Raw genomic sequence first — 115,343 nt, 5'->3', positions numbered from 1 at the left:
CGTGCGCTCAAAGAGGTCAGTGTGATTATTTTGCCCGCGTTGCTTGTGAATCGACAGGGTTACCGCTTGGGGCAGGGTGGCGGTTGGTATGATCGCGTTTTGAAAACGGTTCCGAAAAATGTGAAAATCGCGGCTATGGTGTTCCCGGACGAGTTTGTGGATATGAATCTTCCTCACGATAACTTAGATATGAAGGTTTCCTACGCAATCCTTCCCGACCGCGTCATTAAACTTGGGGATTAAATTTATCCACAGCTTTGATGCCACTTACGGTTTTCCACATTTTTCTACGACGACGAAAAAGCGCGAAGTTTTACGCTGTACAGTCCATGTATGCAAAAACTTCGCGCTTTTTTATGGACATACAGGGCTGTCCTCTGGCTTCTGTGCATTCTGGCAGGGCTATACGTTGTTATCTCTGCTTTTGCGCCAGCAACGCCGGTTATGGAAAAAGTTGTTGTTGCTCAACGCGACATTCATGCGGGGAGCGTGCTTTCTGAGCAGGATCTTCGCGAAGAACACGTGCCGGAAAGATTAATTCCCCAAGGCGTTGTTCGTGATGCACAAAGTATTGTTGGGAAAACTCTCGCCGTGAACAGTGTTGAGGGAAGTGCATTGAGTAAAAAGCATATTCTTAGTTCTGAATTTCTCGATAGCGCTCCTGGTGGCCACACGATTCTCCCTATTTCGGTAAAAGACGCATCTTTTGCGGGTTTTCTTGACACCGGGACTCACCTGACTCTGTATTCGACACCGAAAAACATGCCGTTAGGAGCTGAGAATCAAGCGCCCGCACAATCAACAATTCTGTGTTCTGGAGCCGTTCTCGTCGGAAAAGGAAAGGAATCCGCGCATAGTGGCGGCCTCGACACTTCAACAGCCACTATTCTTTACGTTTCCATTCCTACTAAGGACGCGCAGTCCGTGCTCACGCACGCAACACAGAACGCTGTTATTGCGCTCCCCTCAACCACAGAAAAATCCAGCACAGAGCCTCCATAACACCTGAACTTCTCCCAACAATGTTGGAAGTACACCGCACTTTTTGCGCATCTTTTGGAGCAGGTTTTCGGCGCATCGTTACAGAGCACGCCTTTCATTCCTCCCCACAAACCGCGCTTCTTGGCACATCGTCACTAACCAGGCATCTTGGCACATCGTCACTAACCAGGCATCTTGACGCATTAACGACGCGCGTAAAACACTGCCACGAACAGATACTTTTCGAATATTAAGAAAACGTCCCACTTCATAAAGCCTGTACACTTATGCATGTTTGAAAAATATATTCATGTTAAACACCTATACTCACCCTTCAGAAAGGATAAGCCGTGATTCAGGGCTTCAAGAAGTTTATTTCTCGCGGAAACGTTATGGATCTTGCCATCGGCGTTATTATTGGCGCGGCCTTCTCCGCCGTCGTAACATCGCTGACGCAAAAAATCATTATGCCACTCATTGCCGCGATTTTTGGGCAGCCGAATTTCGACGGAAGATTTGTTTGGCATGTAGGTTCCGGCCATATTGCTTTCGGTGATTTCATCACCGCCGTCGTAAATTTCCTTATTATCGCAGTCTCCCTCTACGTGTTCATCGTATACCCGCTCAATAAGCTCCGCGAGCGCAACGCCGAACCTGAAAAGGAAGAAGAAATCCCCGCTGAAATCGCGCTCTTAACCGAGATTCGTGACGAAATACGTGCACAGCGTGAGCATCCGGCAAAAGACGATACTCACGTACAGTAGCTTATATTCCCTTCTTGCTACCACCTGGACGGTTGCAAGAAGCGCTACTGGAAAGTGAGCGCCTTTTACAATTTACCGAAATGCGGGGGACATTCACGCAAAATGGCTATGTCATGTTCAGAAAACCGATGCGATGCGGATTCCCCCGCTTTTTTCCTCATGTTTGTTTTATCGTTGCTTCCTGAATGTTGCTGCCGCGCTGCCTGGCGCAGCGCTTCATGCGCGTCTGCCAATTCTCCACTGTCCACACGTGCCTGATCGACACTGGAGAGCCGGATAGCCAGGGCGTGCTTGCGAGAATTCATCTTAGCAACCTAAATAGTAGGAACGTTATGCGCAGTTGCATTTTATCACCGCGTGCGTAGGTTTCTGCTCGCAGCGTTTAGCTGTAGCGTCGAAAATGATGTTCGATGTAGGGGTTGGGCCTGCTGACAGTGCACTTTCTTCAATCCCCTACATCGACAAAGTATGTACGCTAACGCTACTGGTTTACATATCCGCTACGGCGAACAACATTTCCCAAAACTGCATCAATTTGGGCGCCACGGCGTCGAATATCTAATTCGTTACGCAACTCTTTAACGTAATCCGCTTCGGTACGTTCTATGCCGTCGGAAGCAATCCACGCAACCATATCGTCAAGTTGATCGTCGGAATACGCGGCGAGAGGTAGCCCGGGTTGAATATTTGGTTTTTGTGTGCGTTCTTTCGGCTCGGGTTTTTGTTCTCCCTTGGTTGTCACATTAGCGATACCGCCACGTAAAGGTTCGGAACGTGTAGCGTCGTCCTTGCCTTCGTCTTGGTTCGCTAGTTCTTCGGGAACAACCGCGTCCGTCACAGCGTTAAACGTCTCCCATGAATCGGCACCGAAATTCAAGGATTCACCAGATACTTCGGGGCTTTGAGCCGTTGCCACAACTCTCAGCAAACTTGCGATTCGTTCCGCTTCTCCCTGCGGGTCAAGGAATGCTGAAGTGGAATAGCAATACGTGACCAACCAGCCCAGTTCGTTAAGTGCCTCAACCATGTGTCGGTCACGGCGCCGCAGAGACTTTTCTTTCATATATGCTGCATCGTCGGTGAGGATAGCAACACGCCAGTCGCCGTCGTTTTCCCCCACAACAAGTGGGATTCTCACACCGCGCCCATGCCCGTAATAAAGGTTTGTGCTCAAACCGAGTTTGCGTAAACGTGCTTCTAAGTCCAGTAGAAGCGGCGAGGCTTGAGTTCGGTTCTCTTCGGCCGTCATATCCACACTAGATTTCGCAACTTCATCGAGAAGTTCCTTAATCATGCGCGGAGCTTTTGCGTTCATATCATCAACGCTAATCTCATCGGCCGCAAGGGAGGATATGACGTGCATATAGTGGCGAGGAACAAGCATTGCCTCAATAAGGTGATCCATGCCCTCAGGAGTAGAAAGTGCCCCGAAGTTATGAAGAACTCGCCCGTGAACCGTTTTACCGAAACCGAGTGAGAAAATAACACTATCGCGACGCAAACCGCCAATCTGTGTTACATCCGTAATGACGAGGGGTTCTGTTGATTGGGAACGACGCGCCGCCAACAGCGCAGGATTTTGCTCAATTGCCTTATCTACGGCGTTGCGCACACGTGTTGCGTGAAGTTGGGAGCCTGTGATAACAGCCAAAGATTCGTTGTTTCGCGACAGCATGTGATCGACGACGGCATCGACGACGGCATCCACCTCCGCAGTTGTAGCTTCCACCAAACCTGTTGCCGGGGAAGGAACTCCACGCCCATCAACAACCGTGAGACGCTGGCCTGTTGCTCGCATTTTACCTGCGACGGGAAGATGGGAGGCTTCGTCGTACCCGAGACGATGCAAGAAACTGATAGCAACATCGTCGTGGTGAGCACGTAACGTGGGAAGGGTGATGCTGGGAAGAGCTTGGGCGAATGCCTCAAGAGCGCTACCTTCGCGGGCACGGTGCACATCACCGCACGCAACAACCTGGCTACCACGAGCCACCGCGCTAACAACACTAGCCAGCGACATTTCCTCACTGTTGTCAATAATCAGAAGATCCGCCCAAGTCACCTGGGGAACATATTCTGCGACGACAACGGCTGGAGCAACCCACACCGGCCTCGATGTTTGAATAATGTCTTTGTGGCGCGTTGCAATATCTCGAATTGCAGCGGTTTTACGAGATGCAAGAAGTCGGTCGCATGCCACGAGGGCGTCACGGTTCTTGCGGGCAGTCGAACGCATAATACGCACCGTGGAACGCAATACGGGTTCGGACAGATTGAGGACATGTTCGGTGTCGAGTTGGCGCACGCGGTTCACCATTGCCAACACCTGTGCGGGGCTGGCGTTGGCAAGGATTGCGTTGCGTGCAATGAGTTGCTCGAAAACAGAGTTCGTGTATGCCAAATCAAGTTCGGCATCAATGTTGGACACCGGAACTTTTCGGTCCACGAGATCTTCCACAAAAGCTCCAAGACCCTCGTTGCGTAAATCCCTCATCAGCTGATAGCGAAGCGGTTGGGTATCCAAAACTTCCTTTTGCGAAGCAAGGGTACGCACCAACCCTAGGAGTTCCTCAATGGGTTCGTCGCGCAAACGGCGATCTTCAGGAAGGATCTTTTCTAGTTGTTCCAGTTGCCGATCAACTTCTTTCGCCGTGGCACGAATCATCGTCATTCCGTCGGGCAACGATGGCCAATCGGACTCCGCACTGTAGCGACGCCACACCTCGCGCTGTTTCGCAACTTCGCTGAGTGCCCCGTGCATATCGTGAATATTCACGCCTGGGCGTACAAAATCTTTCGCCTGTTTCACCAGGGCACGACGTCTTGAACGCTTCATGCTGTGACCGTGTTTTTCACGCCATTCGTCGCTCGCCGTCGCAATAACCATGTCTTGAACGCTACGGTCGTAAATGGTTGTTTTGAAAGTTTCGAGAGTGGAAGCGATACCTTCCAACATGCGAATTTGCTCAATCCATTCAGCGATGGATGCTGAACGCTTCAAACCAACTTCGCCCGTCACACGCTGAGACTGCTCCATCGTTAAGGGCAGAGTTTCCATGGCGAGGCGTTTCACCACGGAATACGCGCGCTCGGCATCTTCCTTAGTGGAAATATCTGTGAGCACCCACGGCGAATTACCCGTGGCGCTCAATGCGCCTGAATCGAAAGCCTTGTGAAGAGTGTCAAGAATACCGGCGCGATTCTCCATCACTTTTTCGGCAGTTTTCACTTGAAGGCGTATCTTGGTTTGTGGCCCATTTTTGTGGGAAGAAATCTCGGCAAGGTGCTGGATAATATCAAAAACAGAGGTTTTCCACACCGGATCCGTGCTATGCAAGGCAGCCAAATAATTCGTTAAATCTCGCCTACTTGATTTAAGTTCCTTCGAAACACTCGCCGAATGTTCCTCGTCGAAGAAGGGAAATTCCTGTCTCCAACCTGTACGCAAACGCATGGCCGCGTTATCCGTATCTGCAACATCAAACACCATGTCGTCAACACCGGCACGCTCTGCCTCCTGAAGGAAAGCCCTCATGCGGTTAGGAGAAGCTGGTACGTACAGAACGCTACGTCCGCTCGCCGCGGCGTCCGCCACGATGGAGACGAGCACAGATAAGCCGTGGGAACCGGGAGGGGTGTTAATAACAATATTTCGCCCGCTCGCTACGGCCTCAACCGCCGCTATTTCTTCCACATCCAGATCCCCAACGCCTCGCTCTGATTCCGGATCGCGGTCCACATCTGAGGCGGGCGGAAGTTGCTGGCTGGATATTTGCCGCAACGCTTCGTCCCCAGCAACTGCACACAACAACCCCGACTGCGAAATCATGGGTTTCATGGCAATAAAATCTGTGAGGAGTCGCTCGGTAGGTTCGTCAAAAACACCCATGAGAGTCATGGGACGATAGGAAGCGCCCGGCAAATACGTGTGGGCAAGTTGGCGCACCCTCATAATCAGCTCATCTTCGCTCACCACGCTATCGGACGATAGTTTACCTAGTTCGCGAATCGGTGTTCCGTGGTGGCGCAAGGCATCAACAAGTTTCTGATTGATTGCGAAATTCGGTGTTGGTGTGATGACTGCGTCGTCGCCTTTGTCTTCCAAATCAATTTCGCGGAAAAGGATGGCTTCTTTTACTTCACTCGCCTGCGGAAGAGGTTCTTCCTCACTATTTCCAGTTTGAGGTATGGCGGTAACGGGAAGTGCTTCTCCTTCTTCGACGAGCCCCATAGCCGAGGCAGCGTCAAGTTCTCTGTCTCGAATACTTTGAGGATCTAGCTTCAATTCCCCAGTATTTTCGTAACTATTTTCAATGTCACTATTTGGGGTGCGTTTGGGAAGTTCTGTCCAGGTTAACTCCCCTACCGCCAGATGGATGGGTGCGTAACCGAAAATTTCCTTTGTTTTACCCACGTAAGTGCGTAGCTGCGCCAGGGAGGACAAAGCCTGCGCCTGCGCATGTTCCTCACGAATCAGCGAGGTAATCCGTGTGGGCGAACCCGAAGCGAATTGCGCACCACCAGTTGGGTGAGGATGCGTTAAATCAATGACAACATGCGGTTCTTCACGACGTTTTTGGGCGTGTTGTGTGAGTTCCTCTAACCACCTTGCATAGGCGCGAGCAAGAAGCACATCACGCTTCTCAACATCTTCATGCATATGTTTTTCGACGTTGACATGCTCTTCTTCCACGGTATCGTTGGCCGTTTCGCGCTGTTTTGCGTCTGTTTCTTTCACCTTTGCGTCCGCACTTGTTGATTGCGCGGAAGGCGACGACGGCGCGACCTCGCTTGCCTCCGTTGTTTTCTCACGTTCAGGGGCGGAAGCATCATCTGCTGATGTAGCTGATTGCGCGCTTTTCGCCGAATCTGTATGCTCAGTGGCTACTACGGGCGTATCTGTTGTGTTATCAGGGGTGCTTTTTTCGGTGGCTGGCACATTTTCTTCTTTGTTGCGGCCACGGAAACGACTAAAGAAAGAACTCACCCTTTAACGCTACAGATTTATGGAAGAAATGTCTTGATGCACGCCGAAGATGTATCGAATTTCAGCATTAATTTAGCGCCCGGCGTAGCCCCGGAAAAAGTGGCGCCTCTTGGAATTGCCCACCCACATGGCGTATCTGCCAGTAGGGCTTTTCCTCGGCCTCGACAACAGTTAATTGGCTTTCGTAACAGCGAAGCGCCCGATATACCAGTGATGCATACTCGCTTGTATCCACATAGGTAAATCCAGGCAGTTCTTCTTCAGATGCAATCTCAACGAAGGGTAGGCCACTTTCCCTAGCGCACTCCAGGGCAAGCTCATGAGCGCGTTTGTGATCGGGGTGCCCGTACGATCCTGCCGAATCGTAGCCGACAATAACCGTCGGTTTCCATGCGTGAATAACCGTGAGCGCGTCGCGGATTTCTTCATCGAAAGGCGCAACAGAAAAGGCGTGTGGTGAAACGTTTTCAACCGGCCCGGCGACCCCTTGCGAAACCCATCTCATCCCCGAATCGCGGTAGATGCGCTCCCCTGCCCCCAGCCAAAATCCGGCGTCTACACCAAAAATTTTTCTCGCAGCCACGAGTTCTTTTTCTCGATGCACGACGAGATCCTTTTCCGTCGCACCATCGGGCAATATCCCAGGAACCGCTTCCCCTTCTTCACCGCGAGTACATGTTACGACGGCAACTTTATGTCCCCTTTTGCACAGTGCCGCTGTCAGGCCTCCAGCTTGGATTGCTTCGTCGTCGGGGTGGGCGTGGATAAAAAGGGTTCGTGCAAACAGCGGTGAGGAAAGCATGTCTATACCGGTTTCCTCGTTGGTTACGTTACGAACACCGTGATTGCACATTACTTGACGTACTTTCCTTGGCACTGACGATAAATATCAACATATTTTTCCGCAACGGCTTCCCACGTGTGCGCTTGGGCGTGACGCCTGCCAGCCTGGGCGTGCTTGGCGCGCAACTCAGGATCGCGAAGATAGTTCACAATAGCCTGCGCCCACTCTTCAGGATCACGTGTTTCGCACAGAGTTCCCGTCACGCCATTGATAACGGACTCTTTTAATCCGGTTTTATTCCATGCAACGACGGGGACGCCACACGCGGCGGCTTCAAGATTAATAATTCCAAAGGTTTCCGAATAGGAAGGCGTTACCATGACGTCACTGTATGAAATCATGCACGCCAGTTCAGGGCGGGATAGGGATCCAACATAGCGAATATTTTCCGCCACGCCGCACTCATACGCGCGTTTGTGAAGCGATTCCTCGTAACCCGCGAAATCTTGCGATGCTTCCCCGGCGATAATGAGAATAGGGCGTTCTTCAGAAGGTATGCGCGCCAAGGCCTCTATAGCTAAATCAGCGCCTTTCAAAGGCTGTAAACGAGCCGCGAAGAAAATATAGGGGTCTTTGTTTGTTAGCTGAGCGATGCGTGCTTTACCCTCCCGACAATGGGGTTTTCCACAACCAACCGGACGGAACATGTCGGTATCTACGCCGGGATATACAACCGGGATAGGAATTGTTGGATTATAACGACGGGCAATCATGTCGCGTTCTGCCTCGCTTACCGCGAGAATAAGATCCGAATGTGCGGCACAAAAAGATTCGCCCGGGATTCTCATCTCTGATTCGGGTTGCTCTCCCGCCTCTAGATTTTCACCAACCTCTGCGGCGACAGAGTGATACGACTGAATATGTGGCACTTTCGCCTCACGAGCCACAGGGAGAGAGGATTCCCCGGCAAACCAGTGATGTGAATGAATAATATCGACATCATGTCCGTAAGTTTCCCACCAGTTGAAAAATTCTTGCGTAAATGGCTCGATAAGCACATCCGTTTCACTTTTTGCGAAAGGATGGGAAGGGCCTGCGGGAAGAAAATATGCGTTTAGCCCCTTAATTCCATAAACATCGTTCACCACTTCCGGCATATCTGTGGATGTTTTTCGCGAAACGAGAGAGACTTTATGCCCTGAACGGGCAATCTCCTGAGCCGTCGAAGAAACAACCACATTTAATCCGCCGGCATCCGCTGAACCCGGACGCGCCAACGGCGAAGTGTGAAGAACCGTCATGACGATATGAAGTGGTCGATCTGCGGATTTCATACGACTCCGAATCTGCCCGCCTCTAGTGGGCTATTGTTCTTTTTTCTTTATAACGGCACCTACGTGGCGTTCAATTGTATGGCGCACTTTTCTTTGCCATACCTAACATGTCTTGTGCCCCCGAAAGGATTCGAACCTTCGACCTACCGCTTAGGAGGCGGTCGCTCTTCCCCTGAGCTACGAGGGCAACCCTATAAGCATACCGGGAAAGCGCGCGGGAACACAGTTATATACATAATACGTTGGGTGTGCCACTCTACGTGTCCGGTATGTGCGAGTTACCTTGCGGAAGGATCGTCCTTGATGTCCCAGGGAACGTTAGAATCTTTGACGTGAAGTGTTGTTGTTGCTCGCGGAGGTACGACGATAACCGGAGCATGTGTTTCTTTTAAGATTTGTTGGCTAGTTGAACCGAAGAGGAAACCGGTTAGCCCTCCTCGGCCTCTGGTCCCCACGATAACGAGGTCTACCGTCGTAGAAAAATCAGCCATAATATCGCTTGCTGAACCTTCAACCGCGTAGCAGGATACCGAAACTGTTTCGTCCCCTCTCAGGACTTCTTTAACGGTATCTTCGAGTCCTATGCGAATATCTTCGAGGATTTCCTGTGTCATTTGAGCACTGGGGAGAAGCCCGGCAGACATACCCACATTTACCGCGTTTATGGCTGAAACTTTGCCACCCCAACGCCCGGCTATGCGAACGGCAAGATTTAGAGCATATTTAGATTCATCGGAGCCGTCAACGCCTACCACAATGTGTTTGATGGGAATCTTATTGGAGTAGTCCATGGGAACCACGGCGACGGGGCAGAAGGCTTTTGATGTGACTGCGTGGGCGACCGGGCCGAGTTGACCTGCTTTGGGTGTATCCACACCTTTTTGCCCTACGATAATGCGAGCTCCCACTTTTGATTGTTCGAGGAGTACCTGAACCGCGTCCCCTTGAACCGTCTGGGTACTTAACTTCACGTCAAGATCACGTACAGTTTCTATTGCTTCGTCGAGAAGCGTTTGAGCATCTTCACGAAGTGTTTCATCACTGTACGCTGCAACTGCGCGAATGCTTGCTCTTCTGTTAATCGCCACATGACATGCCCACCGCAATGCAACATGAGATTCTGGTGATCCGTCGATGCCGACGATGACAATATTTTCGTGTTGATACATAACAACCCTTTCGAGTCACGTAAGAATAGTTTTATCTTACGACAACTAGGTGTAAAAAACTCAAAACTTTTGCTTCGACCCTCATGCCGTCCAGCAAAATTGCAGGAGGTAGAACACTTTCCTCTTGCGGAATACCACGATAGTGGTAGTGAGCCTCAACATGAATGTCGGCAATCTTGTAAGGCGCGATGGTTTTTGTACCGATGATGGTAGGGATTCTCAACATGCATGCAGGAACGAATAAGGCGCGAGAGGAAAATATTATCCTGGCGTCAAAATCGTAAGGAACCCTGCGTTCACCGTGGCAGTGAATCTAGTATGAATGTCCTCAAACCATGAAACGTGCATGCCGAGCCGGCGATGAGCCAACATAAAAATACTGCCGGCTTTATACCGGCAGTATTCACTATCTAAATTTTAGCCAAAGCGAAGGTATGTGGGGTTACCGTAATTCGGACCAAGCTTTGTACCCGCTGCTGGGTTACGAGCAGCCATATGCTGACCCCCACCAACATAAATACCAACGTGACCCGGCCACCACATGACATCTCCAGGCTGAGCTTCCGCGGCGGAAACAACGCGCCCTGCGCTACGAATAGCACCGGAGGTACGAGGAATGTTAATGCCTGCCTGACGGTATACGTAACCGACGAAACCTGAGCAATCCCATCCCGCAGGAGTTGTTCCACCACCACGGTAGCGCGCGCCCTGATAGGACAATGCGATAGCGGCAATGGAGCCATTGGCGGGAGGTGCAAAAGATGTGGGGGCAGGAGCGGAAGCATCATCTGCTCCCTGAGCCTGGCGAGCCTGCGCACGCTGCGTAGCAACCTGATTGGCTTGAGTTGCGGTGGCTTGGGCTTCTACCGGCTTGGCTGACTTAACATCAACCTGTTCAATCTTCCATTCTGTTTTTTCCGTGGCTTCAACCGCTTTTGTTCCACCCAGATCTTCTTTGACTTGCGCTTTAGCGGTTGCCGAGTTCTGCGCAGGAGTGACGGTATCCGCTACCGCTGACGGGATCACGGCGCCTGCAAAGGATCCTGCTGCGAGTGTTGCTACAACAGTCCGGCCTACAGGCGAGGTGAGCATAGTTGTTGTTTGCGCGCTCTTCAATGCGTGACGTCCCAAATTTTCTCCTTGTGTTAAGTTTTCCCAGTACGTGCCCAGCCAACTTTTAAGCCGACCACGCACATGTTTGAACTTGTACCTATATGAGAGTAACCCGTGTTTTTCTCTTTGTCATCCTTAAGTAACACGTGGCACATCGCCCTTTTGACACCGATAAATTCCTTGATTTTTCACACTTTTCCCACGAACACTAATGAAAGTAAATTATTTTACAACCTTCATTTATAACGATTTGAGACGAAATGTATCGCGCCTCTCATCAAAATTTCGCATACTGAAAGACGTGGTTTGGGGAAATTTTAGAGACATCCCAGAGTATTTTCAGATTAATTCGTAGTCTGAATTCTTCCTGAACGTAGGGCTAGGCAGGCGATGCAATGCGCAAAAACGCGGCAAGCAGAATTCTTCCTGCACGTAAAGTTTATGCATCGCTTTGCGTGCGGACAAAAATATGTTGCGTAGCCCAAGGGGTCACGAGAACCTTCTCTCCGCTCTTTGAAATCATTACAACATCGTCGTCGTAATGCGAAATATCCACTTTCACACCGGGGAAAATCTTATTTCGGGCGAAAAGAGTCATGGTGTCCGTATCTGTTTGCAAAGGCTCCCCAAAACGCTCCACAATAACCTGCCCGCCTGACGTGGCCTGCTCTGCCCCCTGAGCATCACGAGACTTAGCCCAAGAACCCAGGGTAACCAACCCCGCTTCCTGCGCGGTGGCTGGTTTAGTTACAACTTCAGAAGGTATTGGGTTCCCGTACGGATCGCTACCCTCATCACCCACAAGATTGACAATGCATTGCTCTAACTCACTGGACATCACATGTTCCCAACGGCAAGCCTCAGGATGCACGTGCTCCCAGGGCATCTTCAGCACGTCCACAAGGAGCCGCTCCGCCAAACGATGCTTGCGCATCACCCTCGTCGCAATTGTGCGCCCTTCAGGAGTTAAAACAAGCCTGCGTTTAGAATCCACATAGAGCAAACCGTCTCGCTCCATCCGCGCAACCGTTTCAGAAACCGTGGGCTTAGACTGCGCGAGCCGCTCAACAAGCCTGGCACGCATGGGCACAACACCCTCTTCTTCTAGCTCAAAAATGGCTTTCAAATACATTTCTTGGGTATCAACTAAATCGTCACTCACGTTAACTCCTTCACGCCCCACGGCTCTTGCGGTGTTTCCCACCGCGCCTCTGTTAAGGTTTCGCCGGCCACACCTTCTATTTTATCGGTAGCGCACATGTAGGGCACATATTATGGACGACGAGTGTCGCCTTCTTCCGCCCACACCTGCCGTCCTAGCCCTGCACCTTATCCACATGAGTAAGGCAAAGCCCTGACGGGAACATAATTGTGGGAGACAAGATTGTCTTGTCTCCCACAATATCGTCGTACATATATATTACGACATGACAAACCAGCCCTAGGAAAGAAGCAACTTCTGAATAGGATCAAGGTAGAAGTACACAACAAACACAACGGCTGTGAACCACATTAGCGGATGAACCTTACGCGCCTTGCCCGCAAACGCCCACATAATAGCGTAGGCAATAAACCCAATACCGATGCCGTCGGTAATGGAGTAGGTAAAGGGCATGAAAGCAACGGTAAGGAACGCCGGGACGCCGACAGAAAGGTCGTGCCAATCAATTTCTGTTACCTGCTGCATCATAAGGAAACCAACAGCAACGAGCGCCGGAGCGGCAGCTTCGCTGGGAACCAGGGATACAACGGGGGCGAAGAAAATGGAGAGAAGGAAAAGAACACCTGTGGTGACGCTGGCAAGGCCGGTGCGCGCACCGTCGGCAACACCTGTCGCTGATTCGACGAATGAGGTGTTCGAGGAAACCCCACCCATACCGCCGAATGTGGCGGCCAAGGAATCAATGGTGAGGATACGCCCGGTGTTGTAGGGCATACCGTGCTCGTCGAGAAGGTCACCTTCGGAACCGACGGCAACCATGGTGCCCATGGTGTCGAAGAAGTCGGCAAGCATGACGGAGAACGCAAGAACGATTGCCGCGAGGAAGCCGAGCTTCTGAATCGGGCCGGTAATGGAGAAAACGCCAAGGGTGCTGAATTCAGGGATCTGCACCGGGCTACCCATAATCGTTGGGCCACCGCTCTTCCAACCGGATACGTTCTTTACCGGGTCAAGCATTCCGGGGTTCGCAACTTTGTCGACGATAATTGCGACGACGGTTGAGACGATAATACCGATGAGAATCGCACCGGGGACTTTGCGGAGCATGCACACTGCGGTAACAACCAAACCGACGAGGAATACCATCATCGGCCAGGAGGCGAAGGATCCGTTAATACCTAGCGAAAGTGGCGTGCCTTTCGACGGGCGCACAACACCGGCGTTAACAAGACCAACCAGAGTGATGAACAGGCCGAGACCCACAGAAATAGCGGTACGCAAGAATCGCGGTACCGCCTTAAAAATTGCTGTTCGTAGGCCGGTTAGCACCAGAAGAAGAATAATTAGGCCTTCAATAACGATAATGCCCATACCGTCTGCCCAGGTCATTCCGGGCATTTTTACGATAACGGCACCAACGATGGTGTTTAAACCGAGGCCGGCAGCCATGGCGAGCGGGAAGTTTGCCACCACGCCGGTAAGGATTGTACATACGGCAGCGACAAGAGCCGTTCCCGCTGCGATTGCCGGAATATTAGGGCCGGCGGTGCCTCCACCGAGGAAAGCTCCCGTCGAATCCGGGCCGGAAAGAATGAGGGGGTTAAGGATAAGAATGTAGGCCATTGCCACGAATGTGACGAGACCGCCTCGAATTTCGCGAACAACGGTGGTTTGGCGCTCATTGATTTTGAAATAATCTTTAAAGACGTTGGACTGTGACGATTGCTGTTCATCTGCTCGGGTATCAGATGTAGTTTTAACGCTCACTCGTACTATCTCCTAAAAATTGGATAAGACCCGTTTATCAGGATCCTATATATTATATTTCGCCATTTTCGGCTCAGAAAATTAAAATCTCAATATGCGGTCAAAAACGGGGGTTAAAAATCTCAAATGTCGAGAAACGGAGATAGGCTGGGCAGTGGCTCGCGTCACTCATATGCTGTAGTTAAAATTTATTACTCCATTCCTTACGGAACAGAAGCAATAATTGCTTTGCCGACACCGCGCATCCGTACCGGGCCTTCGTCGTCGCGAATAAAAACCGCTTTCCCCGTATTTACGGTGCATCTTTCGTTCTGAGTGAAAACGTTAATAGCGCCTTCAAGACATAGGATGATACGCGGACCGCGTGCGCGAATTTTTTCCGCCTTCAAAGCGTCTGTGAGCTTAACTACAGAGAGTTCAAAATCGTCAACGGGGACATAAAACGTGGAGTGCGAAAAGCTCATTTTTTCGGGAGCTACGCGAATCGGAGGCACCGCAGACTGATCCATTACCCGCAACAACTCCGGAACATCTACATGCTTTGAGGTTAACCCCGCACGAAGAACATTATCCGAGGCAGACATAATTTCTACGCCCAGCCCGGAAAGGTAGGCATGAACCGTTCCGGCAGGAATAAACAAGGACTCGCCCGGTCGTAGCCTCACCGGGTTCATTAGTAGCGACGCCACAACGCCCGGATCGTCCGGATAGTCTGCCGCAAGTCTCTCCGCAATATTGTCCGCCCTCACCGACGGCGATTTTTGTGCAAGACGACGCTCCCTACACCTGCCCACAAGCTCAGCAATTTCTTCGCGTCCAGGCCGTGTTTTCTCGCTCAACAAATGTGAAAAAACTGCGGATACGCCGTCGTTGCGCAAAGTTTGAAGTAAATGATTCGTTAGCGGTAAGTCCAGGCCACTCAAAATTTCTTCCACCCGTCGGGTTGTTCGCAACCCCGCAAGCGCCTCAAAACGTGTCAGTGCATAGATGAGTTCAGGTTTGTGATTGGCGTCTTTGTAGTTACGTTCAGGGGCGGTTCGCGCGATTCCCGCCCGGTTCTCGCGCTCGAAACCTGCGCGGGCTTGATCAAGGGAAGGATGGACCTGCAAACTTAAGGGGCGTTCCGGCGCAATAAGTTTGACTAAGTAGGGTAACTGGTTATTGTTGCGTACAGCATGGCGTCCCAGTGCGCCAATGGGATCTTCAGCAATATACTCCTGCAACGTCATGGATGTTTTGCGCACCTGGCCCGCGCTTGTATGAAGCTCACTCGCATCTGCGACAGTTTCCGTCGTTTCTAGAGGAGCCTCGCCAGCACTTCCATTTACATGAACCTCGCCCGCACTTGTGCACGCCCTGCCGGCGGAAAAAATAGGCGAATGGACGAAATGTGCAGTGGTGGCATCCACACAGAGTGCCGAGCCATCGGGATGAGCCCCAAACCACAATTCTGCAACCGGAATTAAGGAGCGTGATTGCCCAAATATAGCGGGAATAGCCGTGTGGCTACCCCACTCATATTCACGAATACATCCCTGCAAACCAATCATTGAACGCAAAAAATCCGTTTATAGATTTACAGTTTTGTAACGACGAGATAGGCACCTCATGCCCATGCTTCGACTACGATTAACCTTCCACATAGAACTGGCTCGCCCGCCCTGCGCAGATGCCTCAAACTCGTGTGCCATACGGACTCTTGCCACTTCGGCAACCCTTTGCGCCCGCAAACGTTGCCCGCGCCCTATAAAGGCCAACCCCTTATCCAACACGAAGGCACGCTGACGAATTTTCTTCTTTCGAGGACGCACATGTTCAGCCCCGCCCACAAAACGAGTAGTCCTGCGGCGCTTACGCCCGCCACGAGCCTTCTTACGTTGCTCCATCTCGGCTTCATGCTCAGCACGTTTTTCTGCCTTCACTTCTTCAATGCGTTCGCGTAAAGGAACCCACCGAGGAGCCAACAAAGCCTGATCTCCTGGAGCCATTCCAACCTCATTAATCGTTGCGTACTCGCAACCCTCAACATGAAGAACACTCACAGCCCAATACCAACCGCGGTAACCGGGATGCAGGCATGTGAAAAGATGCGTCAAAACACCATCTTCATCCTTCACATACCCGGCATATTCGCCAACGAAACGTTCTGGAACATCCTCCTTAACCGCCTCACAAGCGACGTCAACAGTATCCCGAGAGACAAGGATGCCCTCGGCAGTATCTTCGTGAGAAGGACGTAAACGTTTTTCGTCGGGAACCTTTTCTTCCCCATCTTTTACAGCAACAAGAGGTGGCAACGAGGTTTCTTCGGTTTCGGAATTAGGCATCGAAATCATCAGCTAAAGCACGCAAAGCACGGGCAATAAGCTGTCCTCCCTCCGGATATTTTCCACGACGAAGTTGCGTTGAGGCGTGGTCCAGCATCTTAATAAGATCTTCAACAATAAGAACCGTTTCCTCAGGAGAACGACGATTTTTACGCGCTAAAGATTCCACCTGCGGAATAACCTCAACTGATAAAGCGGCCGGCCCGCGGCGAGTTTCCGCAACACCATACTCAACCAGCGTTCCCTTTTTTACCTTAACGCCGGTGGCAAGTGCGGAGGCAGGAAGAAAGACATCAACGCCATCATCACCGCTGATGTACCCAAAACCCTTTTTTTCATCAAAGAATTTAACCTTACCGGTTGCCACTGTAACCCTTTCTAGGAAAAACCGCCGAGCGGTTGCCCAGCGGAAAGACTCCCTATTATACTACCCGACTTCCCGCTTCTTCCACATCATCTGTAAAGATTTTTCACCCGATATCACACCGCTGGGCTATTTAGTTGATTTCATTAGCTTCGAGAACTGTCCACCACCTCCTACAAGTTCCGGTAAAATATTAGATACGGCACATTCGTGATGGAACAGGTAGAAAGTATCTTTATGAGCAACCATTCATTTCGGCAACGTTTTGCACACAAGATTGCGTCCCTTGCTACCACCCTCACCATCACCGCCCTCCTTTCATTCACGCTAACCATCGGCTTTGGCGTATCTATGTTCCACACTGCATCCGCTTACGCAAGCGAACCGGGAAGGTACAGCCAGCCCGTTACCGACGAAGCAGATGTGCTCAGCTACGACCAAATACGAACCCTCGAAAATAAACTTCGCGAGCTACAAAACTACAGCCACAAGCCTCTGCGCATTGTGCTCGTCAAAGATTTTTCGGGAATCTCCGCTGACACGTGGGCCTCGAAAAGCTTTGCGAAAAGCGGGTTTCCTCGCGATACCAGTCTCCTCGCTATAGCGGTTGAATCCCGCCAGGTCTCCTTCGCCTTCGGAAAAGAGAGCTACACCAAACAGGAATTCAACGACGCCCTCGACGCCGGCGCTTTGGACGAATTCGCACAGGGCAATTTCATGCAGGGTTGCGAAACATTTATCGATGAAGTCTCCGAAAGCCATCGTTTCTTCGATACCGTGCTCGGCCTGATTATTATTGGGGGCGGTGTCGGATATTATCTGTATCGTCGTCGTAAAAAGACAAAGGCGAAAGCCGAATGCGAAGCATCTCTTGCTCAACTCTCCAAACAGGCCTCCGATGCCCTCGTCAGCGCCGACGACGCCGTGCGTCAGGCAAAACTCGACCTCGATTTCGCCACCGCACAATTCGGAGTGGAAACCACGAAGGGTATGGACGCGGATATTCGCCGCGCCCAGGGCTTCATTTCCGAAGCGTTCACCACGCGCACACAGCTGGACGACGCCAACGATTGGCCGGAGGGCAAGAAGCGCGCAGCGAACGAATTTATCTGGAACTATGCACAGCAAGCGCTGGGGATTGTGGCTACCCAGAGGGAAAAGTTTGACGCCTTGCGAGCCGAGGCATCCAATGCCCGCGAGCGCATTTCGCAACTCAAGGCTCAGGCGCTGGAGATCACAAGCGACCTCCCCATGGCACGCGCCCAGCTGGACACCCTTACCCACACGTATGGGGCGTCCTCGATTGCCACATTGGTGGGGCTTCCGGCTGAAATTGAGAGCCTTATTGATGGTGGCAATAAAGCCTTAGAACAGGCGGACCAACTGATTGCGGAACAAAAGAACAATAAGGCTGTTCCCTTCGTGAATATTGCCGAACATGCCCTTGAACAGGCATCCTCCCGCTATCAGAGCATTATTAACGCTCAGCAGGCGATTATTGACGCCCAGGCTCAGCTCCAGAAACATATTGCCTCCATTTCTTCGGACGTCCAGGATGCGAATCGTATCGGTGGAAGCAATGAAGATGTACGACGGACAAAAGCGCAGGCGCAGAAGTTGATTGCACAGTACTCCGCGCCGAACGTTGACCCCTGGGAGGGTATTCGCGCACTCACGGCTGCGGAAGCAGAGATTGACGCGGCTCTAGCTCCTGCTCGCGACGAGGAAGAAAACCGGAAGCGTGCCCAGCTGGCTATTGACCGGCAACGCAGCCAGGCCATTGAATCTATTCAGCGTGCACAGATTTATATTCAGCAAAACCTTGCGGTTCTTGGACGTGACCCACGAGCGAAAATTGAGGCCGCTGAGGCGAGTTTGAAAGCGGGAGATAACGCGGAAGATGTGAACCTGCAGCTTAATCACTATTCTCAGGCAGACTCTTATGCTCGCGACGCTTTCGACACGGCTGTCAACGAATTCCGTAACGCTCAGGATTTTCACAATAACAACAGTTCCGGTGGCGGAGACTGGGGTGGTTTCATGTCCGGCCTCATTATTGGTGCGGTCAGCTCGAGCTTGGGTCGCGGATCACGTTGGGGTTCTGACAGTTTCTGGGGCGGCTCATCCTGGGGTGGCTCTGGTGGATCATGGGGCGGCTCATCCTGGGGTGGCTCTGGTGGCTCCTCGGGTGGCGGAAGTAGCCTTGGCGGAGGCGGTGGTCGTTCCTTCTAAAGTTCAAGATCCTGAATATGCTGGATTCTTGCAGGTGAAGAATGAGGCTTACCCCTTTACGCCTTGATTATTCAGCGCAGAACTCAAAAACTCGCACCTCAGCTTATGCCCACAATAAGATTGGTGACATAGCCGTCGTCGATAATACATAATGAGATGAAAACGCTCGTTTTTTCGCAACCCAAGGCTTCCATCCAGGTGGCACACAGAAAGGTATAACATGGCCGAAAAACAAACAATCCTCGGACGTATTACTCAGCTTGCCAAGGCAAATATTAATGCGCTCCTTGATCGGGCTGAAGATCCGCAGAAAATGCTCGATCAGATGGTTCGTGATTACACAAATTCAATTGCGGAAGCCCAAGATGCGGTTGCGGTAACCATCGGCAACCTTCGCTTGGCACAAAACGATTACAACGAAGATGTTGCCACCGCTAAAGAATGGGGCGCGAAAGCCCTTGCTTCCTCACAAAAGGCAGATCAGTTGCGTGCTAGTGGCGACGAAGCTGGGGCGAATAAATGGGATGGTCTGGCTAAGGTCGCCCTGGGTAAGCAACTCCAGTATGAGCGCGAAGCTAAGCAGGCAGAGCCTTTGATTACCTCACAGGAACAGGTTGTCGAACAGCTCAAATCAGGCCTGGTTGCCATGAAGGACCGTTTAGCTGACCTTAAGACCCGCCGCGACAACCTTATTGCACGCCAGAAAACTGCACAGGCTCAGGAGAAAGTTCAAGACGCAATCTCCTCCATTAACATTCTTGACCCAACGAGCGAACTTGCTCGATTTGAGGACAAGATTCGTCACCAGGAAGCCATTACGCAGGGCAAAATGGAAGTTGCAGGGCTTTCTCTTGAAAACCAGTTTGCGGAACTTGAAACGAGCGGAGATAACCTGGAAGTTGAAATGCGCCTCGCAGCGTTGAAAGGTGGGAATTCTCAGAAGGATGAAGAACCACAAAAAACAATTGAAGGCCAGGATTTCACAACATACTAGGCGATAATTTTTGAGAGGCGTCACTGAAATGCATTCGGTGGCGCCCTTCAATATTGCAATATGCGGTTACACCCCTCAATATTGCAACGCCAACCAAGCGCACCACCAGATTGCAACAGCACCCCAGCACCCCTCAACAATGCAAGAAATCTCCACAACATCCTCCTAAAAATACACGAAACTATCCGGCCCCCTTTTGACACTTAACCCCTTTAAGCATCCCGTGCTGTATTATCGTTTCCAAGAAACTTTCAGAAAACTTCCAGATAAAAAGGTTTGGATATACTCATGATGCAAAAATCTTCAACACCCGAAGCGACAATTCTTGTTGTCGATGATGAACCGTCAATCCGCGAACTTCTTTCTGCCTCACTTCAGTTTGCAGGATTTGAAGTCCTTACGGCAGCAGATGGTAAAGAAGCTCTCGCTCACCAGCAGAATCAACGCATTGACCTCGCAGTTCTGGATATTATGATGCCTGAACTCGACGGATTTGAAGTACTCCGCCGCCTACGTGAACGCAATAGCGAACTTCCCGTCCTCTTCCTCACCGCCCGCGACGATATTAAAGATAAAGTCCAAGGACTGACCGTCGGAGGGGATGATTACATTACAAAACCGTTCTCCCTTGAAGAAGTCGTTGCACGAATTCGCGCCGTCCTGCGTCGCACCACCCCGGATGAAACAGATACTGGAATTTTACGTTACGCGGATCTGGAGCTCAACGAAGAATCATATGAAGTAACACGTGCTGGACACTCCATTGAACTCTCCCCCACAGAGTTCAAACTCTTGCGTTACCTCATTATTAACGCCGAACGAGTCGTCTCCAAGTCACAAATTCTTGATCATGTATGGGACTACAATTGGCAGGGAGAAATCTCTATCGTCGAATCATATATTTCCTATCTTCGACGCAAAATTGACTCCCCAGAATCCCTCAACATTACCGACCCTGAAAAAGCCAAGGAACTTGTGCCCCTCATACACACACGCCGCGGCATCGGATACGTACTTCGCGCGGGTAAATAACCTTTTTCCGCATGAAACCACCGTTACACGCCAGGGACGATCGCGGGCTACTTGCACGAACCCACTATTCGTCTAAAAACCCCGAATCCGAACGAAAAAAGCACCGTTCGCAGAAAACAACGCACTCGCTGACCTCCAAACTCATCACGGTTTTCGTTATTCTGCTCAGTTCGGCTATTTTCTTCCTCGGGTTTGCCAGCTCGAAACTCCTGAAACAATACTTGACTGCAAATATTGATCAAGAGCTTATGACCCACGCGGAGCCGGCAAAAAAACATGTCCTGGAACTCGTCGGCATTAACGCACCCGATCAAAATGGTGGCTACAATCTTTCTGACTATTTTATTCAACTGAACTACACCCTACCCGGTGTAGACCGCATGAAAGTCTTTGAATCCGTCAGCCCCCAAGTGCTTAAAGAGTACGGGAACCCAACAGGAATCCTTGACGTTGTTTCCGATCTGCCTAACGAGCCCATTACGCTCAAAGGAAGCATTGCGGGCAAAGAATGGCGCGCCCTCGTCGTTCCGGTGAAAAATTACGAAACAGATTACGGAACCACAGGGTACTTTGTGATTGCGAAACCACTGAGCCCTATTGAATACACAATTTCACGGTTGCAGCTTATTTTTACTCTCGCAGGATTGGCGACGGTGTTAGCTGCGGGGCTTTTGGTGACGGGAATGATTTCACGATCTTTGCGTTCCTTGCGCGATATTGAGGAGGCTACACACAAAATTGCTGCGGGGTCCTTGTCCGATCGTGTTCCTCACGGGCATGACCGAGACGAAGTTGGCGTGCTGGCGAATTCTATTAACGCAATGCTCGCGCAAATCGAGCACGCTTTCGAGGAAAAGGAACGTAGCGAGATTCAAATGCGTCAGTTTATTTCCGACGCTTCGCATGAATTACGTACTCCTTTGGCGACGGTGCGCGGGTATGCGGAACTGTACCGTTTGGGTGGCGTTCCCGAAGATCGTGTAATGGATGCGATGGGGCGCGTGGAGTCCGAAGCGAATCGTATGAGCGGGCTTGTTGAGGATTTATTGCAGCTGGCGCGTATTGATGAAGGGCGTCCGCTTGAATGGCAGCGCATCGATTTGACCCAGATTTGCAAAAATGCGCTCATGGACTTCCATGCCCGCTCAGACAAGAGGCCCACTCAGCTGATTGCTCTGGATGGAACCGAATCGCCAGAGCCGGTTATGGCGTTGGCTGATACGGACAAAATAATTCAGGTTGTCTCGAATCTTTTGTCTAATGTTCTGACACATACGCCACCGGGCACGCCGGTTGAGTTGGCTGTTGGTATTGAAAATAACCATCCGGTTATTGAGGTGCGCGATCACGGCCCGGGCATTTCCCCGGAAAGTTCAGAACGCATTTTTGAACGTTTCTATCGTCCAGACAATTCACGTTCACGCGCCTCGGGCGGAGGCGGATTGGGGCTAGCAATTGTTGCAGCAATCATTGGTGCCCACGGAGGGTTCGCCCGAGCCTTACGCACACCCGGTGGTGGTTTAACCATTAAAATGGTTTTCCCTCCCTATCATAACGACGACGAAGGTGCCGCCCCCGCGCAAAAGAGCACCCCGGCTACGCACAAGAAACGTGGAAACAGGGGTGGCTGGAGTTTGTGGAATACAAAAAATACGAAGGCGCCGAAAACCACGAAGGCTTCGAAATCTGCAAAGGGCGAGAAAAACGCGAAGGCTTCGAAATCCGCAAAGGGCGAGAAAAACGCGAAAGGCGAGAAAAACACAGCGGGTTAATCAATGAAGGGGCTAACCGTCTAATCGATAAACGGGTTAATCGACTAATTGACGAAGGAGCTAATCGACAAAGGGGTTGCTTCCGTCGTCATCCACGGGATGTGCGCTTTTTTGCTCCAACATGAGTTTAATAGCGTGGAAAACGCGGTTCATGTATTCGTCGGGCGTTTCATCTTCACGATGATGCATGGGTTGGCCGATAAAAAGGAAAACTTCACCTCGCCATTTAGGGAGCATTTTTCCAACCGGCATAACTTCGTGTCCGCCACTCATCGCAATAGGGACGATAGGGACGTTGAATTTTTGCGCAAGCGCCGCGGCTCCGGCTTTCGGCGTTCCCAGTTCGCCCGTTCGTGAACGCGTTCCCTCAGGGAAAATAAGAATGGGGACGCCTGCACGCAGGAGACGGCCCGTCATTCCTTTAGCTTTACCGCTTTGATGTTCTGCGGCTTCCCCGGCTTTACCTTTTGGTTTGCTACTGCGCTCAATTGGGTATGTGTTGAAAAATAGGGATGTGAGATTTGAGATTCCGCGTTTGCGGTAGAAGTAGTCGGCGGCAGCGCCGGTTGCAAGGCGTTCAGTTAATTTATCGGGAAGGAGGGAAAAGACCATGGGCGCATCAAGGTGCGAGGAATGGTTTGGCACCAAAATAAATGCACCCTCTAGCTGTTCAATATTCTCTTCCCCGAGGACTGTCGGACGTAAAAGTGTTGATATGACAGGCTTGGTGAGCATGCGTCGCACACGATGGCGCCGTTTGGCTTTTCCATCATCCAAATAGGGATCGATGGGTTCGAGTTCGCTCACCTATGACCGCCTTTCGACCCGCTAATTTTACGTCCCACCCAGTTTACCGCGCCACGCGGTGCTTTTTCGGCAAGGAACGCAATAATTTTATATCGAGTTGACGGAACACACCGCGTTTTCCCTTGGAAGGCGGCCTTCAAACCCTCTATCGCAACCGTATCGGGTTCTAGCCAGAGCGCGTCAGGTACGCCGGAACGTTTCCCGGACTTATGGAAACCGGAGCGTACCCATCCTGGCATAACAACGGTTGCCCTCACGCCTGTGCCGTGTAATTCACCCGAAAGGGATTCTGACCACATTCGTATCAGTGCTTTAAAGGAAGCGTATGGCCCGGTGGGAACGAAACTTTGAACACTAGAAATATTAATAATGTGCCCTTTTCCGCGTTTCTTCATCTGCGTAGCTGCCGCGCCACCTATTTTCATGGGCGCTTCAGCCATGACGACGGCAGCTTGGTCAATATCTCGGAAGTCTGTTGTGGCGAGGCTATGGTAGAGACCGGTGCCGGCGTTATTCACAAGAACATCGATAGGGTTATCGTCACTTTTCACACGATCAATCACGGCGTTCACGCCGTCCTCAGTGGTTAAGTCCGCCTGAATGACGTCTACCCTAACTCCGCGTTCGGCAAATTCTTGCGCTGTTTGTTCGAGCTTTGTCTTATTGCGCGCCACAAGGACGAGGCTGTAACCACGTTGTGCAAGCCTGCGTGCAAAAGCTAGTCCGATTCCCGAGGTTCCACCGGTAATAAGCGCCCATCCGTTGGGGGACATTGACGCCGTTTTATCATGGGCAATGTTCACATATATAACCTAGCCGATAACGCAGCAAAATATCGAGTTATCCACACTTTCGTCCCATTCTCGGTTTTACCGGATGCCACCTTCTCCTTCAGGCATGTTAAATCCCACGAACCTTTCTCGTCGAAACAACAAAAAAGACAGGAAAAGCGCCTACACTTAAAATCTATATAGGTTTTCCCATCAGTTGTGTTCCCAAGGAGAATGATGAATATTCCGTCATGGTTACCCGCCTCGTTCAAGCGCGCTGTTATGGGACTCGGGGCAACAGCGCCCCTTGACAGTATCCGCACGCTTTACGAATCAGTGATTCATCGATGGAACGCGCCTGGACGTCTGTACCACGGTTTAACGCATGTCACGACGATGTTAGCAAATGCGGAGAAGTTGCTGAGCGATACATGCAATCCAAACGCCGTGCGCCTTGCGGTGTGGTACCACGGTATTGTTTTCGATACATCTGCGGTGCGAACGTACACGAAACGTGGTGGCGAGGATGAACTGAAATCTGCGCAGACAGCTCAACAAGAGTTGGAGAGTGTTGGGGTTTCCTCCGAAAAAGCGCGTCGTGTTGCAGAGCTTATTTGGGCTTTGCCTTCTTCCGGCTCGGAATCTTTGCGTGGGGAGCCGGGGTCGACGATTTATGGGGTTATGGGCGATGTTGATGTCGATATTTCTTGTCTCAAAGATGCCCACATGTCTATCGTGGCATCTCCTCCGCAGGTGTATCGCAAATATTCGGAGCAAATTCGTAAGGAGTACGCCCATATTCCACTTTTGGCGTTTATGCGTGGCCGGTTGCGGATTATTTCACGTCTGCTCGAACGCAAAAAACTGTTCATAACGCCTCTGGGGCGTAGCTGGGAGCATATGGCTCGCCAAAATTTGCAAGCCGAAGCTGAGGTTTTGGAAAAAAAGATTTCCCAGTGTGAGATGGCTACTGACGCCGGCGCTTCTCCCCTGGAAGAGGAGTCGCATTCATCGTCAAACCGTGCTGAAAAAAAGAGTATTGGTGAAATTCGCGCAGGGCTTTCTTCACGGAAAGGTGTTGATTCACCTGACGATAATATGTCGAGTTTAGAGAACGCTGCGGAGCGCTTAATGGCACGTAAGGATACGACGACGATACCCGCGTTTCCCCGGACTAAAAATGATCGCGAAAAAGTGACGACGGATTTTTTGGCGAAAATTAATGCACGAAACAAGGCTGTTGAGGTGGCGCGAGACGAAGCTCAGGTTGTGGGCGCCCGTGTGGATTCTCCCCTTACAGATAAGGCGCTTGCTGAAGAGTTTCAGGCCAGCCATCAGACGAAAAGCAGAGATTCTTCCGAAGCCAAGCCGGCGACGGGGAGCATTAATCGCGTTATCGACACGTCCTTTGACGATGTTGAACTTCACGGAATGGAAAAAGAACCCGGCATTTAGTTCTCCGCGTGGCAAACTTTCTGCCCGCAAGCGACTGCGCAAGAGCGCGTATCAACACAGGAGATCTCGCGGTGGCAATTGCGCCTGCAAACACCTGCACAAAAGCGCATATCAACACAGACCCCCCTGGCAATGGTGCCTGCAAACACCTGCACAAAAGCTTGTATCAACACAGGAAATCTCGCGGTGGCAATTGTGCCTGCAAACACCACAATCGAGCCAGAAATACGCAAGTGTGGGGTTAAACCATAGGTTTAACCCCACACTTTACTATGTACGCTACACACGAGAACTCGTAGCGAACAGTTGCGATACTTTATGGAACATCGCCAGAGTACTGCAACTATTTCGCGCGAATACTCGCTATCACCACAACCGACCTATTCGATACCGCTCTACCACTTGCCTAGTGTTTTCGGCATCTTTGCGATATTCGGTTAATATTCGCGATTATCGGTTTAGTACATGCCACCCATGCCTGCGCCAGCATCTGCTGCCGGTGCGGTTACGGGTTCTGGCTTGTCTGCCACAACGGCTTCTGTTGTGAGGAAGAGGCCGGCAATGGAGGCTGCGTTCTGGAGTGCAGAGCGTGTTACCTTCACCGGATCCATGACGCCGTTATCCACGAGGTTCACGTATTCGCCTGTTGCTGCGTTGAGGCCTTCGCCCTTCTTGAGGTTGCGAACCTTTTCCACAACAACTCCGCCTTCAAGACCCGCGTTCACAGCAATCTGCTTGAGGGGAGCTTCGATAGCAACGCGGACGATGTTCGCGCCGGTTGCTTCGTCGCCTTCGAGCTTGAGGGTTGCAAAGGCTTCGTCTGCTGCCTGGATGAGGGCGACGCCACCACCGGCGACGATTCCTTCTTCAACAGCGGCCTTTGCGTTGCGAACTGCATCTTCGATGCGGTGCTTGCGTTCCTTCAATTCAACTTCGGTTGCGGCGCCAGCCTTGATAATGGCAACCCCACCGGCAAGTTTCGCCAGGCGTTCCTGGAGCTTTTCCTTGTCGTATTCGGAGGTGGAGTTTTCAATCTGGCTGCGAATCTGGTTAACGCGACCGTCAATTTGATCAGCTTCGCCTGCGCCGTCGACGATCGTTGTGTTTTCCTTGGTGACGACGACCTTACGGGCGCGTCCAAGGAGGGAAAGATCCGTGTTTTCAAGCTTCAAACCGACGGATTCGGAAATTACTTGACCGCCTGTCAAAATTGCCATGTCCTGAAGCATTTCCTTGCGGCGATCGCCGAAACCGGGAGCCTTGACGGCTACGGAGCGGAAGATACCGCGAATCTTGTTGACAACGAGTGTTGCAAGTGCTTCGCCTTCAATATCTTCTGCGACGATAAGGAGAGGCTTATCTGCATGCATGACCTTATCGAGAACAGGCAGGAGTTCCTTCTGGTTGGAAATCTTGGAGTCCACGAAGAGGATGAAAGGATCTTCGAGAACCGCTTCCTGACGTTCTGCGTCTGTGACGAAGTACGGTGAGAGGAAGCCCTTATCGAAGGACATACCTTCGGTCAGTTCGAGTTCAAGTTCAAGCCCGGAAGATTCTTCGACGGTAATAACGCCTTCCTTACCGGCCTTTTCCATTGCTTCCGCAATCGCCTTACCGATGACGGCATCACCGGCAGAAATTGCTGCTGTTGCGGCGATTTCTTCGGTGGTGTCGATTTCTTTAGCGTCAGCAAGAAGGCGTTCGGCAATAGCTTTAACGGCTACGTCAATACCCTTCTTGAGTGCAACCGGGTTAGCGCCGGCGGCAACGTTACGCAAGCCTTCGTTCACGAGTGCCTGTGCAAGAACAGTTGCGGTTGTGGTTCCATCACCTGCAACATCGTCCGTCTTTTTGGCAACTTCTTTAACGAGTTCAGCGCCGATACGCTGGTAGGGATCTTCAAGATCAATTTCCTTGGCGATAGAAACGCCGTCGTTTGTAATGGTGGGTGCGCCCCACTTTTTGTCGAGAACGACGTTACGGCCTTTAGGACCAAGTGTTACCTTAACAGTGTTTGCGAGGAGGTTGAGTCCCTCTTCCATGGAGCGACGTGCTTCCTCATCAAAGGCAATCATCTTTGCCATAAGTTATATTCCTCCGTAGAGACGTGGCCGGCGCCCGCGACGGCAACATAAGAGGAACGACTCGAAAGACCGTTCCCTTTGTTTCACCAGCCTATGGATTTATCACTCGACATACCCGAGTGCTAATCCAATTCTGGCACTCTCACCCCGAGAGTGCAAGGTGGGTTCACGGAGAACTCAGCTTTTGTTCAGATTTTACTTACGCCTATCTTCCGGCAATATCCTGGGCTACCACAACTATAATGCGATCCCCGGAAGCCTCTGCGTTTTTAATCACCTGAGCAATACCGAGTTTGGCGGCAACATCCTTAGCCGTCGCTTCATCCTCGTCGTTTGGATAGAACACTTGCGACTGCGCGGGGCGACGATACTTGTAATTCCCCACACTTGTGGCAGTATATCCAGACCCTTGCAATTTCTCTTGGACCGAACCAGCAACTCCCCTAACAGAGGTCGCATTAAGAATAAGAACCGCGCGGTCAAGTTTTGCCTCAGATGTTGGGGTGGGACTCGGCGTTGGAGTAGGAGTAGGAGTACCAGAAGGTTTAGGCGATTCGCCATCTTTTTTACCCGCGTTTGTTGGCGAGGCCGTGGCACTCGGCGTGCTCTTAGAGGTTTGCGAAGTTGTCTGCGAATTCTTCACATTCATTTGGTTAAACCACACAATGCCGTAGCCTGCCGTCGGCGCTAGGACGATAACCGCAAGCAAGGCAAGCCACCATTTCGTAGCAGACTTGCGCCTCCGGTGGGCGCCATTGTTCTTACGCCCGCGAGCCGCTACATCAAATTCATCTTCTGGGTATGTTTTTGCCACGTCAGTAGTCTATCTTTTTTTAGTTATTTTCTTGTTATACGACGGAACACGGCGTTTCGTCCCCTGATTTTAAGGGTTGCATCAACGCCGTTCGCGCCCACGTTGCTCACACAACGTGCGAATCCGTCGAACAATCTCGGGATATTCTAGTTCAGCGCGGGGATTTTTCACAATATTCATGAGGTGAATGTAATACTGAGTTGGAATCATGCCGAGGGAACGAATTGCGTGCTCTTTCGTCGCAAAAGATTTCCGCCATGTTTCTTCCAGGTTAAGGATTTCTTTATCGAGATCTGAGAGAGGCGCGCCAGCCGCGTTAAGAATCCGTTCCCACGCTTCTGTTTTTTTCTCGCTCATCCCCATCCTTCCCCCATTGCTGTAACGAACATATTTAACAATATTATCAGGGTAAACCTTGGGTGGCCGTTGTCACTTTCCGCCAATGCTCACAACGTACATTTCAGAGCAAATATGAGCGTGCCGTTGCGCTTACCCGCCCGCGTTTAAAACACGCTTTCAGGGCAAATATGGGTGGCCTCTCAGAGTATCCTTGGAACATGACTTCAGGAAACACACACCCTCACGCTCCCCTACCTAGCAATCTTCCGTCGTGGCGAGACGTTATGGCACCCGACTGGGCGCTGGCAATGGAGCCTATAGCGGACCACATTGACGCGATGGAAGAATTTTTATGGCGCGAATATCAGGAAGGGCGAAATTTTTTACCGAAACATTCCAAGATTTTCCGCGCTTTTTCCTATCCGCTTTCCGAGGTGAAGGTGCTTCTTGTTGGACAAGATCCCTACCCGACGCCAGGGAACGCTGTCGGTTTGAGTTTTAGCGTTGCACCAGGGGTTCCAATCCCTCGATCCCTAACGAATATTTATCGCGAACTTCGCGACGATATTGGTGTTATTCCACCACTTTCCGGAGATTTGACCCCGTGGTGCGAACAGGGCGTCATGTTGCTCAACAGAGTGCTGAGTGTGGAACCTAACTCGACTGGAGCCCACCGCGGAAAAGGCTGGGAGAAAGTGACGGATTTTGCAGTGAAGGTGCTTGTCCAGCGCAAGAAACCGCTGGTCGCGATACTATGGGGGCGTCAAGCTCAAGAATTACGTCGACTCCTTGGGGATACGCCGTGCGTGATGAGCGCGCATCCTTCTCCCCTGTCTGCCTCGCGAGGATTTTTCGGGTCGCGTCCATTTTCGAAGGTGAATGAGTTGCTCGTGAATCAGGGCGCCACACCAATTTCATGGGATTTAAGTACGAAAAAACCAGCCACTTGGAACGGAAACAAATAGCTGGCTTTATCTAATCGTTAGATTACACAAATTGGTGGCTTTTTCCTATATTTAACGCGCGTTTCCCCTGATAATAATAGTGTGCGTCTCGTCACACTTCTCAATGCTGGGATTTTGTCCTTAACCCGAAAAGCCCGGTATCTCGTTTTTGTTGAGATACCGGGCTTTGATTTCGGAGCCCCCGACTGGACTCGAACCAGCGACCTGCTGTTTACAAGACAGCTGCTCTACCAACTGAGCTACAGAGGCATAACGTCCACCACATCAATCTTGAGTGAACCTAAACCATTGTGCCAGAAAAAACACTAAAGTCAAAACGACGCAGGTGTGACCTGCGTCGTTTTGACTTTATCCGTCGTGACACCACTAACAAATGCTGAAAACTAGCCAGTTTCCATCGAAGTGATGTGACAAACCTCTACTTCTTCTTCACCGCATCCAGGAGCTTTCCGCCACGCCAGTCGCCGAATTTCTTTCCGTCAACAAACACGGACGGCGCGCCTGTCAAACCATCCTTTTGGAATTTTTCCATAATTTTCTCCAGCTCAGAAGTGTAGCGACCTTCAGATATAGCCTTCATCATGTCCTTGACCTGAGCATCCGTCAACCCGGCATTCAATGCGATTTGCTGAATTTCTGGATCGTCCGGCACCGTAGCTTTCTCTTTATCAAACAAGGCTTTTGTGTGATCGAATGCGGCATCGATAAAATCAAGGGCACGTTCCGGAACGTTTTCTGCCACCCAGTATGTAGCGCTTACCATCTTCGGGGAGAACGGATACTGGCTTTGGATGATCACAGGATGATAAATCAACGTAATCTCGCCTTTACGAGCCATTTCTGAAAGCTGATGACCATTCTCCTTTTCGAGAATATTGCACCAGGAACACAGGTAATCGTAATAAATCGCCACCTCGGGCTTACCCTTGTTCTCTGTACCAGCTTTACCATTTGCCCCAATGGAAATGCCGTAATCGCTACGCACATTCTTTAATGTGCTACTTGCGTTATTGTTTTTACCATGGCCAACGATGTACCAAACCGCCGTGGCAACCAGAACCAGAACAACCGTAACAATTCCGCCCATAATCATACGATTACGTAACGTACGCTTACGCTCTTCTTCCTGAATCCTAGCCGCGGTCTGCCGAGCCCGCTCCTGCACAGACATTTTCTTTTGAGCCATAATTTCCTTCCTGAGCACAGCTTTTCGTGTGCACAATTCCCCAACATTCTACCTGCTGAATCACGCAAGGCGTTTGCGTATCATACTAAAAACGCAACAAACTTCTTAACATGTGATAGACACCATCTACACTCCACCGCAAGGGCATTCCCCCAGCCGAATGAATATACATATAAGAAAGAACGACGACGAACACAATACCCACACATGCCCACACAAGATGTAGCACTGACGTGGTAACTACCTGAGACAAACTGACGCGCAGCCCCCGTCGTACATAATGAGACGACGGCATCCACCACGTTACCGTCACAACGATGGCGAACGTGGCAACAAGCCACCATTTTTTATCTAAACCGACAGTATGCGAGGCCAGCAGGGAATATGCGAGAAGGCCGCCCAAAGCCGCAACCACGGTGCTCAACACCGCCATAAATAATCCGCTAATGAGCAACAGCGGGAAACGGAACAGCGTTGCGCCAATGGCGCCTTTACGTTTTCCCATACGCATACCAAGTTCATGACGATACATTTTGTTCGTGAAGCCGATTGTGGAGAATAACGCGATGCACGATACGAAGGCGATATACAGCGGAAGTTCGAGGAGTGCGAGAGCCATAATGATAGCAATCCCCCATATGAGAGTGATGAAGGGGAATTTTTGGATAGGGCGTTTCCACGGGGGAATGTTTTCTTCCGATTCCCACCAACTTTCGGGTATGAACTCCTGGTTGGCAGGCGGTGAAACAATGTCGTCAAAGGACGGGGTGGGTGCGTAGGATGTCGCGGGCGTGGCGCCGGGCGCGTATTGTTGGGGAGCTTGCAGGGCAACCGTAGGGGCTGCTCCCGCCTCTGGAGTACGAGCCGACGTCCCGTAATCATCCACGCCATAGACGCGGGTAGCGCCGTCTTGCGGGGCAAACGCTTGAGTTGCGCCCGCTTCTGGAGTACGAGCAGACGTCCCGTAATCACCCACGCCATATACACGGGTAGCGTTACCGCTCGGATCGAAAGCTGCGGTCGCACCCTCACCCGGAACAAAAGCCACGGTCGCACCCTCACCCGGAACAAAAGGCACGGTTTCGTTATTGTATGAATCCGCATCTGCACTATTCACGCCCTCGCCAACCTGAGACACAGGCACGGCGTGAGCGAAAGTAGCTTCATCGTCGTCCTTCACAATAGGAGAAACATGAGGGGAAAATGTTGGATTGTCGATGGCGTCAATGAGTGTATCGATACTGGGGCGCATTTCGAGCGGGTTGAGCAAATGTTCACGGAAGGCTTGTGCAAGAGGTGTAGGCAACCCGGCAACGTCAAGGTTTCCGCTAATAACGTTTTGTATTGTTGAGATAGCCGTGGGACCACGGAACGGGTCGCGTCCAATAAGGGTGAAAAGAATGACGGCAACTACCGCCCACAAATCTGCCGCTTCGTCCGGTTCGTGGCCCTGCACTACACGCGGATCGAGATAACCGGGAGTATGTGTAACCGCCCCCGTCGAGGTTAGGCGCGAATCGTTGTCTGCCTGGGCAATTCCGAAATCTATGAGCACCGGGACGTTGCCGTCGAGCATAACATTTGAGGGTTTAATGTCTCGATGAAGGACGCCTAGGGAGTGCACTTCACGAATTGCGCGGACAAGTTGGCGGGAGAACAGGGAGGCTTCCGGCAATGTATATGTGCCGTTGGTGCGAACATCCTCATAAAGTGTTGGTCCGTCAATGAGTTGGGTGACGATAAACGCTTCCGGCTCGTCCGTCTCTGCATCGAGAACTTCGGCGACGTGCGGGCCACGAACTTTTTGAAGGGTTGCGATTTCGCGTTGCAGACGAGCGCGACCTGATGGAGTGTCAACAATTGCTGGATGGATGAGTTTGAGGGCGACGTGATGACCTCCTCCATCCACCGCCTCATACACTGTGGACATGCCTCCGGTGCCAAGAGTGCGCACCAGGTCATAGCCTCCAACATTTTTCATCATGCACTAACCGTACTAAATAAAAGGATCGAGGTGAGAGATGCGCTCCTCGAAGAGGTGTGAGGTGGACGCCACCCATACGATGTCTCACGGAAGCACTCCTCTGGATTCTTTATTCAAAATATGGCATAATAAATGTGAATTTTGCTCTTTACGTCACAGGAGATATAAAGAGTTTGTAGCCCTCTCGTATCAATGGAGTTACGTATATGGCATCAATAACGTTGGATCGTGTGAGTCGCACGTATGCCGATGCGCCTGAACCAGCCGTCAATAACGTTTCGCTCCATATTAATAACGGAGAATTTTTTGCACTTACCGGCCCAACAGGTTGCGGAAAATCAACCCTTTTACGCATTATCGCCGGCATTGAAGAATGTGATTCGGGAACCATTTACCTTAACGGCAAGGATATTACGGCAACGCCACCGCCAATGCGTAACATGACTATGGTTTTCCAAAATTATGCACTCTATCCGCATATGACGGTATCAGAAAATATGGGTTTTGCCTTGCGTATAGCAGGTCTAGAAGAGGCAGAAATTCAAAGTCGCATTCACGAAGCGGCAGAAATTATGGACCTCACCAGCCATTTAAACGATAAACCAACGGAACTTTCACGAGTAGAGCGGCAACGTGTCGCCCTAGGACGCGCCATAGTTCGCCGTCCAAGTATCTACCTCATGGATGAACCCCTTATTAACATGGATCCAAAAATTCGTGACGCCACCCGTGAACAAATCATTCGCCTTCAAAAACTAACGGGCGTAACAACTCTATATGTCACCTCGAATCCTAACGAGTGTTTCGATTTTGCAACCCGCGTTGCCGTCATGCTCAATGAAAAAATTTGCCAGGTGGGCACACCTGAAGAACTTCGCGCCAACCCCGCCAACGAAGAAGTTGCGGCCTTCCTCTCCTGCCCCTCGCCCAACGAAGGCTTGCTCAATTAATATGAGCAATCTTTCCATTTTGGCAGCTCGCGTGGAACCGGAATTGCTGGATCTTCCATGGGATATTGAGCTGGACACGTGGCCAACGCATCTTGTTGCGACGCTTCCACGTGGAATTTCCCGCCACACGGTTCGCTTCGTGCATTTAAGGAATCGAATTATTGCGGTGAAGGAGATTAGCGAAAATATTGCGGTTCGCGAATATAACCTATTGCGGACATTGCACAACTTGGGGGCGCCTTCGGTTGCGCCGATCGCTGTTGTTTCGAGACGAACAACGGTGAGCGGCGAGCCTCTCAACGCCTGTCTTGTCACGGAACATCTGAGTTTTTCTCTACCTTTTCGTGCGGTTTTCGGGCAGCGTCACCAAGATAGCGTTGTTTCTTTGCTCATTGACGCTCTGGTTGGGTTGATGGTTCGCCTCCACCTTCTCGGATTTTTTTGGGGCGATGTTTCACTATCTAATGTCCTGTTCAGGCGTGACGCCGGATCCTTTGCCGCCTATCTCGTTGATGCAGAAACCGGGGAACTGCATAAACCTATCACCACACGCAAACGCGAATACGATATTGATGTTGCGCGCACAAATATTATAGGTGAGCTCATGGATCTTCAAGCGGGCGAAATTCTCCCCGCAGATTTCGACACCCTCTCTATCGGTAATGTGTTTGCTCACCGCTACCACGAACTCTGGAATGTTCTCGATGCGCCCATTACCTTTGGGCAGGACGAAGAATGGAAGATCGCCACACGTATTGAGCGACTCAATCAGCTTGGTTTCGACGTCAACGAAATGGATATTACGCAAGACTCAGCAACTCAGGGCTTACGGATGCGTCCAAAAACGGTGGAACCGCGTTTTTATTCGCTCAAGGTGGAGCGGCTAACTGGGCTGGTGATGGAGGAAAATCAGGCACGGCGTATTCTCAACGACATCGAAGAATTTTCTTCCAAGGAACGTGAACGCGGGCAAACCTCGGAACAGGCTGCCCAGGATTGGGTTCGTGAGGTATATCAGCCAACTATTGACGCTATTCCCCTAAATTTGCGCGACAAACTGGAGCCTGCTGAAGTGTTCCATGAGCTTCTTGACCACCGCTGGTTTATTTCGGAACAGCAAAAACGCGAAGTTCCTCAGGCGGAGGCTGTGACATCATTTATCGACAACGTGTTGCGCCATCGTCGCGATGAATCAACATTTTTCGACGACGGCCGATAAGCAACGCGCCTACCCGCGCAGTTCTTCGATAACGAGTTCCGCAATTTGTACGGTGTTGAGCGCCGCGCCTTTGCGCAGGTTGTCCGCTACACAGAAGAATGCGAGGCCACGGTTATCGTCTACTGCCAGATCTGTGCGGATTCGACCCACATAGCAGGGGTCGGTTCCGGTAGCTTCGAGGGAGTTCGGTAGTTCCACAACTTTTACGCCTGGCGCTTTTTCAAGTAAAGCGGTCGCTTGCGCAACATCTACGGGCTTTTCAAATTCTGCGTGGACCGTCATTCCGTGTGCTGTGAACACGGGAACGCGCACGCAGGTACCTGATACTTTGAGGTCCGGGATGTGAAGAATTTTGCGGGATTCGTTGCGCAGTTTTTGTTCTTCGTCGGTTTCGCCTGTTCCGTCGTCCATAAGATTTCCCGCGAGGGCGACGGCGTTAAAGGCGATTTCTTTTGCGTAAACTTGTGGGTCCGGGAACGTTACCGCGCCACCATCCAGTGCCAAATCTTCCATACGCTGTTCAACCGCTACGCGGATTCCGCGTGCGAGTTCCGCAACGCCAGCCACGCCAGAGCCGGATACGGCCTGGTAGCTTGAGGCGATGAGGCGCGTGAGGCCGTAGGCGTCGTGAAGTGGTTTCAGGATGGGCATGGTGGCCATCGTGGTGCAGTTCGGGTTCGCAATGATGCCTTTGGGGCGGGTATGAACGTCTTCGGGGTTGACTTCCGTCACCACGAGGGGGACGTCTGGGTCTTTACGCCATGCCGATGAGTTATCTACGACGACGGCGCCCGCCACTGCGAATTTCGGCGCGTATTCTTTGGAAGTTCCGCCACCTGCGGAGAAAAGTGCAACGTCAATTCCGGCGTAATCTGCTGTTGCGAGGTCTTCAACAACGATGTCTTTTCCGCGGAAAGGCAGTGTTTTCCCGGCGCTACGTGCGGATGCGAAAAAACGTACGTTGTCTGCCGGGACGTTGCGTTCTTCCAGGAGGGTGCGCATAACGCGCCCGACCTGCCCGGTTGCTCCAACAACTGCGAGTGTGATGCTCATCGACCTGTACCTCCGTAAACAATTGCTTCTTCTTCTGAATCGAGTCCGAATGCCGAATGGACGGCAATGGCTGCTCGCGTAATATCTTTCGGGTCAAGAACCACGGAGATACGAATTTCGGATGTGGAAATCATATCGACGTTGATTCCAAGACCGCCTAAAGTGTTGAAAAGTTTGGCGGAAACACCTGTATATGTTCGCATTCCTGCTCCGACGACGGAGAGAATACCGATTTCGTTTTCCACAGCGATTTTTTCAAAACCGAGTTCTTCTTTGTTGGCTTCGAGAGCTTTGACGACGATGGAGACGTCTTGACGTGGAACCGTGAAGGAAATATTGCTGATGCCGGTGCGTGTAAGTGGCGTATTTTGGACAATCATGTCGATATTTCCGTCGGCTTTTGCGACGCAGGAGAAAATTTTTGCCGCAACGCCCGGCGTGTTGGGTACGCCAACAACGGAGATTTTCCCTTGATTTAAATCATGGGCTACGCCGACCACTGCGGGGCCTTCGTATTCCCCGTTCATATCGGTTCCTTCCACTATCTTTGTTCCTTCCTTCGTGGAGAATGACGACCGCACATGTAGCGGAACATTGAATTTACGCGCATATTCCACTGCGCGCAGATGGAGAACTTTGACTCCGTGAGCTGCAAGTTCTAAAGTTTCTTCATAGGTGATGGTTTTCATCTGGGAGGCGGCGTGGACAATGCGGGGGTCTGCCGAGAAAACGCCGTCCACATCTGTATAGATTTCGCACATATCGGCGTCGAGTGCCGCGGCGAAAGCAACTGCCGTGGTGTCTGACCCTCCACGTCCAAGTGTTGTGACGTCGTTTCGTTTGTTGACGCCTTGGAAACCGGCAATAATCGCGACGAATCCGGCATCGAGTGTTTCGATAATGCGTGCTGGATCGACGTTGATAATGGAGGCGTTTCCGTATTCCGTGTCTGTAATAAGTCCGGCTTGTTGCCCTGTGAAAGCCTTGGCGGGCACGCCTTCTTCGTTGACGGCCATAGCGAGAAGGGACATGGAGATTCGTTCGCCTGCAGTCAGGAGGATGTCCATTTCACGTTTGGGAGGATTTTTTGTGATTTCCTGGGTGAGATCAATGAGCTCGTCCGTTGTGTCTCCCATGGCTGAAACGACGACGACTACTTGGTTGCCTCCACGATGGGCTTCGGCAATTTTATGTGCTACGCGTTTCATTCCGGCTGGATCCGCTACAGATGAACCGCCGAATTTTTGAACGATAAGCGCCACGATGTCTCCTGTGTATAGTGATATTCTTCTTTAGTTTAGTTGTTTGCCTAGACTTTTCCAGCCAAATCTCAGGAATTCACATGAGAGGCTGCACACGGTACAGAACTGCCGTTGTTGCGTTAGGGCATTCGCGGTGTTGTTAGTGCCGTTGGCGCGGGTGCCGTTGGCGCGGGTGCCGTTGGCGCGGGTGCCGTTGGCGCCGCGATGACGGTTCGTCCTTCAAAGGCGCGAGATAGCGTGATTTCGTCGGCGTATTCGAGATCTCCTCCTACCGGCAAGCCCGATGCGAGCCGAGATATTCCGATTCCGATGGGCGTAAGGAGCCGTATAAGGTAGGCCGCGGTTGCTTCGCCTTCGATGTTCGGATCGGTTGCGAGGATGACTTCGGTAATGCTGCCGTCTTGGAGGCGTGTGAGGAGTTCGCGGATTCGGAGGTTTTCCGGCCCAATTCCTTGGATGGGGTTTATGGCTCCGCCTAGTACGTGGTAGCGTCCGCGGAATTCTCGGGTTCTTTCGATGGCGATGACGTCTTTTGCTTCTTCGACGACGCAAACGACGGAATCAACTCGCCTGGTATCTGAACATATTGCGCATAATTCCGCTTCTGTGACGTTTCCGCAAATTGTGCAGAAGTGAACGGTTTTTTTGACGCGAATCATGGCATCCGCGAGCGCTTGAACCTCGGTTTCTTCTTGTTCGAGGAGGTAAAAGGCTATACGTTGGGCGCTTTTTGGACCGATTCCCGGTAGCCTGCCGAGTTCATCAATGAGTTCTTGAACTGCACCATCATATACGCCTGCCACTAGTTATTGCCTCCATCTTTCACATTTTCTTCGATTATTGTCCCATGAAATGTATCGAGAACAACTTCTACCCCTACAGCTTTTGAATTTTCTAGGGTTGGATCGTCGGGCGAAACGTCATATTCTTCCGCATCTTCGCTGGTGTTCGCTGGGGTTGGTTGGGATCCTTGATTGCCTTGTTGCCTGGCTTGTGCAACTTTTTCTTGCGCATTGTTGAACGAGGATTCTGTGTCTGTTGCGGACTTTTGAGGCGTTGTGGATGCTTCAGACACCGCAGACGTTACCCTTGTTGGCGCGCCCTGTTGCTTGGTTTGTGGCCTTGCTGTGTTGAGCCCACGTGATGCGTTAGCTAAGTAGCTTGAAACTGAAGTTTCTTCAGATGCCGGCATTCCTATGTTCGCGTTTCCCGGAAAGGAAGGCATAGGCATTTTTTGCATATAAAAAGGTACAGAGGAGGATTCTTCTTCGCCATTGGAATGATTGGCTTGCGTTTTTTCATTCTCTTTTTTGACAGATTTTGGATATTCGCCCTGCGCATACGCTTCTCCCTCACGAGATTCTTCAACATAAGAATCCTCAAGATAAGGTTCTTCCTCGTATTCTTCGACGGGTGGCTCGTCTACGTATTCCTCGTACGACGGTTCAGGATAATCACCGTAGGGACCTTCTGGAATATTCTCTACTGGAGGTTCATCAGATGTTGCCGATTTTTTGCGCGTTTTAACGGTGACCGGTTGGCTAGTAAATCTGGATAGGTGTGCGCCCAGGCGTTCAACATTTTCCTGTTTTTCCATGTAGGCGAAATTTTCATCGCGTTCAAACTCAAGGTATGCAACACCGGCCCATACCCCAAGTAAATGAACGGGATAGGCAAATATTGCTTTCGCAAATACACCTTTAGTGGCGATGTTTTCCCACTGATCACGTAGTTCTTGGTGTAATGTGGCGTCCTGAGAATTACTGCGTGATGTAGCATCCTGAGAATTGCTGTGTGGCTCGATTTTTTGCGCTGACTGTTCCATAGGTTGCGCAGGAAGTTCCGCTTGTTGCGTGAATGCAGAGACGGATCCCCATGTTTTCCCTGAACGCAACGACGCCAGCCGAGCTTTTTCTCTCGCAACTTCTTCAGCATTTTTCTTATGTACGACGGGAACAAAACTGCGTGTTTCCATGCAATTATTCACCGCATGTTCCACCGCACTTCCATCGGGTTGCCGCCCATTATTACCACCACTTACCTGCTTAAAAGTAGCTTCATTCCCATCATATCCCCCACTTGCGAGTCCATCTCCTTGAACGGTAGAGGCGAAAACTCCGCTCTGCGCACCTGGCGCATTTCCCTTCGCAAAGGCGCCACCTTCCAGCTCACCTGCCAGCTCGCCTACCCTCGCACCTGAGTTGCTCGGCACGTCTCCTTGCCCACCACTTTGCGCATCTCCTTGCGATCCTGCATAGCCGGGTGAAAACTCGCGATTATTTCCCGGATTACGTTCTGTTTTCACTCCCAGTAATAGACGCGCACATAATAATTCCAGTTGAAGACGTGGAGATGTTGCGCCGACCATAGACGATAATGCCTCGTTTACCAATTCGGCCGCGATTGTTGCACGACGTGCACCCAATAAGCGCGCCTGTTCGCTCATGGACTGTATTTGATCTTCCGGAATACCACTTAGCGCGTCCTTCGCCGCTTCTCCCGCCATATCGATGACGATAAGATCACGCATGCGTTGAAGTAAATCTTCAACAAAACGCCTCGGATCATGCCCGGATTGAATAACATTTTCTACAACACTGAATAAGCCTGCGCCGTCTTCTTGAGCAATTGCTTCCACTGCCTTGTCCAATAGTGTCGAATCGGTGTACCCCAGCAGCGCCACAGCTTGAGCATATTCAATACGCGCACCCTCACTACCGCCCATAAGCTGATCAAGAACAGAGAGAGAATCACGAACAGACCCTCCTCCAGCGCGAACAACAAGCCCGAGGACACCCTCTTCCGGTTGAATACCTTCTTCCCCGCATAACCCCGCAAGGTAATCTTCCATGATTTCCGGCGGAACAAGGCGGAAGGGATAGTGATGGGTACGCGAACGAATCGTTCCAATCACTTTTTCGGGCTCCGTCGTCGCAAAAATGAATTTGACGTGAGCAGGTGGCTCCTCCACAAGTTTCAGCAACGCATTAAACCCTTGTGTAGTGACCATGTGGGCTTCGTCGATAATAAAAATCTTGTATCGATCACGCGAGGGCGCGAACGTTGCGCGTTCTACCAAATCGCGTGCATCATCCACACCTCCGTGACTCGCCGCATCCATTTCCACGACGTCAAGCGAACCGCTACCACCTGATCCAAGTTCAATGCACGATGGGCATTTTCCGCATGGGGTATCCGTGGGCGCCTGAGCACAGTTCAAACAGCGTGCAAAAATACGCGCCGACGTGGTTTTCCCACATCCGCGAGGCCCTGAAAACAGGTAGGCGTGCACGGTTTTATTAGCGCACAGAGCCACCATCAGGGGTTTAACCACCTGTTCCTGGCCAATAAGGTCCTGAAAACGTTCGGGGCGATAACGCCGATATAATGCCATGCTCACAAAAACCATTGTACGTGGTTGCTCCCGCATTATTTTTGGCTTGAACTTTTCTCACTATTTTTTGTACGACGACGGACGCGACGACGGACGCGAGCCGACGAAAGGGGCGGACTCCTACTCGCCGGACCCCACCCCTTTATTAATGTTTTGAGGCGGCTACAGTGTTATGCACTTAGAGAGAAAGGACTCATCATGAAAGGAGGAAGCCGCCTCAAAACACGTTTTTAAAAATTTTAATTTTGCGCTTAAAAATAAAAATAACAGCGCAGGAAATTTTTCATTTTTTTCATTATGCGAAACGCTTGTACGAGATGCCCAAATGCCGAGGTGCATCCAGAAGAACATACCCGCGATTGAAAGCGGTTGACATGGGCGAAGCCCAGAAAAAAGACGCCCCACGCACCCGATAGAGCCCGCATACCCTTGCTGCCTTCCGGCCCTGGGGGAGTTTTGCAAGATACCGCCGCATGGGGAGTCGGTTAGTAGTTTAAAGCATCCCCGAACAAAATGCCACTTTAGGTATCAATTCGCGGTTCTCACCACACCCGCCCTTTCCGAATATGCAACCCGCACCCATCCTCGCACGCAAACCCTCACTCACAAGCCCTCGTAGCGAAGCGCGCCCCTTCGTCGAGAATTACAACCAACCCCTTTCCTAACACGCAACCTCGCCCCACTTTCTCACGCACCCCTCACCAACCCTCACACGCAACCCCTCACCCGCTTCCGCACACAAAGGTTAAGACACATCACAAACGCCATGGCGTCAAGCATCAACCTCCCTTTTCTCACACAGGGGTTAAAATGAAAAGGACAGATACGCGAAGGTGTCCCGCACTTTCGTCGCACACCCTATTTTCACAGGAGAAAATATGCCATTCCTACCTGAAAAACTTCTTGAAGGTTTCCGTTCGCGCGCAGCCACCGTCGATGCCACTAACGCTTTCCCCGAGGACGACTACCGCGAACTGCGCGAGGCCGGCTACCTGGGCGCCTTCGTCCCCAAAGAATACGGTGGCGCGGGCTTAACGTTACCCGAAATTTGCGCAGAACAAACCCGCCTTGCACGCTTCGCTCCCGCGACAGCGCTCGGCATCAATATGCACCATATCATTGTTGGGCTTGGACGCTACCTCGTCTCCCAGGGCGTTTCCAACGGCGAACTTATTTTGCGTGAAGCGGCAGCCGGAAAACTCTTCGCATTCGGCATTTCTGAACCCGGTAACGACCTCGTCCTCTTCGGTTCCCTCTCCATCGCCACCCCGGACGGCAACGGCGGTTTCACTATATCGGGAACAAAAGTCTTTACGTCTCTCGCCCCGGCGTGGGATTACCTCATGACTTTCGGTGCTTGGAAGAACGACGACGGTGTGCGCAACGTTTTCGGCGTGCTCAAGCGCGAGGACGGCGGTTTCGAGGTGAAACCGGATTGGGACACGCTGGGGATGCGGGCGACTCAGTCGAATACGACAGTGCTTCAGGATGCGAAAATTCCGGCGGATGCCGTTCTCGGGATCGTGCAACCGGGCGCAAATGTTGAACCTGTTGTGTACGGTATTTTCTCCCATTTCGAGATTTTGTTGGGCGCCACGTATCAGGGCATCGGGGAACGTGCGATTGAGGTTGCCTGTGAGCACGTGAAAAACCGCAGGTCGGTTATGAACAACGATGTCTACGCACACGATCCCGCTATTCGCTGGCGTTTGGCGGAAGCTGCGCTTCACATGTATCCTGTTGGACCAGCCCTGCGCGAACTTGCGAACAAGGTGGAAAATGCGACGGTTGGCGTGCCCGAAGAAGTGGCGTCGCTTGCCGATTACCCAAAGCTCTCTGCAGCAAAAAATTTGGCGGCCGAAAGTTCACTGCGCGCCGTTGAGGAATCTATTCGTTCCTGTGGAGGCTCTTCGTACTATACCAAGCATGAGCTTTCACGCCTCTACCGGGATGTCCTGGCCGGGCTTTTCCAGCCCTCCGATCAGGAATCTCTGCATTCGGCGTGGGCGACGGCTCTTCTTGGCCCGCTCCCGCAGAAATAACAGCTCGGCCTCTTTACGCCTCGCCTCATTCCGCCCACATGCACCTTTGCTTCAGCGGTGGTATTTATTCCATTCGCGGGTGGCGCTAGTTATTGGCGTGTTTTTTGCCCGCGTTCGTGAAGTTTATTCCATTCGCGGGCGGCGCTAATAAAGTTCCGCATCATTGTTTCTCCACCCGGGGTCATAATTGATTCCGGGTGGAATTGCACGCCGTAAATCGGGTATTTTTCATGCTGGATTGCCATGACTTCCCCGTCGTCCGTACATGTTGACGTCACTTTCAGCTCGGGAGGAAGTGTGGAATCAATAGCGGCCAGGGAGTGATACCTCGCCACATTTTCTTGTTCGTTCAAGCCTCTAAACAGCACGGAATTCGTATCGACATGTGCCGGGTAGCTTTTTCCGTGAACTACCTGATGTGCGTAGCTCACCGTCGCCCCAAACGCTTCACAAATTCCCTGGTGCCCGAGAAACACGCCCAGAATAGGAATCCGCGAACCCAAAGGCTTCACTATATCAACGGTCACGCCAGCGTCTTTGGGGAAGCCTGGCCCAGGGGAAATAATAATCGCCTCCGGATCCAGGGCATCAATTTCTTCGACGGTGAGTTCGTCGTTGCGAATCACCTTAATATCCGGTTCGATACCGCCTACCAGTTGGAAGAGGTTGAAGGTAAATGAATCGTAATTGTCAATAATTAAAATCATCGCTAGTTTCCCTTAATTCTCACGTCTACACTTCCGACATATCGCTCACAACCCGCAGAGTACCCGCGCCGCGCCGGTTGCGCCCAGATGTTGCCAAGTTCCGTGCCAAGCGCGTTCAGCACCCGCGCCCTGCGCCAGTTGCGCCCACTCACCTCGTTGCGCCCGTTCACCCGGCTGCGTCCACTCACCTTGTTGCGCCCACTCACCTTGTTGCGCCCGTTCACCCGGCTACGTCCACTCACCTGTCACCCTTTTCCGTCGCGCTCATAGCCTCGGCATCTCGCAGAGCCTTCATCGTTGCGGCGGCTTTGTTGATGGTTTCGTCGTACTCCTTGGAAGGAACGGAATCGCGCACGATTCCCGCGCCACTTCGCGCAAATACGCGCCCGCCAACCCTGTACGCAACACGGATCGCGATACACAAATCCATGTTTCCGGAAAAGTCGAGGTACCCGATTCCGCCCCCGTACAGCCCGCGTTTATTCCCTTCGAGCTCGTTAATCAGTTGCATCGCCCGGATTTTCGGCGCACCGGACAACGTTCCCGCGGGCAAAATCGCTTCGACCACGTCCAGAGCATCCAACCCTTCCCGCAAGTCTCCGCGCACAATCGAACCTATGTGCATCACGTGGCTGAACCGCAAGACTTCCAAATATTTCTCAACTTCGACGCTCCCAAATTCGGCAACGCGCCCAATATCGTTACGTCCCAAATCCACGAGCATATTGTGTTCCGCGACCTCTTTGGGGTCGGCAAGAAGCTCGCGCTCCAAAGCGACGTCCTCTTCGGGGGTTGCGCCACGCTTGCGGGTTCCCGCCAACGGATAAGTATGCAAAACACCGTTCTCTAACTTGACGAGCGTTTCTGGGGACGCCCCGGCAACTTCAATATTGTGCCCGGAAAAATAGAACATGTACGGCGAGGGGTTGATTGTTCGCAACACGCGATACGTATCCAGCAAAGACCCCTCGAAAGGCGCAGTGAGCGCATTGGACGGCACAATTTGGAAAATGTCGCCTTCGTGAATGTGGTGTTGTGCCTTGAGGACAACACCCTCGAACTCTTCGCGAGACATCTGCGGTTCGACATCACCCGTCATACGCCCCGACGTGTGCGGCGTTGGCGTCCCGTTAATCACGAGATCCACGAGTTCGTGAATGGCTGTTACTGCCTTGCGGTAGGCGTTTTCCACATCCGCGTGGCTCGCCCCTTCAGGTGCTTCAACATGAGCGATTGCCTGTATTTTTTGCTTATAGTTATCAAAAGCGATCACTCGATCAAAAAGCATAAGGTCCACATCGTTGAACCCCTCGTTATTGGGCGCGTCCAGTTTGAGGGTTGGTTCCCCATATTTGACGTAATCGTAAGCAAAATAGCCGACGAGCCCTCCGGTAAAAGGCGGCATTTCCGGCAGGGATGGCGCGCGCCGAGTGGCGAGAACCTCCCGAATCAGCTTCGCCGGATGAACATTTTCGTACACTTTATCGCCAACATGCACACAACCGTCCAAAGCGGTGATTTCCAGGGACGGGTCGTATCCGATAAAGGTGTATCGCCCAAAACCTTCGCTTTCCGCCGCGGATTCGAGGAGATAGACGTGTTTGCTCTGCGCTTTTGCTTTGCGCAGGACGCTCACTGGCGTCACCATATCAGAGAGGATGTCGGTTGCGATGGGGATAGATGTGTATTTTTCAGAAAGTTCGAGGACGGTTTCGAGTGAGGGGTAAATATTCACTTGTTTCTCCTGTATTGCTTATGTTCGTTTTTGAATATACGACGTATATCATCGGGCACTTTCTGCACATAATGTTAGGGCGACGACGGTGGCCCGGTGCCAATATGTATGTGGTGTGACGCTTGGGCGCACACGAATTGTGCCATCTGGGGTGGCTAGCACCATCGCAACGCAAGAGTTGCGCTAATCCCCATTGTGGGGTAAAGAACGAAGCGCATGGGTTAATGGTAACGGCTACGGCTTATCGCTTTCAACGCTGGCTCATAGTACTGGGCGCAAATATTACACAGGTTCGCAGGCACGCATATTTTATCGGTAATATCCTCGTTGCACTTATTCTTCGCGGATTAATATGCACACGCTTAATTATTCAGACCCGTGGGTATGAGAACATCCACATGCGGATATAAGACAAACACGTGGCAACAGACATATATAAAAACAAACATTTTCCACATGTGGAAAGTTGTGGACATGCAGACATGTAGAAAAATGAGGTTCTGCATCTTAATTGTGGATATACAGTTAAAACGCTCCTGCAAGTCGATATGTGGATAAACGTGCCGAGTACCTCATTTTAAAAGTTGGCGTTAACCGCCTTAGATAAGCTAAGCTATATGAGCGTTGTTAGTGTTCACGCACAAGCAATCCTGGAGGATTCGCATAGTGGCCTAGTGCGCACGCTTGGAAAGCGTGTTGGGTGAATAGCCCTCGGGGGTTCGAATCCCCCATCCTCCGCCAAAGCCCCGCTCACGCGGGGCTTTTTCGTTGATACAGAGCGGTTTTAGGGCGGTTTTACGCGGATTTGGGGCGGGGCTTGTTTCCGGTCGTTTCAGGTCGTTTCAGGTCGTTTCCGGTCGTTTAGGGGGTACACTGGGGGTACAAAACCCCGAACACCCAAAACCTAGAGAAATGTACCCCCAGAAATGGTTAGAAGATTATTCGGCTCTATCATTCAGCGTGGTAAAAACTATCACGGACGATACCGTAAAGACGGGAAAGACTACTATACGCCTACCCAACCCACGAAAACGCAGGTACGGCGCGACCTAGATTTAGTCCGCGCGCAAATCCTCACCGGCGAATGGATAGACCCCACCAGCATGAAAGCCAAAACGTCAGATATGACGGTGGCAAACTTTTACGATGCCTGGATTGGCGACTTGGAAGCCGAGGACTATTCCCCTAATACCGTACGCACCTATGCATCACATTGGCGAAAATATGTTTTACCTAAATATGGGGCTAGGCTGCTTTCTGATTTCGACAGTAAGGCGATAGCCGCCATTCGCGATAATATCCTTGAAAATCGGTCTGCTACGACGGCGGGTAACGTGTTGCGTTCTATCCGCGCCGGGCTAGGCTACGCGACGGAAAAAGAATGGCTAGATGCTTTGCCGGAAAAACTGCCTACCGTATCAAAACGCAAAACGCCGGGCGGAGCCGGCTATGCATACAGCAGGGAAGAGCTCGAGAAACTGATTCAGGCGTGCGTGGCATATTATCAGCCGGCGCTTATCTTCGGCGCGTACGGGTGCCTACGTATTGGTGAAGTGTCAGCTTTGCGCCGGGATGATATAGATGCCGTGGCTGGTACCGTTCGCGTGGATGAAGCAGTGAAACGCGGGCTAAGGGGCGAAATGAGTATCGGCGCTCCGAAAAGCCAGGCGGGATATCGCACCGTGAACCTACCGGAAAGGTATTTACCTATCATTGCGGGTTTTCTTGATGAGCACGTGCCAGTATCACCTAGGGCGTTTTTATATCCATCCACGAAACAGGGCGGGATACAAACCGGCAGACCGATTTTGCGGGCTTTCCAAGATGCATGTAAGAAAACCGGCATACATGTAGGACGGTTCCACGACCTAAGACATAGCGGACTCACACTATATGGTCAAGCAGGAGCGACGCTAGCGGATTTGATGGCACGCGCCGGGCACGCGAACGCGGAAACCGTGATGATTTATCAGCATTCGACTTTGGAGCGGGATAGGCACCTCGCCAACCTTATGTAGAAGTGAACCTCTTACGCCCTACACTTTCAAACTTGCAACCAAGTTGCGACATTGATATAATTGTTTTATGAAGCAAAGGGGGTGACATGACAGATAAAGAAGTGAAAAAGTGGATTAAAGAACTTAGAAAACATGGTTACAAAATCGAACGGACAAAGAAAAACCATTACAAGGTACTAGACGAAAAAGGAAAAATTCTAGACATTCTTTCTTCAACACCATCTAGTAAAAATTGGAAACAAAACTCAGAAACACAAATACGAAAGGCAAGAAGAAAATAACAGAAAGGAAAGCCCCGCGAAAGCGGGGCAACCCTACAAAGGAAAAAACGATGGACTACACGGCAACAATTGAAATCACCACCTCCAAAGCTCCCGAAGATATTCACGACGCTTTAGAAGCCTATGGGGTAAGCGTCGCTGAACAACCCGAAGGATACAGGACAATCTTCACCTACCCCGCAACAACACTAAAGCAAGCCATCACAACCGGACTAACATTAATTGAAAGTGTGGGAACCCCATACACCTTCGAAGTAAAACCCTCCCAACTGGAAGAAATAGAAAACAAATCCGGCAACCTCCCCCCCCTCCTTTCCGCCAAAGAAGCGGGCGAAAGACTAGGGATCACACCCCAAGCTGTAAAAAACAGAATTGAAGCAGGAACACTTTCTGGCACCAAGGTTGGAAACCAATGGATTGTCCCCTTACATTCTGTCTTAGCAAACATGTAAACTAGAAAAGACTTCTTTATCAAATTCACCCTAGGGAGCCAGCGCTTTTCCACTTTTAGCCTGGCTCCCTAACCTATACAAAAATAAAAAAGAGGGGTATCCACAAACGCTAATTTGCGTTCGTAGATACCCCTCTTGGCTTGTCTATTCTTTTTCATCTAACGCGTGTTTGCTTTTTTCTTTACGCGCTTCGTGTTGAGGTGCCTGTAGGTTCCCGTCCCTAGGAGTATATGCCGAGGCTACGCCGGCGTTAGCGAACCCGAGGATAGCAACCACTAGCCCGAGCCATTGCCCGGATTGTGCGCCGTCAACTACCCCGTAGGTTATGAGGAGAGCAAAGATAGCGGTAAACACACGATATAGCCAGGCACGCACGGCTACAGTGAGTATATGGTCAATATGCATAAAAATTTTTCCTTCTAGTAGCCGAGTCGGCGGTTAACTTCTGCCTGTACAGCGTCGTAATGCACGCCGAGCCGTTGACGACGTTCCGCGCCATTCCCGTATAGGCCTTTGAGCACGCCATCAGCCAGGGCGTTAATATCGACGCCTGCCCCGCGAGTGGCTCCGGTTGCGCCGAGTTTTTGATTCACAACCGCCTGCACAGCGTCATACAGCCCGCCAAGCCGGGCGCGCCGTTCTGCGCCGTTGCCGTATTCTCCACGCAACACCGCATCAGCCAAAGCGTTAATATCCACGCCACCGGTTGACGGGACGGGGGCGGGTTGGGATGCTACAGCGCCACCGCCTTGTTTAATGTAGGGTGCGAGAATCTGGGCGGGCGGGTAATATCTGCCTGGGCATCCCGTGTTTTTCACGTCTTTATGCCCGATAATCCGCAAATTCCCGTAAGTTGCTTGCAAATCCGCGATAAGCTCCCCTACGGTTGCTTTATCAGCTTCACTTGCACGCGGGTTACATTCAATACCAATACTGCGTAGGTTCATGCCCCAGTTTCCCGCATGATACGCGGTATCTGCACATGATACGAGGCACGCTACACGCCCGGCTTCTACCACGTAGTGCGCCGAGGTAGGCGCACTATTGCAGAACCAGTTCAACACGCCTTCAAAGCGTGGTTTTTTTCGGGGTCGTCCCAGTGATGCACAACAATCGTGTCGATACTCCTACCCTCACGCCCCGGCGTGAAAGCCCTCGCATCATACTGTGTAATATAGTCGTAAGCCATAATGAATTTTCCTTTGTTTTTTGGGTATAAAAAATTTTTGGATATAAAAAACCACCCGCGTTAGGCGAGTGGCAAGTTAAGTTTTTCGTGGGTGCGTGGCCAATCTTCGGGCGGGGGTGGGTCTCGTCGTTCAATATGGGCGCGTAATTGTTTGGCGTAATTAATGAGCCCCTCACGGTCTAGCATTAAAAGGCGTATCATTTCGGCTTGTTTCTTACGCGCCTCCTGTTCGCCCTCTAACTGTTGCTGTGTGTCAGCTAGGCGGTTTTCTGTTTTCACCTGCCTATCGTCCAAAATCTGGATACGTTGAGCCTGGCTAGATACCGTGATTTGTAGCGCTTCGACGGCTTCCTTAAACCCTATATAGGTGGATTGGATAGCGTCCATTTCCGCCCGATAGCGGTCTAGGTCGGTTTTTTGAGCCTCAATCTTATAGGATTGTGCGCGGGTCTTCTCCTCCAAGCGCGCCGAATCGCGGTCACTACGGCGTTTCACCCATTGAGTCGCAAAAACGCCGAGTACGCCGATAAGAGCAACAATAATCGTTGCATCTATCCCGATTTGCTCTAACATTTTTGTTTGTCGCCTCCTTTATGCGATTTTCGCAATCGTGACGCGCCCGGAATCAACCCACCACGCATACCCCGTCGCGAAATACACGCCTAATTCAATACGAGACCCCGCTGGCATATACTGTGTTACAGACAACATCATCTGCCCGTTACCCGAGGTTTGCGACGAAAAATATTGCCCGTCCATGGTCGCGGTGAGTTGATACCACTGTGCTTCACCGTTTCCCCCTTTTGACGCATACGCAGAAAGCGTATACACACCAGCCTCCGGCACAGTCAAATAGCGCGCATCACTGGAGAGTTCCCACCCGGCTGTCACCAGATTAGAATCTGGTGACGAAAACGCTAACACACGAGACACATAACCGGCCAGTGGCACATGCCCCTCCACATAGTCGATACTCGATTTCCATAAAGGCATGCGCCCTGCCAAACGCTCCGGATGGCTTGTTTTAGTACGCACGATAAACAACGCACCCTGTGACGTGTCCCAAAAAAACAAAGGAAACACTTTCGAGGGTAGCTTCCCATCCTGGCATATCGCCGTAATCTCAGACGAGCTATCTACCGAAATTACGTTATGCAAGGACTGCCCAAAGTCAGTTAAAGCTTTTTGAATATCCGACGCCTCCCCCATCGACGGAATCACATGTTTTAAAATCGTCGTTTCCATACCCTTTTCTCCTATCTCGTCCCAATCACATAGAGAGGACGATTCACCTCATCGACGAGGCACGCCACCGTCTCGCCACTATAGAACTCACCTAACGCGTAAGGCACCCTGAACCTTTGACCACCCCAAGAAAGAATTGCAAGCGATCGATCATCAGAAAACCCGACAAGTTTAAACCGTCGCACTGGGCGAAATGTAGACTCGCGCCTCCCCGCCCCGTAATACCCTAAAAGCCCCATATTATTGTTTTCCACATGCCACCTCGATAGTCATAGTAGGAGAATCAACCACCCACTCTAGGCCAACAACAACACCATTAAGACGAGTCTCACCCGTCGTAACGTTAACAACCGTATCCAGATTCAAATCCCACGTTGTGACCGCCTGGATACGGGCAACACGGGCATAACGTGTTTTCGTAGCCAAAATGTTTTCTGCCACCGCTTTCGCCTGTGCATCATTAAAAATTGCGTCATTTGTGACCTCCTCAGATATCCACCCGTAAGTGAGAGGGGAAAAATCGCCCGTCGCGACCGCTTCTGACGCAATCTCCCCATCGTCCTTGCTTCGTGTTTCCTTACCCGGCGGAGCGCCCGTTGCCCGGACAATCACATGGTTAGGCACCTCAAGTTTGCTAAACGAGACAGGTACATCAACAAGCGTGCCATCGTCCCCATCAGTGAGATATATGTCTGGTGTTTCAACCTGAGGGGCTTTTTTCAGTATCGCCCCATACGAGTCACAGCGAAGCACACATTGAGAGGCCTCCAACAGTTCAATAACGTTTTTTGCAGGGTCTGTGCCGGCCACCCATTTTTCTGGCACCTGGTTTACACCCACGCCTTGGGAAACCGAAAACGGAATATTGTGTTGACGCACTATTGTTTCAACCAGGCTGGAGCACGGTAGCGACCGGGATTGTTGTGTCGGGTAGGCAAGTTTGCGGCGTTGCAGGCGGGAGAGCACCCCATGCCCGGATAGTTTGAGAGCCGTTTCGTCTGCCTCCCATGTTTCCAGGTCACACCACGGGGACTGTACCGTAACCGAGTCCGTAAACGACTGGATTTTCCATACAATCGCCCCGGTTTGACCGCAACAGGCAAACCAATCGCTAGGGATGCTCGGGATGACCGTTTTCCCGTCAACCGTGCGGGGAATGGTCACATCTAGCACATAGTCGGCTAGCCCGTTTTCGAGTGCCTTGTAGGCGATACGCGAACCCGGTAGGAGAGGGAATAGTTTTTCCTCCCGGTTCGTATTCCGCACCTTCAAACCTGCCTCGATACGTAAATACTTATTGTTGGTTGACACCATTTTTTACTTCTTTCCATTTCATGCCCGTTAGGATTTCCCACCTGAACGGCGGATAGTTACCCCATGTTACTTTGGGTACGGAGGCGACCGTGTCCGGGTTTGAGGGGGTACAGTCAAGCCTCCAAACGTTACGGGCTTGCGTGACCCCTCCCAATGTTTGCCTGGACGCATTGGTTACCCACGCCCACTGTTCTTTCGGAACATCACATCCGGGAATGGTGCAGTCTTCGTGTGTGATGCCGATAGGCACACCAGATTCCAGCATGTCCAGAAACATATCAGTGTGGGTAGCGTCGATATGTGCGGTGAGCTTAAAGGCTCCCGCTTGAGCGGTGAACGCCCGAACAACCGGGTAGCGTGCCCCTATGGGGTATACGGTTTTCACTTGCAGGCCGTTATCGACACTGTGGGGGGCTACCCAGTCGAAAGGGATTACTTTCCCGGCTTTCGTCATAAATTCACTAGCCATTTAGCCTCCTACAAGTTGAACTGCCCGGCGATGCGCTTGAAGCCTGGCAGTAATCCTGCCATCAATCAACTGGCCATCTATACCGATCGTTCCCGTGATATGTGCGCCCTCCAGATGGAAGCCTTCAGGGAAGCTGAAGCTTGGCGAAGAATTAGCCGGGTTTTTATGCAAGGATGCACGCCAGGCATACACCGCGTTTTGTCCCCCCGCCGCTCTCACGTCCTTAGCAGACAACACATGCTCACCACCTGAAAGACGAGCAGGAATCTTGTCCGCGGTGGAATGTCCCACTCCGTAGACGGCTCCCCCCGCCATATATCCTTTCACTGGATAGATAGCCCCGCCCGTGGCACGTGCCTGTTCCACACCCACCGGGATAGTCACAGACTGTGAGCGAATCCAGTTCCGTATCGCCTGTATTGGCTCTCGTGTTTCGTCTCTTACCCCTACGGGCAGTTTCGGATTGTTTTTTTCGATATCGGCCACAGTTTTTTGTGCCCGTGCGAGGGCTTCATCCGGGTTGGCCGTGATTTTCACGCGACCTTCCTTAGAATTAATATCCCCCATGAGTGCTAGCATCGCGGCTTCGGCTGGGTGGTTGTTGGCGTCTAGGGTGATAATCCCTGTCTCGCTTTTTACCGCGCCCAAAGACAACGCCAGCTTCTCTATAGCCGGGTTATTGTTCGCATCGATAGTGAGTATCCCCGAGTGGTCATTCCTAATTGTTGTCAGGAAATTATTCAGCGTTGCTTGCCCTTCCGCAGTGTTCACATCAATCGTGATCACTTGGGAGGACATGGACGAGATCGCCCCAACCTGCATTTTCACCTGTTGCAACTGGGCATCCGTCAACCCCAAAGGGGCAAGGGCACCCACCCAAGCCTGATTAAAATCACCAATCTTAGCGTTAATGTCAGCTTGTGACGCGTCCTGTTCACGCATGTTCGTTAAAACCCGTTCTTGCGCGGACGCAATTTGAGACAACGATTCTAGAAGCCCTCGGCTACTGCCTGTAATATCCACGGCCCCAGAGGCATCGAAGGCAATAGTTCCCCCGTTATTTAGCGCGTCGTTGACGGATTTCACGGCATCCTGCAACGCAAACGCAACATCGATAGAGGAACGCATGGCTTGGCGTTTCCTATCGTATGCGTTTTTCGCGGCGTCTACCGCAGAGGCTTCACGACGCGCGGATTCGCCACTAGCATCACTAGCTTTCTTTTGCGCTTCTTGCTCCTTGCGGGCTTTCTCGACACTTTTCCGCATGTTCTGGAAAGCCCCCATAGTACGCGCAGCATCCGTCCACGGTCTCCCCATGTCGTATTTAAAATTGGGATCAATAGAGTTCACGGTATCTTCAAACTCTCGCATCCCTTTTGTTCCACGAGATGCCATGAGGGCGACTTGCTCCAGCGTGAGCCCATATTTTTTGAGGGCGTTTACGGTAGTGTCATCTTTCCAGACTTCACCAATTTTAACCGCTCCCAGCTTCGTAAGAGCCCCAGAGTATCCAATAATTTCTTGCGTTGCTGCTTTCGCTGCCGCCGCGGTTTTCCGTGATTTTTCCGCGTCCCGCTCCTGGGCTTTACTTAGCAGAGTGAAAGCGGCGGCCGCGCTACCTACTGCTAAGCCAAGGGGCGAAAACACTGTTGCCGCTAAACCGCCCAGCCGGGACATGACGCCACCAGCCTGCAACGAGGCTTTCCCTAAGCTAGAAATTGCGGGCACGGGACTGTTCGCCGCCAGAACCTGGAAGGTTGTAGCGAGCCCAAACCCGGCACCCCGCAAAGCCGTGAACCCCTCGATAGCTGTTTTTATTACCCCGCCCATGGAGGTGAGCGGGGATTTCAGCAACACGAATGTTGCCACAGCCTGCAAGATAGGGCTGGGAATGCTAGCCACCGCATTAGCCAGTGCGGAAAACACGGTGACCAACGGGGGAATCACAGTGGACACAATCGGAAGAATTGCCTGAGCAATACTACCTACAGCCCTGCCTACCTCCACGAGGATACGCCCGAAAGCCTCAATCGCTGGAGACGCCGCCACCACTACACGGTTAACCAAGTCACCCAACATCCGCGCAACATTCGCAAAAATAGGAATAAGGGGCTGGCAAGCCCGCACAACCCCCATTAGTGCTTGCCGGGCTTGTGGGGACGCTAAAACAAGTGCACCCAGCCCCGCCGTTAGCGGGTTCACTGCAAGCCCCAACCGGGAAAGCAAGATACTGTTAGCTCCCATCGCGGAAAGCGACGCGGCCACCCCAGCCAGGGGAGCTCCATACCCAGAAAGGCTTTTTAGCCCATCAGCGACTTTCCACAAATCAATTTTTTCGATAGCCTTTTGGACGATAAGGAGTTTTTCATTCAACGGGGCCATGACTTTCTGCCAGGCTTCCCCAATTAAGGGACGCGCTTCAACGAGTTTGCGTTGCACCACGCGAATAACGTCAGCCACCTGGTTCGTAACGCCAACTAGCATGCCCCCACCAGACTTAGAAACCAGCGGTTCCATGAGAGCCGCGGACATGTCACGCCTAGCCGCCTTTACACGGTCAACCGCCCCACCAAACTGTTCTTTAATTTTCGTGGTAGCACCCGCATATTTCGCGCCCATAGATTGTGCGAGGGCGTCCAATGCCACATCAGCGCCTAAGGTGCCTTTCGTGATACTTTCCCGAATTTCCGTGCCTGTTTTACCCATCGCGCTGCCGATAAGCTCAGCCGCGTTGATGCCGCGCTGTCCAAGCTGCATGAGATCCTGGCCGGTGATTTTACCCGCGGATTTTATTTGTGCAAGGACGAACGCGACATCGCCAACCATTTGCCCGTTACCGCCAGACGCCGCAACCGCGTTTTGAATAGCATCCAAAGTGGGCAGGACTTTTTCCGCTTCATACCCAAACGCAAGCATTTGTTGCTGTGCTGTGATGAAAATGTCTTTACTGAACGGAGATTTTGTTGCGAACTCGTCGAGTTTATCCATCTGCTTATTCGCTGCTTCTAGACCGCCCAGCATGGCAGAAAGAGCTGCGCGACTGTTTTGTTGCAACCCATTATAGGAAACACCCACTTGAGCAACTTGTTTTCCCAGCCCGATAGACGCAGCTACCGTCGCATTAAGGACGTTACCGGCAACCACGCCAGCTGTTTTCGCTGCCTTCCCTAACCCCGCCCACGTTTTATTCGAGGCTTTGTCCAACGCGGATTGACGGGAAATGAGGGAAGAAGTGGCAGACCCGGCCTCACCTAACGCCTTCTTGTACCCATCGACTTTAGCCGAAATGGTCACGTTAATATTACGATTTTCCCCTGCCACTATCCATCTCCTGTCTTATTTCCCATCATCTACTACATACGCAGATAAGCCCTCTGGCGGATTCGGGTGTGCCCGCCGGTATCTGCCCAACTGGACGCATCCTTCACACCAATGTTCTTTTACCGTCAAATGTCCTTCAATAAACTTTTCGCCCGTGCGAAGCAAAGAATGGCCACACCCGCCACACAAAGATTTTTCATAAACAATCACGGCTTCCGCCAAGCGTTTATCCACCTCGCTCCACAATCCATCCCACGCCGTATTAAACCACTTTGTGGGGCGAACCTTATATGTTTGCGCGGCTTGAAGGCCTGCTAGGATTCCTCCCCATTCTGGGCGGGTGAGGGCATGCGCCAAAAAACCGAATCGGGGCCAAGGGACGCTAGCGAAGTTGATACGGCTTCTTCTGCCGTCGTTAAAAGGCTTCTTTCCTGGACGCTCCCGATCGCATCCAAAAATTGACGCACCTGTTCACGTGAGGATAGTTTCGGGAAAACCATTGCATCTAAAAGGAAAGCCGCCGCGTATTCTTCCGCGTATTCTTCTGGAATTCCTTCCCCCTGAGCCACGATATTATCGTAGTCTATCCCGTTTTCTTCACAGAAAGCGCGCACGAACGCCGTATATTTATGTATGGATGGAGCGGAGATTTCCACGCGAAGCCACGAATCTTTCAACTTATCCTGCAAGGCTTTGAATTCTTTTTCCAGGCTTGTCCCACCCACATAAGTGGTTTTCGGAGTATCTTCACGCAATTTAGACCGCACATAATCTAGGCGGGCTAAAAGCGCCCTATCCTTACACACATCAACAAACCGCGTTTCCTGGGTACACCCAGAAATAAACTTTGCTAAATCAAACGTTTTCACATCAAACATGACGCATTCCCTATTCTCTGTTGGCTAGGTTGTTGGTTGTTAAAAAGTGGTTGAGGGGACGCCAACCAACATCACGCCACCCTCAACCACATAGGCCCACCTAAAAAAATTTAGGCGGTAGTCGGAAGTTTCACCGAATGATTAAACACACCCGTCGGAATCAACTTATTCGTAAACGTAGCATCCTCATCGTTCTGGTCCGTCTTATACTGCGGATAATCCGTCTCAAAACGGTAAATTTCGATGGTCTGCCCCGCCTTAAACGCTTCACTTGCAGGAAGTGCGGAGGCCGGATCAGTCGCCACCCCACCACGGCGAATAATATCGCCCACTACCCCAGGTTGGGCGAACGCCTTAGCCGCGCGAAGGAAAGCACTGTTTTGTTCAATTTCGGAAACGTCAGCCTCCCGCCCAAACGTGAACTCGCCATTATAGTTCCCTGCCCCGCGCCTCTTAGCTTTTCCCTTAGAACACAGGTAACGTTCGCCATCGACCATGTCGGATTCTTCCATGCCGAGCGTATACCCGGCGACGATAGCGCACGTAATATCCACTGCTTTCGACAGTTCCGCCATTGTAGGCTTTTCGACGTCTTTAAACCCGCCGGGAAGCCACGCAATTTTTGTAATATCCGTATTCACCATGACACGACTCATGACTTAACTCCTTAAAAAAATATATGTTTTTATATGTACTCGTTCAAAGCGTTTACGCCCGAACCCTAAATTGGCTTACCACCGTGAAAACCTCATGCGAGGCAATACCTGGAGCATCAGTTGAAGCCCGCTCCACAAGATGCTCCACGCGAGACATGTTAGGCACCCGCAAAGAAAGAAGCCCGTCACGGATCAACCCGGCTACATGCCGAGCCTCACCACCCATACGAGACACCGGCATACCCGCACCCGACCGGACAACCACCATCGTTTGAAACGTCAAATCCTCACGAACCGCGTCACCCGATACGTACCCGAAAGACTTGATTCCCGATGGCATCGTCACAATCACATGCACGACAGGGCGGTCTTTCAAATTCACGGCAGGAACCCCATCAAACACTTTCACATCCCCAACACTTTGCTGAATAACAGCAAACAGCCTATTTGGGAGAGATTCGTTCAACCACATCACCTACCGCTTTCACAAACCGGGGAATTTCCTCATCTAAAGCAGGGTTTAAATGAGGCATACTCCCAGACATAGGGCTTCCATACTCGAACAAATGCCCCAGGTTGCCTTGACCACGCGCCCGAGGGCCTATCTCCGCACTCAAATCGTCCACCATGTCAAAGTCGATAGTGGACGGATATTGAGACGTGTATTTCCCCCGGGTTTGTGCTTGGATTTTCGCGCGTGCATCACGCTTAATATTCACTGCACCCTTTTTCACCACCTGCGATATGTCCCGCACAACACTATGGCGTCGCCCGTTAATGTCTCCAGCCAGTTGGGAAAGCTCACTATTCTCCACGTATGCCATGCCTATTCCACGTCCTCAATCTGATACCTCATAGAGGTCTGTTGAGTCCCGGAGGACTGCCCGCGAATCGTGAATGTCTTTCCCTCCACTAAAACAGTGTCCCCCCGCTCCAAGAACGAAACATTATAGGGAACATGTAGCGTGGACAGATGCAAAGCAGTGGATGCCCCACTGTCAGCCATGATCGCACTAGCCGGCGTCGTGGAACGAACCCGGCATTTGCCCTCATAAACAAGGGTTTCTTCTCCTGTATAGTCATCGGCACGAACCACTTTACACGTGGTTACCATGCGTTGTTCGGCGACCAGTCGCCCCCGGTGGAGCGCCCCGTAGTGGTAAACCATAGCCTGTTGTCCTTTCTATCCGGGATAGTAGAGATGGAAAAAGCGCTACTAGCGGTTTCCCCCAGGGAAGGATCGAGTAGCGCCCATTCTTCGTCAGTAAGGAAGATTTCCCCCCGCGCATAATCCGCGCTGAGCCGATAAGAATAATCGTCTATTTGTTCCGACGTTTTCCCGTCCGGGTTAGCAAGTTTCCGCAGAACTGCTCGACATTCAACAAGAATCGCGGTGCGCCGTTGAATAATCCCGTTGTGCACCCGCGTATAGTATGCGGGGATGCGCGACTGGATTACTACAACGACATCATCGAGCCACGCCTCCACCTGTTGAGCGCGGATAGCATCCAATGGCGCGCCGAACCGTTTTTCAACGTCTTTTACTGTAGCGAAAGCCACCCATCCCCCTCACCTATTTACCTACCTGTGGTTGTCGTCCCGGTGGTGAGCTGGACAAACGCGCCCAAGTCACGAACACGGAACCCAACCTCAATCTCGGCGCGGAGCGCGAACATGTTACGCTCCCACAGGTTAATCTGTGTACCGTCCGTATCAGTCAAAGATGCCTCACGGGCAATATCAACCTTCACGCCTTCAACAGTGCCAAACACTGCAGCATTCTCAAAGTCACCCGCGATACCAAGAATGCCCACCTGGCCATTCGGAAGGTCATAAATTGGGCGGCCAAAGAACCGGCCAATCTCACCCACATCAGTAGCGGAAGGCACGAACAGAGGACGCCCAGATGTATCGGTTGCCCCCATAAGGAGCGCCTGGAAAGCAGGAGTGCCAAGCCAAGCTGACACCTTAGCGTCGTTAGCAGCCACACCAGAATAAGCCTTCACCATATCCGCATACGCAGAGGCGGACTTAACCGGCACCTTCGGAGCATCAGCCAAAGTATCGAAATTATCGCCAGGCTTACCAACAGCGCCCATCACGGTCTTATCGAAAGCTGTAGAAAGAGCGTTCGGCAGGCGGCGCGCACACTCATTGTAAAGCGCGTTAGCGTCACGGGCGAACTCGTCAGAGAACGGCACAATAACGGCCAACTTGTACGGCGTAATATCTTTAGCACCGAAAGTCGGGCGGGAAACCGGCTTCTTATCCGTTTCGTTCACCCACTTGGCTTCAACATCGCCCGTAATCGTGGGGATGGTAATCCCAGGGCCAGGAAGCTGAATATGACGTGTAGCCGCCATGATTGCAGACTCTTTAAGCGTCTTACCCCAAATATCTTGGGATACTTCCTTGGGAAGGACAACGCCGGAAGTTTTACGGAAAATATCAACACCCATTCTTATATTCCTTTCATCAGGGGTATCTATCTTTTTATCGGGCAAGCTTGTTTAGACTATCCCCGAACATTTCGCCCAAGGACACCGGGGGCTTGCCTTGTGTACCCTGATTTGGATCAGGGCGCGGAGCACGAGGCCGGCTTGTTTCGGCCAGGCGTTCCGCAAGTTTTTTCGCTTGAGCCTGGATAGTTTTTGCGTCTGTACCGTTGAGGAACTCCACCAAATCCATTGGTAGGCCGTGTTCCACAACAGCTTTATAGCGTTCGGTATCCAGGTGTGCAGAGTTAAGTTCTGTTGTGAGTTCGCTATTTTTTGTTTCTAACTCACTAATGGCTTTCGCGTGGGTTTCTTCAAGTGACACGATTTTGCCGTTCGCTGTTTCTACCGCCTTTTCCAGCTCAGCAACCTTATCGGCGTTACCGCCTGTTTTTTCGTCCGCGGCTTCCGTCGTTTCGGTAACGTCAGTAGTTTGTTCGGGCGCGGAATTATCCACCGTGCTGTTACTACCGCCCTCTGCGGGCGTATCGACATAGCGTAGTAGCAAGGGGAATCTTTGTTTAAACATTTTTTCTCCAATAATTTCGGGTACAAAAATACCCCCTACACAAGTAAGGGGTATTTAATTTCTAATCTAAATCATTAGTTCGGCGTGGGGGTAATAATGCTCAAGATATTGCTCAACTACATCAATCGTTCCCCACGTTGTTGCAGTCTCACCACATTTTCTAAGCTCAACCAAAGCTTCTTGGATATATTGTAAGGGGATTTTTATATCTTCCGCATGTGCAAAAGATAATGTTTCATACAAAACATTGAATAAGGATTCATCAAGAAGGCTCCCTTCAATTATATCTAAACCCAGGGCAGTTCTTTCAGCCCAATAAAAAACAACACGAGCAAGAGACTTGCCTAGGACGGGCTCATATTGTTCTTTAACAGACCTTAAGTCTTGTATTCCTGCCATCCTCCCTCCTTCCATACCGCATATTTTCCACGCTCCTTTTTAATAACGCCGTTTCCTTGACGTGGGTAAAAACGAATGGAGCGCTTAGGGTGGTGTACATTCATTTTTAAGACTATATCAACACCCCTATATTCACCAGTGATTGTCAGATTTCCTTTTACCCCAAAATTGTAAGAACCATTTTTTAAAATGCTTCTATATGATTGGCGAATATCGATTTCTGTCCAACTTAGAAGCCCGTGACACCCCACCAGCACCAGCTTGCAACGTAAACAATTCAGGATGCAACGCACGCAACTGAAAATCCTTACCCGACCACGGAGCCAAATACCGCCTGAGCTCAAGACGATAATTCGTTTCCGCCCACGCCACATCCTCCTTCGTCAACGGCTCTAACTGCGCCCACTGGCGTCCTTTCTGGATACCCTGCTCACGGGCACGCTCCCACGCACGACCAGAAGCATACGGATTCTTTCCCCGCAACGCCTCCTCATAATCCCTTGCCGCATCCAAAAGCCTACGTTCACGCACGGTCGCAACATACCGAAACTCTTCACGAGTCAAACCATCCCTACTACCGGCTTGTAGCGCTTTCACCACAGTATCCGAAGCAGTCCGAGCCTTCCCGCCCTTACCAAACTGACCATACCCAAACTTGTTCCCGCGAATACTCCCGCCAGGAACCTGACCAGCCGGAAGAATATAGTGATAACTTTCAAGCAATTGCAAATAGTTTTCCCGACTCCCGCCCCTTTGTAGATTAAGCTCATAAAGTCCCCGCGGTGTGATCCTGGCGAACCCACCGCCATGTTTTCCAGCATACCCACGCCGTGAAATGCCCTCCCAGGTGCGCCTTTTGCCCGGAACATTGATATACAGGCTACTTTGACGGGAAGCGTTGACAACCTGATACATGTCAGCACCAGCCCGGATAGCCTCAGCATTCCCCACACCAAACACCCGGTTTTGAGTTTTTTCATCCAACGACTCAAAATACTCATACGGGTCGAGAACTAGGCCCTCTTGCACTGCGCCCGCCAACTGCTTTTGGTTACAAGGCACATGCACACAATCACACTGCGGATGACGCTCAAACCCCTGATTCCACGCATAACGCCTACCTGCTAGCAACACACAAAACATGCACGACGGCGGGTTCAACATACGCACATAGCCGATGCCCGGGCGCGTAAGAATATCGAGATGTTCCACATCGCGCGCCACGCTACGGATAGATTCCGCACTAATCGACTGAAGATAAGAGCGTGCACGATCTAACGCCTTATCAGCCCCCAAGCCTTGCCCTATCCGCTTTAACGTATAAGGAACAACGCTATTAACGGCTTCGACAAGGGTGTTCCCGTAGGGTGCCCACCCCGTAAAAGCCTCAACATTCACGAACGCCTCCGCGGGCTCATACCCACCCGTTTCAACCAAAACACTTGAACCATAACTGGCAGCGTCGATAGCTGTTTCACGTTGAATATGAGAAAGCCCCACCACCAAATCGGGCAGAGCTTCCGTAAAAGATTCGCGAATAAAGCTCGGGTTAACCGATTTTATCGTCTCACCGGCAAGAACAAACGCATCAACAGTCCGAGCCTGTATTTTACGGTAATGAGCTACTGCTTTCTTCGGCAGATTCTGGGAATTCGCCATACTTCGCTAACATCCTCCCACCAATACCGGAAAGTTCCTGCTCCTCAAAATACTGCCTTGAACGTGCCTTCCGAGCCTCATTCCAGCCCAGCTCATCTTGAGCATCCTCACGAGAAATTACTGCGACACCACCCGCGAGCTTCTGCAGCGCGTCAGCCCGCTGAGAATAGGTAGGCGTCCCGGGATCCACCCACTCGACGCGCACCCCATTACCTGTAGGCCACTCGTCAAGGGGATTCACTATTTTCGTGGCAATATCAACCACCCACGAGATCGCTTTACCCACCTCAAGGTTATTCCGCTCCACAGTTTTCACCAGGCGCGCCTCCTCCGCACGGATAGCACCCTCCGCTACGGGGTTCGCACTAAAATTCCCGAAATAAGACGCCGGGAAACCCGTCACCGACGATGCAAGACGCCCATACATTTGTAACGTCGCATGATAATTAGATAAATCCGCGCCCGGCAGTTGCCCTATCTTCGCCGCAGTGTTCACCGTCGACCAAATCTCCGACATGTAAGATTCCCACTTCGTGGTAGGCTTCCCATCCCGGCCAACAAAATCGTCGGGCGACAACCCGATAGCATACCTGCGAGGAATAGCCACAGTTTCAAGAGCCAACTGCATACCCGTCAACGCACGAGAAGCCATATCCGCAACCGGAATAATATTAGCCATCTCACTTATCCCGTTCCAGTCGCCTGTAAGCTGCCGGTTTAGCCCCATCACTATAGGGACGCGCCCAAGCCCATGATAATCAGCGTCCGCAATTTCACGCCGACCATTCACCGTATGCACCTGATATGTGGCATCAGGAAGATAGAGCGAATATGAGGCGTCTTCTACAGAGCTAGGCTCACCGCCACGATAAATTTTCACAGCTGCTGCAATTTCACGGCTTACCGGGTCAACCTCCACCCGCATATCAAGCGGGGACGCAACCGACACCGCCGGAATATCACTATCTTTACTGGCACCAACGAGGAAAAACGCCCGCCCAAAAATCAGCTTATCGCGGGTAAACATCGCCACCTGCTGATCCATCGCGTTCGCTTCAAACACCCGGTTCGCGAAAGCGTCCGCACTATCAGATTCGCGATTAATCAACGTGCGAACCTCGCTACGCTCTGCGATAGCTTCCACCACCACGGACGGCCAATTAATCACCGTCTCTAAGGCACGCAAATTTTCAGGAACCGATAGCCCGATAAAATCGAGCGATGATTCGCCACGATAATATTTATCCAGCTCAAAATCAGAGTATTTCCCGGCACGTTTACGCAAATCCCGTACAAGCCTATCCCCAACACGAAGCACCTCAGTATTGTCCATTTTTCACATCACCACACAAACATTCGCGAATCAACAAACGGTTTCGACCAGCCCAACGCCCGCATATCAGACGCCGCCTCATGCGCTAAAACGTCAGCCATCAAAATATCAATCTTCATATGCTCCGCCGGCTTACCCAACACATATTTATCACCCGGTTTAGCCACACGCCGAGCATGCAAAGCATGAGCGCGTGCAACCAAATCATCATCATGCGTCGTGAGCCCCTCGAAACTATCCTCACTATACCTAGTGAGCGCATCAAACATCCTGCCCGTACTGTTCGTCGGCCACTGCACCACCCGGTCAACCCCATAATCCCCAGCCCACTTATCCGCCTGAGTCTCCCAATGCCTCGGATCAATATAAAGCCGCTGCACATCATAGTATTCAAACAGGTGGCTTATCGCCGCGTCTACTTCACCACGCGGAATACGCGAACCCGGCCACAACTTCGGATCCCAATAGGTAGGACGCGAATCAGGCCCATACACCGGGGTGAACCTATAGCCACCCAAAGTTTCAGCCCGGATAGCCGTCCAATCATCACTACGAGAACCATCAAAACCAAGACAAATAGGTGCGCCCTGAGGCACCTCCTGCAACTGTTCGGTTTTATCCCATAGCTCCTCAGTCATGAACGAACCCTGACCTTGCACAAGCTGATTGAGGAAAAACCTGCGCGCCTGCGTAGGGTCAGTCTCCACCAGTTCCTCCATCTCCCGCTCAACCGTCTCAAGATTCACCCACGGGGAACCCTCATACACGTATTCAAGAATTTTCTTCCGGTCACGCTTACGCTCCCACGAAAGCGACGACGGCGGGCGACGGTAAAACTTATAAATATCATCCTGGTTTGACTGGAACGTCGCCTGAGCTGAACTGTTATCCATAGGATCCCACGGATTAGTAATCTCAAGCCCGCGACCATCCATACCAGCCAAACCCCGCCGCATCGTATCCCACGCCGTTTTAATCTTCCCCGTATATAGCCCTGACTCATCCGCCAACGCGAAAGTAATCTGTTGCCCCAAACGGGTACTTGCTTTTGTAGTTACTGGATCAATACGCCCACCGTTAGGAAGCCGAATAAACCCCTCACGCACCTGCATAAGCACACCTAAAGGGCCGAGATTAATCATCTCCTTCAACGGCCCATACACGTTATCCGTTTGATCTTCAGCAGTAGCCAACAACTGGATAAGGTTGGTGGGGCGTACCATGCCCATCGGGTCGCCCTCCTGGTAAGTGTATTCCCAGCCACAACCACACCCATTATCAACACACCGATACATGTCGCCAGCTTCAGCCCAGCCCGCGAATACACACGGCCCCACCGCCTCCAAACAAACGATTGCGGCACCAAACGGGCTTTTTCCCGTCTTTTGCGGCCCCACAATCACGCCACGACGATACACAAACACGGACGCGCCAGCCGGCCGGACAGGATTAAACACCGCACCCGGTTTAACCTCATAAAAATAAACCAAATTCTCTAATTGCCAGCCAGCAAGAACGAACGGCTCACCACGGTTCCAACTGTCAGGAATCCGACAATGCGCCTCAATCCATTCCGCGCCAAGAAACCCTAAAGAAAGCACTGTTTAGCCCTCCCTTATTTGGCTTGAGCGGCCTTGAAACGTTCACGCGCGGACAAATCAATAACATTAGATTCATCTGCTATTTCCACAGGTTGGACTTGCGGTGTGCCAATCTGCCAGCCGTTATCGCGTAAGCCCGCGGGGGTGAGCCCGCATTGGTCACGATACCTATGTAGTTGTGCGATGAGTGCAGCGCTTTTCCCCGGGTTTAATTCTACTGTGGCTTGGATTCTGCACATTTCCGCGATAACCAAATGCCGCCAGGGTTCCTGTTCCCACTGCACGGCTTGAGGGGTTGTCCAAAGTTCCCGCCAAATCGCGCGCTCCCTCCGGTTAGAAGCCAATGGCTGCCCGTCTTCATCTTTAGCGGGTGTGAGTGGGAACCGTGGAGCCTTGCCCTCCCTCCCGGTTTCTGGAAGGACTGTAGGTAGGTAGCCTTTCTTTTCACTTGCCGGGCTTCCAGCCCTGGGTATTGAGCCAGCCCTATTGCGTGCCCCTCCACGTGCCATTTTCCCCTCCTTAAAAGCTTGTATCAAAACACGAAACGAAACAGTTCACCATGTAAGACGTGAAAATGTTTGAATACTTCGCGCGTTTTTTCCCTATCCCCGGCGGTACAGCCACACCCAGCCTTTGGGGTTACCCCCCCCACCCTTCACAACACAATTTCACTTCGTTGCCGTGCTTTATTTTTATTTCCTCTTTTATACTTGCCCGACCGAGAAATACTATACTTTTTCGCTTTCGTGTTTTTGTCTTTCGCGTTGTCAGCTCACTGTTGTTTGTGTGCTTTACGTCCGCCTGCGCGCGTATTGCACGAAGCATGACTAATTCCAAGATACGACATGCGGTCATCGCTATGGTCTAAGTGCCATCGGTCGTAACTCATAATCCTTTTCTTGCATCGTGCACAGAAAATTGTTTCGCCTTGTTGAAGCTTGCGGACATACCTCTCCCGGGTGCGGGTGTGAAGCCTTCCGTACCCGCGTTCGTGGCGCGAGCCTCGCTTTGCCTCATATGCCCGCATGCGCTCTGGGCAATAACGCACGCCGGGGAGGATAAGGTGGGGGCACCTAGGTGCGGGGCATCGGCGTAAGGACTGTTTGCTCATGTTCTTTAATCTTTTCTTGTTGAACGTGCCACCCGAGGGGGGTGGGGCGCGTGAGTTGGTAGGGGGCGGTTTCTGGCCGCCCCGGTTGTAGGCGGGGCTCCCTGCTAGGGGAACGTGGGAGGGGTTAGATGAGGCTATAGTTTCCTGGATATGAAAAAGGCACCCGTTTCTTTGGGTGCCTTTAGAAAAGTTGCGCCCCGGCGTGGTTCAAAAAATATTATTGCTTGCTTGCCGGGGCCGGATATGGATAAAGCTCCGGGCTGTCTGTGCCTGGGGCTTGTTTTTGGGCGCAACTCACGCCCTTAAGCGTGACATTACCATAGGCGGGGGCGGGGGGTCAAGTGTTGTGGGTGAGTTGGTGTAGGTTGATTCGTCCTTGCTTATCTACGTGGAGTGTTCCGCGTTGTATGCGCTTCCTTATGGTTGCCCGAGATATCCCGGTTATCTTACTAGCCTGTTCGCGTGTCACCCATGTATCGGGTGTGGTGGTGAGCCTCCAGTAGATAGCGTCCCTGAGTTGTTGGGGTGTGGCTGTGTAGTCACACGCCGGACAAACGTACATGCGGTTCCGGTAATGTAGTCTGGTTTTTCCGCACATTGGGCAAGTGTGGTCAGACAGAGTGGGAGCGAGAATATCCCTCCATCGTTCGTGTATCTTATCGAGACTGTTTACCATAGTTTCATAGTGGGGGTAGGTGAGGCGGGCTTTAGACAAACGCGCCCTAATATACAGCGCGGGATGCGTGGTTGCCGTTGCGCACCAGCCAAGATTCCGGGCATGTGTAGCTATAGCATCTACCTCTCTAGCGAGTTGTTCTTTTTGGTAGATGGCGCTTTCAATCGCGCCTCCGGTTGCGCCTGTGGTGATGGGGGACGTGTAGGTTATTCCGGCGGGTTCGGTGTTGTTTTCAACGATTGCTCGAATTTCCTCCTCCCACATGGCTAGGTTCGTGAGAACGGTTTCGAGGCTGGCGCGCATACATGTTTCCTTTCTTGGCTAGTTGAGGTAGTCGTCGATAAGGTCGTCGAGCCTGTATTTTGTGTTGAGGTAAGCGGTCGCCATGTGTTTTGTTTTCATGGAATCTTTCCCACCTGTGTTTGTGGTGTCTTCGCATCTGGTGATTTCGTAACGTAACCATTCTTGAAGGTCGTAAATGATTGTTGAGTAAACGTGTGCGAGGTATTGATAGTCCATTAGTTTTTCCTTTCGGGGTAGAGTTCTGCTTTCACGGCTGAAAGCAAGTCGTCTTGGGTTGTGCGTTTTGTTTCCAAAGCACGAATAACACGGGCATCGATTGTGCCCTCGGTAGCTATGTGGGTGATGGTTACTGGCCGGGATTGGCCTTGCCTGTAGATCCTGGCGTTTGTTTGTTGGTAGAGTTCCAGGCTCCACGGCGTGGTATACCACGCTAAATAATGCCCGCCGGCCTGTAGATTGATGCCGTGGCCTACCGATGCGGGGTGGATGAACGCTAACGGGACTTTCCCGGCGTTCCACTCGTTAAAATCCTTGGATGTTTCTAGCACCCGGCCGTCTGGAAAATATTTCGTGAGGGCTTCAAGGTCGGTTTTAAACCAATAAGCAACCAAGAGGGGTTGCCCGTTTGTGGCTTCGATAACGTCGGCAAGTGCGTCTATCTTGGCGGTGTGGACATGGGCGGGTGTTCCGTCTTCGGCATATATTGCCCCGCTGGCGTATTGTGAAAGTTTTGAGGAGAGTACCGCCGCGTTTGAGGCAATGATGGTTTCGCCCTCAATTTCAATAATGAGGTTTTTCTTGAATTGTTCATAGCGGGCGGTTTCTGTCCTGCTCATCCTGGCTACTGTTGTTGTATAGGTGATAGGTGGCATCGTGAGATAATCGTCGGCTTTCATCGAGAGAGTAATATCTTTGATTAACCCGTTGATGGTGGCTTCGCCCTCACGGGTGAGTGTCCACCCTACGGGGCGTTGATACACGTATTTTGTTGCACGAAAATATGTGTTGCGATATCGAACAATAGATGTGCCTAGTCGTTGCCCTAAGTCGATAACAAGATATTGGGCGAATAAGTCTAAATATCCGTTAGGTGCCGGGGTGCCTGTCAGGCCGATGACACGGCGGGCTGTTTTCGAGAGTTTGAGAGCCGCGCGGGTGCGTTTAGCTGTTGGGTTTTTATAGCTGCTGAGTTCGTCGAATACGAGAATGTCGTATGTGGGGTGTGGCTGTTTGGTGAGCCATGCGAGATTGTCACGGCTAATAATGTGGGTGAGGGCGGGGTTCGCTAGGGCTTTGAGTCGCTGGGATTCCGTGCCGGTGATAACCGAGAATTCTAGGTGTTGGGTGTGTTCCCATTTTTTGATTTCGTTTGGCCAGGTGTGTTCTGCTACGCGTTTGGGGGCGATGATGAGTATTTTTTGTGTCTGTCCCATGGCGTGCCACATGGCTAGGGCGGAGAGGGTGATTGAGGTTTTACCCAAGCCCATGTCGAGCATGAGGCATGCCTGGGGGCGGTCAAGTAAAAATTTAATAGCTTGTTTCTGGTAGTCGTGAGGAATGAATTTCATGATTGTTCTATCTGGTTGAGCGTTTGTTCTATCTGATCGGGGTGGTTGATAACGAAAACAGGGGCTGAAAGCTTTTTGAGTTGGTGGTGCCTCCAGGCTTGGATTTTTGTGAGTCTGCCTGTTCCGGGTTTTTTGAGTTCGATGAATGCGATATGTGCGTCGGGGAGAATGACGATGCGGTCGGGCACTCCAACAGTGCCGGGGGACACGAATTTCCAGGAGAGTCCGCCTCTTGCGTGGACTGCTTTTGTGAGATTTTTTTCGAGGTCTTGTTCACGCATGGTGACCGCCTGGGGCGTGGCGGGTGGCAGATTTTTTTTCATTACCTATATATATGTATATATAGGGGGTATATATAGGTATATATATGTCTTTTTTTATACTTATATTCTCTTTATATTTATCTGCCATATCTGCCACTAAGAAGAGATATATAAGGAAATATAAGGGGAAAAGGGGGTGGCGGGTGCGTTTTTTATTTGCCACTAATCTGCAACTTTTCGGGCTATCTGCCACCCCATCTACTATACAGTTTCCGCAATGATATTGTTTAGAGTGGCAGATAAGAGTGGCAGATAAAACCCTCAAAAACCCTTTTCTTAACCTCATTTACATCACGTCCTCGAGAGTCTCACCCTGCTCAATAACGATCCGAATCCCCGCATAAAAACGGACACCCCCCGTCCCCTTCGTGCTTCGCACACCATAATTTTTCAACCGCTGGGTAATCGCTTTAGCGCTCACTGAGTCCAGTCCGTTCCGCCTGCACCAGGTTTCATACTCGCCCCTAAACCGTGCGACAAGCGTTTCATATCCTTGCCGGTTAGGCTCCCCCACAGCACAGCAGTCCTGCACGTACATCCTCACGGTGTCCTGCTCGGTCTCATACCGCTCAGTAGCAACCTTCACGACCTCAGGGGCACACATGCCGTCCTTGACATATTCTTTGGTGCCCTGGAGCATCCATGCGAGGATTCCGGGGGCTTCTTCCATCAACTCGTTTTCCAGGTTAGGATTCCGGTCTTGTTCAGGCACGATGTTAAGGAATGGTATTTTTTTGACTCGCCTCCAAAAAGCACTCCCCCCTGTCATCACCTCGGGCTCATGATTGGATATCATGATGATGGTGTGTGAGGGCTGGAATTCGAAGAAGTTTCCTCCCATATAGCGGGCGCTAATAGAGTCTGCGCCGGTTAAAAGTTTGACGCGGGATTCGCTGAATCTGTCGCCTTCTTCGGTCTCTGACGTGATGGCTAGGCGGGCGCCTGCTAGGGCGGCAATATCGGCCGGGTGGCGGCGTTCGGCTCCTTGGGTGAATGCTATGGATTGTAGGGATACGGCGTAGCCGTTTGTGCCTGTGCCGAGTATGCGCCGTAGGACGTTGAGGAGGACGCTTTTGCCGTTGGCTCCTGTTCCGTGGAGGAAGTAGAATTCTTGTTCGAGGACTTGTCCGATGAGGGCGAGGCCGACTGCGCGCTGTATATAGGTGGTGAGTTCTGGGTTTCCGGTGAATGTTTGTGCAAGGAACGCATCCCATCGGGGGGTGGGCATGGTGAAATCGGGTGCGACGGTGGTGGAGCGTAGGCAGTAATCGTTAGGTTTGTTGGCTGTGATTTTGCCGGTTTTGAGGTCGATGAGCCCGCCGGGGGTGTTGAGTAGCCATGGGTCGGCATCAAACGTGGTGATAGGGGTCGCGAACTGTGCACGTAAAAGGCGTTCGACGTTGAAAACGGCGTGTTTGGATAGGCTTTTCATTTTGTATGCGATGTTTGCTTTGTCGTCTGCGGGTAGGTTGCGGGCTTGTTGTCTGAGGGCTTCGATGATGGGTGCGTCGTCTGCTGTGGTGTCCCATGTGTGGCCGTTCCATGTCGCCCATGTTTTCAAATCGGTTATCCACCTGTAGGAATTAGGGTATTTGTCTGCGAATCTGAGGGCGTTTCCGTCGTCTGTGAGGGTGTAGGTGTCGATGATTTCGCCGGTAGTGGTGTTGATGATGGTTCCGTCGTTTTGGGTTTTGAGGTTGATCCAGTCGTCTAGCCCGGTGGGGTCTCGTGGCTGGAGGGTGGGTGTTCCGTAGCCTTGTTGTGCTAGTTGTTTTGCGGCTTCGGTGTCGTTGCCGCCCGTGTGTGTGAGGGCGTAGAAATGGAGTTTTGATATGGGTTGTTCGGTAGGTAAGCCGGTGCTAGATGAGAATATGTAGAGGTTGTCTAGTCCGTCCCTGTTGGTGGTGGCGCTGTGTCCGTCTTTGACTGTTTTTCCGGGGCGTACCCAATATCTGACGCCTTGTTGGTCTTTGTGGGAGTATGTCCACCCCAAAGGTGTGAGGATGTCTGCCCAGTCGTTTTTAGCGGCGTAGTCGTCGCCTGGGCGTGTGCCCTGTACGCAGGTCGGGACTTTTATGACCTTTTCAACCGTTAGGGCTTTAGTCCCTGTTTCGTCGAGGGAGCGGAAAATGTTACACAACGCCTCATACTCACTACGAGTAACGAGCGCGGCGGTCGTAATATCCCCAATGATTGTTTTCCACGGTTTCCCACTCGAATGAAACGCTCCGGGGGTGGGGGCTATAATACTGTAGCCTCCTTCCCCGCGGGTTTCGGCCAAAACCTCCCCCGTGGAAGACAGGGCGAGTTTCGTGTTATGCGGAAAATCGGTAGTGTCGGCTAGTCTGACGTACCAGTGATAGCCCCCGCTAGGGGTTTGTTCCCATGCCCCGCTACAAACCCGTTGCCAAAGCTCCGCCCGCCCCTGCTCTCTAGCTGTGTCTGTGAGCGTTTTGAGTTTTGTTGTGGCGCGTCCCTCAATTTCGAGCATGATAAGACCGCCACTGCGCTGTCCCATAGCAGCCGCTAAACCATATTTTTCATGTTCGAAATAGTAGCGTGCTTGTTGCTCGGTAAGACCCGCATAGGGTCCCCTCCAACGCACCGCCGGCTTTTTCGCCGTCCCTGTGATAGGAATCGTAACAATGCCTGCCTGTTGGGCACGGACAGCTGTCTCTAGCAGCGACATTCGTTTCCTTTCTCTCTACAAAAGAATGTTTTTGGTGCCCTAGCGGGGCTTGCACCCGCCTATGTCCCTCACGCGGTTAGGGCATAAAGAGCGGTTAGGCTTGTTGTCTGATGAATGCGATGGTGTCAGCAGGGATTCTAGTCATGCCAGAAATTTGCTCGTCGCTCATGCCGGCCTTGATAAGTGCGGGGATGTCAACTTGAGCCGGTTCCCCCACTGGCGGTTCGTTATCAAACTGGGAATTATCGAGAGCCTGTGTAACCTGTGGGTTTGCGCCCGCCCGAATCTCGTAACGATAGATTTTCGCGGAGTTCAAACGCGGATTCTTCTCGTTCGGTTCCTCACCCACGAATGTCACGCTGAAACGGTTTCCCGGGGCTAAAGCTGTCCCTGCTGTCTCGAAACCACCGTTTTTGATCGCAGATAGGAGTGCAGCGCGTTGCTTGCCCCAATTTTTAACATATACGGTGCCTTCACCATCCGCAGTGGTGAGGCGTATAAGGATCTGAAGCTGTGGGCTTCCATCACTCCACGTTTGGGGTTTTGTTCCCCCGTATTCGATGACTTGTTTTACCTCTGTCCCTGTGATGGTCCCGGTAATGGTTTCCCCAACATTTTCGGGCTTGAGGGTTAATCCGTTAGCGAGTGCTTGATCTAATGTAAAATTCATGATTGTTGTCCTTAAATGATGTCGTCGATGGTTGTTTGTTCGATTTTCGGGGTTGTATAGTTGACCCAGTCGGGGTATTTCCGACAGTCCCAACAGTCGGGGTTTCTATCTAGGCTGGCAATCCATGTGTCTCTCCCTTCGGCTCCTAGTGCGGTTGTGATTGCGGTCATGCTCGTATAGAGCGAGGCGAGACGCCCTAACGCGTCCTTAGCTATCTGCGGGTCATATGGGGCGCTCCACCAGTAGCCACCAGATAGGCTCATACCGTTCCTGGGCATGAAAAATACGCATACGTGGCTAACTTTTTGGCCTGCGTTTTCCCACCCCAACCCATACAGGTGGGCTTGGATTTCGTACTGTTGGCCTGGATAGTGGGTGCGCCTGACGGTGTCGAGCGTGGTTTTGCCGACGATTTTCCAGTCAATATTGATGCCTGGTGTGCATGCTCCGCGCACGTTGGGGATAAACAGGTCGGCGCTACCAGTGATAGGTTTCCCTGCCAAGGTGCCGACAGTCACCTTGCGTTCTGTCCAAAATTCCAAATCATCTGGTTTCCTGGACTGTTGGAGGGTGTCGAAAATACCCTGTAAGGCTTCATGTACGGCTGTTCCTATATAGGGGAGCCAGGGGACGCGGGTTTCGGTTTTTGTCCAGCTAGCTAGCCGTGCGGCTAGGCAGTGGGTGCAGGGGTTCCCGATTTCGCTGGGGCCGATCATGCGTTGCAGACTGCGGGGCTGGTTGGTGATAGCGTTCTCGATTAGGTCTTGGATTTGGTAGCCGATGAGTTCGCCTGTATCGTTCACGTCTGTGGTGCTCATGCGTATTCGTTTTCCCTATCGTATGGTGACGGTTGGGGTGCTAGATTCGGTTTTGAATCGTTCAAGCTGGGTGGGGCTGAACGCATTTTTTACCGCGCTAGTGGATAGTTTCGGTTCATATAAATGAGCGAATTTGGCGACAGGGTAGGCCTTTTCTAGCTGTTTTATGTTGAGGGTTTTACGCCTGGTGACGTTCACGCGATGGTCTCCTACTGTCCCGCCGGTAGGGAGTAGTTGGGCGATTTTTTCGTTTGTGACTGCGAGTGCTTCTTCGCATTGTTGTTTTTCGGCACGCAAGGATAGGGCGAGATTGACGAGTTGTTCGATGGTTTCCATAATGTTTTTCCTTTATTTGTTTCGGTGTTCGATGAGCCAGCCGTCTAGTTCCCTTGGGTCTATCCGGTATCGGCGTCCGATTTTGTAGGACGGGATTTTCTTTGTTAAAAGTAGGTGGTATACGGTGTCAAGGTGGATGCCGAGTTTTTGTGCGGCTTCTTTTGCTGTAATAAGATCAGGCTGTTTACTCATCAGTACCTGCCTTGAATATATTTCGCGGCTTGTTCCATGTGTTCGGCGCGTGAAAAACTGCGTGCCTGCCCCGCGTGTCGTGCGCGTTCTTCGCGCTTACGCGCTTCTTCTCGATATGCTTCGTCTGCGATGCCTGCCCAAATACCGGCGACACCGCCGATAAAAATACCGATTGGCATGTCGTTGGCTGCGGTCATGCCCGCGATAACCGCGAGCGCTATGGTGATAGTTAGGTGGGTGAAAGGCTTCATTTTTGTTTTCCTTTCGTGAGTTTGTGCCATGTGAGGTCGAATAGCCATCGGTCTGACTCGGTGTAGATGTAGGTGCCGTGTGGTTTGCTTCCCGTATGGTCTTTCGCGGGGGTCGTGTTGTAGAATTCTTGATAGGTCTTGAGGAGTGTTCGGGCGAACGTGTTGGATAGTTTGTTTGTCCCGGTTTTTTCTTCAAGATATTTAGCGATTGTTAGACGGGCAGGCTCAGGAACCGGTGGGGTTTCTGGGCTTGTCTCGTTTTCACGCCAGGGTGGGAGTATCTCGTAGGTTGCGGGGATGATTTCTTCAATGATTTGGCTGGCTTTATCGTGAAGATAGGCGCGGTCGAGTATTCCGACGGCGGAGCGGATGAGGTCCATTTTTGCTTGTGCTATCTGTACTGGATGCATTATTCGTTCTCTTTCTCGAGGAAGGTGTGCATTGTTTCGGTTGCTTCGTCCAGGCAGGCGTTCATGGCGTGTCCCATTTTGGTGAGACTTTCGAGGAGTTCCAGGGGTTCTAGCCGTCCTCTTGCGCGGATAATGGCCACGGTTGCCGCGATGGTTTGTGTTAGTAGGACTAGTCTGGAGTTGGTTTGCGTAATGGCGTTGAGGATGTCTTCCTGTAGGCTTTCGTGATCTGGATGGTCAGGTTTCATGAGCGTTTTTGCTCCTTTCTTTTGTAGCGTGCCAGGAGTTGTTCTAGTGCTTGTGGTTTGTCTTTGAGTGGGGAAAATGTTTTTGTTCCGTATAGCATGTCTTTGAATTGGTGTGTGTTGTGGTATGTGACGTACCGGTTGATGGTTGGTATGTAGAAATGTATGTTTCCGTTGTTGTCGATGAGGTCTACCTGCGGGTTTTGCGGGTAGGTGGCTTGATAAATGTTGGTGCTCATGCTGTTTTCCTTTCCTAAGCTCCTACCTGTGGTCGGGTAGGGGCTTATTTTTGTTGCTGGTTTTCTTCGGCTCTGCGCACTAGTTCCCATGCGGGGACGTTCAACGTACGGGAAACGTTCATTAATTCGTCTACATAAAATTCTTTATGCTCGTTGAGGCGCTGAGATAGATAACTTCTTTTGAGGTTTGTTTTCTCGGCGAGGTCTTGCACTGTGATGTTTTTCCGAGCGATTTCCGCACGGACTTCACTAGCGATACTCATGTAAGCTCCTTTCCTGTTTGCTTATGCGAACATTCTATACCAAGCTGTTCGCTTTTGCAAACATTTAATCTCGTGTTGATTCTTTCGTTCGCATATGCAACCATTTGTGTATGGCTAAAAAGTTGCTTCCTGGCTTTTTGAACAGAAAAGTCGTTGAAATTATCCGGCGCGAAATGAACGAAAAAGGCATGTCCATTCGCCAACTCGTTTCACAAACCGGCATCACATTAACGCGCCTCAGCTACATGCTAAAGCTCGAACAGATAATGACTATTGACGTAATGTGCGACCTCTGTGACGCTCTTGCCCTGATTGCTTGGCAGGTGGTTTACGAGGCTGAGACCGGCGAAAAATACGACGAAAACGCTATTAGCGTTTCTTCTTATGTGGATGTAGCGCAGGCGAAACGCCACCCGGTTGACCCTTACGCGGGTTTAGGTGAGGAGAGCCGGGACGTATAAAACATGAAAAATTGCCCCTATCAACACCTGTAGGGGCGATTTTTTGTGTCTATTTGCTGTTTTCCGTCGCGTTATCACAAGCTGTCACAATTCTTGTGAGAAATCGTGAGGTTTTTCGTGAGAAACCGTGAGATTTTGGAAGTCGGGATTTTGTCCCAGCGTGTCTCAAAGTGTCCAATTTTGCGCGGGGTGGTGTGCTAGTTGGGACTTTTCAGGGCGTTTCCGGTCTATATCTGGGACTTCTGGGACTAAAACTGGGACTTTGCTTCATTTTCAGAGTTTAAACCCTTGACTTTAGGTGGGGTTTCGTGTATAGTTATAGGTGTTAGGGAGGAAAAAGAAAACCTCCCCCAAACATGAAGAAAGGAGGAGGAAATGAACCTTTTCGGTATAGCCACAATAATCGGGGCAACAGCCCAAATTATCAAAGCAGTAGCCAAACTGATTGAAGCCCTCAAGAAGTAAGAAGCTACTAGCCAGATTCTTAGCTACATAGTAACACAGTAGCTAAGAACCGCGGCAACCGAAAAACATTTCCCAAAACAACCATGAAAGAAACCCTAATCAACGCGCTAGGAACAATTATTTGCCTAGCAGTAGCAATCTATGCACGCCACAACAGTGCACACGCGGCCACCGCACTATTCGGCATAGCCACCGCGCTTTTCGCCGTCGCAACCACTATTAGCGCCTACGCAACCCACAAGAAAGGAACAGAGAAGTGAAACCCACATTTTACCTATCCTCGCGGGGCGTAGCTGAAAGAATAGGCGTAACCAACAACACTATTAGCGGATATCTTCAACAAGGACGCTTGCCCAAACCTGACGCCCTCATAGGTAGCCCAGATAGTGACCGCCCAATACGTGGCTGGCTACCCGAAACAATCGACGAATGGAATAAGAACCGTCCCGGTAGGGGCGCTAGGACAGATTTACATAAATAAAGAGATCCAGCCCGCCCCGCAATCAGGGGGTGGGCTGAGAGTGGGGGTTGTTTTTCTTGCATCGTTGCGAGTTTTTCTGTGTGTTTTTGTGGATAAACCCCTTGACTTGCACGGCTATAGCCTGTTATAATTATTGGTGTCAGGGAGGGAAAAGAAAACCTCCCCCAATCACACAGAAAGGAGGAGGAAAATGGAACACCTAGGAGAAATACTACTAGGAGCAGGAGCTCTCATCAGCGGAATTGCTAACCTGATAAAAGCTCTGAAATCCAAAAACAAGGAAGATGAATAAATAAATCTTCCACCAGCCCCCGGCAAGCCGGCCGGGAGGTTGGTACCCCTAGGTTACCATTTCCGCCAACAACATGAAACCCTTACGAGAAAACACAGCATGGCTCATGTTCTGCGCAACCATCGTCATCATCGGCCACCACATCGGCATGCACTGGATAGCCCAAACCCTATTCGGCATAGCAGCGCTCACCTTCGCCACCGCCGAAGGAATCCACGCACTCAAACCAAACAAGGAGAAGAACAATGTCGAATAGCCCCGTACACTATCTTGGGCTCACCCAAGTAGCCCAGCACATAGGCGTCACGGAAGGCACCATGCGAGGATACTCAAGCCGTGGATACCTCCCCCAACCCGACGCCTACATCGGCGAAGGAATCCGCGCCGTACGAGGCTGGCTACCCCAAACAATAGACGAATGGAACAAGAATCGCCCAGGACAAGGCAAACGCACCAAACAAACAAGCACTAGCTAAAATCAATCACCACGGCGCTTACGCAACTCACGAACAATCGACGGAGCAGACGTAAGCGCCGTAGCACACAAAGAAACAATACTCACCATATCATTACCCGCAAACAACCCACCAATAGCAACACCCAAAGCACCAAACGGCAACAACGCAAAACTATACGTAACCGCTAAAACCCCACGCGATTCCGCCCGCGCCGACATCTCCATAACCTTGTGTTGCGAAACCATGTTCTTTTCAGCCATAGCCACAATACGTTCAGGGAAAGACACATCAACTTCTCCATAGCCCGCTAAAAGTTCAGGGGTTGGCAAAGGCCCTTCATACCTTGTGTGAAGAGCCTGAATTATTTCCGCTTGAGAGTGTAAGCGCTGTTCGTTTTCTGGTAATAGTTCATGGCTTGAGTTAACTGCCGCCCCGTCGCCATCCACGCTTCGGCTACCATGTCCTGTTTGGAGAGATTTTCTCGAAGTTTTTGAAGCCTCTCCGGGCTGGGATTGGCTACGATGTCCATCCCTTTCTTCATTCCCGTTATAAAGCTCTGGCTCATGTCCCACTCGCTCCCCTTCTCTTGTCTTATCACTCTAATCGTTACACGGTTTTCCGTCAACGTGGCTATAGGTTCACCACCAGCCTGTCACATCGGTTAGGCAGGTGGGAAGCTTCATTGGAGGGCGGCGAAACACCACCCGACAGACCCTTACGAGGATTTAGGAGAGGAGAATCAAGACGTGTAAAACAAGGGGGCGGGGGTTGTTTTCCCCGCCCCTCTGGTTCGTGTCAAAAATAGTGCGGGTGCCGGTGGAGCGTGTGGGGGTGTACCGGTTTTCGTTTGGTTTTATTGAATAAACCCCTTGACCTTAACTTGCTTTTGGGGTATAGTTATAGATGTAAGGCAAAGAGCCCTACAGAAAAACAAAGAAGGAGGGGGCGTGGAAATCGCATCACTGATATTATCCGCAATCTCAGTCGCGTTAACAATTTACAGCATCTGGCAAAACCGCCGGAAGTAAAAACTGTAAAAGCTAACCTCTACCACACGGTAGGGGCTAGCGCCCCCTCCTACAAGACACTATAACACCAAGGATAACCCAATGAAAAAAACAACACTAGCATTAGCCCTGGCAGGATACGCCATAATGCTCGCATGCATAACAGGCGGAGCACCCACATGGCTAGAAGCGACCGTAGCAACACTCTGGCTCGCTGGAGCTACCTACGCAGCCCTTCCAAACCGTACAGGAAAAGGCGGCGAGGAATGAACACCCCTAAACCAGTCCTCTACCTCTCCACAACAGGATTCGCGGAGCGCCTAGGGATCAAGCCCGAAACCCTACGGAGCTACCTCAAACAAGGCAGGCTCCCAGAACCCGATGCGCTCATAGGCGCACCAGGAAACATCCACGCCGTGCGTGGCTGGCTACCCGAAACTATTGACGAATGGAATAAGAACCGTCCCGGGCGAGGAGCCAGAACCGACCTGCAGAAATAGAAGTTTTCGAAGGTGTTCTAAAAAAGATTTGGCGGGGCACACTAACATGCGCCCCGCCTGAAGTTTATAGGTAAAACCCTACCAACGGCTACAGACCATAACAGTCAAGACCGGCAAGTAGCTACAGACCATAACAGTCAAGACCACTCACACTCTCATAATACTCTAGTCAAATAGCTCATTCCAAACAATTGCAGTTGACTTTAGCGAAGCTAGTCGCTATACTTATGGGTAGAAAGGAGGGGTAGACATGGACATAATAAACACCGTAGCCAACGTGGTCATAGCAATCGCAGCGCTCATCACCACATGGCAAAACAGGAAATAAAACTCCATAGCTAACACCCGGAAAACCAACCGGGCTGTTAGCCCTACCCCTCAAAACAAACATACCACGAAAGGGGCAACCCGTGAAAAACTCGTTCGCAATACTTCTCCTCCTCTACGCAGGCTGGAACATTTTCTACACTGCAACAAAGCACACCACCCCAGCCTGGCTTTCCATCGGCGCAGGCGCAATCTGGATTACATGCGCCCTTGCCACCACCTACATGTTGCTAAAACCTAAAGAGAAAGAAAATCATGAGTAAACCAATTCACTACCTTTCCCTGTCCGGTTTGGCAGCGCGGATAGGGATAACCGACGGAACCGCACGATCCTACAGCGGGAAAAACCTATTACCCCAACCCGATGTGCTAGTAGGTGAGGGAGTGCGCGCCGTGCGTGGCTGGCTACCCGAAACTATTGACGAATGGAACAAGAACCGACCAGGCAGGGGCGCACGCACAGACCTCAAAAAATAAACAAACGCACCACCTACTTACCGACCGGTGGTAAGTGGGTGGTGCGTTCCACACTCCCCAATTTTCCGGGGTACAACAGGGGTATCCAAGGCTTAAAACATTGATATATAGCGGGCGCGGGAGGCTCCCCCATCCTCCGCCAAAGCCCCGCTCACGCGGGGCTTTTTCGTTGAAACCCCACGGAAAAGTGAGAGTTAAATGTCACCGTATGTGATTTCCTTTCATCAAAATGGGTGCAAAAATGCCCCCACATTTGTGAGGGTATTAAAATTAAAAACAGTTCCTAACTACCGTAAATGTTAGAATAGTAGTGGTTAATTAGATCTTCTAATCAATAGCATCAATAATGTGTGGGTGGCTGGAATCTTCCAGCCACCCACACATTATGTTCTAGCACTACATGCTCAGCCCGAGTCCCCTTGGACTACTTTATTTAGCCTGAGCCTCCTGGTCGCTATCAACCCAAGTCGCGAGTGCCGTACTGATATTGAACCTTTCGGTCGTCTTAATCGGATTGGGATTTCCGACTTCTTTATTCAGCCTGAGCTTCCTGGCCACCTTGCGTGCTTTCATCAGCCTGATTGGCTTCGGTTTCACGCTTGCGCTGATTGGCAGGTGTGCGGGCTGGCTTACCTGAACCCAAGGACTTCCTCCAGGAGCGGTGCAGGCTTCCCTCTTCGAGCTCCGCACCGGCAGGAGCTGAGGCAGGAGACGCAGATTCAAGCGAGGTTCCGCGCCACTTCGAAATCCAGCGCATGGTGTGGTACATAATAATCGCACCGAAGGAGCCGAGCGCAATTCCTTCGAACACCATGTCGCCCAAATGCCAGGTGTAGTTAGCAATCGCCACAACCATGGCAATCGCAGCGGTATTCAAGTTCACCGGGTCAGAGAAGTCTGTACGATTCTGCACCCAAATACGCACACCGAGCATGCCGATCATGCCGTACAGAATCGTCGCAGCCCCACCCAAAACGCCCGCGGGAATCGTCGCAACAATGACGCCGAACTTGGGGAACATAGAGAGTGCCAACGCCGTCACCGCGGCAACCACGTAGGCCGCCGTCGAATATACGCGGGTAGCAGCCATAACACCGATGTTTTCCGCATATGTCGTCGTACCTGAACCACCACCGGAACCGGCGAACATAGTGGACAAGCCGTCCGCGAAGAGGGCGCGCCCCGTTAAACCATCAAGGTTACGGCCGGTCATCGCAGACACCGACTTCACGTGCCCAACATTTTCAGCAATCAACACCAACACAACCGGAACAAACAGACCCAGCGTACTCACGTCGAACGCGGGTGCGTGGAGCGACGGCAAACCAACCCAGTCTGCCTTCTCAATCGCGGAGAAATCAACCTCGTCACGAATAATCGCGCAACCATACCCAACAAGAACGCCGAGCAGAATCGAAAGGCGCCCAATAATTCCTTTAAACAAAACCGTCACGAGCAACACGGACACGATTGTCACAATCGCGGTTGCCGGCGCCTGCTTCACGTTATTCCATGCGGCCGGTGCAAGATTAAACCCAATCAACGCAACAATTGTTCCAGTCACAATAGGTGGCATCAGCGCATCGATCCACCGTGTACCTACAACCATCACAATGCCGCCCACAATAAGGAGCGCCAAACCCGCAGAAATAATGCCCCCCTGGGCAAGCGCCATCTTATGCGGATCGATTGGGCCTTGCCCGAGCGTGTAGCCCGTTACTGCCGAAATCGGGGCAATCAAAGCAAAAGAAGAGCCGAGATAACTTGGTAATTTCCCGGCCGTAATAAGAATAAAAAGAAGGGTTCCAATCCCAGTGAAGAACAATGTCGTCGAAGGATCAAAACCCGTAAGCAATGGAACGAGGAACGTTGCGCCAAACATAGCGACCACGTGCTGCATCCCAATACCAATTGTCGCCGGCCACGCCAACCTTTCATCTGGTTGAACAACCTCGCCGGGGGCAATATGCCCGCCATCACCATGCAACTTCCATCGTGCAACCATGTGTAACTCCTTGCGTATCTGTCGCGGTTCGTTTGCGAACCCGAATTATCATAGACTGTTTTTTCTCGACGACGGAGCCAGATCCTTCCTCTTGTGCGCATACTCACCAGTTTTTTCCCAATATACGACGGCGGTGGCGGAACACTTGAAAAATGGTGTATGTTTTTAACAAGTATTTTTTCTTGAGCTTTTTGCCGATTAAACAAGTTCACTTTATTTTTACTTCAGGTTTACTTTCTCTACGTAACCATTATCTTTTTCTTTCACTTTTACATCGAAAATTCTCCTCTTGGCTTGGGCGTCACAGCACACCAGCTCTCCCCTTGGGTTGGCTTTCACAACGCACCAACTTTTCGCTTGTGTTCGTTATTACGCCACACCAACTCTCAACTCGTGTTGTTATTACGCAACGCCAACTCTCAACTCGTGTTCGGCACTACACCACACCAACTCTCAACTCAGATTTACTTTCACTACTCACCGGAAGAAAACGCCAACATTAACTTACTCATATATGTAGGCAAAAGCGGAGAAAATGCTTTATTTTAGTAGTGTGAAGGAAAAAAATATTAGCCCCCGCATTACGTATCGCCGTCGCATACAGCAACGGCAAACCATGATTTTTGGCACGATTGCGGCAGTCATGTCCGTATTATTCATTTTGTGCGGGCTTATTTTCGCAGGAATTCTTCCCTCTCCAATTAATCGAGCATTTTCTCAGAGGGGCGCCTACACCGCAGGCGTAGCTCCCTGTATTAAGGACGGGACTCCCGAAGTTGACCTGAAAAATATCAGCGTCACTATTTACAATTCGACTGCGCAGGCTGGACTTGCACGCCAAGTATCAAATAATCTCAACCAAATGGGCGTAAATATTACAAATATCGCCAATTGGGGTGGCGATTCCATTCGAGAAGCCGCTCTTATCCAGACCGGCATTGAAGGAATTCCCGCGGCCTACACCCTCGCCCAATATATTCCCGGTTCCGTCATTCGTTTAGATAAGAACACCGCAGGGCAAAACCTTTCCGTCGTCCTTGGCGTAGATTACACGCAACTAGCCGATCCTACAGAGGTTGCGCACGCCAATCCCGAGGGCAAACTCCATCCCATTGAAGGATGCGAAGTTGTTACGACGAAACAAGAACAAACTAAGGACAATAAGGGTAACCCGGCACAGCCACAAGACGATCAAAACAACGAGCAAAATAAGGGACCCGTACCTTCGCAAGATCCAAAGAATCCTAAAGACTAGTTGGTCAACATAAAACTAACCCGTCAAGCTAGGTGGTCGTCTACATTATCCCCATAATGTAGACGACCACCTTCTTATTGAATATCACTTCGTGCTATATAGCTTTCCGCCCTGCATTCGACATCCACACAGTTGCGGAAAGGTGTAGCTCAACCGTAGAAAAATCAGAAACCGTGCACCGTATTTGTGTGCAACGGGCGAGATTTCACCCCAGCACGTCACCCCCGGTACGTCACTGCGCAGCGCTTGTGGAAGGCGGAAGTTCAGGCGTGGGCGCGTTTTTCCGTGCCGTATGGGTGGCAGGGGTAACAATCGAATCCGCCGGCCCGGTTCCCCGATGTGCCGAACCCGCTACCGGGTTTGTGCGCAGCGTGGTTCCATTTGCGACGGAGGTTGCCGGCGCACCGACATTCGTCGTCGTAAAAGACCCTGGAAGCTGTGGACTGTGGGCGGTATGTGCGGTGTGAGCCGTGTATGCGCTCAAAACTTCAAGGGCAGAGAAGGCGCTCAAAGCATCCGGGTTGAGGCCCTCGGCGCGCATTGCGGCTTTAATCCATTGCGCCGTGAGAATACGCGTTGACCCATTCAACGCCAACGCTCCCCCGCCGAAAACAAGAAGTTTACCCAACCTGCGGTTCCAAAGGCGCGTACCTGCAACAATTCCGGCAACCCCGATACCAGCCTGGACGGTGGAAACAACTTCCATAAGGCGCGGATTGGAGAAAAGAAGTTTGCGGTAGATCTTCCAGAAATTCGGATTCGTGGAACCGTAGCCCGAAACCTCGTAGGCCATAGAGGACTGGAAGCGTTGTGCGAAACTTTGAGGTTGGAAAACTGTCACGTCGGGAATATCTTCGGCGGCACGCTCACCCGCCAAAACTTCACGTACGGAATGAGGCAAACCTAGAACCTGTGTGAATCTTTCTACGGCCTGATCTGCCGGGGCGTTGAGGGTATCGATAAGTTCACCTTCGTCAATATCGGGAAAATCTTCCATAATACGACGGGCACGAGCGCCGGAACCAAGCTCCACCCTGGAAAATTCGGACGCCACTTTATTGGCATCAACATGCTTTAAATCGGTGAGAGTATCAATCCATTTCCAGGAAGAAATGCCCGAATTTTGGCGGATTGCCAGCACCGGGTTGCCTTCACTGCCATGCTTATCCCCATCCGTTGATAGCACAATCACGAAATTGGGGCGCCCGCCGATTTCTGCGTCAACGGTAAGTGGCGTATCCGCAATCATGGCATTAGCGCCACAAGCTTCCATGACCGCAACGGGCTTTTGAATACGCGCAGCAACTCCAGGAACGCGCGCAAAGGGAACATCACTCAACACAAGCATGGGGCCACTTCTGAACGTGGGAATCTTGCCCTCGCCCTCGGGAAGAATTTCGCTTCCCTCTTGGACTTGGGGAACATCTATACCGTCCACCGTCGTCGCTTTGTGGGCGCGCTCAGCAATTTCTTCCTCATTGGGTGCGCTAGCGCTTGCGAAGATGAAATCGTCGTCAGTAATACCAACTTCACCCAGGTCGATGGTGGGATATACCGTGTAGCCATCAATATCGACCTGAACTTTGCGCAGGGTTCCCGCGATTTTATCGGCAAAATCGGGCAGATTCATTCCCGGTTCGACGCGATCTTCCGCGTTCTCCTCGGTTTTTTCCGCAATGCGCGCTATGCGACGTCGCCTCCCCACAACAGCGATTTCGAATCGGAATAAATCACCATCATGTTCTCCGCGGGCAATAACACGTTCATTAGCGAAAAATTCTTCGATTTGCCCAGGGGACGTCAGGCTTTGGTCAAGCCTCTGGATTTCTCCGCGAACCGGACGCCACTGATACATAAAGCCCCTTCCGCTTATCTCGTACTCTGATAGTTTACCTTGTTGTTCCGATTCGCATGAGGAAACTGGACGTGTTACGAGCTTCTTCTCTAAAAGCGTTCCCGATGTCGCGCTATGTTTCTCACGTAGCGCGACATATAGACGTCGACATGTGTAGGTATCTCCGCAACCAACCCACTCCTCTTCCACGTGTCACAGATCCCTGTGGTTCTGTTTTCCAGAACGTTGTTAAGTGAAGATGTTTCCTCAAGTTATGGTTTAGGCGCCGTTTTCCGTAGCGCCGTTTTCCGTAGCGCCGTTTTCTTGTGCGGAGCGAAGCTGGTCAATTTGATAGAGAGAAATTCCCGTAGCAACCGCGGCGTTCAAAGATTCCATTCTGGGGTTCATGGGAATGGAGGCAATCACATCACACGTTTCGCGCGTGAGGCGCGCCAATCCCTTACCTTCAGATCCGGTAACAACGACGAGTGGCACATCCGTTATCGTTAATTTCCCAATTTCCACATCTGCCCCGCCATCAAGACCGACGACGAAATAACCGTCTTTCTTCAACTGTTGCAGACTCTGCACCAGGTTCGTGACCCTAGCTACGGGAAGCATGGCGAGCGCCCCGGCACTAACTTTCCACGTTGTTGCATTCACGCCGGCGGCCCGACGCTCCGGGATAATCACGCCGTCTGCGTCGAACGCTGCACCTGCGCGGAGAACAGCACCAAGATTATGCGGATCCGTTACAGAATCGAGAGCGATCAACAGGGGTTCACGCTGGCTTCCGGATCTGTTCCGGGATGCTCGATCTGTGAGGTCAGCGAGTTCTTTGTATTCATAGGGTGGCACTTCAATAGCTACACCCTGATGGACGGCGTTATTCGTCATGCGATCAAGCTCGGTTCTCGACACTTCCACCATGGGGGTTCCCAACGCGGTTGCTGTGCGTACTGTTTGTTCCAGACGTTCGTCTCCAATGGCAGATGCCAACATGAACACACGCGAAAGTGGGATTCCGGAACGGACTGCCTCAGCTACAGGGTTGCGCCCCGCGATGAGTTCGTGGTCGGGGCGTAACTTTAGTTCGCTACGGAGTTTTGGAGTACGAGCCGCCTTGCGTGCGGCCTCTTGCGCAGCGCGCGCTTCGGCTAGCTTTTTCGCCTTATATGCCTTGTGGTAGACACGATCTTCCGCTTTGGGTGTGGGGCCTTTACCTTCCAAACGCCTTCTATTATTCCCACCGGACCCTACTGTTGGTCCTTTTTTGCCTTTTGGGCGCCGTGTGCGTCCATCTGCCATAGGTTTCTCCTATTTCGAAGCCAGGTGCCAATGCGCACCTTCTGCTGTATCTTCCACAGAAATGCCTGCCTGAGTTAAAGCATCGCGAACACTGTCGGCACGTGCCCAGTCTTTATCTTTACGGGCCTGTGCGCGTTGCTCCAACATGCCACCCACGAGTTTATCGAGCGCCACCACTGCATCGCCGCCGGTTTTTTCTTCACGCCAGTTTTGTGCAAGCGGATCAACACCCATCACATCTAACATTGCCCGGACTTTGACCTGTGCTTCACGCAGGGCGATGTCGTCCCGATCCACCAGGGCATTATTTCCTTTACGTACTTCCTCATGAACTGCTGACATAGCGCCGGACACATTGAGATCATCATCCATTGCTTCGACGAAACTCTCCGGCAAATCCTCAGGGGTTACGGTAGCAATTTCTTCCGCCGGGACTTCTCCCACGGCGGCAACGCTACGCTCCACAAAACCAGCAAGTTTCTCCCATACGGACGCGGCCGCCTTCATGGATTCTTCCGAATATTCCACTGTGGAGCGGTAGTGAACAGTGCCCAGAGCAAAACGCAAAACGATAGGGTTAACTTCTTTGAGAATATTGGAAACGATAAGGGAGTTTCCTAAAGATTTGCTCATCTTTTCACCCTTAATGGTGACCCATGCGTTGTGCATCCAGTTGCGAGCAAAAGAACGTCCAGCTGCGTGAGCTTGCGCCTGCTCGTTTTCGTGGTGCGGGAAGCGCAAATCAATTCCGCCCCCGTGAATATCAAACTCTTTACCCAAATAATGGGTGCTCATTGCCGTGCACTCTAGATGCCATCCCGGGCGACCACGACCCCACGGAGTGTCCCATGCAGCAGTTTCCGGCTCCCCTGGTTTTACAGCCTTCCATAGCGCGAAATCGTGCGGATTACGTTTATCGGCTTCCGCATCGTCCTCGTTAACTTTCATGTCGGAAATTTTTTGGCGTGTGAGTGAGCCATAATCTTTCAACGATGCCACGTCAAAATACACATTCCCCGGTTCGCCCACATAGGCGTGCCCAGCATCGAGAATCTCTTGAATAAGCTGAATCATCTGAGTGATATGACCCGTTGCGCGTGGTTCATATGTGGGGGGAAGAACACCTAACGCCTCGTAAGCCTTCGTGAATTCTTGTTCATAGGTGTATCCCCATGCCCACCACGGTTCACCGGCTTCAGCAGACTTGTTGAGAATTTTATCGTCAATATCTGTGACGTTGCGGACAAGGATAACCTTATATCCGCTACGCCTCAACCAACGAACTAACACATCAAAAGCGAGGGAGGAACGCATATGCCCAATATGTGGGGCTCCCTGAACTGTTGCCCCACACAGATATATGCTCACCTGCCCGGGAGTTATGGGAACAAATTCCCTGACGCTTCGGTACGACGAATCATAGATTTTAAAACTCACGTTTCTAGCCTACCTTGCGTTTACCTTCTTGTAGCGCTTATCCACAGGGGAAAGTGTGTGACATATCCTGTGGATATACGCTTTATTCATGCACAGCACCTGGGAATAAATATAAATACTCGCAAGAATCCGTCGATGAACAATGGAAACTACTGTATGCGCACCTATGCACACGCAGTTCGCTCTAGAAGAAGTGCTTATTATTCTTCGATAGTAGCTTCGTCTTCGCTACGCTCCACACCCAGAATGCTGTCAAGTAATTCACCAGCATCTTTTTCGCTCAATTCACGCGCCAAAGCAACCTCGGAGGAAAGAATTTGGCGGGCACGTTGCAACATGCGCTTCTCGCCGGCAGAAAGACTCTTATCAACATCACGACGTGTCAAATCACGAACAACTTCAGCAACTTTATTCACGTCACCCGACGTCAATTTTTCCGTATTTGCCTTAAAACGACGGGACCAGTTCGACGGTTCCTCGACATCTTCTTTGCGAAGAATATCGAAAACAACCTCTAGCTGATCTTCATTAGAAACATCGCGAACGCCAACCTCTTCAATGGATTCTGCTGGAACCTGAATTGTCATTTCCCCTTGAAGAACCTTCAATGTAAGATAGGTTTTCTTTTCACCACGGATTGTTTTTTCTGAGATATTCGTAATTTCCGCGGCCCCGTGATGTGGGTAAATAACTGTTTCTCCGACCTTGAATGGCATCCGGATGCCCCCTTCCTGGCACACACTATCCAACCAACACGCAGAAATCTATTTTATCACGATAGTCACTATATAGGTCCCCTGTTTCGTTATAGGCTTTATGTCCCCTCCAGGCATCGCAATTTCTACCGTCGAATCACTCATCAGACATCTTGTATCCAAGTCCACGCACCGTCACAACAAGCTGTGGCTCCTTAGGATCTTCCTCGATTTTGGAACGAATTCTCTTCACGTGGACATCCAGGGTTTTCGTGTCACCGATATAATCCACACCCCAGATACGATCCAAGATCTGCCCGCGGGTCAACACGCGCCCCGAATTGCGCATAAATAATTCAAGCAACTCAAACTCGCGAAGTGGCATAGAAATCGGTTCATCATTCACGGTCACTTCGTGTTTCGTACAGTTCATGCGTACACTCCCAACTTCGAGGATGTCCTCATAATCCTTCTCGGCAACATCGCGCTTGCTACGTCGCAATACCGCACGAACACGCGCAAGAAGTTCGCGATAAGAATACGGTTTCGTCACATAATCATCCGCGCCAACTTCCAGGCCGACGATTTTGTCGATTTCGTCGTCCTTGGCGGTCAACATAATGATGGGGACATTGGAATGGGCGCGAATCCTTCTACACACCTCTTCTCCACCAAACCCGGGCAACATGAGATCCAGCAACACCACATCAGGGTTTTTTTCGTTAAAAACATCTATTGCTTGGGCGCCATCAGCCGCGGTGACGACATCATACCCATCGCGTTTGAATTTGAAGGTGAGCGTCTCCCGGTAGGTTTGTTCATCGTCGACAACTAATATTGTGCTCATATGCTTTGTTCCTTTGGTTCAGAGGCCTGTGGCAAACAGATAGTGAAAGTTGATCCAACTCCCGGCTGACTCCAGAGTTTGATACGCCCGCCATGATCCAACACGACATGTTTGACAATGGCAAGCCCGAGACCGCTACCGCCCGTATTGCGCGCCCGGGCGCTATCTCCGCGATAAAAACGCTCAAAAATGCGGTCCTTCACGGCGGGATCAATCCCTTCTCCCTGGTCGACGACGCTAATGCGCACTTGTCCGTCGGCAAGAGAAGAAGTAATTGACACCTGTCCATGAATGGGCGAATAACGCACGGCATTATCCAGGAGATTTCGGATTGCTGTGGTGAGCATTCCGCTGTCGCCGTAGATTTTTAGTCCCGTTGGAGGCGACGTAACAATTGTCACATCGCGGTCTTGGGCGTCAACAACCATGCGATCAACGGCTTCGCGAATAACGTCGTCGACAACAATAAGTTCGGATTTTCCAAGTGCGTCACCCTCTTGGAGACGGGACAACTCAATAATGTCTTGAACAAGGCTATGCAAACGCGCAGATTCTTTACGCAAATTGCGGGAAAACTTGCGCACAAGTTCGGGTTCGTCGGCTACGTCGCGAATTGTTTCGGCAAGTAAAGCAATCGCACCAATAGGCGTTTTGAGTTCGTGGGACACATTGGACACGAAATCACGGCGTGTTTCTTCGAGTTTTATTTTCGCCGTATTGTCCTCGAAAAGAACAAGGGTGCGACCTTGGGAAAGGGACGCGGCATAAACGTTTAGGCTGGTATCTTGCTGATTTTTGAGGGTTGAGCGCTTAATGCGCATCTTGCCGTTAGCGATATTTCCTGTGGCTTGGACGTCGTTAACGAGTTGGGAAAATTCCGGGCGCGCTATTTTTCCCTTATTGACGATGCCGTAACTATACGCCTGAGTTGAAGCACGTTCCACACGATTTTCTGCGTTCAAAAGAATGTAATGTTGCGGAATTGTTTCCAATAATGTGATGGTATCTTCATAACCGGAACGATCTTCATGAACGCTATCGGGTTCCGGGCGAAACTTACGTTGCGACCAGTAAAAAGACAGGCTCCCGATGATACCGACCGCAAGGCCCAGGAGTGCGGAACTTATGGCAACAACTTGCGTATCCATACTCTTAAGGTTATCCCGTTTGGTCACAATATGGCATCTTTTCCGCATTTAGCCTTCTTACTAAAATGTTTACCGATCGTTAACCGAACATGCAAGCGAAATTCAACATACACTGTTTAGATATAAAAGTGAATGTGCAACCACCCAGGTTGAATTTGATAAAGGAGCACCATGCGCCAAGAGTTCCGCAACGAAATTAAATCTTTGAACAAGCGGCTTCATCAGCAGGCACGTAGCGCCGCACGTGCCATGGATCGCGCGGCAGAGTCCCTACGCGATTCTAACCTCGCATTAGCAGAATCCGTGATTGATGCGGATGCCGATATTGATGAGCTTCAGCGTCAAGTAGAAGACATGGCAGTATCGCTCCTGGTTCGCCAGGCGCCCGTCGCCTCTGATCTTCGTCTCGTTGTAACTGCTATCCGTACCGCAGGAACCATCGAACGTATGGGCGATTTGGCTCGCCACGTTGCGTATATTTCTCGTGGTCGTTTCCCCGAACGTGTTGGTGGCCCCGGTTATGAAACATTGTGTGCAATGGCCGACGAAGCCTCACGTGTAGGACACCAGGTTGAAGAACTTGTTCGCACCCAGGATTTGGAAATCGCAGAAGAGATTGAGGAACAGGATGAAATCCTCGATCGTCTCCACCGTAAGTCCTTCGAGATCGTTCTCGATGAAAAGAACGAGATGACTCGTCAAGAATGTGTTGATCTTGTTCTTCTTGGACGTTTCCTTGAGCGTTTCGGCGATCATGGCGTTTCCGTTGCCCGCCGTATGCACTTCCTTATTACCGGTATTCGCGCGGAAGCAGAACTTGAACCGCCCACGCCCGGAACGGAAGAGGAAGTTCTTGGTGAATCCAACTGGGAATTCGAATCCGATAAATAGTCTCTACATCACATGGGATCAGTGATGTAACCGGGATGTACCAACCCCATTACACCATTTCGGCAATAGTTTTCTACATCGTTGTTTCCCTACCAGCGCGCTACTCCACCCCAGAGTAGCGCGCTTTTATGTTTAACGACGCGGTTTTTCTTCCGCATTCTTCATGCACACGCTCCACTCTTCCCCACTCGATCGATGAATATAAAATAGCTGGTGGCAAGCTTTAGCACAAAAAATGATTTCCGTGTGAAAACAATTATGAGGTAAGGTTCGCCTTATTTTAGATATTGTGACACTTGATTCCGCGCTGTAATATATTACTGATTGTTTCTCTCGTTCACTTAAAGGAGTCATTGTGAAACTGTCAGCATTAAAAAGGGGAATTGTTGCCGGTTTTGCTGCCGTATCGCTGGTTCTCACCGGCTGTGGCGGTACCGGAAAATCTGCAACTTCTTCTGCATCATCAACAACCGAAAGTAAGGAAGCTACTGGACCTTTCGAAATTAAAGATACGACGGATCGCACCGTCAAATTCGACAAGGCACCACAACGCATTATTTTCGGCGAATCTCGCGGTATTTTTGCAACTTCCATCCTCAATCCCAAGAATCCCACAGATAAAATTGTTGCCTGGGGAACCGATTTAAAGGGCAACGTCAACGATTACTACACCAACGTCATTAAGGTTATGCCGAAAGTTAAAGAAGTCCCTGAAATTGGTGGCTTCCGTAAGGCAGACGTGACGGTAGAAAATCTTGTGTCCTACAAGCCGGATGTCATTATTTTGTCCGTCGACGAATATAAAGGCGCCCAAAAGTCCGGAATGCTTCAAAATATGGATAATGCGGGACTCAAGTATGTTGTTATCGACTTCCGCGCAAAGCCGTTAACAAACACCACCAAGTCCATGACAATCCTTGGTCAGCTTTTCGGCAAGCAGAAGGAAGCCGAAGATTTCAACAAGGAATGGAACAAGACCGTCAAGATGATTGAAGAGCGCGTCGCCAAGGTAACGACGAAGCCGACGGTCTACGTGTGGCGTTCTGCCGGTGTTACGGATTGCTGTGGAACCTGGAATAACTCGAATATTTCCGAGCTTGTCAACAAGGCCGGTGGCAAGAACATTGGTGATGAATTTATTAAGGGCGAATCCGGATCCCTCACGCCAGAACAGGTGATTGCCAAGAACCCGGATCAAATTATTGTGACGGGTGGCGATTGGACAGGTAAGAAGAACAAGGCCGGAAATCCCGCCGCCTTTGCTTCCGCCGGTTACAACATTGACCAAAAGACCGCTCAGGAATCCATGAAAACGGCACTCGCCGCCCAGCCCGGTTTCGAAACCCTGGATGCTCCCAAGAAGGGTAACTTCCACGTTATCTGGCATCAGTTCTACAACTCGCCGCTCAACTATATCGCCATGTTGCAGATCGCTAAATGGCTCCATCCTGAAGAATTCAAAGACATTGATATTAAAAATGTCTGGACCTCCGCCCACGACAAGTGGGTTCCCATTAAGGGCGACGGTGCATTCTTCAACACTCTTGAAACTAAGCAAGATAAGCAAGCTAAGTAATCAAGAAGTTTACCGCTGATGTCTCAAGAAAAAACTGCATCGGCACTGATTGCCCAGCACCGCAAGATTGTTCTTCGGCGCTGGGCAATTATTAGTGTGTTGGTGTTCTTAGCACTATTCGCGTTCATGGTGAGCGTCGCCGTGGGTGCTCTCAATATTGGGTTTGGGGATGTTCTCCGCGCAATTTTTGCTCCCGGAACCATAGACGATAAAATTTCGACGGTGGTCTGGAGCCTTCGCCTCCCCATGGCCGTAATGGCGCTCCTCATTGGCTGTAGTCTGTCTCTTGCCGGTGGGCAAATGCAAACAATTTTGGGCAATCCTCTGGCTGAACCATTTACCCTCGGGATTAGTGCCGCCGCCGCTTTTGGTGGTGGAGCCTCCATTGTGTTGGGAATTATGTTCGTTCCTAGCCCGCAGCTCAATATTGCGATGATTGCCTGGGTCTCTTCCATGATCGCGACGCTCATTATCGTCGTGTTCTCGGTGTTTCGTGGTGCGAGCGCGGAATCAATGGTTTTGCTCGGCATTGCGCTAGTGTTCCTCTTCCAAGCGTTACTTGCGCTCATTCAATACACGGCTTCAACGGAAGCCCTCTCGCAAATCGTATTTTGGGCGATGGGTTCCATGACCCGAGCATCATGGATGTCTAACGCAATTATGGCGGGCGTGCTTGCCCTAACGATTCCGATTTTCTGCGTACTTTCATGGAGACTTACGGCTTTGCGCCTCGGGGACGCGCGGGCCGCGGCAATGGGCGTGAATGTCGCTCGGTTACGCATTCTTGTGCTTATTGTTGTGTCCATTATTGCGGCAACGACGGTTGCTTTCGCCGGAATCATTGGGTTTGTGGGTCTTGTTGGCCCGCATATTGCCCGCATGTTAGTAGGAGAAGATCAGCGTTATTTCATGCCTGCTTCTATGGCGGCTGGCGCGCTCATGATGTGCGGTTCTCATGCCATTAGTTTGGCGATTAAGCCGGGCTTAGCGATCCCCATCGGAATTATTACAGCCATTGTTGGCGTTCCGTTCTTCCTTGGAATTATTTTGACGCGCAGGAGGGCGATGTGGACATGACATCTGAACACAAGAATTCGGGCGCTTCAAAAGAGCCGAAAAATATGCCCAACACACGTGGCACAAAAAATGATTCCCGCACCCCTTCCTCCCCCACACACACCCCTTCCTCCCCGACACCCACCACATTGAACATCACCCACCTACATGTTGCCTACGGCAAACATGAAGTTGTTCATGGCGTGAGTCTTGAGAATCTGCGTGGCGTGGTCGGTTTGCTTGGTCCTAATGCTTCGGGAAAATCGACGACGATAAAAGCCATTGCCGGTGTCCATAAGGCACGTGGTGGTTTGGTGAATGCTCTGGTTGACGGCGTGGAGCTTTCCGGGAAAGCGCTTCAACGCAGGCTTGGTTATGTTCCCCAGGATTTGCCGACCTCCGCAAGCCTCACGGCCTTTGAAACCGTTCTGATTTCTGCGCGTCGTTCAAACGTTCAAGCTGACCCTGCTCGGGCAACAGCTGAAGTTTTTACAGAGTTGAATATTGAGGATATTGCGCAACGCTATTTGGGTGAGTTGTCTGGTGGGCAACGTCAGTTGGTTGCGGCTGCGCAAATGCTGGTTACCCAACCTGCCGTGATGCTCCTTGACGAACCAACCTCCGCCTTGGATTTGCACCACCAGCTGTTTTTGTTGGAGATTGTGCGTCAGCGTGTGGCAAAAACTGGGGCAGTTACGCTCATTGCCATTCACGACATTAATATGGCGGCACGGTACTGCGATAACCTCGTCATATTGCGTGAAGGAAAGGTCCATGCTCAAGGAACACCGAATGATGTGGTGACTGTCAGCATGGTAAGCGAGGTATATAACGTGGATGTTGAGATTGTCAAGCATCACGGCGTTCCCCTGATTAACCCTCTGCGTTGGGAGCAACTTCCCGCCCATAAGTGCGACGAACTCGGCACACCAGCCGAATCCTTCGTCCAGGCGAAAGAGTAAGTCAAAGTAACCGAATAGCTCACCGCGCCATAACTCTTATCCTAGGATAAACGCGCCGCCATTCGGACGAGTTCAAATACGTTCTGGCCAATACGTCAACAAAAACGATGCCGACCCTCGCAGGTCGGCATCGTTGGGATACAGGAACCACTATCCCTGCTTAACAAATCAAGAAGTTCACCTTCGGATTGAACCGTACTTACAGGAAAGTAAAGGTACCGAGAAAGGAGAACTTCCGAGAAGGCTACTTTCCTTGATTTGCCACTTCGTCAATCTTCTTCTGGGCTTCGGGATCGAGATATGTTCCACCCTTCTTGATTGGCTTGAGGGTTTCCTCATCCAGTTCATACACGAGCGGAATACCTGTTGGGATATTAACGCCAACAATATCGTCGTCCGAAATATCGTCGAGATACTTGACGATACCGCGCAGGGAATTTCCGTGTGCAGCAATCATAATGGTTTCGCCGGTTTTAATGGCGGGAACAATTGTTTCTTCCCAGTAGGGCAAGAGACGCCCGAGAACGTCCTTCAAGCACTCGCTACGCGGAATCGGCTCGCCGGCGTAACGCGGATCTTGATCCTGAGAAAATTCGGAACCGAGCTCAATGGCGGGCGGCGGAACATCGTAGGAACGACGCCATGCCATGAACTGCTCATCGCCATATTCGTCGCGAATTTCCTTCTTATTCTTGCCCTGCAAAGCTCCGTAATGACGTTCATTCAAACGCCAGTGACGCTCGACCGGAATCCAATGGCGATCAGCTTCATCAAGAGCGATATTGGCGGTAGAGATTGCACGACGCAAAAGAGAGGTGAACAAACGATCAGGAAGAATATTGGCTTCCTTGAGCAACTGGCCACCATGCTTTGCCTCACCGCGTCCCTTTTCCGAGAGGGGAACATCCACCCAGCCGGTAAAGAGATTCTTCGCATTCCATTCACTCTCGCCGTGGCGGAGCAGAATCAATGTGTAAGTCATTGTTACTTCCTTAAAGTAAGCATGTGTTGTGTTGAAAAATCGGGAGCACCGCTCACCCAACGTGAGCTAACAGCCCTTGCTCTCTTGCTGAGTTGAGCATTCGAAACCCTTATCGTTGGTATCTTTCGACGGCGACTGAGAACAGGCACCGAGCAGGGCCACGGCAGGCAACATGAAGCAAGTGATGATTTTCTTTTTCACACTCCTAGCTTACCTGTGCCAAGGCGCACAAATACAGCATTTTTCCGCCATATCCCTCACATTTCGCGATACGACGAAACGCTTACGCATATTTATACACCAACAACATGTATGAAACGTCTCATTTTTCAAAAAATCCGCCCACATTCTGAAATCCACCTCACCGCACATATTCATGTGCTTGAATATTTATTCGTAAACGATTTAGGAGGCATTATGACGGCGAAACACTTCACACATCAACTCTTTCGCAGACGCCTCCCTGCCGGCACAGCAGGCGAAGAAGTTCTTGCCGAACCCAATGCGGCGCTTGGTCTCAAACGAAGCATGACAACATTCCAGCTCACCATGATTGGCGTGGGCGGAACCGTCGGCACAGGTATTTTCTTCATTCTTTCTGAGGCCGTCCCGATTGCGGGTTCTGCCGTCACGATTTCCTTCATTCTCGCCGCGATTGTCGCAGGGTTAACCGTCGTATGCTATGCGGAACTTGCCTCCGCAATACCGTCGTCGGGAAGTTCCTACTCCTTTACCTACGCAACTCTCGGGGAACTGGCAGCCTTTGCCGTTGGCGCCTGTCTCCTCCTCGAATACGGCGTTTCCGCGGCAGCTGTCGCCGTCGGGTGGTCTGAATACGTGAATCTTTTGCTCAAAAATCTTATTGGTTGGCAGTTCCCCGTAGCCCTTTCCGCGGCTCCCGATGCGGGCGGTGTCATGAATCTTCCCGCGGTTATCCTTGTTATTCTCTGCATGGTTCTCCTCCTCAAAGGCGCCTCGGAATCTGCGAAAGCAAACACGATTATGGTGCTCATCAAACTTGGCGTTCTCGTTATTTTTGCGGCAATCGCCTTCACGGGATTCCAAACGGATTATTTCGCGAACTTCTCCGACTTCAAATGGGCCGGCGTGATTGGCGCAACCGGAACTCTGTTCTTTTCCTACATCGGCTTGGATGCCGTCGCAACTGCTGGTGGAGAAGTAAAAAACCCGCATAAGGCTCTCCCCCGCGCCCTCATTTTCGCCCTCCTTATCGTCACCAGTATTTATCTTTTGACGACGGTAGCCGCGCTCGGCGCCCAAAAGGTCAGTAAATTTGAAGGTCAGGAAGCCTCACTGGCAACAATTGTCCAAAACGTTGTGGGTTCCACTTGGCCCGGAACCGTTCTCGCCATTGGCGCGGTTATTTCTATTTTCTCCGTGACCCTCATTTGCCTTTACGGGCAAACCCGCATTCTCTACACCATGGGGCGCGACGGACTCGTCCCCCGAATTTTTGCCAAAATTAACCCCACAACCCATATTCCGGTTGCCTCCACGTGGATGGTGTGCCTGGGCGTTGCGGTTCTTGCGGGCTTCCTTCCCCTGACGCTCCTGGCGGAGCTGACCTCCATCGGAACCCTCACAGCATTCACGCTCGTCTCTATCGGCGTGATGATTCTTCGACACACCGCACCTAAGTTAAAGCGCGGTTTCAAGGTTCCGTTCTATCCCGTGACGCCGATTTTGTCCGTCGCCACGTGCGCATACGTCACTTACGGATTGGCTCCCTTAACCCTCAAGGCTTTTGGCATGTGGATGGTTATTGCGATGAGCTTCTATTTCCTGTGGAGCCGGCGCCATTCGCGTTTGGAAGGCCTTAAAGAACACGGAATGTATCTCGAAGACGCAAACGGAGAGATACGTGAGGATATCGTCGTAAATTTCCGGTAAAACCATGCTTTCACATTTTTCTATGTACGACGAAACCCCGCGGAACGTCGCAAGAATGTAGATTATGCGAAGTTCGAGCGAAAAATAATGCGGGAGCTACCCGGTAAACTAAAGAAAATTGATACGAAAGGAAGATTATGTCCAAGATTGCTCTTGTTCGTCGCCCTAGTCCCCTGTTGAACGATGGGCTTACGGATAATATTGAGAAAGTTCCTGTTGATCTTGATAAGGCGTATCTGCAGTGGGATGCTTACGTTCAAAATTTAAATGAGGCCGGTTGGGAAACCGTTGAGGTCGCCCCGGCAGATGATTGCCCGGATTCCGTGTTCATTGAAGATACGGTTGTGGTGTATAAAAATGTTGCCGTGATTTCTCGGCCTGGAGCGGATAGCCGTAAACCGGAACCTGCGGGTACGCGCGAAACCGTTCGCGGGCTGGGCATGAGCATTAATGAAATTAAGGCGCCAGGAACACTTGATGGTGGCGATATTCTCAAGATTGGGAACACTATTTATGTTGGGCGTGGCGGGCGCACAAACGCTGAGGGAATTGCGCAGTTGCGTAAAATCCTGACGCCGCTGGGAGCAAAAGTTGTTACGGTTCCCGTGAACAAAGTTCTACATTTGAAAACTGCCGTTACGGCACTTCCCGATGGAACGTTAATTGGTTATGAACCCTTCGTGGATAATATCCACATTTTTCCCAGTTTTGTGAGCGTTCCTGAAGCTCATGGGGCTGCCGTCGTGGTGTTGAGCGAAACCCATGTCTTGATTTCTGCTTCTGCGCCGAAAACCGCGGCAATGCTTCGCGATATGGGCTATACGGTTACGGAAACACCGCTAACGGAATTTGAAAAGCTGGAAGGTTGCCCCACCTGCCTATCTGTTCGCCTGCGCGATATTCTTCTGTAAAACTCAGCTCTCTGCCGATTCTTCGCCGCGCGATTCTGGGTGTTGAACATTCGTTACCGGCGCAAGAATCGCGGCAAAGCACGCGCCTACCATCGGAATAATCAAGGCATAACGTAAACCCCACGCCTGCCCGGCAAAACCCAGAATTGACGGGCCGGAAAGGAAAGCCAAATAGCCCGTAATCGAAGCAAGTGCCACGCGGGCTGTTGGGTTATGTCCGCTACGTCCGGCTGCGGACAGGGCGAGCGGAAACCCGGAAGCTGCCCCTAGCCCCCATAAAGCTGCTGCAACCGTCGCAACTACCCAGCTATCCACAAAAGCAATCAAACCAATCCCAGTAACCACAATAAGTGCACTCACAATCAACACGCGAGCACTACCGAAACGTTCAACGAAGAAACCACTAATAAAGCGACCAAGCGTCATGGACGCAACAAATAACACGTAGACAACCGTCGAGAACGTGGGTGTAACACCATGCCCGTCCACCATCACAAGAGGCAACCAGTTACTTGCCGTTCCCTCAGAAAGCGCGAGAGTAATCACAATGACGCCAATGAGAAGAAGGCGCCAATCCTTCCACACTGGTTTTTGGTTAGCAGAGCCGAGACGGCGATTAAACATGCGTCCCGTATAACCGGTGCGTTCAGGCATTTTCTTAACACACCACAACAAAATAAACGCATTAATCACGGCAATAGAACATAGGTGAATCACAATGCTCAGGTTAGTTGCCTGGGCTACCATGCCAAACAACGCCCCCAGAAGATTACCCAGACTGAAACCGCCGTGAAGATACGTCATGAACACATGCCCAGATTCACGTTCAACCTGGCCACCTTCAACGTTCATAGCGACATCGCCACACGCCGCGCCAAAACCAATAAAGAACAAACCCATCCCGACGAGCCATGAATAAGCACATAATGTTCCCAGGCCAACAATTGGTAGCCCAAGAGTATTGACAGCAAAGGCGACGGAAATAACGCGACGCGCTCCCCAACGGGAAACAATCGGACCCGACAGCATGATTCCAAGGAAAGAACCGACAGATGCGCACGACAAAAGAAGACCCATCTGCGCGGTATTCGCACCCAAAATATCACGCACCGCGGGAATACGTGTCACCCACGAACCTAAAGCCATGCCAGCTATAAAGAAAATCCCAATCAGGGCGACTTGGCGCATACGTAAAGAAGCGTTCATTTTGCTCGAAGTTTTCTATACACGGGTTGAAATGATTTTTTCTTTCCACAGGTAGACACATAACAACACCCGGAGTTTTGCGTGTAAAACATACGCAGAGTGCGTAACGTGAGCGTAAAGGTTTTCAGGGCACAAGTTTCGATATAGGTTTTGCACATTTTGACGTACAAAATATTTCCCAACGTCTCAACGTATCAAAACTGACGAAACGCGGACACCCGAATACGCCTCGCACGCAATGTTCTACCTACAGGGAAGCACGGCTACTTACTGTAATACACATAAAAATTCCCCGAAAGTACTTCGGGCTGTTAAGCCGGGCACGTTCCGGAGAATTTCTCACTGTTGGGCGCGATGCACAGAGGTTCACCACGGCACGGAAGTCAACACGTACACAGAGATTCGGGGCGACACAGAAACCCGCCACGGTTATATACCATGAGCGTTCACTGTGGCAATTCACGCTACACTTCACAAACCACCACACGTTTCCACGCCGACAAAGACGAGGAGGTAATCCCGCTGCGCTTTACAGCCCCATAATATGAGGGCGGGTGTTGTGGATCCTCTCGATGGAGTCCACAACACCCGCCCTCACAATCACCAAAATTGGCGATGAGCTATTTGCTCAAATCTTTAATCATCCAGTTCGGCCTGTTCAGCGCCTGTATCCTGGATTTCAACCTGAGCATCGGTGTGAGCCTGGGAAGCTGAAGGAACTGAACCTTCCTTCACCTTTTCGCCGGGCGTTCACCTTTCGCGGTTTTCTTCGGGGCCGTCACCTTATCTTTTTGGGATGCAGTGTAGCCAACCGGGCCTTCGAAGGCATCGAGGATAAGCGTCTTGAGTTCGCTCACCAGTGGCGCCTTCGGGTTTGCCGGGGTGCACTGATCTTCAAGTGCGCGGTCTGCCAAAATGTCGATCTTTTCGTCGAGCATTTCTTTGGTGACACCGTTCGCCTTAAGGCTCATCTCAATTCCGAGATCTTCGGCGAGTTTCGTTACTTCATCAATAAGGGACTGGACGCCTTCTTCTGTTGTGGAGGCGGGGAAGCCCATGAAGCGTGCGAAATCAGCCAGATCTTCATCTGCATGATAGTGCTCGTATGCCGGGAAGATGGAGTGCTTGTACGGCTTTGTTGCGTTGTAACGAATAACGTGCGGCAACATAATGGCGTTGGTGCGGCCGTGGGCAATGTCGAATTCTCCACCAATCTTATGGGAAAGAGAGTGAACAATGCCGAGGAAGGCGTTCGCGAATGCCATACCAGCCAAAGCCGACGCGTTGTGCATCTTTTCTTTCGCTTCACTATCGTTTTCCAAAACGGACTTGCGCAAGTTCTGGAAAATCATTTGAGCTGCGCGGATGGACAAGCCACGTGTGTAATCCGAGGCCATCGTCGAAACATAGGATTCGATAGCGTGTGTCAAAGCATCCATACCGGAATCAGCTGCGGTGCGGCGCGGAACGGTATCCACGAACTGTGCGTCCACAATAGCGACATCCGGGGTAATCGCGTAATCAGCGAACGGATACTTCACGTGCGTTTCCGCATCGGTAATAACTGCGAACGGCGTACATTCGGAACCTGTACCGGAAGTCGTCGGAATAGCAACAAACTGTGCTTTCTGTCCGAGCTTCGGGAAGCGATATGTACGCTTGCGGATATCCATGAACTTCTGCTTCATGCCGAAGTAGCTGGATTCGGGGTGCTCGTAGAAGAGCCACATTGCCTTGGCCGCATCCATTGCGGAACCGCCACCGAGGGCGATAATGCAGTCGGGCTGGAATTCGCCCATCAGTGTTGCACCACGGAACACGGTGGTTGATGTGGGGTTGGGTTCGACATCCTGGAAAATATTCCATGCCACATCGTCACGACGCTTCTTCAAATGATCGATAAGAACATCCACATAACCGTTCATCACCATGCCGGGATCTGTAACGATAAAGACGCGGGAAATTCGTGGCATCTTCTGCAGGTACTGGGTGGAGTAACGCTCGAAGTAAGTTTTCGGCGGGACCTTGAACCACTGCATATTGTTGCGCCTCTCTGCAATGCGCTTGACGTTAATAAGATCCGTGGCGCTCACGTTGTGGGACACGGAGTTACGGCCGTAGGAACCGCAACCGAGGGTAAGGGAGGGAACAAGACCGTTGTAAACATCGCCAATACCACCAAGCGCGGAAGGTGCGTTGGAGATAATACGGCAGGCCTTCATACGCAAACCAAATTCGCGACGGATTTCTTTATCTTCGGCGTGAACAACCGCGGTGTGTCCCATACCCCCGAAACGCAACATTGCTTCGGACTTTTCCAAGCCCTCTTCTTCAGTGGCGTAGGTGGTGTAGCCGAGAACCGGGCAGAGTTTTTCACGCGAGAACGGCTCATCTGCGCCAATACTTTCCATTTCAACAAGGAGAATCTTGGTGCCGAGAGGCAAATCAAGACCAGCACCTTCAGCAATACGATCCGCATTCATACCGACGACGAAGGGAGCAATGCCACCCTTCTCGGTCACCATGAAGTCCTTGAGCTTTTGCTTTTCTTCCGGGGTGACAACGTAGCAACCCATGCGGACGAATTCTTCGAACAGTTCATCCTTGATGGTTTCGTCAATGACGAGCCCCTGTTCGGATGCGCAAATCATGCCGTTATCGAAGGTCTTGGAGAGAATCAAATCGTTGACTGTGCGCTTAATTTTTGCACTCTTGTGAATAAGAACCGGAGCGTTTCCGGGGCCAACGCCGAGTGCCGGCTTTCCTGTGGAGTAAGCCGAGTGAACCATTGCGCCACCGCCAGTTGCGAGTGTCAGTGAAATTGCCGGATGGTTGAGCAATGCCGTGGTGGCGTCCATCGAGGGCTTTTCAATCCACTGAATGCAGTGTTCCGGAGCTCCAGCTTCAATTGCGGCATCGTACATCACTTGCGCCGCCATGGCAGAGGACTTCTGCGCGCCAGGATGGAATGCGAAAATGATGGGGTTGCGCGTCATAATTGAAATGATGCACTTGAACATTGTTGTTGAGGTGGGGTTCGTAACCGGGGTAACGCCCGCAACCACGCCAACGGGTTCAGCAATTTCTACAATTCCATTCTGCTTATCTTCTTTAATGACGCCAACCGTACGATCATATTTAATGGAATTCCAAATATATTCGGTTGAGAATAGATTTTTAATGCACTTGTCTTCATAAAGACCGCGCCCTGTTTCCTCGACTGCCGCCTTCGCTAAAGGCATATGCTTATCGACGCCAGCAAGAGCCATGGCATGAACAATGGCTGTAATCTTTTCCTGATCATAGGAATCGAATTTTTCTAATGCGACAAAGGCCCGACTGGCCAAAGTGTCAATCATAGCATCCACAGAATCGGTGGGCACCGGTGCGGGGGTTACGGCAACTGATTCGCTGCTGTGACTTTTTTGAGAGGTCATTATTCCGCTTTCTCTATAGGTGGGACTGTTGGGAAGGAGCTTGCTGTCCAGCCCCTTTACTTTATCCACCGCGTACTAATTTACGTGAGTTTCTAGGGAAATTCACTCTTTTTTTACGGTCTTGGCGCAAGGTCACACTTAGATTTTTTGTGTCTTATAAAGTGGATGTAGAGGTGCGCACATTTTGGGATAACTATTTTTCGACGACGAAAATCCTGCGAAACTCCTCCACTTTCGCCTTATAACCCTCCGTTTCGCAAAGCAGTGGATAAGTGTCAAAACGTGTGGCATATTGGACCCGTTTGGGATTGTATTTACTAGCCAAAACAGGGATTTATAACATTCACGGCGTTATTAGCCGCGCTTACGTAACAAAATAGTGGTGGCCAGAACCCATCTACAGTTCTGCCACCACTATTTCAGGACGACGAATATAGTTCTCGTCGTACCTACTAACACTGCACGCTTTACGTACTGCTACGCACAACGCACCCACTAACGCTACGCACTTTACTTATTAACAATGCGCGTACCCTCGGCGAGAGCCTCCAACTTTGCCCACGCAATCGACGGATAAATACGCCCACCCAAACCACAATCCGTGGAGGCAATAACGCGGTCGCGCCCAACAAGATCCGTAAAGTTTTTGATGCGTTGCGCGACAAGCTCGGGATGTTCCACCACATTCGTAGAATGGGAAACAACACCGGGGATAAGAACCTTATCTTCAGGGAGCTTCACGTCCTTCCAAATCGCCCATTCATGTGCGTGACGCGCATTGGCAGCTTCAAACGTAATCCCCTGCGCCTTAACCTTGAGCACAATATCCACAATATCTTTGAACGGAATATCCGTGGTATGTGGCCCATGCCAGGAACCCCAGCACACATGGAGGCGAACGAGGGAAGGATCAATGCCTTCAATGGCGAAATTAATCGCCTCAATGCGGCGCTCCACCCATTCGCGATACTTATCGAGCGGCGGCTCGGGATTCACCTGATCCCAGGCCTCGCACAGCGCCGGGTCATCCAGCTGGACGGTAAGCCCCGCGTCCGTAATCAGCTTGTATTCTTCACGAAGCGCCTTGGCTGCCGCGAAAAGAATATCGTCGTCGGTTTCGTAGAAATTATTGGTGAGTCGGGAAGCGGAAGCGGGTGCCAACGCAGCAATAAATCCGTCCTTCGCATCCAAACCGTTTGCGCGCAATGCCTTCAACGTTAAATCAATATCGCGCTTGGTTTGTTCGTGCCCAATATACGTAAGCTCGGAGGTAATCGTCGGCATTTTTACTTCCTGGCGCTTCGCCTGGTGAATGCCCGAATCCGGATCCGTGTAAGCATCACGGAATTTTTGCCAATCGCGGCGGTTATCGAAACTTGTCAGCTCGACGGCCCCGCCACCTGTTGTTTCGCCCGCATGCAGATCCGTGTCCGTAAATTCCAAGCCACCCAAACGCTGGAAGGAGTACCACCACCAGGCACCGTAATCCACAGCTTCCGTCATAATATGGCCGTATTCGCCGTCGTTAATAATATCGAGTCCGATATCGTGTTGCTTCTTGACGACCTCAGCAATATAGGCGTCCAGCTTCTGCGCAAACTGCGCATCGCTCAGCTCGCCGCGGGCGTGGCGCGCATTATCTTCAAGCAAGCCTGCGGGGCGCGGTAGGGAGCCGACGTGCGTTGTACGAATGTTGGTCATGTTATCTCCTTAATAAAGGTGGCGGAATCGGGTTCCGCGCTCATAGTGGATATTAGTTGAAATGACTCCTGTGGTGCTCAAAGGCTTTACGTACTGGAACAACGGACGCGAAATGTAACGGTTCCAGCTTCGGCAGGTTGAAACGCTACCAGCGCAGATATATTTCTTTTGCGTGCAATTTTCGCTTGGGAGGCAGAAAGAAGGGCTTGAAATCTGCGCTAGCCCAGCATTCGCATGGGTAGTACGCGGAGCATCATCGGCATGTTCGGCATCGCCTTGTTAGCGTCGACTGTTGCGAACAGTACGTGAACCATGCCAGCTCCTTTCACATGCGATTATTCGTCGTTTAGCTATTCGTCTTTTGAGTATCCTCGTTTGACGCGATAGGGAAAGTTTATATGTGAATGGGCGCCTGCGCAAACTCGTTCCACTTTTACCGTTGCGTTATACGCACCGACCTTTTTCACACTCCCTTTCCGCACTCTTTTTCCTCACTCCCTTTCCACGCGTCCCCTTTTTTGCTTCTCGCCCTCGTAGCGTAATATTCGACGACGATAGAGCGCATTCCCGTTGCGCGTTGTCCCCTTGGTGCGTTGAGTAGCGGTTGCGATTAAGCGGGTACGCGAATTTTTGGCATACACAAGGCCCCGGCATCCGTTACGACACCGGGGCCTTTATGAGAGGAACTATCCTCGGAATTCTTCGACGCTGACCTTCGGGTTTCCTTGACCCGTGTAAGCTCCCTGCCACACCGTATCGAATGGTGTTTTGGCACTTACTCGTGCATCAATACCTGCCGTCACCATGTCTTTGGCAACCGCAACTGCGTCCTTCACCGTTGCACCCTTTGCCAGCTCTGCGGTAATCGCCGCGGCCAGCGTGCATCCGGCTCCGGAAACACGCTCGTTACCAACCTTGGGCGCGCGGAAAACATAGGCGTTTTCGCCGTCCCAGAGAACATCTACCGCGTCCTTCCCCGGAAAATCAATGCCACCTTTAACAACAACTGCTTTCGGCCCAAGCTCCGCAATTTTCTGCGCTGCGCTCACTAAATCTTCCACGGTTTCCAAAGATTCCATGCCGGACAATGTGCGCGCCTCAAAATTATTCGGGGTCGTTACCGTCGCCAAAGGCAAAATCTTTTCCCGAAGAGCGGTATCCGTGTCGAGCGCCTGCCCCGGTTCCTGCCCCTTACAAATAAGTACCGGATCGACGACGATATTGTCCCACTCCTGGGAACGTAGCGTTTCCGACACGACATCAATTGTTGCGGGCGAGCCAAGCATGCCGATTTTCGCCGTACGAATATCTTGTGCTCCGAGGGCGGCAGCTAATTGGTCGCGAAGAACATCGACGGGGACAGGGAAAAGTTTGTGCCCCCAATTGTTGTTCGGATCAAAGGAAACGATACATGTGAGTGCACCGGAACCATAGACGCCAAGCTTCTGGAAGGTTTTAATATCGACCTGGAAACCGGCACCGCCCGTGGCTTCAGAGCCTGCAATTGTGTAAGCAAAATTCATTATGGCTTGTTCTCCCTTATAGTCGCCCATCGAAACTACCATACCATTTTACGCGGTTTTTTGATGTGACGCCACGATGAGCGACTTCTAGGAAGAAAGTCTCATGTAGCTAGTCTCGTTCCAGCGTCACCGTAACGGTTGGCTTGTCCGAACTGTAGTCCATAATGCCTTTCACCTTAATGGGGAATTCTTTCGACTTCGCTCCAGGACCAGCGGGAGCACCGGGAGCGGGTATGAGCGTAAATGTCGGCTACTAAAAATACCACTAAAATCCAACGACCTGTTACATAAACCGCTATCCTCGGATAAAAGTCCCAAAAGTGAGCATTCCTTTGTTTTCACAAGCTACATGTGCGAAACTTCAAGAGTGTTTTCTCAAGCTGAACAATTTACCGAAACCTACACAATTCGTCCCTGCACGGCCCGCGACCTGCGCGCCCTCCAAGGCATTAGTCGCCTCACGTTTTCCGACACATTCGCCCCGTTCACGCCCCCACAAGATTTAGAAACACACCTCACAACCACTTACGCAAGCGAGAAATTACGTCGAGAATTATCGAATCCGAATTCCGCGTTTTTCTTCCTCGAATTTCACGACGACGAAAACACGTTGCCCGCGGCCTACCTGAAAATTAACGTCGGCGAGGCACAAACGGAGCCGGTGGACCCGGACGCGCTCGAAATTGAACGTATTTATGTGCGTCCCGATGCGAAACACATGGGTTTGGGAACCGCGCTTATTGAGTTTTCGATGGGCATCGCTCGACAAATGGGGATTACCAGGGCGTGGCTGGGAGTGTGGGAGCATAACGAACCGGCAAAAGCGTTTTACCGAAGCATGGGCTTTGTTTACCATAGCGAACATCCCTATCCCGTCGGGAACGATCCGCAAACCGATTGGATTCTCGTGCGGGATATTGAAGCGTAATTCGCACTTAGGGCAACACTGCGCATATTCTCACGCACCGGGTACGCCCAAGCACTCGGACTTTAGTTTTCTTGCCACACACATGCCCACGCACCGGAAATATTTTCAATAGTTTTCGTATCACGCACCCCTCCCCCGTACACAAACACCCCATCAAACGCTGTAACCGAACAAGAATCCGCCTACCTCACAAGCACAACCTTCAAAAGTCGCATAGTGCTTAAACATTTTAGAGTTCGCATCTTTAGCTCTCGCTCTCAGGCGTGCTTTTCACCCCTTGATCTCGTCATTCTCGGGCTTGTCCTCTAAGTGGATGTAATGTTCCAGAACAGGGACAAGGTAGTCCACGAATTCCTCGGTAGAAAGTTCGGCAGTATGCGGAAAACGCATAATATGGCAAACGAAAATTGCGCCCTGCAAAGCGCCGAAGGGCATGGCGAAGCCTAGGTCGCTGTCCACATTAAAAATCTTTTTGAAATCGGGCAAAATGCGTTGTTTAGTGGTGAAATCCGTTAATGCGCCACCCGTCGCAACCATTTTTCGCACCAGGGTTTTCACAAAGACTGCCCGGCTCAACCACACGTACCTGCATTGTCGCATCCCACAACCGTTCACTCATATAAGAGCCCTGGCCTTGAACAAGCTGGTTTAAGAAAAACCTGCGTGCTTTCGTCGGATCACTGACCATAAGTTCTTCCATCTCACCCCACACAGAATCAAGATTCACCCACGGAGAACCCTCATACACGAAGGCAAGGATTTTCCGCCGATCAGTTTTCTTTTGCCAATCCCACTCGGCAGGAGGTTTACGGTAAAACCTGTAAATATCCCCGGTTGTGGCATGAAACGACGCCTGAGCAGAACTATTATCCATCGGATCCCACGGGTTCGTAATCTCAAGCCCGCGCCTGCTGTTTCCTGGTTTTCCGCCATTTCGGCATCCCTCCATCACATAGGTTATTTAACCCTTTTCGGGTATGAAAAAAGCCCCCAACCATAACGGTCAAAGGGCTCAAAACTTTTATATGCATTTAAAATATATTGAGACGGTAAGGCTACCCGAGAGTAAACTCTGGGGGGGGGCTACCCCCGTCTCACCTACATTCTATCTAACCGGTCATGTTTATGTAAATTACCTTTTTATCTATAACAATGATCTTTTCAAGTTTCGTTCCGCCGTAAAAACGGCGCTCAATCTGAGACACAGCCAGTTCATCAGGCAATCCGCATCTTTCTAAATCGATAACAAGGCGAGATGCTTGTTTTTTCCCACGTTTAAATTGACTATCAATCGTGCTTTTCTCACTACTCCCCTTCGGTGATTTAAATTCCCAAACTTCACCGAATATTTTGACATCTGGATTTTTAACACCTTCCCCGTACTTCAACTGGTTAAAACTAAAATCTAAACCATGTTTTGCAAGTTTTTCCGCCGTCCTTTTTTCGTGCTCCCATTCAGGACTCCCTGACACGCTACCCTTACGTCCTGCCAGTTTTCCCGATTTCAATTCTTCCCAATAAGTACGATGTTTACCAAAAATATCGCCAATCCGTTAAGGAATTGCGAGACGAGCATAAAACGAGGGGTGTTGACGTGTCCGGCTACTTGGTGCCACCCAAGCAGTGGGCAAAACCGCTGCTGGACTGACCTAAAGATTTTCCCAAATTGAGGGCTAAAGAATGGAATCACATTCTTTATGGTGACAAGCGCGGGGGTGGACATTTGGCCGGTTACGAATGGATTAATTCGAAACCTGGCAAGGAAGTTACCCCATTTGGCAAGGGAGAAACTCCTAAAGATGTTGCAGAAATGCTGAAAAGGTAATTACCGCTACAGATAAAGACGATATGCTTGCTGAAAAGAATCAGATGTTATTCTCGACGGAAAGCCGTACCGTCTTGTCCTGGGCAAAAGGGCAAACGTTGTAAGAGTCGTATCATTTTATAAGATTGGGAGGTGAAACCGGTGGAATATGTAGAACTTTTTCAACGAATGTTGAGGTTTATTGAGAATAATCCCCATATCCCCGCCTCGCAGGGCAGAACTTTGCGCGAATTGTGGGAGAATGATGGGGCTAACATGACAGTTGCCGTAGATATTATTACAGGTTTCCACCAAAAACTTCCTTCTGATTTAATGGACGATTTTATTTCGTTGAGAAGCGAGATTGATACTGAAGACTATGAGTACATGCTGGAATCTCAAAAAGCGCTAATGCAGGCGTAAAAATATAACGGCTTGTTTTTCCGTGGTCTTCCGCGTCCTCGTTGTGCTGATTCTTCCCGCGCACGCGTATTAGCCTTTTCCGAGCCCTTAATACGCTCCCTAGCAATTTTCTTGTACTTCTCATATTCGTTGGACGGGACGGCTACAACGGTACAGTGGCAGTTATCGTGAAACTTGTATTTATCCGCCCCCCAGCGTCCTGCTTCGTGCCGTACAAACCCCTCGGTTTGCCACCATTAGGCACCAATCGCATGTTTTCTTCCCGCTGACCATACGCATGTATTTCACGCCTTCATATTTATCGACGTTCTTCCGTATAGTTTCGCGCCCCGCGTTAAGGATGTATTTTTCGCCGGTGGCTTTGAGCTTTCTTTTTATTTTATCTGCTTCCCATCGCGCCCTCGACTCTTCGATTTCTTTCATGAATCGGTCTTTATCGATGGCAAGTTTTCGTTTATCTCCCCCGAATGACCATCTGAACGACGCATCAATTGGAGAATTTTCAAAATTCTCAACGTCCGTGGTTGCTGCTGCAAGCCCCGTGGTTTTCTCAAAAAATTCAGCCGTCACACCTGCATGCGCCAGGCCATATTTTTCTATCCATGCCGGGTATGCCACCGCTAGGATGCGACGCATGTCGCGAAAATCCATGAACGCCACTTTTTTATATATCTCGTCGAACTCCTCCGGCGCTTTACCCACGAGGGAATCCCGCGCATTCTCATAGAGACGAATCGACTGATACGAGTAAGCGATTGCGCTCATCACTCACCTCCACACTCGGCTCTGCTGTTGGCTGGCTGGCGAGCTGTTCAATAAGGCTTCGAGCTTTCAACCGACGTTTTTCACTCTTCAGCCTGCAAGTAGTCAACTCGTCAAAACCAAGCAATTCTAACGCCGTGTCAGAGTCTGCCATCCACGGGAACGCGGTAACTAGCTTCATTGTGGCATCGGCTGATTGTGACCGTGATGTAAAGCGCGGGTCACGCCATACGGGAACGACCGTTTTCAGTTCCTCTGGTAACGCCGGTAAAACTTGAAGCCCGCTACCAGGCTCGACCGAAATGTTTGCTATCTGCCAGGCGCGTTGAATCGTGCGCGCTTTCGACGCGCTCCACGCCCGCGCCGTATCCTCCGCTTCAGTAATCAAATCCTCACGGGACGCAATATAGGATTTCGCCGATGTCGGATTAGCCTGCGACAAACCAACACCGAGCGAGGAGACGGGGATTTTCGCTTCGCCCGCAAACAACGCGATTTTTATCCGCTCAGAGGTCTGGCGGGCTACCCGCCCCATCCGTGCAGGAGGAACCCCTGGGCCAGAGCGCACAACAACCATGGTTTGGAACGTCAGCCATGTAGCGGGTGGCCCGTCGGCGAGATAGTTATATTCGGCGAGTCCCTGGCTCATTGCTATCTTGTAGCGTTCTATATCAAGCTGTGCGGTAGCGTTAGCGGTCTCAAACTCTTTCACTTTGCCGTTTGCCACCTCGAGCGCTAAGTTTGTGGACTGTTCAAGCTGTGCGTATTTAGCTTGGAGAGCATCATAATCGGCTTTAGAAACAGTCTCAGCAGGTACAGGCGGGGTGGTTCCGCCCCCTTCACCTGCCCCACTATCGGCGAACCGTAACCACGGCTTACATGTGAACATATATTGGTTTCCTTTCACTAAAATTGGGTATAAAAATACCCCCACGGAAAACCAGTGAGGGTATTAAAACTTTTTATTATTTAAAATTGGCTGAAATTCACAGTCTCGCCATATATTTCTTGCATATATTCTGTAATGTCAGCCACAGGGAGGTCATCGTCTAAAGGCTCATCCTCAATAGAGGCAATGGCTGCGAAAATCATTTCCTTGGGGATAACCATCTCGTCCCCGAGAGCAAAATTAAGCACACAACCAACAGAATGGAAATCCTCAGGTGACGAAACAATAACTTCAATATCTCTACGATTTGTCGTTTTGTCAAACCAGTACTGAATAAGCTCCTGGACAGGTGGAGAGAAGTACTTCTTTTTCCTCTCCCAATAATTAGCGTATTCGTCCATCATAAACCTCGTTTCTATAAAAATTATAGCAACCTATCTTTCATCGCGTGGATAAAATTTGACAGACCGTGGAGGATGCGGAATCCCTAAATCATATCGAAGAACAAATTCTTCTCCTTTATATCGGGCTCGCATCGTTATACGTGTACCACTCTTCGCGTACATGTGTCCGTGATTCAACGTGTAAAGATACGCCTCTCTCGCATCATCAATTGTCCACCTCTCTCGAAAAGCCGTATGTCTGCTTTTCTTTTTCACTTCAATCCCGAACCCGTGACCTCCCGCAATAACATTTCCTTCACTATCGCGGATTCCATAGAATACTTTCTCGATAATGGACATGTCGTTGCTTAGCTTTTCATCCGGTAACACCGAACTAAAATCGATAACATCTTTCCACCCATTTTCCGGCGGTACATTATATTTCTTACCGTATCTACTGCGCTTAGGATTATCACCCGGGTCAAAAACACCACCTACACCTTTCACCGGTGGTTTTCGTGGTGGTTTCCCGCCGGCTCCGACAGTCGCAAGGACAGGCACGCCAGGCTTTTGTTTCACGCCAACCTTACTGCCCGTAGTCTTACTCCCTGTCGTCTTTTTCCCAGACGTCTTACCTTTCACAGCAGAAACCACGCCAGCACCGCTAGACACCCGTTTCTTCGGAAGCCTCCCAGGTCCCAGCGTAAACAACTCCGGGAACCTCGCACGCAACTGGAAATCTTTACCCGACCACGGAGCCAAATAACGCCTAAGCTCAAGACGATAATTCGTTTCCGCCCACTTCACATCATCTTTTGTTAACGGCTCAAGCTGTGCCCACTGGCGTCCTTTCTGGATACCCTGCTCTCTCGCGCGTTCCCACGCCCGGCCAGAAGCATACGGATTCTTTCCCCGCAACGCCTCCTCATAATCCCTTGCCGCATCCAAAAACCTACGTTCACGCACGGTCGCAACATACCGGAACTCTTCACGAGTCAAACCATCCCGGCTACCCGCCCGTAAAGCTTTCACAACAGTATCCGAAGCCGTCCGAGCCTTCCCGCCCTTACCAAACTGGCCATACCCAAACTTGTTCCCGCGAATACTCCCGCCAGGAACCTGACCAGCCGGAAGAATATATCCATGACTCACAAGATGACGCAAATAAGCTTCCCTCGTCCATCCCCCATTTCGACACGCTTCAAAAATTGCCCGCGGGGTACGCCTACCAAGTAAATGTTGAACATTTTTCCCCGCATACCCGCGCCGTGCGCGGATGGCTACCCGAAACAATAGACGAATGGAACAAACACCGCCCAGGCAGAGGAGCTAGGACGGACAAGAAATAACTAACTCACCAATTAACTTCCCACTCACTTCCCACATTGGTAAGTATGTGGGAAGCTTTTTGCGATGAGTTGTGATGAGAGTTGTGCAAAAAAATTTAAATTTTCTTTGGCTTACCTATTGGTTTACCGCAAATCTTTACATTAATTAAATAAAACAAGCCCGATATCTCGTTTTCGTTGAGATACCGGGCTTTTCTTCCTGAGCCCCTTGTCAGACTCGAACTGACGACCTTCGCTTTACAGGCTTATGTTTATTTAGCCTACCAGCTATATATATTTTTCCCCAAGTACCGGCACTTACAGGACTTACAACACTGCCAGTAGTCCCAGTACCTCCATTACTTCCAGTAGTTCCGGTACTGCCAGGGCTATTAAAATCAAGGTAAAGGGTGTGGCTTGCGTCCACGCAAAGCCACACCCTTACTTACCAATCACTAGAAAAAGAGGAAATTATGTGGATGACAGAGTGGAAGAATCCCAAAACCGGGAAAATACGCTACTACCTTAACGGATGGTTGGAAACGTTACTTTGTTTTGAAAGAAATTATTACAAAAGTGGGAACATTTACGGGGCGAGCGTTTATGGTTATGGAATATCGAATCGTAAAGCACGCTATTTTGATGGCAAAGCATACGTAATTTAGCAAATGGATATAAACACAATAAAATACCTAAAGCATATTGCCGTGCTTACGATCAAGATTAACAGATGGATTTTTCAGGGTTGAATTACGTTCCCTAATCCCTCCAAGTTTTTCGTTCAATGTATTTTTCACATCATCAGGTGTTAAAACGTGATAAGGCAAAGGTTTGAGAATGGTTTTGAAAATAGGATAAAGACTATCTGGCACAGGTGGATAAGAACCTAAGTCTGGACCCGAAAGCATACTGGCATTATTCCATTCCGCTTTATTTATGAGACTATAATCCAATGTCATGCCTGCGCAATAAGCCACGTCTAACATAAAAATTTTAGAAGCGCGCCCATTTCCTTCACGAAACGGGTGTGCTTGATTCACATAGGCAAAGATAATGGCAAGTGTTTCTGCAATGGCAGTGGTATCCAAGTTTTTCCACGGAGTTGACGTGATAATTTTATGCACATCACCCATATATATTTCAGGACGATACCCCGTTAAAGACGCGAAGGATGAGAATTTCTTATATATATCAACCTTGCGCAACTTCCCAGCCCATTCATACACATCTTGAAAAAGATATGCATGAATAGCCTTCAAATGCTCAAGATCAAACGTTTGAGGGATAATGTCACGCCGAGTGAGTAGCTGTAATTGTCGTTTGTGCGTCCGTTTATACTCATATTCTTTTAATATGTCACCGTCTTTAATATTTGGAATATTTCTTAAAACGCCATTCCCAGCTTCATCTATAGTTTCAGGATAAAAATAGCTATACCAATTGGTTATCTGTTCATTCATCTTATTGATAGACAAGACCTAGACGTTCATCACAACGAGCATCATATTCCATCTCACTAATAGTCCCTTGTGCATAATCAATAAGATTTTTTACATCATCATAATTAGGTTCCCAGCCCTCATGCCAGGACGAAGCGAGAACGTTCAGAACATTCTGCTTTTGAGTGAGTGTAAGACCTTCAAATAGTTGTGACCAGCGTTGGGCAATGTCGAATATTTCCATCCCTAACCCTTTCATCCTGCCTGCAATTATACCAGAAAATGGCTTATTGGCGCGGGTTCGGAAGATTTAGGCGCGGGAGATCCCATCCCTTTAGTTGTGACAGGCAACCAAACTATGAGGAGGAAACATGCGGACCTCCCACGCACACTCAAAACCAACCTAGTCTTTAACGACTACGGCAGTATCGTATTCTGCCACATCATCGGTTGTTTTACGACGCGAACGTGCTTTCAACGCCACGCCCGCACCAAACAAACCACCAGCAGTAGCGATACCCGCAACAACACCCGTCACGCCCGTATGAGCAAGGGGTGGCGGAGTGGGTTTACCTTCAACTGTTACGGTCTGTTCAGTGTCTTTAATATCGTGGTGGACAGAAACAATATCGTTGCCATCCTTCACATCTTCAAACACGACAACCTTTTGACCTTCTAAACCAGTTGCATCAAACGGGATAGTAATCTCAGCACACTCATCAGCAGACTTCGGGGTAAACTCGCTAGTCTTCA

119 protein-coding genes, 3 tRNA genes and 1 other RNA gene (1 of these 123 running past the window's edge) are annotated in these 115,343 nt (G+C 50.9%); 36 read left to right on the top strand and 87 right to left on the bottom strand.

Annotated elements, in window-relative coordinates; translation table 11 throughout:
* The 3 genes from G445_RS0102100 to mscL all read left to right on the top strand — a co-directional run.
* On the top strand, positions 1 to 243 hold the end of the coding sequence (locus G445_RS0102100; RefSeq protein ID WP_022865917.1) for a 5-formyltetrahydrofolate cyclo-ligase. 378 nt of this gene lie to the left of the window's left edge; the window shows 243 of its 621 coding nt (coding positions 379–621); its start codon lies beyond the left edge, outside the window; it ends in the stop codon at positions 241 to 243.
* A gap of 90 nt (positions 244 to 333) precedes the next feature.
* Positions 334 to 1,002: an SAF domain-containing protein gene (locus G445_RS0102095; RefSeq protein WP_022865916.1), complete on the top strand. Its 669-nt coding sequence runs from the start codon at positions 334 to 336 to the stop codon at positions 1,000 to 1,002.
* Between the two features lie 329 nt (positions 1,003 to 1,331).
* Positions 1,332 to 1,745: a large conductance mechanosensitive channel protein MscL gene (mscL, locus tag G445_RS0102090; protein WP_022865915.1), complete on the top strand. Its 414-nt coding sequence runs from the start codon at positions 1,332 to 1,334 to the stop codon at positions 1,743 to 1,745.
* A 65-nt stretch (positions 1,746 to 1,810) separates the two neighbouring features.
* Here mscL and G445_RS0102085 read toward each other — a convergent pair whose 3' ends face one another.
* The 13 genes from G445_RS0102085 to G445_RS0102025 all read right to left on the bottom strand — a co-directional run bounded on the left by G445_RS0102085 (position 1,811) and on the right by G445_RS0102025 (position 16,755).
* Positions 1,811 to 2,050 carry a hypothetical protein gene (locus tag G445_RS0102085; protein WP_026420874.1) on the bottom strand — a complete coding sequence of 80 codons (240 nt, stop codon included), beginning with the start codon at positions 2,048 to 2,050 and terminating at the stop codon, positions 1,811 to 1,813.
* 176 nt (positions 2,051 to 2,226) lie between these two features.
* Positions 2,227 to 6,732, bottom strand: coding sequence for a hypothetical protein (locus tag G445_RS0102080; RefSeq protein WP_156825525.1), 4,506 nt, complete (start codon positions 6,730 to 6,732; stop codon positions 2,227 to 2,229).
* A gap of 67 nt (positions 6,733 to 6,799) precedes the next feature.
* Positions 6,800 to 7,585, bottom strand: a complete 786-nt coding sequence (locus G445_RS0102075; protein ID WP_022865913.1) for a PIG-L deacetylase family protein — start codon at positions 7,583 to 7,585, stop codon at positions 6,800 to 6,802.
* A complete protein-coding gene (locus tag G445_RS0102070; RefSeq protein WP_026420872.1) occupies positions 7,585 to 8,850 on the bottom strand; it encodes a glycosyltransferase in 1,266 nt (421 codons plus the stop codon). Before G445_RS0102070 ends, G445_RS0102075 begins: the two co-directional genes overlap by 1 nt.
* 115 nt (positions 8,851 to 8,965) lie before the next feature.
* Positions 8,966 to 9,037 (bottom strand) — tRNA-Arg (locus tag G445_RS0102065).
* Positions 9,038 to 9,128: 91 nt separating this feature from the next.
* Positions 9,129 to 10,019, bottom strand: a complete 891-nt coding sequence (locus G445_RS0102060) for a universal stress protein (protein WP_022865911.1) — start codon at positions 10,017 to 10,019, stop codon at positions 9,129 to 9,131.
* Positions 10,020 to 10,050: 31 nt separating this feature from the next.
* On the bottom strand, positions 10,051 to 10,245 hold the full coding sequence (locus G445_RS12100) for a hypothetical protein (protein WP_146002310.1): 195 nt from the start codon (positions 10,243 to 10,245) through the stop codon (positions 10,051 to 10,053).
* 191 nt (positions 10,246 to 10,436) lie between these two features.
* Entirely contained in the window at positions 10,437 to 11,150 is a 714-nt protein-coding gene (locus G445_RS0102055; RefSeq protein ID WP_022865910.1) for a C40 family peptidase, read from the bottom strand.
* 421 nt (positions 11,151 to 11,571) lie between these two features.
* On the bottom strand, positions 11,572 to 12,294 hold the full coding sequence (locus G445_RS09240; protein ID WP_022865909.1) for a metal-dependent transcriptional regulator: 723 nt from the start codon (positions 12,292 to 12,294) through the stop codon (positions 11,572 to 11,574).
* Between the two features lie 279 nt (positions 12,295 to 12,573).
* The gene (locus G445_RS0102040) at positions 12,574 to 14,061 is read right to left on the bottom strand and encodes an NCS2 family permease (protein WP_022865907.1); all 1,488 of its coding nucleotides are present in this window, start codon (positions 14,059 to 14,061) and stop codon (positions 12,574 to 12,576) included.
* Positions 14,062 to 14,264: 203 nt separating this feature from the next.
* Positions 14,265 to 15,611 (bottom strand): mannose-6-phosphate isomerase, class I, encoded by a 1,347-nt coding sequence (gene manA, locus G445_RS0102035; protein ID WP_022865906.1) that lies wholly within the window; start codon positions 15,609 to 15,611, stop codon positions 14,265 to 14,267.
* Positions 15,612 to 15,629: 18 nt separating this feature from the next.
* Complete coding sequence (locus tag G445_RS10720; RefSeq protein WP_022865905.1) at positions 15,630 to 16,388, bottom strand: DUF3027 domain-containing protein; 759 nt, start codon at positions 16,386 to 16,388, stop codon at positions 15,630 to 15,632.
* The gene (locus G445_RS0102025) at positions 16,381 to 16,755 is read right to left on the bottom strand and encodes a cold-shock protein (protein WP_022865904.1); all 375 of its coding nucleotides are present in this window, start codon (positions 16,753 to 16,755) and stop codon (positions 16,381 to 16,383) included. The genes G445_RS10720 and G445_RS0102025 overlap by 8 nt, the downstream gene beginning before the upstream one ends.
* Positions 16,756 to 16,989: 234 nt before the next feature.
* On the opposite strand from G445_RS0102025, the gene G445_RS0102020 reads away from it, so the two are divergent.
* The 4 genes from G445_RS0102020 (at position 16,990) to G445_RS09230 (ending at position 22,782) form a co-directional block, all read left to right on the top strand.
* Positions 16,990 to 18,984, top strand: a complete 1,995-nt coding sequence (locus G445_RS0102020; RefSeq protein WP_022865903.1) for a TPM domain-containing protein — start codon at positions 16,990 to 16,992, stop codon at positions 18,982 to 18,984.
* 220 nt (positions 18,985 to 19,204) lie between these two features.
* Complete coding sequence (locus G445_RS0102015; RefSeq protein WP_022865902.1) at positions 19,205 to 19,978, top strand: PspA/IM30 family protein; 774 nt, start codon at positions 19,205 to 19,207, stop codon at positions 19,976 to 19,978.
* 291 nt (positions 19,979 to 20,269) lie between these two features.
* Positions 20,270 to 21,010 carry a response regulator transcription factor gene (locus tag G445_RS0102010; RefSeq protein ID WP_169511055.1) on the top strand — a complete coding sequence of 247 codons (741 nt, stop codon included), beginning with the start codon at positions 20,270 to 20,272 and terminating at the stop codon, positions 21,008 to 21,010.
* An 11-nt stretch (positions 21,011 to 21,021) separates the two neighbouring features.
* A complete protein-coding gene (locus G445_RS09230) occupies positions 21,022 to 22,782 on the top strand; it encodes a sensor histidine kinase (protein ID WP_022865900.1) in 1,761 nt (586 codons plus the stop codon).
* Between the two features lie 60 nt (positions 22,783 to 22,842).
* Here G445_RS09230 and G445_RS0102000 read toward each other — a convergent pair whose 3' ends face one another.
* Together G445_RS0102000 and G445_RS0101995 are read right to left on the bottom strand one after the other, a co-directional pair.
* On the bottom strand, positions 22,843 to 23,589 hold the full coding sequence (locus tag G445_RS0102000) for a lysophospholipid acyltransferase family protein (protein ID WP_022865899.1): 747 nt from the start codon (positions 23,587 to 23,589) through the stop codon (positions 22,843 to 22,845).
* Positions 23,586 to 24,392 (bottom strand): SDR family NAD(P)-dependent oxidoreductase, encoded by an 807-nt coding sequence (locus G445_RS0101995; protein WP_245855156.1) that lies wholly within the window; start codon positions 24,390 to 24,392, stop codon positions 23,586 to 23,588. The genes G445_RS0102000 and G445_RS0101995 overlap by 4 nt, the downstream gene beginning before the upstream one ends.
* Positions 24,393 to 24,593: 201 nt before the next feature.
* Here G445_RS0101995 and G445_RS10715 point away from each other — a divergent pair, with 201 nt between their 5' ends.
* Positions 24,594 to 25,814, top strand: a complete 1,221-nt coding sequence (locus G445_RS10715) for an HD domain-containing protein (protein WP_022865897.1) — start codon at positions 24,594 to 24,596, stop codon at positions 25,812 to 25,814.
* Positions 25,815 to 26,272: 458 nt separating this feature from the next.
* Here the strand turns inward: G445_RS10715 and groL are convergent, their stop codons facing one another.
* The 3 genes from groL to G445_RS0101975 form a co-directional block, all read right to left on the bottom strand.
* Entirely contained in the window at positions 26,273 to 27,898 is a 1,626-nt protein-coding gene (groL, locus tag G445_RS0101985) for a chaperonin GroEL (protein WP_022865896.1), read from the bottom strand.
* 205 nt (positions 27,899 to 28,103) lie between these two features.
* Positions 28,104 to 28,712, bottom strand: coding sequence for a LytR C-terminal domain-containing protein (locus G445_RS0101980; RefSeq protein WP_022865895.1), 609 nt, complete (start codon positions 28,710 to 28,712; stop codon positions 28,104 to 28,106).
* An 81-nt stretch (positions 28,713 to 28,793) separates the two neighbouring features.
* Positions 28,794 to 29,069, bottom strand: coding sequence for a DUF3263 domain-containing protein (locus G445_RS0101975; RefSeq protein WP_022865894.1), 276 nt, complete (start codon positions 29,067 to 29,069; stop codon positions 28,794 to 28,796).
* Between the two features lie 200 nt (positions 29,070 to 29,269).
* Between G445_RS0101975 and G445_RS0101970 the strand changes: the two genes are divergently transcribed.
* The gene (locus tag G445_RS0101970; RefSeq protein WP_051126989.1) at positions 29,270 to 30,016 is read left to right on the top strand and encodes a uracil-DNA glycosylase; all 747 of its coding nucleotides are present in this window, start codon (positions 29,270 to 29,272) and stop codon (positions 30,014 to 30,016) included.
* Positions 30,017 to 30,192: 176 nt separating this feature from the next.
* Here the strand turns inward: G445_RS0101970 and G445_RS0101965 are convergent.
* The 3 genes from G445_RS0101965 to G445_RS10710 all read right to left on the bottom strand — a co-directional run bounded on the left by G445_RS0101965 (position 30,193) and on the right by G445_RS10710 (position 33,186).
* Positions 30,193 to 30,265 (bottom strand) — tRNA-Thr (locus G445_RS0101965).
* Positions 30,266 to 30,434: 169 nt separating this feature from the next.
* A complete protein-coding gene (locus tag G445_RS0101960; RefSeq protein ID WP_022865892.1) occupies positions 30,435 to 31,202 on the bottom strand; it encodes a DsbA family protein in 768 nt (255 codons plus the stop codon).
* Positions 31,203 to 31,287: 85 nt separating this feature from the next.
* On the bottom strand, positions 31,288 to 33,186 hold the full coding sequence (locus tag G445_RS10710; RefSeq protein ID WP_022865891.1) for a serine/threonine protein kinase: 1,899 nt from the start codon (positions 33,184 to 33,186) through the stop codon (positions 31,288 to 31,290).
* Positions 33,187 to 33,392: 206 nt separating this feature from the next.
* Here G445_RS10710 and G445_RS09215 point away from each other — a divergent pair, with 206 nt between their 5' ends.
* Complete coding sequence (locus G445_RS09215; protein ID WP_022865890.1) at positions 33,393 to 34,136, top strand: ABC transporter ATP-binding protein; 744 nt, start codon at positions 33,393 to 33,395, stop codon at positions 34,134 to 34,136.
* A gap of 1 nt (position 34,137) precedes the next feature.
* Positions 34,138 to 35,355, top strand: a complete 1,218-nt coding sequence (locus G445_RS0101945; protein WP_022865889.1) for a DUF4032 domain-containing protein — start codon at positions 34,138 to 34,140, stop codon at positions 35,353 to 35,355.
* A 9-nt stretch (positions 35,356 to 35,364) separates the two neighbouring features.
* Here G445_RS0101945 and G445_RS0101940 read toward each other — a convergent pair whose 3' ends face one another.
* From G445_RS0101940 to G445_RS11095, 4 genes are all read right to left on the bottom strand, one after another.
* On the bottom strand, positions 35,365 to 36,408 hold the full coding sequence (locus tag G445_RS0101940; RefSeq protein WP_022865888.1) for an aspartate-semialdehyde dehydrogenase: 1,044 nt from the start codon (positions 36,406 to 36,408) through the stop codon (positions 35,365 to 35,367).
* Entirely contained in the window at positions 36,405 to 37,670 is a 1,266-nt protein-coding gene (locus G445_RS0101935; RefSeq protein WP_022865887.1) for an aspartate kinase, read from the bottom strand. The genes G445_RS0101940 and G445_RS0101935 overlap by 4 nt, the downstream gene beginning before the upstream one ends.
* A gap of 119 nt (positions 37,671 to 37,789) precedes the next feature.
* Positions 37,790 to 38,473, bottom strand: coding sequence for a recombination mediator RecR (gene recR, locus G445_RS0101930; RefSeq protein WP_022865886.1), 684 nt, complete (start codon positions 38,471 to 38,473; stop codon positions 37,790 to 37,792).
* Positions 38,473 to 41,070: a DNA polymerase III subunit gamma and tau gene (locus tag G445_RS11095; RefSeq protein ID WP_026420865.1), complete on the bottom strand. Its 2,598-nt coding sequence runs from the start codon at positions 41,068 to 41,070 to the stop codon at positions 38,473 to 38,475. Before G445_RS11095 ends, recR begins: the two co-directional genes overlap by 1 nt.
* On the opposite strand from G445_RS11095, the gene G445_RS11400 reads away from it, so the two are divergent.
* Positions 41,063 to 41,221, top strand: coding sequence for a hypothetical protein (locus G445_RS11400; RefSeq protein WP_156825523.1), 159 nt, complete (start codon positions 41,063 to 41,065; stop codon positions 41,219 to 41,221). The genes G445_RS11095 and G445_RS11400 overlap by 8 nt on opposite strands.
* 232 nt (positions 41,222 to 41,453) lie before the next feature.
* Here G445_RS11400 and ffs read toward each other — a convergent pair.
* Positions 41,454 to 41,550, bottom strand: an RNA gene (ffs, locus tag G445_RS11090) — signal recognition particle sRNA small type.
* A gap of 392 nt (positions 41,551 to 41,942) precedes the next feature.
* Here ffs and G445_RS0101920 point away from each other — a divergent pair.
* Complete coding sequence (locus G445_RS0101920) at positions 41,943 to 43,106, top strand: acyl-CoA dehydrogenase family protein (RefSeq protein WP_022865884.1); 1,164 nt, start codon at positions 41,943 to 41,945, stop codon at positions 43,104 to 43,106.
* Positions 43,107 to 43,195: 89 nt separating this feature from the next.
* On the opposite strand, the gene G445_RS09205 is transcribed toward G445_RS0101920, so the two are convergent.
* Both G445_RS09205 and G445_RS0101910 read right to left on the bottom strand, forming a co-directional pair.
* A complete protein-coding gene (locus G445_RS09205; protein WP_022865883.1) occupies positions 43,196 to 43,813 on the bottom strand; it encodes an anthranilate synthase component II in 618 nt (205 codons plus the stop codon).
* 238 nt (positions 43,814 to 44,051) lie between these two features.
* The gene (locus tag G445_RS0101910) at positions 44,052 to 45,548 is read right to left on the bottom strand and encodes an anthranilate synthase component I family protein (RefSeq protein ID WP_022865882.1); all 1,497 of its coding nucleotides are present in this window, start codon (positions 45,546 to 45,548) and stop codon (positions 44,052 to 44,054) included.
* A 652-nt stretch (positions 45,549 to 46,200) separates the two neighbouring features.
* On the opposite strand from G445_RS0101910, the gene G445_RS0101905 reads away from it, so the two are divergent.
* From G445_RS0101905 to G445_RS09195, 4 genes are all read left to right on the top strand, one after another.
* A tRNA-Ser gene (locus G445_RS0101905) sits at positions 46,201 to 46,289 on the top strand.
* Positions 46,290 to 46,474: 185 nt separating this feature from the next.
* Entirely contained in the window at positions 46,475 to 47,566 is a 1,092-nt protein-coding gene (locus tag G445_RS0101900) for a tyrosine-type recombinase/integrase (protein ID WP_026420864.1), read from the top strand.
* An 86-nt stretch (positions 47,567 to 47,652) separates the two neighbouring features.
* Positions 47,653 to 47,847, top strand: a complete 195-nt coding sequence (locus tag G445_RS0101895; RefSeq protein ID WP_022865881.1) for a hypothetical protein — start codon at positions 47,653 to 47,655, stop codon at positions 47,845 to 47,847.
* 50 nt (positions 47,848 to 47,897) lie between these two features.
* Positions 47,898 to 48,299 carry a helix-turn-helix domain-containing protein gene (locus tag G445_RS09195; protein ID WP_022865880.1) on the top strand — a complete coding sequence of 134 codons (402 nt, stop codon included), beginning with the start codon at positions 47,898 to 47,900 and terminating at the stop codon, positions 48,297 to 48,299.
* A gap of 144 nt (positions 48,300 to 48,443) precedes the next feature.
* Here the strand turns inward: G445_RS09195 and G445_RS09190 are convergent, their stop codons facing one another.
* The 22 genes from G445_RS09190 to G445_RS09145 form a co-directional block, all read right to left on the bottom strand.
* A complete protein-coding gene (locus G445_RS09190; protein ID WP_022865879.1) occupies positions 48,444 to 48,704 on the bottom strand; it encodes a phage holin in 261 nt (86 codons plus the stop codon).
* 14 nt (positions 48,705 to 48,718) lie between these two features.
* On the bottom strand, positions 48,719 to 49,318 hold the full coding sequence (locus G445_RS09185) for an N-acetylmuramoyl-L-alanine amidase (RefSeq protein ID WP_407636587.1): 600 nt from the start codon (positions 49,316 to 49,318) through the stop codon (positions 48,719 to 48,721).
* Between the two features lie 38 nt (positions 49,319 to 49,356).
* Positions 49,357 to 49,488, bottom strand: a complete 132-nt coding sequence (locus G445_RS11870) for a hypothetical protein (RefSeq protein WP_306718267.1) — start codon at positions 49,486 to 49,488, stop codon at positions 49,357 to 49,359.
* A gap of 60 nt (positions 49,489 to 49,548) precedes the next feature.
* Positions 49,549 to 50,061 carry a hypothetical protein gene (locus tag G445_RS0101875; protein WP_022865878.1) on the bottom strand — a complete coding sequence of 171 codons (513 nt, stop codon included), beginning with the start codon at positions 50,059 to 50,061 and terminating at the stop codon, positions 49,549 to 49,551.
* Positions 50,062 to 50,079: 18 nt separating this feature from the next.
* The gene (locus G445_RS0101870; protein WP_022865877.1) at positions 50,080 to 50,733 is read right to left on the bottom strand and encodes a hypothetical protein; all 654 of its coding nucleotides are present in this window, start codon (positions 50,731 to 50,733) and stop codon (positions 50,080 to 50,082) included.
* A gap of 240 nt (positions 50,734 to 50,973) precedes the next feature.
* The gene (locus G445_RS0101865) at positions 50,974 to 52,047 is read right to left on the bottom strand and encodes a hypothetical protein (protein WP_022865876.1); all 1,074 of its coding nucleotides are present in this window, start codon (positions 52,045 to 52,047) and stop codon (positions 50,974 to 50,976) included.
* Positions 52,028 to 52,516 (bottom strand): hypothetical protein, encoded by a 489-nt coding sequence (locus G445_RS0101860; protein ID WP_022865875.1) that lies wholly within the window; start codon positions 52,514 to 52,516, stop codon positions 52,028 to 52,030. Before G445_RS0101860 ends, G445_RS0101865 begins: the two co-directional genes overlap by 20 nt.
* The gene (locus tag G445_RS0101855) at positions 52,517 to 55,837 is read right to left on the bottom strand and encodes a tape measure protein (RefSeq protein ID WP_022865874.1); all 3,321 of its coding nucleotides are present in this window, start codon (positions 55,835 to 55,837) and stop codon (positions 52,517 to 52,519) included.
* A gap of 15 nt (positions 55,838 to 55,852) precedes the next feature.
* Positions 55,853 to 56,194 carry a hypothetical protein gene (locus G445_RS11395; RefSeq protein ID WP_156825520.1) on the bottom strand — a complete coding sequence of 114 codons (342 nt, stop codon included), beginning with the start codon at positions 56,192 to 56,194 and terminating at the stop codon, positions 55,853 to 55,855.
* Positions 56,152 to 56,715 carry a hypothetical protein gene (locus G445_RS0101850; RefSeq protein WP_022865873.1) on the bottom strand — a complete coding sequence of 188 codons (564 nt, stop codon included), beginning with the start codon at positions 56,713 to 56,715 and terminating at the stop codon, positions 56,152 to 56,154. Before G445_RS0101850 ends, G445_RS11395 begins: the two co-directional genes overlap by 43 nt.
* A gap of 110 nt (positions 56,716 to 56,825) precedes the next feature.
* Positions 56,826 to 57,371 (bottom strand): phage tail tube protein, encoded by a 546-nt coding sequence (locus G445_RS0101845; protein ID WP_022865872.1) that lies wholly within the window; start codon positions 57,369 to 57,371, stop codon positions 56,826 to 56,828.
* A gap of 52 nt (positions 57,372 to 57,423) precedes the next feature.
* A complete protein-coding gene (locus G445_RS0101840; protein WP_156825519.1) occupies positions 57,424 to 57,837 on the bottom strand; it encodes a hypothetical protein in 414 nt (137 codons plus the stop codon).
* Positions 57,815 to 58,195, bottom strand: a complete 381-nt coding sequence (locus tag G445_RS09175; protein WP_022865870.1) for a hypothetical protein — start codon at positions 58,193 to 58,195, stop codon at positions 57,815 to 57,817. The genes G445_RS0101840 and G445_RS09175 overlap by 23 nt, the downstream gene beginning before the upstream one ends.
* Positions 58,196 to 58,197: 2 nt before the next feature.
* Positions 58,198 to 58,485 (bottom strand): DUF6093 family protein, encoded by a 288-nt coding sequence (locus G445_RS11865; protein WP_026420863.1) that lies wholly within the window; start codon positions 58,483 to 58,485, stop codon positions 58,198 to 58,200.
* Complete coding sequence (locus G445_RS09170) at positions 58,479 to 58,931, bottom strand: Gp19/Gp15/Gp42 family protein (protein WP_022865869.1); 453 nt, start codon at positions 58,929 to 58,931, stop codon at positions 58,479 to 58,481. Before G445_RS09170 ends, G445_RS11865 begins: the two co-directional genes overlap by 7 nt.
* Positions 58,932 to 58,948: 17 nt before the next feature.
* Complete coding sequence (locus G445_RS10705) at positions 58,949 to 59,830, bottom strand: phage major capsid protein (protein ID WP_022865868.1); 882 nt, start codon at positions 59,828 to 59,830, stop codon at positions 58,949 to 58,951.
* A 34-nt stretch (positions 59,831 to 59,864) separates the two neighbouring features.
* Positions 59,865 to 60,395: a hypothetical protein gene (locus G445_RS0101810; protein WP_022865867.1), complete on the bottom strand. Its 531-nt coding sequence runs from the start codon at positions 60,393 to 60,395 to the stop codon at positions 59,865 to 59,867.
* Positions 60,396 to 60,461: 66 nt separating this feature from the next.
* The gene (locus G445_RS0101805; RefSeq protein ID WP_022865866.1) at positions 60,462 to 60,794 is read right to left on the bottom strand and encodes a hypothetical protein; all 333 of its coding nucleotides are present in this window, start codon (positions 60,792 to 60,794) and stop codon (positions 60,462 to 60,464) included.
* A 195-nt stretch (positions 60,795 to 60,989) separates the two neighbouring features.
* Entirely contained in the window at positions 60,990 to 62,453 is a 1,464-nt protein-coding gene (locus G445_RS10700) for a VG15 protein (RefSeq protein ID WP_022865865.1), read from the bottom strand.
* A complete protein-coding gene (locus G445_RS0101795; protein ID WP_051126980.1) occupies positions 62,404 to 63,786 on the bottom strand; it encodes a phage portal protein in 1,383 nt (460 codons plus the stop codon). Before G445_RS0101795 ends, G445_RS10700 begins: the two co-directional genes overlap by 50 nt.
* An 8-nt stretch (positions 63,787 to 63,794) precedes the next feature.
* A complete protein-coding gene (locus G445_RS09150; RefSeq protein WP_022865864.1) occupies positions 63,795 to 65,387 on the bottom strand; it encodes a hypothetical protein in 1,593 nt (530 codons plus the stop codon).
* 14 nt (positions 65,388 to 65,401) lie between these two features.
* On the bottom strand, positions 65,402 to 65,896 hold the full coding sequence (locus G445_RS09145; protein WP_022865863.1) for a hypothetical protein: 495 nt from the start codon (positions 65,894 to 65,896) through the stop codon (positions 65,402 to 65,404).
* Positions 65,897 to 66,648: 752 nt separating this feature from the next.
* Here G445_RS09145 and G445_RS11390 point away from each other — a divergent pair.
* The gene (locus G445_RS11390) at positions 66,649 to 66,804 is read left to right on the top strand and encodes a hypothetical protein (protein ID WP_022865861.1); all 156 of its coding nucleotides are present in this window, start codon (positions 66,649 to 66,651) and stop codon (positions 66,802 to 66,804) included.
* Between the two features lie 31 nt (positions 66,805 to 66,835).
* Here the strand turns inward: G445_RS11390 and G445_RS0101770 are convergent, their stop codons facing one another.
* From G445_RS0101770 to G445_RS09130, 14 genes are all read right to left on the bottom strand, one after another.
* Positions 66,836 to 67,477, bottom strand: a complete 642-nt coding sequence (locus tag G445_RS0101770) for a hypothetical protein (protein ID WP_022865860.1) — start codon at positions 67,475 to 67,477, stop codon at positions 66,836 to 66,838.
* A gap of 18 nt (positions 67,478 to 67,495) precedes the next feature.
* Complete coding sequence (locus tag G445_RS0101765) at positions 67,496 to 67,693, bottom strand: hypothetical protein (protein WP_022865859.1); 198 nt, start codon at positions 67,691 to 67,693, stop codon at positions 67,496 to 67,498.
* Complete coding sequence (locus G445_RS0101760) at positions 67,693 to 69,045, bottom strand: DEAD/DEAH box helicase (RefSeq protein ID WP_022865858.1); 1,353 nt, start codon at positions 69,043 to 69,045, stop codon at positions 67,693 to 67,695. The genes G445_RS0101765 and G445_RS0101760 overlap by 1 nt, the downstream gene beginning before the upstream one ends.
* Complete coding sequence (locus G445_RS0101755; RefSeq protein WP_022865857.1) at positions 69,042 to 69,368, bottom strand: PDDEXK family nuclease; 327 nt, start codon at positions 69,366 to 69,368, stop codon at positions 69,042 to 69,044. Before G445_RS0101755 ends, G445_RS0101760 begins: the two co-directional genes overlap by 4 nt.
* Positions 69,369 to 69,654: 286 nt before the next feature.
* Positions 69,655 to 72,057 (bottom strand): phage/plasmid primase, P4 family, encoded by a 2,403-nt coding sequence (locus tag G445_RS0101750; RefSeq protein WP_022865856.1) that lies wholly within the window; start codon positions 72,055 to 72,057, stop codon positions 69,655 to 69,657.
* A gap of 94 nt (positions 72,058 to 72,151) precedes the next feature.
* Entirely contained in the window at positions 72,152 to 72,727 is a 576-nt protein-coding gene (locus G445_RS0101745) for a hypothetical protein (RefSeq protein WP_022865855.1), read from the bottom strand.
* Between the two features lie 11 nt (positions 72,728 to 72,738).
* A complete protein-coding gene (locus G445_RS09135) occupies positions 72,739 to 73,545 on the bottom strand; it encodes a hypothetical protein (protein WP_022865854.1) in 807 nt (268 codons plus the stop codon).
* A gap of 15 nt (positions 73,546 to 73,560) precedes the next feature.
* A complete protein-coding gene (locus G445_RS0101735; RefSeq protein ID WP_022865853.1) occupies positions 73,561 to 73,881 on the bottom strand; it encodes a hypothetical protein in 321 nt (106 codons plus the stop codon).
* A gap of 12 nt (positions 73,882 to 73,893) precedes the next feature.
* Positions 73,894 to 74,073, bottom strand: coding sequence for a helix-turn-helix domain-containing protein (locus tag G445_RS0101730; protein WP_022865852.1), 180 nt, complete (start codon positions 74,071 to 74,073; stop codon positions 73,894 to 73,896).
* Positions 74,073 to 74,324, bottom strand: coding sequence for a hypothetical protein (locus G445_RS0101725; RefSeq protein ID WP_022865851.1), 252 nt, complete (start codon positions 74,322 to 74,324; stop codon positions 74,073 to 74,075). The genes G445_RS0101730 and G445_RS0101725 overlap by 1 nt, the downstream gene beginning before the upstream one ends.
* Positions 74,321 to 74,734: a hypothetical protein gene (locus G445_RS0101720; protein ID WP_022865850.1), complete on the bottom strand. Its 414-nt coding sequence runs from the start codon at positions 74,732 to 74,734 to the stop codon at positions 74,321 to 74,323. The genes G445_RS0101725 and G445_RS0101720 overlap by 4 nt, the downstream gene beginning before the upstream one ends.
* Positions 74,734 to 74,982, bottom strand: a complete 249-nt coding sequence (locus G445_RS0101715) for a hypothetical protein (RefSeq protein WP_022865849.1) — start codon at positions 74,980 to 74,982, stop codon at positions 74,734 to 74,736. The genes G445_RS0101720 and G445_RS0101715 overlap by 1 nt, the downstream gene beginning before the upstream one ends.
* Positions 74,979 to 75,218 carry a hypothetical protein gene (locus G445_RS0101710; protein WP_022865848.1) on the bottom strand — a complete coding sequence of 80 codons (240 nt, stop codon included), beginning with the start codon at positions 75,216 to 75,218 and terminating at the stop codon, positions 74,979 to 74,981. Before G445_RS0101710 ends, G445_RS0101715 begins: the two co-directional genes overlap by 4 nt.
* Positions 75,219 to 75,262: 44 nt before the next feature.
* A complete protein-coding gene (locus G445_RS09130) occupies positions 75,263 to 75,481 on the bottom strand; it encodes a helix-turn-helix domain-containing protein (RefSeq protein WP_022865847.1) in 219 nt (72 codons plus the stop codon).
* A 110-nt stretch (positions 75,482 to 75,591) separates the two neighbouring features.
* Between G445_RS09130 and G445_RS0101700 the strand changes: the two genes are divergently transcribed.
* The 5 genes from G445_RS0101700 to G445_RS0101670 all read left to right on the top strand — a co-directional run bounded on the left by G445_RS0101700 (position 75,592) and on the right by G445_RS0101670 (position 77,656).
* Positions 75,592 to 75,942: a helix-turn-helix domain-containing protein gene (locus G445_RS0101700; RefSeq protein ID WP_022865846.1), complete on the top strand. Its 351-nt coding sequence runs from the start codon at positions 75,592 to 75,594 to the stop codon at positions 75,940 to 75,942.
* A 548-nt stretch (positions 75,943 to 76,490) separates the two neighbouring features.
* Complete coding sequence (locus G445_RS11385) at positions 76,491 to 76,667, top strand: hypothetical protein (RefSeq protein WP_022865844.1); 177 nt, start codon at positions 76,491 to 76,493, stop codon at positions 76,665 to 76,667.
* Entirely contained in the window at positions 76,664 to 76,888 is a 225-nt protein-coding gene (locus G445_RS11080) for a helix-turn-helix transcriptional regulator (RefSeq protein ID WP_084676400.1), read from the top strand. The genes G445_RS11385 and G445_RS11080 overlap by 4 nt, the downstream gene beginning before the upstream one ends.
* Positions 76,889 to 77,253: 365 nt before the next feature.
* Positions 77,254 to 77,436: a hypothetical protein gene (locus G445_RS11380; protein WP_022865841.1), complete on the top strand. Its 183-nt coding sequence runs from the start codon at positions 77,254 to 77,256 to the stop codon at positions 77,434 to 77,436.
* Positions 77,426 to 77,656, top strand: coding sequence for a helix-turn-helix transcriptional regulator (locus tag G445_RS0101670; RefSeq protein ID WP_022865840.1), 231 nt, complete (start codon positions 77,426 to 77,428; stop codon positions 77,654 to 77,656). Before G445_RS11380 ends, G445_RS0101670 begins: the two co-directional genes overlap by 11 nt.
* 2 nt (positions 77,657 to 77,658) lie before the next feature.
* On the opposite strand, the gene G445_RS11075 is transcribed toward G445_RS0101670, so the two are convergent.
* Positions 77,659 to 78,210, bottom strand: a complete 552-nt coding sequence (locus G445_RS11075) for a DUF2335 domain-containing protein (RefSeq protein ID WP_084676397.1) — start codon at positions 78,208 to 78,210, stop codon at positions 77,659 to 77,661.
* Positions 78,211 to 78,747: 537 nt separating this feature from the next.
* Here G445_RS11075 and G445_RS11375 point away from each other — a divergent pair.
* From G445_RS11375 to G445_RS0101640, 4 genes are all read left to right on the top strand, one after another.
* Positions 78,748 to 78,915, top strand: a complete 168-nt coding sequence (locus G445_RS11375; RefSeq protein ID WP_022865837.1) for a hypothetical protein — start codon at positions 78,748 to 78,750, stop codon at positions 78,913 to 78,915.
* Positions 78,912 to 79,145: a helix-turn-helix transcriptional regulator gene (locus G445_RS0101650; RefSeq protein WP_022865836.1), complete on the top strand. Its 234-nt coding sequence runs from the start codon at positions 78,912 to 78,914 to the stop codon at positions 79,143 to 79,145. Before G445_RS11375 ends, G445_RS0101650 begins: the two co-directional genes overlap by 4 nt.
* Positions 79,146 to 79,555: 410 nt before the next feature.
* Positions 79,556 to 79,735, top strand: coding sequence for a hypothetical protein (locus tag G445_RS0101645; RefSeq protein WP_022865835.1), 180 nt, complete (start codon positions 79,556 to 79,558; stop codon positions 79,733 to 79,735).
* Positions 79,728 to 79,949, top strand: coding sequence for a hypothetical protein (locus G445_RS0101640; protein ID WP_022865834.1), 222 nt, complete (start codon positions 79,728 to 79,730; stop codon positions 79,947 to 79,949). The genes G445_RS0101645 and G445_RS0101640 overlap by 8 nt, the downstream gene beginning before the upstream one ends.
* Before the next feature lie 532 nt (positions 79,950 to 80,481).
* On the opposite strand, the gene G445_RS09125 is transcribed toward G445_RS0101640, so the two are convergent.
* Entirely contained in the window at positions 80,482 to 81,954 is a 1,473-nt protein-coding gene (locus tag G445_RS09125) for a uracil-xanthine permease family protein (RefSeq protein WP_022865833.1), read from the bottom strand.
* Between the two features lie 553 nt (positions 81,955 to 82,507).
* Here G445_RS09125 and G445_RS0101625 point away from each other — a divergent pair.
* Positions 82,508 to 83,209: a LytR C-terminal domain-containing protein gene (locus G445_RS0101625; protein ID WP_022865831.1), complete on the top strand. Its 702-nt coding sequence runs from the start codon at positions 82,508 to 82,510 to the stop codon at positions 83,207 to 83,209.
* A 232-nt stretch (positions 83,210 to 83,441) separates the two neighbouring features.
* On the opposite strand, the gene G445_RS0101620 is transcribed toward G445_RS0101625, so the two are convergent.
* The 6 genes from G445_RS0101620 to G445_RS09120 all read right to left on the bottom strand — a co-directional run bounded on the left by G445_RS0101620 (position 83,442) and on the right by G445_RS09120 (position 90,478).
* Positions 83,442 to 85,064: a hypothetical protein gene (locus G445_RS0101620; RefSeq protein ID WP_022865830.1), complete on the bottom strand. Its 1,623-nt coding sequence runs from the start codon at positions 85,062 to 85,064 to the stop codon at positions 83,442 to 83,444.
* 258 nt (positions 85,065 to 85,322) lie between these two features.
* Positions 85,323 to 86,351 carry a 23S rRNA (guanosine(2251)-2'-O)-methyltransferase RlmB gene (rlmB, locus tag G445_RS0101615; protein ID WP_022865829.1) on the bottom strand — a complete coding sequence of 343 codons (1,029 nt, stop codon included), beginning with the start codon at positions 86,349 to 86,351 and terminating at the stop codon, positions 85,323 to 85,325.
* A gap of 9 nt (positions 86,352 to 86,360) precedes the next feature.
* The gene (gene cysS / locus G445_RS0101610; RefSeq protein WP_022865828.1) at positions 86,361 to 87,788 is read right to left on the bottom strand and encodes a cysteine--tRNA ligase; all 1,428 of its coding nucleotides are present in this window, start codon (positions 87,786 to 87,788) and stop codon (positions 86,361 to 86,363) included.
* A gap of 200 nt (positions 87,789 to 87,988) precedes the next feature.
* Entirely contained in the window at positions 87,989 to 88,504 is a 516-nt protein-coding gene (locus G445_RS0101605; protein ID WP_022865827.1) for a CarD family transcriptional regulator, read from the bottom strand.
* 136 nt (positions 88,505 to 88,640) lie between these two features.
* Complete coding sequence (locus G445_RS0101600; protein ID WP_022865826.1) at positions 88,641 to 89,330, bottom strand: response regulator transcription factor; 690 nt, start codon at positions 89,328 to 89,330, stop codon at positions 88,641 to 88,643.
* Positions 89,327 to 90,478 (bottom strand): sensor histidine kinase, encoded by a 1,152-nt coding sequence (locus tag G445_RS09120; RefSeq protein WP_040430284.1) that lies wholly within the window; start codon positions 90,476 to 90,478, stop codon positions 89,327 to 89,329. Before G445_RS09120 ends, G445_RS0101600 begins: the two co-directional genes overlap by 4 nt.
* 171 nt (positions 90,479 to 90,649) lie before the next feature.
* Here G445_RS09120 and phoU point away from each other — a divergent pair, with 171 nt between their 5' ends.
* From phoU to G445_RS09115, 4 genes are all read left to right on the top strand, one after another.
* Positions 90,650 to 91,369 carry a phosphate signaling complex protein PhoU gene (gene phoU, locus G445_RS0101590; RefSeq protein ID WP_022865824.1) on the top strand — a complete coding sequence of 240 codons (720 nt, stop codon included), beginning with the start codon at positions 90,650 to 90,652 and terminating at the stop codon, positions 91,367 to 91,369.
* A gap of 355 nt (positions 91,370 to 91,724) precedes the next feature.
* Positions 91,725 to 92,945: an ABC transporter substrate-binding protein gene (locus G445_RS0101585; RefSeq protein WP_022865823.1), complete on the top strand. Its 1,221-nt coding sequence runs from the start codon at positions 91,725 to 91,727 to the stop codon at positions 92,943 to 92,945.
* Between the two features lie 18 nt (positions 92,946 to 92,963).
* Positions 92,964 to 94,022, top strand: a complete 1,059-nt coding sequence (locus G445_RS0101580; RefSeq protein WP_022865822.1) for a FecCD family ABC transporter permease — start codon at positions 92,964 to 92,966, stop codon at positions 94,020 to 94,022.
* The gene (locus G445_RS09115; RefSeq protein ID WP_022865821.1) at positions 94,019 to 94,963 is read left to right on the top strand and encodes an ABC transporter ATP-binding protein; all 945 of its coding nucleotides are present in this window, start codon (positions 94,019 to 94,021) and stop codon (positions 94,961 to 94,963) included. Before G445_RS0101580 ends, G445_RS09115 begins: the two co-directional genes overlap by 4 nt.
* A gap of 244 nt (positions 94,964 to 95,207) precedes the next feature.
* Here the strand turns inward: G445_RS09115 and G445_RS0101570 are convergent, their stop codons facing one another.
* On the bottom strand, positions 95,208 to 95,945 hold the full coding sequence (locus G445_RS0101570) for a phosphoglyceromutase (protein WP_022865820.1): 738 nt from the start codon (positions 95,943 to 95,945) through the stop codon (positions 95,208 to 95,210).
* Positions 95,946 to 96,257: 312 nt separating this feature from the next.
* On the opposite strand from G445_RS0101570, the gene G445_RS09110 reads away from it, so the two are divergent.
* A complete protein-coding gene (locus G445_RS09110) occupies positions 96,258 to 97,856 on the top strand; it encodes an APC family permease (RefSeq protein WP_022865819.1) in 1,599 nt (532 codons plus the stop codon).
* A 137-nt stretch (positions 97,857 to 97,993) separates the two neighbouring features.
* Complete coding sequence (gene ddaH / locus G445_RS0101560; protein ID WP_022865818.1) at positions 97,994 to 98,767, top strand: dimethylargininase; 774 nt, start codon at positions 97,994 to 97,996, stop codon at positions 98,765 to 98,767.
* 3 nt (positions 98,768 to 98,770) lie between these two features.
* Here ddaH and G445_RS0101555 read toward each other — a convergent pair whose 3' ends face one another.
* The 4 genes from G445_RS0101555 to thiD all read right to left on the bottom strand — a co-directional run bounded on the left by G445_RS0101555 (position 98,771) and on the right by thiD (position 106,634).
* Positions 98,771 to 99,973 (bottom strand): MFS transporter, encoded by a 1,203-nt coding sequence (locus G445_RS0101555; RefSeq protein ID WP_022865817.1) that lies wholly within the window; start codon positions 99,971 to 99,973, stop codon positions 98,771 to 98,773.
* A gap of 731 nt (positions 99,974 to 100,704) precedes the next feature.
* A complete protein-coding gene (gene adhE / locus G445_RS09105) occupies positions 100,705 to 103,410 on the bottom strand; it encodes a bifunctional acetaldehyde-CoA/alcohol dehydrogenase (RefSeq protein WP_022865815.1) in 2,706 nt (901 codons plus the stop codon).
* Positions 103,411 to 103,920: 510 nt separating this feature from the next.
* A complete protein-coding gene (locus tag G445_RS0101540; protein WP_022865814.1) occupies positions 103,921 to 105,111 on the bottom strand; it encodes a cobalamin-independent methionine synthase II family protein in 1,191 nt (396 codons plus the stop codon).
* Positions 105,112 to 105,797: 686 nt separating this feature from the next.
* On the bottom strand, positions 105,798 to 106,634 hold the full coding sequence (gene thiD, locus G445_RS09100) for a bifunctional hydroxymethylpyrimidine kinase/phosphomethylpyrimidine kinase (protein WP_211210493.1): 837 nt from the start codon (positions 106,632 to 106,634) through the stop codon (positions 105,798 to 105,800).
* 367 nt (positions 106,635 to 107,001) lie between these two features.
* Here thiD and G445_RS0101525 point away from each other — a divergent pair, with 367 nt between their 5' ends.
* A complete protein-coding gene (locus tag G445_RS0101525; protein ID WP_022865811.1) occupies positions 107,002 to 107,562 on the top strand; it encodes a GNAT family N-acetyltransferase in 561 nt (186 codons plus the stop codon).
* Positions 107,563 to 107,832: 270 nt separating this feature from the next.
* On the opposite strand, the gene G445_RS0101515 is transcribed toward G445_RS0101525, so the two are convergent.
* From G445_RS0101515 to G445_RS0101505, 3 genes are all read right to left on the bottom strand, one after another.
* Positions 107,833 to 108,048, bottom strand: coding sequence for a hypothetical protein (locus G445_RS0101515; protein ID WP_156825517.1), 216 nt, complete (start codon positions 108,046 to 108,048; stop codon positions 107,833 to 107,835).
* Between the two features lie 10 nt (positions 108,049 to 108,058).
* A complete protein-coding gene (locus tag G445_RS0101510) occupies positions 108,059 to 108,514 on the bottom strand; it encodes a hypothetical protein (protein ID WP_156825516.1) in 456 nt (151 codons plus the stop codon).
* Between the two features lie 157 nt (positions 108,515 to 108,671).
* Complete coding sequence (locus G445_RS0101505) at positions 108,672 to 109,034, bottom strand: CdiA C-terminal domain-containing protein (protein WP_156825515.1); 363 nt, start codon at positions 109,032 to 109,034, stop codon at positions 108,672 to 108,674.
* A 494-nt stretch (positions 109,035 to 109,528) separates the two neighbouring features.
* Between G445_RS0101505 and G445_RS0101495 the strand changes: the two genes are divergently transcribed.
* On the top strand, positions 109,529 to 109,789 hold the full coding sequence (locus tag G445_RS0101495; protein ID WP_022865806.1) for a hypothetical protein: 261 nt from the start codon (positions 109,529 to 109,531) through the stop codon (positions 109,787 to 109,789).
* A gap of 180 nt (positions 109,790 to 109,969) precedes the next feature.
* Here the strand turns inward: G445_RS0101495 and G445_RS0101490 are convergent, their stop codons facing one another.
* From G445_RS0101490 to G445_RS09085, 7 genes are all read right to left on the bottom strand, one after another.
* Complete coding sequence (locus G445_RS0101490) at positions 109,970 to 110,554, bottom strand: VG15 protein (RefSeq protein WP_022865805.1); 585 nt, start codon at positions 110,552 to 110,554, stop codon at positions 109,970 to 109,972.
* On the bottom strand, positions 110,511 to 111,440 hold the full coding sequence (locus tag G445_RS0101485) for a hypothetical protein (protein ID WP_022865804.1): 930 nt from the start codon (positions 111,438 to 111,440) through the stop codon (positions 110,511 to 110,513). Before G445_RS0101485 ends, G445_RS0101490 begins: the two co-directional genes overlap by 44 nt.
* 80 nt (positions 111,441 to 111,520) lie before the next feature.
* The gene (locus tag G445_RS0101480) at positions 111,521 to 111,844 is read right to left on the bottom strand and encodes a hypothetical protein (protein ID WP_022865803.1); all 324 of its coding nucleotides are present in this window, start codon (positions 111,842 to 111,844) and stop codon (positions 111,521 to 111,523) included.
* Positions 111,845 to 111,874: 30 nt separating this feature from the next.
* Positions 111,875 to 112,975 carry a hypothetical protein gene (locus G445_RS0101475; protein WP_022865802.1) on the bottom strand — a complete coding sequence of 367 codons (1,101 nt, stop codon included), beginning with the start codon at positions 112,973 to 112,975 and terminating at the stop codon, positions 111,875 to 111,877.
* Positions 112,976 to 113,843: 868 nt separating this feature from the next.
* Positions 113,844 to 114,611: a Fic/DOC family protein gene (locus G445_RS09095; RefSeq protein WP_022865800.1), complete on the bottom strand. Its 768-nt coding sequence runs from the start codon at positions 114,609 to 114,611 to the stop codon at positions 113,844 to 113,846.
* 1 nt (position 114,612) lies between these two features.
* Entirely contained in the window at positions 114,613 to 114,849 is a 237-nt protein-coding gene (locus tag G445_RS09090; protein ID WP_306718264.1) for an antitoxin VbhA family protein, read from the bottom strand.
* Between the two features lie 144 nt (positions 114,850 to 114,993).
* Positions 114,994 to 115,343, bottom strand: a 350-nt coding sequence (locus G445_RS09085) for a VaFE repeat-containing surface-anchored protein (RefSeq protein ID WP_040430242.1), incomplete at its 5' end; no start/stop codon positions are given.

Origin of the sequence: Actinotignum urinale DSM 15805 (genome assembly GCF_000420445.1) — a bacterium.
GTDB classification, from domain to species: domain Bacteria; phylum Actinomycetota; class Actinomycetes; order Actinomycetales; family Actinomycetaceae; genus Actinotignum; species Actinotignum urinale.
The sequence above is the reverse complement of the archived record's forward strand: the minus strand, read 5'-3'. Positions and strand labels throughout refer to the sequence as shown.

Coding starts and splice junctions, on each gene's coding strand:
- rlmB (WP_022865829.1), bottom strand. CDS start 86,351: ATGGCAGATGGACGCACACGGCGCCCAAAAGGCAAAAAAGGACCAACA.
- G445_RS0101650 (WP_022865836.1), top strand. CDS start 78,912: ATGAACACCCCTAAACCAGTCCTCTACCTCTCCACAACAGGATTCGCG.
- G445_RS11400 (WP_156825523.1), top strand. CDS start 41,063: ATGCTCACAAAAACCATTGTACGTGGTTGCTCCCGCATTATTTTTGGC.
- G445_RS0101745 (WP_022865855.1), bottom strand. CDS start 72,727: ATGAATTTTACATTAGATCAAGCACTCGCTAACGGATTAACCCTCAAG.
- G445_RS09130 (WP_022865847.1), bottom strand. CDS start 75,481: ATGAGTATCGCTAGTGAAGTCCGTGCGGAAATCGCTCGGAAAAACATC.
- G445_RS09190 (WP_022865879.1), bottom strand. CDS start 48,704: ATGCATATTGACCATATACTCACTGTAGCCGTGCGTGCCTGGCTATAT.
- G445_RS0101670 (WP_022865840.1), top strand. CDS start 77,426: ATGTCGAATAGCCCCGTACACTATCTTGGGCTCACCCAAGTAGCCCAG.
- G445_RS09120 (WP_040430284.1), bottom strand. CDS start 90,478: ATGGATACGCAAGTTGTTGCCATAAGTTCCGCACTCCTGGGCCTTGCG.
- G445_RS09110 (WP_022865819.1), top strand. CDS start 96,258: ATGAAACGTCTCATTTTTCAAAAAATCCGCCCACATTCTGAAATCCAC.
- G445_RS0101700 (WP_022865846.1), top strand. CDS start 75,592: ATGGCTAAAAAGTTGCTTCCTGGCTTTTTGAACAGAAAAGTCGTTGAA.
- G445_RS10720 (WP_022865905.1), bottom strand. CDS start 16,388: ATGCCTAATTCCGAAACCGAAGAAACCTCGTTGCCACCTCTTGTTGCT.
- G445_RS09090 (WP_306718264.1), bottom strand. CDS start 114,849: ATGAAAGGGTTAGGGATGGAAATATTCGACATTGCCCAACGCTGGTCA.
- G445_RS0101970 (WP_051126989.1), top strand. CDS start 29,270: ATGACTTCAGGAAACACACACCCTCACGCTCCCCTACCTAGCAATCTT.
- G445_RS0101555 (WP_022865817.1), bottom strand. CDS start 99,973: ATGAACGCTTCTTTACGTATGCGCCAAGTCGCCCTGATTGGGATTTTC.
- G445_RS11865 (WP_026420863.1), bottom strand. CDS start 58,485: ATGGTAACCACGTGTAAAGTGGTTCGTGCCGATGACTATACAGGAGAA.
- G445_RS11385 (WP_022865844.1), top strand. CDS start 76,491: ATGAAAGAAACCCTAATCAACGCGCTAGGAACAATTATTTGCCTAGCA.
- G445_RS0101715 (WP_022865849.1), bottom strand. CDS start 74,982: ATGAAACCTGACCATCCAGATCACGAAAGCCTACAGGAAGACATCCTC.
- G445_RS09125 (WP_022865833.1), bottom strand. CDS start 81,954: ATGGTTGCACGATGGAAGTTGCATGGTGATGGCGGGCATATTGCCCCC.
- G445_RS09145 (WP_022865863.1), bottom strand. CDS start 65,896: ATGGCACGTGGAGGGGCACGCAATAGGGCTGGCTCAATACCCAGGGCT.
- thiD (WP_211210493.1), bottom strand. CDS start 106,634: ATGAATTTTGCTTACACAATTGCAGGCTCTGAAGCCACGGGCGGTGCC.
- G445_RS0101845 (WP_022865872.1), bottom strand. CDS start 57,371: ATGAGTCGTGTCATGGTGAATACGGATATTACAAAAATTGCGTGGCTT.
- G445_RS0101805 (WP_022865866.1), bottom strand. CDS start 60,794: ATGGCAGGAATACAAGACTTAAGGTCTGTTAAAGAACAATATGAGCCC.
- G445_RS0101760 (WP_022865858.1), bottom strand. CDS start 69,045: ATGAAATTCATTCCTCACGACTACCAGAAACAAGCTATTAAATTTTTA.
- G445_RS0101795 (WP_051126980.1), bottom strand. CDS start 63,786: ATGGACAATACTGAGGTGCTTCGTGTTGGGGATAGGCTTGTACGGGAT.
- G445_RS10710 (WP_022865891.1), bottom strand. CDS start 33,186: ATGATGAAAAATGTTGGAGGCTATGACCTGGTGCGCACTCTTGGCACC.
- G445_RS0101940 (WP_022865888.1), bottom strand. CDS start 36,408: ATGAGCATCACACTCGCAGTTGTTGGAGCAACCGGGCAGGTCGGGCGC.
- G445_RS0101570 (WP_022865820.1), bottom strand. CDS start 95,945: ATGACTTACACATTGATTCTGCTCCGCCACGGCGAGAGTGAATGGAAT.
- G445_RS0102020 (WP_022865903.1), top strand. CDS start 16,990: ATGAGCAACCATTCATTTCGGCAACGTTTTGCACACAAGATTGCGTCC.
- G445_RS0101870 (WP_022865877.1), bottom strand. CDS start 50,733: ATGGAAACGACGATTTTAAAACATGTGATTCCGTCGATGGGGGAGGCG.
- G445_RS09175 (WP_022865870.1), bottom strand. CDS start 58,195: ATGGCATACGTGGAGAATAGTGAGCTTTCCCAACTGGCTGGAGACATT.
- G445_RS0101620 (WP_022865830.1), bottom strand. CDS start 85,064: ATGTATCAGTGGCGTCCGGTTCGCGGAGAAATCCAGAGGCTTGACCAA.
- G445_RS0101735 (WP_022865853.1), bottom strand. CDS start 73,881: ATGGAAACCATCGAACAACTCGTCAATCTCGCCCTATCCTTGCGTGCC.
- G445_RS0101975 (WP_022865894.1), bottom strand. CDS start 29,069: ATGAGCGAGAAAAAAACAGAAGCGTGGGAACGGATTCTTAACGCGGCT.
- G445_RS0102060 (WP_022865911.1), bottom strand. CDS start 10,019: ATGTATCAACACGAAAATATTGTCATCGTCGGCATCGACGGATCACCA.
- G445_RS0101900 (WP_026420864.1), top strand. CDS start 46,475: ATGGTTAGAAGATTATTCGGCTCTATCATTCAGCGTGGTAAAAACTAT.
- G445_RS0101605 (WP_022865827.1), bottom strand. CDS start 88,504: ATGCCATTCAAGGTCGGAGAAACAGTTATTTACCCACATCACGGGGCC.
- G445_RS0101480 (WP_022865803.1), bottom strand. CDS start 111,844: ATGATGGACGAATACGCTAATTATTGGGAGAGGAAAAAGAAGTACTTC.
- ddaH (WP_022865818.1), top strand. CDS start 97,994: ATGTCCAAGATTGCTCTTGTTCGTCGCCCTAGTCCCCTGTTGAACGAT.
- G445_RS10715 (WP_022865897.1), top strand. CDS start 24,594: ATGATGAATATTCCGTCATGGTTACCCGCCTCGTTCAAGCGCGCTGTT.
- G445_RS09195 (WP_022865880.1), top strand. CDS start 47,898: ATGGACTACACGGCAACAATTGAAATCACCACCTCCAAAGCTCCCGAA.
- G445_RS0102015 (WP_022865902.1), top strand. CDS start 19,205: ATGGCCGAAAAACAAACAATCCTCGGACGTATTACTCAGCTTGCCAAG.
- G445_RS09095 (WP_022865800.1), bottom strand. CDS start 114,611: ATGAATGAACAGATAACCAATTGGTATAGCTATTTTTATCCTGAAACT.
- G445_RS0101725 (WP_022865851.1), bottom strand. CDS start 74,324: ATGAAGCCTTTCACCCACCTAACTATCACCATAGCGCTCGCGGTTATC.
- G445_RS11390 (WP_022865861.1), top strand. CDS start 66,649: ATGAAAAAGGCACCCGTTTCTTTGGGTGCCTTTAGAAAAGTTGCGCCC.
- G445_RS0101860 (WP_022865875.1), bottom strand. CDS start 52,516: ATGGCTAGTGAATTTATGACGAAAGCCGGGAAAGTAATCCCTTTCGAC.
- G445_RS12100 (WP_146002310.1), bottom strand. CDS start 10,245: ATGTTGAGAATCCCTACCATCATCGGTACAAAAACCATCGCGCCTTAC.
- G445_RS0101600 (WP_022865826.1), bottom strand. CDS start 89,330: ATGAGCACAATATTAGTTGTCGACGATGAACAAACCTACCGGGAGACG.
- G445_RS0101540 (WP_022865814.1), bottom strand. CDS start 105,111: ATGACCAACATTCGTACAACGCACGTCGGCTCCCTACCGCGCCCCGCA.
- G445_RS09135 (WP_022865854.1), bottom strand. CDS start 73,545: ATGAGCACCACAGACGTGAACGATACAGGCGAACTCATCGGCTACCAA.
- G445_RS0101960 (WP_022865892.1), bottom strand. CDS start 31,202: ATGGCTCAAAAGAAAATGTCTGTGCAGGAGCGGGCTCGGCAGACCGCG.
- G445_RS0101580 (WP_022865822.1), top strand. CDS start 92,964: ATGTCTCAAGAAAAAACTGCATCGGCACTGATTGCCCAGCACCGCAAG.
- G445_RS0102070 (WP_026420872.1), bottom strand. CDS start 8,850: ATGAAATCCGCAGATCGACCACTTCATATCGTCATGACGGTTCTTCAC.
- G445_RS10705 (WP_022865868.1), bottom strand. CDS start 59,830: ATGGGTGTTGATATTTTCCGTAAAACTTCCGGCGTTGTCCTTCCCAAG.
- G445_RS0101720 (WP_022865850.1), bottom strand. CDS start 74,734: ATGCATCCAGTACAGATAGCACAAGCAAAAATGGACCTCATCCGCTCC.
- manA (WP_022865906.1), bottom strand. CDS start 15,611: ATGATTGGTTTGCAGGGATGTATTCGTGAATATGAGTGGGGTAGCCAC.
- phoU (WP_022865824.1), top strand. CDS start 90,650: ATGCGCCAAGAGTTCCGCAACGAAATTAAATCTTTGAACAAGCGGCTT.
- G445_RS11375 (WP_022865837.1), top strand. CDS start 78,748: ATGAAAAAAACAACACTAGCATTAGCCCTGGCAGGATACGCCATAATG.
- G445_RS0102095 (WP_022865916.1), top strand. CDS start 334: ATGCAAAAACTTCGCGCTTTTTTATGGACATACAGGGCTGTCCTCTGG.
- G445_RS0101770 (WP_022865860.1), bottom strand. CDS start 67,477: ATGCGCGCCAGCCTCGAAACCGTTCTCACGAACCTAGCCATGTGGGAG.
- G445_RS0101730 (WP_022865852.1), bottom strand. CDS start 74,073: ATGAGTAAACAGCCTGATCTTATTACAGCAAAAGAAGCCGCACAAAAA.
- G445_RS0101710 (WP_022865848.1), bottom strand. CDS start 75,218: ATGAGCACCAACATTTATCAAGCCACCTACCCGCAAAACCCGCAGGTA.
- G445_RS11380 (WP_022865841.1), top strand. CDS start 77,254: ATGAAACCCTTACGAGAAAACACAGCATGGCTCATGTTCTGCGCAACC.
- G445_RS0101640 (WP_022865834.1), top strand. CDS start 79,728: ATGAGTAAACCAATTCACTACCTTTCCCTGTCCGGTTTGGCAGCGCGG.
- G445_RS0101750 (WP_022865856.1), bottom strand. CDS start 72,057: ATGTCGCTGCTAGAGACAGCTGTCCGTGCCCAACAGGCAGGCATTGTT.
- adhE (WP_022865815.1), bottom strand. CDS start 103,410: ATGACCTCTCAAAAAAGTCACAGCAGCGAATCAGTTGCCGTAACCCCC.
- G445_RS0102075 (WP_022865913.1), bottom strand. CDS start 7,585: ATGTGCAATCACGGTGTTCGTAACGTAACCAACGAGGAAACCGGTATA.
- G445_RS11870 (WP_306718267.1), bottom strand. CDS start 49,488: ATGGCTTACGACTATATTACACAGTATGATGCGAGGGCTTTCACGCCG.
- G445_RS0101765 (WP_022865859.1), bottom strand. CDS start 67,693: ATGGACTATCAATACCTCGCACACGTTTACTCAACAATCATTTACGAC.
- G445_RS0101945 (WP_022865889.1), top strand. CDS start 34,138: ATGAGCAATCTTTCCATTTTGGCAGCTCGCGTGGAACCGGAATTGCTG.
- G445_RS0101485 (WP_022865804.1), bottom strand. CDS start 111,440: ATGTTCACATGTAAGCCGTGGTTACGGTTCGCCGATAGTGGGGCAGGT.
- groL (WP_022865896.1), bottom strand. CDS start 27,898: ATGGCAAAGATGATTGCCTTTGATGAGGAAGCACGTCGCTCCATGGAA.
- G445_RS0101850 (WP_022865873.1), bottom strand. CDS start 56,715: ATGTTTGATGTGAAAACGTTTGATTTAGCAAAGTTTATTTCTGGGTGT.
- G445_RS09230 (WP_022865900.1), top strand. CDS start 21,022: ATGAAACCACCGTTACACGCCAGGGACGATCGCGGGCTACTTGCACGA.
- G445_RS0101755 (WP_022865857.1), bottom strand. CDS start 69,368: ATGAAAAAAAATCTGCCACCCGCCACGCCCCAGGCGGTCACCATGCGT.
- G445_RS0101810 (WP_022865867.1), bottom strand. CDS start 60,395: ATGTTTAAACAAAGATTCCCCTTGCTACTACGCTATGTCGATACGCCC.
- G445_RS10700 (WP_022865865.1), bottom strand. CDS start 62,453: ATGGCGAATTCCCAGAATCTGCCGAAGAAAGCAGTAGCTCATTACCGT.
- G445_RS0101865 (WP_022865876.1), bottom strand. CDS start 52,047: ATGGTGTCAACCAACAATAAGTATTTACGTATCGAGGCAGGTTTGAAG.
- G445_RS09205 (WP_022865883.1), bottom strand. CDS start 43,813: ATGATTTTAATTATTGACAATTACGATTCATTTACCTTCAACCTCTTC.
- G445_RS0102010 (WP_169511055.1), top strand. CDS start 20,270: ATGCAAAAATCTTCAACACCCGAAGCGACAATTCTTGTTGTCGATGAT.
- G445_RS0102085 (WP_026420874.1), bottom strand. CDS start 2,050: ATGAATTCTCGCAAGCACGCCCTGGCTATCCGGCTCTCCAGTGTCGAT.
- G445_RS09115 (WP_022865821.1), top strand. CDS start 94,019: ATGACATCTGAACACAAGAATTCGGGCGCTTCAAAAGAGCCGAAAAAT.
- G445_RS09215 (WP_022865890.1), top strand. CDS start 33,393: ATGGCATCAATAACGTTGGATCGTGTGAGTCGCACGTATGCCGATGCG.
- G445_RS0101875 (WP_022865878.1), bottom strand. CDS start 50,061: ATGTTAGAGCAAATCGGGATAGATGCAACGATTATTGTTGCTCTTATC.
- G445_RS0101920 (WP_022865884.1), top strand. CDS start 41,943: ATGCCATTCCTACCTGAAAAACTTCTTGAAGGTTTCCGTTCGCGCGCA.
- G445_RS0101895 (WP_022865881.1), top strand. CDS start 47,653: ATGACAGATAAAGAAGTGAAAAAGTGGATTAAAGAACTTAGAAAACAT.
- G445_RS0101490 (WP_022865805.1), bottom strand. CDS start 110,554: ATGAGCGCAATCGCTTACTCGTATCAGTCGATTCGTCTCTATGAGAAT.